Consider the following 115343-nt stretch of genomic DNA (forward strand, 5'->3'; position numbering starts at 1 on the left):
CACCACGGCAAGGGTGCCGCCATTGACCAGGCAAGCGCCCTTGTTCCACCAGTACATGCCCAGCGCGGTGCTGACCAACCCGAGGAACAACAGCACCCCCCACTGCAGCGGCGCTTGCGGCAGGAAGTCGGCCTTGCCGAACAGCAAGAACGCCGGCAACACCACCAGCAACGCGCCCAGGTAGAAATAACCGAAGCGCCGATAATGCGGTTGGTCGCTCGGGTAACGCGCCACCAGATGCTTGTACATCACTTGCCCGGCGGCATAGGTGAAGTTGGCCAACTGGAGCAGCAAAAAGCCCATGAAGAAGTTCGGTGTAATCTGATCGAAACGGATCACCGCTGCGCCGCACACCGCCACCAATGCGGCAATCAGCGCCCAGGGGTTGAAGCGCCGGTTGAGGGCATCTTCGATCAGAGTCACGTGCAACGGCGTGAGAATGGTGAATAGCAACACTTCCGGCACCGTGAGCACACGAAAGCTCAGGTACAGGCACACGTACGTCACGCCGAACTGCAATGCGCCGATCACCAGCATGCGGCGCATGAACGCAGGCTCCACCGAGCGCCAGCGCGTCAGCGGGATGAATACCAGCCCGGCCAACAGCACGCGCACCAGCACGGCGAAGTAGCTGTCGACGTGGCCGGCGAGGTATTCGCCGATCAAGCTGAAGGAAAAAGCCTGAATCAAAGTGACAACCAGTAGATAACCCATGCGCGCCTCGTTTCGAATGGGCGGGACATTAAAGGTTTTCGGCGCTTCATGAAACTCGGGGCAAAAAAAACCCGACCTCGCTATAGCGGCAGTCGGGCAGGAGCACTCAGGAGCACAAGTGCAAAGGGAGGTTCGATACGCGTACTTGAAGGGTTGGCGTGGGGTTATATAAACACCGCGCGATTATCTGACGATTAAAGGATCACGCGACCTGAGCCAGTAACGCCTTGGCGTGGTTGATGCCCTTTTCCTGGAAATCACCGCTCAGGTTCACCCCTTCAGCGTGAATGAACGTCACGTCGTGAATTCCGATGAACGCCATGACCTGGCGCAAATACGGTTCCTGGTGATCAGACGTCGCGCCCGTATGAATGCCGCCCCGCGCCGTGAGCACGATGGCACGCTTGCCGGTCAGCAAGCCCTGGGGCCCGGTGGCGGTGTATTTGAAGGTCACGCCGGCGCGCAACACATGATCCAGCCAGGCTTTGAGGGTGCTGGGGATGGCGAAGTTGTACATCGGCGCAGCCATTACCAGCACGTCGGCGGCGAGCAATTCGTCGGTCAATTCGTTGGAGCGATCCAGGGACGCCTGTTCGATGTCGTTGCGCTGTTCCACCGGTTTCATCCAGCCGCCGAGCAGGTTGGCGTCCAGGTGCGGAACAGGGTTGAGCGCCACGTCTCGCACGGTGATCTGGTCCGCCGGGTGCGCGGCCCGCCATTGGCTGATGAACTGTTGAGTCAGCTGACGGGAAATCGAATCCTGCTGGCGAGCGCTGCTTTCGATGATCAGAACATTGGACATGGCTATGTAGGCTCCATCTGTACTTGCTGTAAGTCGATGGAGAGAAGATTAAACAACGCCTATTCGATAAAAAAGCGCAAAAAACTGCTATAACCCATCTATAAATTTGCTAATAAGCGGAGTATTGCCAAACTCCTGCTCCGCTGCCGGTTCATTTGGGAGCACAGGCCAGGGCAATACGCATTTTGATAATGGCGCGGTTGAACTTGACCGTCGTGTTGGTGCTTTTACCCGCCGGCACCGTAACCGTGCGACGACGCGGGGACTCCGGGCCGTTGGTAAAGGTCACCGAACAGACAGCGTCATTCGTGCCGTAGTTATTCAACTGGATCGAACTGATGTCGCCGTCGACGTCGGATGCGGTGTAATCGACGCTCACGCCGTCAATCTTTTTAGTCACGTCGATCGGGTAGGCAAACGCGCTCATCGGCAGCAGCGCCAGCAACACACAACAGATTTTTTTCATTCGGCAGTCTCCAATCAGGACCGCCAGCTTAGGACAACAGGAGCTCATCTTGAAAGCGCCCCGCGTTACCCTCGATCAATGGCGCACGCTGCAAGCCGTGGTCGACCATGGTGGCTTCGCCCAGGCGGCCGAAGCGCTGCACCGTTCGCAATCCTCGGTGAGCTACACCGTGGCGCGCATGCAAGACCAGCTCGGGGTGCCCTTGTTGCGCATCGACGGACGCAAGGCAGTGCTCACCGATGCCGGTGAAGTGCTGCTGCGCCGCTCCCGGCAACTGGTGAAAAACGCCAGCCAGCTGGAGGACCTCGCCCACCATATGGAACAGGGTTGGGAAGCCGAAGTGCGGCTGGTGGTGGACGCCGCGTACCCCAACGCGCGCCTGGTGCGCGCGCTCACCGCGTTTATGCCGCAAAGCCGGGGCTGCCGCGTACGCCTGCGCGAAGAAGTGTTGTCGGGCGTGGAAGAGTTGTTGATCGATGGCATGGCTGACCTGGCCATCTGCGGGTTCATCATTCCAGGTTACCTGGGCACGGAAATGAGCGACGTGGAGTTCGTCGCCGTGGCCCACCCGGACCACTCGCTGCATCGCTTGAACCGCGAGTTGAGCTTCCACGACCTGGAGAGCCAGATGCAGGTGGTGATTCGCGACTCCGGGCGTCAGCAGCCGCGGGACGTCGGCTGGCTCGGCGCCGAACAGCGCTGGACCGTCGGCAGCTTGTCCACCGCCGCCACGTTCGTCAGCAGCGGCCTGGGCTTCGCGTGGCTGCCCCGGCACCTGATCGAACGCGAACTCAGGGAGGGCCTGCTCAAGCAGCTACCCTTGGAAAAAGGCGGCAGCCGCAACCCGACGTTCTACTTGTATTCAAACAAGGACAAACCCCTGGGGCCAGCCACGCAGATCCTCGTCGAACTGCTGCGCACCTTTGATACAGCCCCACTGGACGCCCCTTTCGCTGCCCCGCGGCAAGCCTGAAACGGAGTTTATGCATGGCCTGGTTCGACCACGAAGGATGCAGCCTGCACTACGAGGAATACGGTCACGGTACCCCCCTGATCCTGATCCACGGCCTGGGCTCCAGCAGCCAGGATTGGGAATTGCAGATTCCGGTGCTGGCCAGGCACTACCGGTTGATCGTGGTGGATGTACGGGGTCATGGGCGCTCGGACAAACCCCGTGAACGCTACAGCATCTCAGGCTTCACCTTCGACCTGATCGCCCTGATCGAACACCTGGACCTGCCGCCCGCCCATGTGGTGGGCTTGTCCATGGGCGGCATGATCGCCTTCCAACTGGCGGTGGACGAACCCGGCCTGGTCAAGAGCCTGTGCATCGTCAACAGCGCGCCCGAGGTCAAGGTGCGCAGTGCCGATGATTATTGGCAGTGGGCCAAGCGCTGGAGCCTGGCGCGCCTGCTCAGCCTCGCGACCATCGGCAAGGCCCTCGGCGACCGGCTGTTCCCCAAACCGCACCAGGCCGACTTGCGCCGCAAGATGGCCGAGCGCTGGGCAAAAAACGACAAACGTGCTTATCTCGCCAGTTTCGACGCGATTGTGGGCTGGGGCGTGCAGGAACAACTTTCCAGGATTACCTGTCCAACCCTGGTCATCAGCGCCGACCACGACTACACCTCCGTGGCGCAAAAAGAAAACTATGTAAAACTGCTGCCCGATGCGCGTCTGGTGGTGATCGAGGATTCCCGCCATGCCACGCCCTTGGATCAACCCGAAGTCTTTAACGCGACCTTGCTCGATTTTCTAAAGACAGTCGAAACCACTACCCAGGATCACTGACCCATGTTGAAAAAAATCGCCTTCTTTACCGGCTCCGTTCTGTTCGCTGCCAACCTGATGGCCGCTGAACCCGCCAAGGCGCCCCACGTGCTGATCGATACCACCAACGGCCAGATCGAGATCGAACTGGACCCGGTCAAGGCGCCGATCAGTACCAAGAACTTCCTGGCCTACGTCGATAAGGGTTTCTACACCAACACGATTTTCCACCGTGTGATCCCGGGCTTCATGGTGCAGGGCGGCGGGTTCACTGCGCAGATGTCGCAGAAGCCTACCGACGCGCCGATCAAGAACGAAGCCAGCAATGGCCTGCATAACGTACGCGGCACCTTGTCCATGGCACGCACAAACGACCCGAACTCGGCCACCAGCCAATTCTTCATCAACGTGGCCGACAATGCCTTCCTCGACCCGGGTCGTGACGCCGGCTACGCCGTGTTCGCCAAAGTCGTCAAAGGCATGGACGTGGTCGACATCATCGTCAACTCCCAGACCACCACCAAGCAAGGCATGCAGAACGTGCCAATCGACCCTGTTGTGATCAAGTCGGCCAAGCGTATCGACTAAGCTCAGCAGGCAGCTTCGCGCGTGGCCCACAAGGCCGCGCGCACATTTGAAAGGAGAGCCCGCACGGCGGGCGTCAAACTCAATGCTCTATCGTCGCTTTGAACAACTGATCGACATCTTCCGCGACGCACCCACCGCGGCCCCTCCCGATAAAGTCCTGCCCTTCTACCTCTACTACCTGCGCCAGGTGTGGCCGCACTTCGCGGCCTTGCTGGTGGTGGGCCTGATCGGTGCGCTGATCGAAGTGGCGCTGTTCAGCTACCTGAGTCGCATCATTGACCTGGCCCAAGGTACACCGCCCGCCGACTTCTTCCAGATTCACAGCACCGAGCTGATCTGGATGGCCGTGGTTGCCCTGCTGCTACGTCCGATCTTCGGCGCCCTGCATGATCTGCTGGTGCACCAGACCATCAGCCCGGGCATGACCAGCCTGATCCGCTGGCAGAACCATAGCTACGTGCTCAAGCAGAGCCTGAACTTCTTCCAGAACGATTTTGCGGGGCGCATCGCCCAGCGCATCATGCAAACCGGCAACTCCCTGCGTGACTCCGCCGTGGCGGCGGTGGATGCGATCTGGCACGTAGCGATCTATGCCATCAGTTCCCTGGTGTTGTTTGCCGAGGCCGACTGGCGCCTGATGATCCCGCTGGTGACCTGGATCGTCTGCTACAGCCTGGCACTGCGCTATTTCGTGCCACGGGTGAAGGAACGCTCGGTGATTTCCTCCGAGGCACGCTCCAAGCTGATGGGCCGTATCGTCGACGGCTACACCAACATCACCACCTTGAAGCTGTTTGCCCACACCCATTTCGAACAGGAATACGCCAAGGAAGCGATCATCGAGCAGACCGAAAAGACCCAGCTGGCCAGCCGCGTGGTGACCAGCATGGACGTGGTGATCACCACCATGAACGGCCTGCTGATCGTCACCACCACCGGCCTGGCCCTGTGGCTGTGGACCCAGTCACTGATTTCCGTGGGCGCAATTGCCTTGGCTACCGGCCTGGTGATTCGCATCGTCAACATGTCCGGCTGGATCATGTGGGTGGTCAATGGCATTTTCGAGAACATCGGCATGGTGCAGGACGGCCTGAAAACCATCGCCCAGCCGCTGGCGGTGACCGACCGCGACAACGCTGCGCGCCTGAACGTGCCCCACGGTGAAGTGCGCTTTGAGCAGGTGGATTTTCACTACGGCAAAAAGAGCGGGATCATTGGCGGCCTGGACCTGAATATCCAGGCCGGGGAAAAGATCGGCCTGATCGGCCCGTCGGGCGCCGGCAAGTCGACCCTGGTCAACTTGCTGCTGCGCCTTTACGACCTGCAAGGCGGGCGGATCCTGATCGACGGCCAGAACATCGCGGACGTGGCCCAGGAAACCCTGCGCGAACAGATCGGCATGATCACCCAGGACACCTCGCTGCTGCATCGCTCAATCCGCGATAACCTGCTATACGGCAAGCCGGACGCCACCGATGAAGAGCTTTGGGCCGCCGTGCACAAAGCGCGCGCCGATGAGTTCATCCCCCTGCTGTCGGATGCCGAAGGCCGTACCGGGCTGGACGCCCATGTGGGTGAACGCGGTGTGAAACTCTCCGGCGGGCAGCGTCAACGCATTGCGATTGCTCGCGTGCTGCTTAAAGACGCGCCGATCCTGATCATGGATGAGGCGACTTCGGCACTCGACTCGGAAGTCGAAGCGGCGATCCAGGAAAGCCTGGAAACCCTGATGCAGGGCAAGACGGTGATTGCGATTGCACACCGACTGTCGACCATTGCTCGAATGGACAGGTTAGTGGTGCTGGAGAAAGGCCGGATTGCCGAAAGTGGCAGCCATGCCCAATTGCTGGCCCATGGTGGCTTGTATGCACGGTTGTGGCAGCACCAGACAGGAGGCTTTGTAGGCATCAACTGAACGCGGCAGGCCATTATTGCGCCGCGCAAATCCGAACAATTCTGACAGTTTTCTCTATCGCGCCGGTGACGGGCCACACTCCTGCTGTACTGCAAGCAGGAACCAGGAAGGCCCTGACGTAAGACTGCAAGGACGCATCACCGACCAGTTGACTAGATAGAGCAATCTACTAAGGAAGTGTTCATGTCTACTTTGTTCAAACGTTCCGTTACGGAAGGATTAGGTACGTTTTGGCTGGTGCTGGGTGGCTGCGGGAGTGCGGTGTTGGCCGCAGCGTTCCCCAACGTCGGGATCGGTCTGCTCGGTGTAGCCCTGGCATTCGGGTTGACCGTGCTGACCATGGCCTTTGCTATCGGTCATATCAGCGGTTGTCACCTCAACCCGGCGGTATCGGTGGGGCTGGTCGTGGGCGGAAGGTTTCCGGCCAAGGAATTACCGGCATACATCGTGGCTCAGGTCATTGGCGGCATTGTCGCCGCGGCACTGTTGTACTTCATTGCCAGCGGCAAACCGGGCTTTGAACTGGCCGGCGGCCTGGCCTCCAATGGCTATGGCGAGCATTCACCGGGTGGTTACTCGATGGCGGCGGGCTTTGTCACCGAACTGGTGATGACGGCGATGTTCGTGCTGATCATCCTCGGCGCCACCGATCGCCGTGCCCCTGCGGGTCTGGCGCCGATTGCCATTGGCCTGGCCTTGACCCTGATCCACCTGATCTCGATTCCCATCACCAACACCTCGGTCAATCCGGCCCGCAGCACCGGCCCGGCATTGATCGTCGGTGGCTGGGCGGTCCAGCAGTTGTGGATGTTCTGGCTGGCGCCGATCCTCGGCGCAATAGTCGGCGGTGTGGTTTATCGCTGGCTGGGTAAAGAAGAGACGGCCTGAAGCAAAGGGGTTCAGCCCTGCCGATAAGGCAGGGCTGCCCTCGCCTCTTCGGCATACGCCAGAATGCCGATGCGCTCACGCGCCAGAAAATCCCCCACGGCGTTCTTCAAACCCGGATGGCGCAGGTAGTGCCACGAATGGGTAATCACCGGCTCGAACCCGCGAATCAACTTGTGCTCGCCCTGGGCACCGGCGTCAAAACGCTGCAAGCCGTGAGCGATGGCGTAGTCCATGCCCTGATAGAAACACGTCTCGAAATGCAGGCGATCGAACTCCGCCAGGCAACCCCAATAGCGACCGTAGAAGCTGTCGCCGCCGACCAGGCTGAAAGCCATGGCCACCGGGCGTGTACCTTGCTTGGCCAGCACCACACGGATCGCCTCGGGCATGCGTTCGGCCAGCAAGCTGAAAAATGCACGGGTCAAATAGGGTGATTGGCGACGTACTGCGTAGGTATTGGCGTAGCAGGCGTAGACAAAATCCCACTGGGCCTCGCTCAGTTCACGGCCTTGCAGCCATTCGAAATCGATACCCTGCCCCGCCACTTGCTCACGCTCTTTGCGCATCTGTTTGCGCTTGCGCGAACTCAGGGCATCGAGGAAGTCCTGAAAGTCGCGATAGCCACGATTCTGCCAATGGAATTGACAGCCCAGGCGCTGCAACCAACCCGCTTGCCGGGCCAATGCGTCGTCAGCCAGTGGGTCGGTGAAGTTGATATGCGCACTGGAAAGCCCCTCAATCTCCAGGTAGCCCGGCAAGCTTTTGAGCAATTCAAAACCGTCCTCGGCATTCGCCGCCAACAACCTTGGCCCGCTCACCGGGCTGAACGGTACCGCCGTCAACAGTTTGGGGTAGTAGTCGATACCGGCGCGCTCACAGGCATCCGCCCAACCATGATCGAACACGTACTCGCCGTAGGAGTGCCACTTGCGGTAACTGGGCAACGCCGCCACCAGGCGATCCCCCTCCCAATGCAGCAAATGCTCAGGCTGCCAGCCCGACCGCGAGCCCAGGCTGGCACTGTCCTCCAAGGCACTCAGGAATGCGTGCCGTACAAAGGGTTGAGCCTGCGGCACCAGGGCATCCCAAGCAGTCGGGGCAATTTCGGACAAAGTCTCCAGGCGTTGCAGCGGCATCGGCGTCCTCACGGGTGCTTGGCATAAAAGCCTGGCGAGTATCGCCTATCACGGCCCAAGGCACACCTCAAAACTGGCCGGACAAAGCTCGAAACAATTAGTTCCATTATTAAATAATTTGTCATTTAGATGAAATCACTTCGCCACTACCCCGTCATAAACGATCGCAATACTGACGCCTGTTTTTAGAGCGCCCGGTTCTATAGGGCGGCTATTTTCCGTCCGTCATCGGTCGGTTGTGTCCTGGATGGTTTGCCATCCCTCCTCACTTTCGGAGATTGATATGCGTCTTGCTTCCACTAAAACTGCGGCGGTCCTGTGCGGCGGCCTGCTGATGGCCCTGAGCATTCCAGCCAGCGCTGCAGTCGACGCTAAATTGCTCGACATGCTCAAGGCCAACGGCCAGATCACTGCTGCGCAGTACACCGAACTGCAAGCGGAATTGGCCAAAGACCAGAAAGAAAAGCAGATCGCACAGCAAGCTCAACAAGAGACCAACGAGCAGATCGCGGCCACCGCGAAAAAAACCAACGACCTGAGCGTCTTCGACCAGAAGCTGGCCTGGGCTGCGCGCACACAACTCAAGGGTGACGTGCGCTTCCGTCAGGAAACCGTGAAGATCCAGGGCGAATCCAACAACGGCGGCCGTGACAAAGACCGCCAGCGCATCCGCGCGCGCCTGGGTGCCTACACCGAAATCAACTCCCAGGTGGACACCGGCATCCGCATCGCCACCGGCAGCAACGACGATGCCCGCTCCACCAACCAGGACCAGGACAACTACTTCGACAAGAAGTCGATCTGGCTGGACCTCGGCTACATCGACTACCACCCGGACCAGATCAAGAACCTGCACGTGATCGGCGGCAAGATGCTCCAGCCATGGGTAAACATGGGCGATGTGATCTGGGATAGCGACATCAACCCGGAAGGTCTGGCACTGACCTACAAATACCCACTGGGTAGCAGCGCCGAACTGTTTGGCAGCATCGGTAACTACAACCTCAAGGACAACGTAGATGGCGACGGCGTGCAGTTCCGCCATGACCTGCGCCTGACGTCAGGTCAGTTGGGTACGCGTTTCTCGGTCACCGACAACCTGAAAATGACCCTGGGCGGCAGCGTCTACGCCTACCAGAACGATAAGGACAGCCGCTGCACCACAACCACCACGCCTTGCGCACTGGCGGTCAACGGTAACTCGGCCGACAACCAATTCCGCCTGTATGAAGGCTTTGCCCAAGCCGATATCGGCGGCCTGGCCGTGCCGCTGGCGTTTTATGGCCAGTATGTGAAAAACAACGATGCCGTGACCGACCAGGACACCGCCTGGTTGCTGGGTGCCAAGTCCAAGGTGTTCGGTTTCAACCTGGACTACAACTACCGCGATACGCAACGTGATGCTGTCGTTGGCGCCTTCACCGACTCGGACTTTGCCAACGGCACCACCGGCTCGCGTGGGCACAAGTTCAAGGTCAGCTACGATATCGACAAGAACTTCGCCCTCGGCGCCACGTACTTCCTGACCAAGGCCGACTACGCCAGCCGCACCCAGCGTGATGCCAACACCAACACCTTGCAGTTGGATGCTGAAGCGAAGTTCTAGGGGGGCAGCGGCAAGCTTCGAGCGGCAAGCTTCAAGGAAAAGCACGTGACTTGCAGCTTCAAGCTTGCCGCTTGAAGCTGCTTCTATCTACCTTTCAGCCGTTCGGCAGCCAGCCGTTCAGCCAACGCATCAGCATCTTTTACCGGTTCTTCCGGCATGATCTTCAACGTTGCCTGCATCAAGCGCATCTGACGGATAAAGCGTCGGCAGTTGGGGCAGAACATCAAGTGATGACGCACCATCAGACGCTCGCGAAAGGTCAGTTGCCCGTCGAGGTAGTCACTGGACCGCGCCACTTGTTCTTTACAGGTCAACATTCGCCGGTTTCCTCAAAATGCTCCACCGTGGCGAAGACTTTAAGCCGTGCCCGATGCAACAGCACACGGACATTGGAGAGCGTGAGGGACAGAAGATTACAAATCTCCTCCAGCTCCAGGCCCTGGCGTTCGCGCAGCATCAGCACGCTGTTTTGCAACTCCGACAAACTCAGAATCGTATGCTCCAGGCATTTGCGCAGTTCATCCTCGGTCAGCAAGGCTTCCGGGGTGTCTTGATGCCAGGCGTAAGGAGCGACGGCCCAATGGCCGTCGTCGGGTACGAAACGATCATCACCGATGGTGCCGTGGGGCGAAGGCAGATCGTCGAGCAAGACTTCACGGCGGTTCTGTTTGTAGCGGCCTTTGGCCGCGTTGGCAGTGATGGTCAGCAGCCAGGTCTTGAGGCTGGAACGCCCTTCGAACTTGACCAGGTTGCGCACCACCGACAACCAGGCGTCCTGTACCACTTCGTCGGCGTGGCGCTGGCCGACGATGGCGTAGGCCACCGCCCGCATTGCGCTCTGGTAGGTGGTGACCAATTCCTTGTAGGCCCGCTGCTCACCCTTGAGCAGTCGTTCAAGCAGGTGCGCGTCGTCCGCTGCGGCCATGCAAAACCTCGATGTTTATCGCTTGCGCAGGATCACGCTGCCGATGGAGTACCCAGCGCCAAACGAGCTGAGCACCGCCACGGAACCCTTGGCCAGGTCGTCCTGGTAAGTATGAAACGCGATCACCGAACCCGCCGAACTGGTGTTGGCGTAGGTGTCGAGAATGACCGGGGCTTCTTCCACCGTGGCCTCGCGACCCAACAGTTTCTTCACGATCAGGTGGTTCATGCTCAGGTTGGCCTGATGCAACCAGAAGCGCTTCACGTCTGTGACGTTCAGCTGGTTTTCCGCCAGGTGTGCACTGATCAATTCGGCAACCATCGGGCAGACATCGCGGAACACCTTGCGACCTTCCTGCACGAACAGCTTGTCGGGCGCGCCGATGCCCTCTTCCGCCGTGCGGTTGAGAAAGCCGAAGTTGTTGCGGATGTTGTTGGAGAATTTGGTCAGCAGCTTGGTGCTCACCACATCGAACTGATGCTTGGAGGTTGCCAGGTCAGCGCGCTCAAGGACCACCGCGGTGGCCGCATCACCAAAAATGAAATGGCTGTCACGGTCGCGGAAGTTCAGGTGGCCGGTGCAGACCTCCGGGTTGACCATCAGGATCGCCCGCGCCTGGCCCAATTGGATGCTGTTGGCGGCGTTCTGGATACCGAAGGTGGCCGAGGAACACGCCACGTTCATGTCGAAACCGAACCCCTCGATGCCCAGTGCGGCCTGGACCTCAATGGCAATGGCGGGGTACGCGCGTTGCAGATTGGAGCAGGCAACGATCACCCCGTCGATGTCCGCGGCAGTCTTGCCTGCACGCTGGAGGGCCTGTTCGGCGGCCCCCACGGCCATCTGACACAGCACGGACCACTCGTCATTGCTGCGCTCAGGCAGGCGTGGGGCCATGCGCCGTGGATCAAGGATACCGTCCTTGTCCATCACGAAGCGGCTCTTGATGCCCGACGCCTTTTCAATGAAAGCCGCGCTCGACTCGGTCAGCGCCTGCACATCACCGCGCTCGATAGCAGCGGCATTGTCGCTGTTGAACTGTTGCACGTAAGCATTGAAAGACTGCACCAGCTCTTCGTTGGAGATGCTGTTGGCCGGGGTGTACAGGCCAGTGCCGCTGATGACGACGTTATGCACGGTCGTTCCTCTAAATCTGTCAGGCAGAAGATATTGGTACCGTCGTACCAAACTATAAGTAGTCCGATTCCGCGCGGCGGACATCAAACTGGCAACGCTTTATTCCATCGTGCCGTGGCTGTACATCAGCTCATCACGACGACTCCGGCATTTATAACGACGAAGTTTGCCACAAACCCCAGGATTTGGCGCCACATCCCGGACCAACACCTTGTTAATGCGGGAGATGGCCTGCTGCCGATAGCGGTATTCCGGGTGCAGATCCAGTGGCCGGCACGTCGCTATCGGGAACCCGCCACCTCCCTTATTTGAACCGGCCCGGTTTTCGAGATCAGGGCTCTACCAGGCTCCACTGTTTGCTCAGGCGCTTGTCGGAAATGGGCACCTTGGTACCCAACTGCTGGGCAAACAACGACACCCTGTATTCCTCCAACCACCAGCGATAGAGCTCCAGCTGCGGGTCGCGCTTACCTTCCTGGGCATGTTTGTTCAGGCGGTTCTGGTACTGCACCCACAGGCCGCTCAGCTCGGCACTCCACACACGGTCTTTTTGCACCTGGCTCGGCAATTTCTCCAGGCGCAGCTCGATGGCCTTGAGAAAACGCGGCAACTCCTTGAACCACTGCGCCGGGGTTTCCCGGACAAAACCGGGATACACCAGATGGCTCAGTTGCTGCTTGATATCGTTCAGGGCCACGGCCTGGGCCAGGTCGATCTTGCCTTTGAAGCGCTTCTGCAACCCATGCCAGAGTTTCAGCACCTCCAGGGTCAGTCGCGCCAGACGCTCGGCATGTTCGGTCCAATGACCACGCTTGCGCTCGGCCAGGGCGGCCAGGCCCGCGCCATCACGGGGCAGGCTGGCTTCGCCTTCCAGCACGCAGGTATCGAGGCTGGCCAGCAGAATGTCTTCCACCAACCCGTCAACGCGCCCCAGCTCGCGGTACATCAAGCCCAGCTCGGTCAACCCGGGCAGCTTACCGCGCAGGAATTTCGCCGGCTCCGCCAATTGCTGCATCAGCAGGCGCTGCAAAGCACGACGGTGCTGGAACTCGGCCTCGGCGACGGTGGAGAAACGCCCTTCCTTGACCGTGCCATTTTCCTCTACCAACGCCGGGTAAACCGTCATCGACAAGCCGGCGATGTTTTGCTGGGTTTTCTCGGCCACCGCCGCAAACGCCTTGGCTTGCACCGGTTGCTGGCTTTTCGCTGTTTGCGGCACCGCCAATGCGGCCTGGCTGGCTTGCGCAAAGCGTGCGGTCAGCTCTGCGAGGTCGCGGCCTTCACCCAGGAACTTGCCCTCGCCATCGACCACTTCGAGGTTCATCTTCAAGTGGTTTTCCACTTGCTGCGCCGCTTCCGCCCAGGCTTCATCGCTGACCCGTGCGCCGGTCATGCGCAGTAATTCGCGCCCCAGCGCCTGGGGCAGCGAACCCTGGCCAAATTCGATGCGCTGCAGCGCGGCCTTGACGAAATCCGGCACCGGCACAAAGTTCTTGCGCAGTGCCTTGGGCAAATTACGCACCAGCGCAATGCTTTTGGCTTCGATCACCCCCGGCACCAGCCACTCCAGGCGCTCCGGGGGTAAGGCCGGCAGCAGCGGTGCCGGCACACGCAGGGTCACGCCGTCACGCGGGTGGTTGGGTTCGAAGTGGTAACTCAGGGTCAGGGCCAGGTCGCCCAGGTGCAGGGTGTCCGGGTAATGCGCGGCGGTGACTTCACTGGCCTCGCGCGCCAGCACGTCTTCTTCGCGCATGATCAGCAGCTGCGGGTTTTTCTGGCTGTTGACCTTGTACCAGCTGTCGAAGGTCGCAGTCTGGTGGATCTCCGCCGGCAGGCGCGCGTCGTAGAAGGCGTAGAGGGTTTCCTCGTCGGCCAGGATGTCGCGACGGCGGGCCTTGGCTTCCAGTTCGTCGAGCTGCTCCAGCAACTGTTGGTTGGCCGTCAGGCACCTGGCGCGCGATTGAATCTCGCCACGCACCAAACCTTCGCGGATAAACAGCTCGCGCGACACTACAGGGTCGATCGGGCCGTAATGCACCGGCCGGCGCCCGACCACAATCAGCCCGAACAGGGTGATCTGCTCAAATGCCACCACCTGGCCACGCTTCTTCTCCCAATGGGGTTCGAAGTGGTTTTTCTTGATCAAATGCCCGGCCAGCGGTTCGATCCAGTCGGCATCGATCTTCGCCACCATGCGCGCATACAACTTGGTGGTTTCCACCAGTTCGGCCGTCATCAGCCATTGCGGGCGCTTTTTGCCGATGCCCGAGGACGGGTGAATCCAGAAACGCCGCTGACGCGCGCCCAGGTAGTCGCCGTCCTCGGTCTTCTGGCCAATCTGGCTGAGCAGGCCGGACAGCACCGCCTTGTGCAGCTTCGGGTAGTCCGCCGGATCCTGGTTGATGGCCAACTGCATGTCGCGGCAGATCAGGCTCAACTGGCGATGGGAGTCACGCCACTCCCGCAAGCGCAGGTAATTAAGGAAGTTCTTGCGACACCAGTTGCGCAACGGGCTGGCGGTCAGCGCCTGGCGTTGCTCTTCAAAGCCGCGCCACAGATTGACCAACCCGGCGAAGTCCGAATCGGCATCTTTCCATTGCGCGTGGGCCTGGTCGGCGGCCTGTTGACGCTCCGGCGGGCGCTCGCGCGGGTCCTGGATCGACATCGCGCTGGCAACGATCAGCACTTCCTGCAAGCTGCCGAGCTTGGCGGCTTCCAGCAACATTCGCCCCATGCGTGGGTCCACCGGCAAGCGCGCCAACTGGCGCCCCAACGGGGTGAGCTGGCTGTTGCGGTCCACCGCCGAAAGCTCTTGCAGCAGATTGAAACCGTCGCTGATGGCCTTGCCATCCGGCGGTTCGATAAACGGAAAGTCGGTGATTTCACCCAGGCGCAGGTGCAGCATCTGCAGGATCACGGCAGCCAGGTTGGTGCGCAGGATTTCCGGGTCGGTAAATTCCGGACGACCGATAAAGTCTTCTTCACTGTACAAGCGTACGCAAATGCCCGGTTCGACACGGCCGCAGCGGCCTTTACGCTGGTTGGCGCTGGCCTGGGAAATCGCCTCGATCGGCAGGCGCTGCACCTTGGCGCGGTAGCTGTAACGGCTGATGCGCGCGGTGCCGCTGTCGATAACGTAACGAATGCCCGGCACCGTCAGCGAGGTTTCCGCGACGTTGGTCGCCAGTACCACACGCCGACCTGGGTGCGACTGGAAAATCCGTTGCTGCTCGGCCGGCGACAGACGCGCATACAACGGCAGTATTTCGGTGTGCTTGAGCTGTGCCTTGCGCAGCATCTCGGCGGCATCGCGAATCTCGCGCTCGCCCGGCAGAAACACCAGTACATCGCCTGGGCTGCGCCGTTCACTGCGTTCATAGGCTGCGATTTCATCGAGGGTGGCGAGGATCGCCTGGTCGACGGTCAAGTCGTCCTCGACGCGATTGCCCTCCTCGTCCTGTTCCAGGGTCAGCGGGCGGTACCAGGTTTCCACCGGGAAAGTGCGACCCGACACCTCGACAATCGGCGCATCGTCGAAGTGCTTGGAAAAGCGCTCCAGGTCGATGGTCGCCGACGTGATGATCACCTTCAGGTCGGGACGACGCGGCAACAGTGTTTTCAAGTAGCCGAGCAGGAAGTCGATGTTCAGGCTGCGCTCGTGGGCTTCGTCGACGATGATCGTGTCGTAGCGTTCGAGGTAGCGGTCGTTCTGGGTTTCCGCCAGCAGGATACCGTCGGTCATCAGCTTGATCAGGGTGTTGGAGTCGCTCTGGTCTTCAAAGCGCACCTGATAGCCCACCAACGCTCCCAACGGCGTGGCCAGCTCCTCGGCGACGCGGGTGGCCACGCTGCGCGCGGCGATCCGGCGCGGCTGGGTATGCCCGATCAGGCCATACTGGCCGCGACCGATTTCCAGGCAGATCTTCGGTAACTGGGTGGTTTTACCCGAACCGGTTTCACCGGCAATGATCAGCACCTGATGCTTGTTCAACGCCGCTTTGATTTCATCGCGCTTGGCCGCAATCGGCAGGCTGTCGTCGTAGCGAATCACCGGCAGGCTGGCCCGCCGCGCCGTGACCTGGGCACAAGACGCCTGCATCCGCGCAACCCACTGCGCCAGCTTTTCCTCGTCGGGCTTTTTGCGCAACTCAAGCAACTGCCGCCGCAAGCGGTGGCGGTCGGCGAGCATGGCGTGGTCGAGGGTCTTGAGCAGTTGATCGATAGTGGGCGCTTGGTCAGTCATCAGGTGCGTTGGGGTCGTCTGTTTATGCGTGGGGGGCGGATTGTGGCAGAAAAGCAGTGGTGAGCGGCAAGCTTCAAGCGGCAAGTAAAAGCGGATCGGCCCTGACTTGCGGCTTGAGGCTCGCCGCTGCTTTCTTGCGACCTGCAGCCATAAGCTTCAAGTAAAAGCAGATCCGCTTTTACTTGCCGCTTGAAGCTTGAAGCTTGAAGCTTAGGGCTGCTCTTTCCTCCTATAAGGAAATACATCGATGACCTTGCCCGCGCGAATGGCCTCCTGCAGGCCCTTCCAGTAATCGGCGTCGTACAACTCGCCGTGCAGCTCATCGAACAGCCTGCGCTGGGCGGCGTCGGCAAAGAGGAACGGCGGAAATTCTTCGGGGAATACATCCAGCGGGCCGATGGAGTACCACGGCTCCGAGGCCATTTCATCCTCGGGGGTGCGCGGCGGCGGGATGTGGCGGAAATTGGCCTCAGTGAGAAAGCAGATTTCGTCATAGTCATAGAACACGACGCGACCGTGGCGGGTGACGCCAAAGTTCTTCAGCAGCATGTCGCCGGGAAAGATATTGGCCGCCGCCAGTTGCTTGATCGCCAGGCCGTAGTCTTCCAGCGCTTCGCGCACCTGCGCAGGGTTGGCGTTGTCGAGGTAGAGGTTGAGCGGGGTCATGCGCCGTTCAGTCCAGCAGTGGCGGATGAGCACGGTGTCGCCTTCCACTTCGACGGTGCCCGCAGCGACTTCCAGCAGCTCGGCCAGGCACGCGGGCTCGAACTTGCTCAGGGGAAAACGGAAGTCGGCAAACTCCTGGGTATCGGCCATGCGCCCTACCCGGTCGACGCTTTTGACCAGGCGGTATTTCTCGATCACCGTGGCGCGGTTGACGTTTTTCGAGGGCGAAAAGCGGTCCTTGATGATCTTGAACACGGTGTTGAAGCCCGGCAGGGTAAACACGCTCATGACCATGCCGCGCACGCCGGGAGCCATGATGAACCGGTCGTCGGTGGTCGCCAGGTGATTGATCAGGGCACGATAGAACTCCGACTTGCCGTGTTTGTAGAAGCCAATGGAGGTGTACAGCTCGGCAATGTGTTTGCCGGGCAGGATGCGCTTGAGAAAGCCGATGAACTCCGCCGGTACCGGCACGTCGACCATAAAGTAGGAACGGGTGAACGAGAAGATGATCGACACCTCGGCTTCGTCGGTGATCAGCGCATCGATCCGGATGCCGCGCCCTTCGCGGTGCAATAACGGAATCACCAACGGCCACTGTTCGTCGCGCGTGTAGAGACGGCCGACCAGATAGGCGCCTTTATTACGGTAGAGCACCGAGGAAAACAACTCGACGCTCAGGTCCGGGTCCTTGCACACCCAGTCCGGCAGATTTTCGCGCAGTTGGGCTTCCAGGCGGCGCAGGTCGGCGGGCAGGTCAGCGTAAGGTTCGCTGAAGCTGTAGTCGGCAAAGATCTGCGCAAGCATCTCGGCGATGTTGCCTGCCGGCGTGTACAACCGCGTTTGCGCCGATCGCGCCCGGCGCAAACTTGGACGCGTGGTGTGGATGAACATGCAGCCGTCGCTGATCAGGTCATGGCTGAACAGGCCGCAGAAGATCGAGTTGTACCAGGTCTCCGACAGTTCATCATCGAAGCGCAGGTCGATCAGGCCGATGTAGGCACTCTTGACCAGGGGCCACAGGTCCACCTCCAGCAGTTGCGCCGCCTCGAAACCGGCCCGCAGGCACGCGGTGACTTCGCCCACTTTTTCCTCATACAGGTTGATACGCGCCGCCGACGCCGCCTGCCCTTGCTGCCACTGAGCCTTTTCGAAACGCTCGCGGGCGCCATCGGTGATACGACGGAAGTGCTCACGGTAATCGTCGAAGCCGTCGAGGATCATCTGGGCGATTGCGAGGGCGTGCTGCGACATGCGGGAAACCTCGAACGGGCGTCTGGGAGCCCTGAGCTTAGCCAGTGAACAGAGGTAGGTGAAGAACGATTTTCCCGCCCAGCCGTGCAGCTTTATTCAATTTGTACATTTGTTTTCAATTTTTATAACTCGACCATGCAGTCAATAAATGCCCCTGGCGCAGTGCGTACTCCGCGCTATAGGCCAGCAACGGCGGCGCTTGGCGTTTATGCGCGGCAAAAACACGCCGCACCGCAAGTGAAAGCCTTTGTACCAAGCGGGTACAACGTAAGGGAAACCCTTATTACGACATTGATGGCACTTTGATATACAGCGCTCCCTTCTCCCACCCTAACAAGGTCAGAAGACCGATCCGGGAACAGGTTCTAATCGCCCAAGGAGCATTAAGATGTCATTGAGGAATATGCGGATCGGTCTACGTGCCAGTCTGAGTTTTGGGGTGTTGGCCGGCTTGCTGGTGATTGTCGGGATGTTCGCACTGGGCCAGATGGCCACATTGCGGCAAAACGCGCAGGTCATCGAAGCGTCGTGGATGCCAAGCATCGAGAACATCCATGACAGCGCGTCTCTAATCGCCAGTATCCGCCTGGAGGCCCTACGCCTGGCGACCACCGACGAATCACGCATCCGTGACAACAGCAAAGCCCTGATCACGCGCCAGCGCAGCGAGCTGCAAACCCTGCTGGACCATCACAAGAGCCTGCTCAGCGGCGATGAAGAGCGCGACATGCTCAAGCGGCTCGAAGATAACGTGAATGCTTATCTGGCCCTGGTCGGCCAGATCGTTGCCCTGGTGGACAAGGATCAGCAACAGGATGCCATCGACCTGCTCAACAGCCGCCTCGCACCGCAAGGTGTGATCCTCAACAAGAGCCTGGAAGACCTGATCACCTTCAACCAAAGCGGCGTGGAAACCGCAGTGGACGTCTCCGCGCAGACCTATTTCACCGCGCGGTGGATTGTCGGCCTGATCATCGTGTCAGCGTTGATCATCACCTTGGTGCTGGCGTGGCTGCTGACCCGCAGCATCACCGCCCCGCTCGACCAGGCGCTGGCCGTGGCGCGCAATATCGCCGGCGGCAACTTGAGTCAACCGATCACCGTCAGCGGCAGGGACGAGCCCGCCCAATTGCTCGAGGCGCTGGCCACCATGCAGGCGCAGTTGCAGGGCACCATCCGTGGCATCAGCGAATCGGCACGACAACTGGCATCGGCCGCCGAAGAGATGAGCTCGGTGATGGAACAAAGCACGCGTGGCCTGCAGGCGCAGAACGACGAGATCGAACAGGCCGCCACCGCGGTCACGCAAATGAGCGCAGCCGTGGACGAGGTGGCGGGCAATGCGGTGTCCAGCGCCGAGGCGTCCAAGGCGTCGGACGAAGACAGCAAGCACGGTCATTACCAGATCAGCGAAACCATCAGCTCGATCCAGAACCTGGTCGACGAAGTGCTCGGTGCCTCGAACAATGCCGAGAGCCTCGCGGTACAGGCTCAAGACATCAGCAAGGTGCTGGAAGTGATCCGTGGCATCGCCGCGCAGACCAACCTGTTGGCACTCAATGCCGCCATTGAAGCGGCACGTGCCGGCGAGGCCGGGCGCGGATTTGCGGTAGTGGCTGATGAAGTCCGCTCCCTGGCGCAGCGCACCCAGGATTCCACCGAAGAAATCGAGCAGATGATCATCGGCATCCAGCAAGGCACCCAGGGTACCGTCGACGCCCTGAACAGCAGCGCCGAACACGCGAGCCAGACCCTGCAACGGGCCAACAGCGCCGGCAGCGCACTGGAGAAAATCACTGCCGCCATCTCACAGATCAGCCAGCGTAACCTGGTGATCGCCAGTGCCGCCGAGCAGCAAGCGCTGGTGGCACGCGATGTGGACCGCAGCCTGGTCAATATCCGCGACCTATCCACCCAAACCGCCGCCGGCGCCACCCAGACCTCGGCGGCCAGCCAGGAGCTGTCACGCCTGGCAGTGGACCTCAACGGTTTGGTCACGCGGTTTGTCGTGTAATTCGCCACGGTCTCATGCAACACTCGCCGCCTTTTGACGTAGGAGTGTTCCGTGAGACCTGTCGACACCCTGTACCTGCTGGGGCTGGCCGCCATCTGGGGGGCCAGCTTCCTGTTCATGCGCATCATCGCGCCGGAGATCGGTACTGTGCCGACCGCGTTCTTTCGCGTGTCGATCGCCGCCGCGGGCTTGCTGGTGATCTTGTCGATGATGCGCGTGAGCTGGGACTTCCAGGGCAAGTTCAAGACCGTCCTGCTGCTGGGTGTGATCAACTCCGGGATACCCGCGACGATGTACTCGGTGGCAGCCCAGGTATTGCCGGCGGGCTATTCGGCGATCTTCAATGCCACCACGCCGCTGATGGGCGTGCTGATCGGCGGGCTGTTCTTCAGCGAACGGCTGACACCGTCAAAAATCGCCGGTGTCAGCCTGGGCCTGCTGGGCGTGGGCGTGCTGACACGCGCCGGGCCGGTAGCGTTTGACCTGGAATTATTGATGGGGGCGTTGGCCTGTCTGCTTGCGACCACCTGCTATGGCTTTGCCGGTTTCCTGGCGCGACGCTGGCTGGATCAGCATGGCGGGCTGGACAGTCGACTCGCAGCATTGGGCAGCATGCTCGGGGCCACGCTGTTTCTGCTGCCGTTGTTCGCCTACAGCGCAATCAGCCATCCACCGGCAAGTTGGGGCGGCTGGCAGGTCTGGTTGTCGTTACTCGGGTTGGGGCTGGTGTGTACGGCATTTGCCTACATCCTGTACTTCCGCCTGCTGTCGTCCATCGGGCCGGTGAAGTCGATGACCGTGACCTTCATGATTCCCCCGTTCGGAGTGTTGTGGGGAGCATTGCTGCTGGATGAGCCGCTGTCGATGGCGCATCTGTATGGCGGGATATTGATCGCCGGGGCGTTGTGGCTGGTACTGCGGCCGAAAAAACCGTGAACGAATCATGCAGTGAGCGGGCTTGCCCGCTCACTGCAGACCCGCATCAGTTCTTGCGGAAGACGAAGACCAGACCGACGATGATCAAGCCCATGCCCACCACGCTCAACAACGCGAGCGTGTTGCCGAAGATCAGGTAGTCCATGACCGCCGTCACCGCCGGCACCAGGTAAAACAGACTGGTGACATTCACCAGGTTGCCCCGGGCGATCAGGCGATACAGCAACAGCGTCGCCAGCAACGACACCACCAACCCCATCCACAGCACCGGCAAGTAAAAGCCGGCCTCGTGCTCATAGTGGAATGGCTGGAACGGTACAAACGCCGCGCACAGCAACAAGCCCGCCAGGTACTGCACCGGCAACGTGCCCAGAGGGTTGTCGGTGATGCGCTTTTGCATGATCGAGCCAAACGTCATGCTCGCCAGCGCCAGCAGCCCGAACAGCATCCCCGCCAGGGACATGCCGGACAAGCCAATACCTTGGTAGACCACCATGATCAGCCCCGCCAACCCCAGACCCAGGCCGAACATCCGGCTGAATGAACGTTGACGTTCTATCAGCACCACGGTGAGGATCGGCTGCACCCCCATGATGGTTGCCATCACGCCCGGGGTGACTTTGAGGTCCAGCGCCAGCAGATAGAAAATCTGGTACGCGCCCAGCAGCACCAGCCCGGTTGCCACCGCGTACCACAGCGGCTTGCCGGGACGCGGCAGTTTCAGTTTGAGGACAGGGATCAGCAGTATCAGCCCCAGCAGGGCAATGGCAAAACGGATCAACAGAAAGGCAAAGGGCGATGAATGGGCCAGGCCCAGCTTGGAGAAAATCGCTCCGCTGCTCCACAGCAGCACAAACAGGCTCGTCGAGGCCGCCGCGGCCACGGATTGTTTCGAAAGAACAGACATGATTACCACCTGTAATCAGGCAAAAAAGCCGACTCAGCAAAGGCTGAAGTTCATTGGTTTTTTTCAGGCGGGCAGAGGGGAACAGCGATCGGCTGATCAGCCCGCGATGCCAACACCCGGCGGTGATACGACTGCGTACACCGGCGTGCTGCTGACAGGTGGAGGGTAATGACTGATCTGCACAGGCTGTTTGTTCCCGCACGGCACGACCACAGCGTTGACCGCCGAATCGACTACCGCTGTGCGTGGGGAAGCTGGCATGTGCTGATCTTTTGAAGGGATAAAGACGCACCGACTATAACCAGCCGCAAACACATTTTGCAATCACCTCGTCGGCGCTTTTGTGTGGAGGAGTTTTCATGCCTGCCAAGACCGGCGACCGTTATAATGCGCCCGGTTTTTTTCAAGGATTTCCCATGATCACTCTGCCCTGGCTGTACCTGGCGCTTCTTTCCATCGGCTACGTACTGGCCCTGGCCTACGGGCAACTGGGCCTGCTGGCGGTCGTCTCGGTCGCCCTGCTACTGATCGCCGGATACGCCGTACGCCAGCAACGCACCCCTTGGGCGCGCTACCTCGGCCACGGTCTGTTCATAGTGCTGGCCTTGGGCCTGGCCATGCATTGGCTGCCGGGTTTCTACAATGGACGCGGCATCGCCCCGCAGCGGTTCACCGCCGATGCAGTCCCCTTCTCGATGTACCTGAACCAGGACAAACCCCTGATCGGCTTCTGGCTATTGCTGGCCTGCCCATGGATCGTGGCGCGGCGTTCGCTGCGCCTGTCGATCTGCGTCACCGCCCTGGCCCTGGTCCTGACCGCGGTCGCCGCGCTGGGTGGAGCCGCGTTGCTGGGGATCATCAGTTGGGCGCCGAAGTGGCCTGAACAGGCGTGGTTGTGGGTACTCAACAACCTGCTGCTGGTGACCCTGGTGGAGGAAGCGCTGTTCCGGGGCTACATCCAGGGTGGCCTGAGCCGACGCTTCAAGCACCTGCCCTACGGCGAAAATCTCGCGCTGTTACTGGCCTCGTTATTGTTCGGCCTGGTGCATCTGGGCGCGGGCTGGCAGTGGGTGCTGTTGGCGACCATCGCCGGCGCCGGTTATGGCCTGGCCTATCGATTTGGTGGCTTGGGCGCCGCAATCGGCACGCATTTTGGCTTGAATCTGCTTCACTTCGGGTTGTTTACCTATCCGATGCTGGCGGGCTGATTGTTGCAAAAATAAGTTAAATAAAAGCCTGCGGCGGTCGATAACCCCTGAAAGCCTTGCGGATTGAACAATCATGCGTAATAACCAACCCGTTACACAGCGCGAACGTACCTTCCCCGCTCAGCAACGGTTGATCTCCACCACAGATGCCAAAGGAGTCATCACCTACTGCAACGACGCTTTCGTCGAAATCAGTGGGTTCTCCCGCGACGAACTGCTCCGCGCTCCGCACAACCTGGTGCGTCACCCGGATGTGCCGGCTGCGGTGTTCGGGCATATGTGGTCAACGCTCAAACAAGGCTTGCCATGGATGGGCATTGTCAAGAACCGCTGCAAGACCGGCGACCATTACTGGGTTAACGCCTATGTAACGCCGATCTTCGATGGCAACCAGGTAATCGGCTACGAATCGGTGCGCGTCAAACCCACCGCCGAGCAGATCCGCCGGGCCGAAGCGCTCTACCAACGTATCAACCAGGGCAAGTCCGCCGTGCCTCAGCGGGACAAATGGCTGCCGGTGCTACAGGACTGGCTGCCATTTATCCTGATCAGCCAGTTGAGCTTCATGATCGGTGCGTCGCTCAACTCCCACTGGGGCTTTGCCCTGGCGGCAGGGCTGTCGGTGCCACTCGGCCTGCTGGGCCTGAGCTGGCAACAGCGCGGCCTCAAGCGCCTGATGCGCCTGGCCGAGCAGACCACGTCCGACCCGTTGATCGCGCAGATGTACACCGATAGCCGCGGCTCACAGGCGCGGTTGGAGATGTCGATCCTCAGCCAGGAAGCACGCCTGAAGACCTGCCTCACACGCCTGCAGGACACCGCCGAACACCTCAACGCCCAGGCCGCCCAGTCCAATACGCTGGCGCATAACAGCTCCAGCGGCCTGGAACGCCAACGCGTGGAAACCGAGCAGGTAGCCACCGCCGTCAACCAGATGGCGGCGACCACCCAGGAAGTGGCCAGCCATGTACAGCGCACTGCCGACGCCACCCAGGAAGCCAATCGCCTGACCGGCCGTGGCCGCGACATCGCCGGGGAAACCCGCGAGGCGATTCAGCGCCTGTCCGTCGCGGTGGGTGAAACCGGCGTGACCGTCACCCAACTGGCCAAGGACAGCGATGAGATCGGCGGCGTGGTCGATGTGATCAAAGGCATCGCCGACCAGACCAACCTGCTGGCACTCAACGCCGCCATCGAAGCGGCCCGTGCCGGCGAGATGGGCCGTGGTTTTGCGGTAGTGGCCGACGAAGTACGCCAGTTGGCCCAACGTACCGCAGAGTCCACCGGGCAGATCCACACCTTGATCGCCAAGTTGCAGCAGACCGCCAGCGCCGCGGTACAAACCATGGACGCCGGGCACCGCCAGGCCGAAGAGGGTGTTGCACGGGTGATGGAGGCGGATCAGGCGCTGGTAGGCATCAGCGAAGCGGTGGCCCATATCACCGACATGACGACCCAGATCGCTGCCGCCACCGAGGAGCAAAGCTCGGTGGCCGAAGAGATCAGCCGCAACATCAGCACCATTGCGCTGTTGGCGGACCAGACCTCGGAGCAGGCGCTGAACTCGGCGCAGTTGAGTGAAGAGCTGACCCATACCGCCAATACCCAGTATTCGCTGGTAGAGCGCTTTAACCGGTAGATCGCTATCACTGTAGGAGCGAGCTTGCTCGCGAAAAACTCAAGATCGCCGCTGAGTATCAGATACCAGCGTTATCGTTGACGACTTTTCGCGAGCAAGCTCGGTCCTACAGGCCGTCGAGAAACCTGGCGACTTGCACCGCCGCAGCCTCCAGATGCTGCGCATGAGTGAACCCGGAAGCCTTCAACGGCTTCAAATCATGATCCCCCGCCACCCGCCACATCACCTCGATGCTCGGCGATAACGCATACCCCTCGACCGCATCCCGATTGCCCAGCGCATCGCGCTCGCCCTGCACAATCAAGGTCGCGGTCTGCAACCCCGCCAGGTGCTCGACCCGTGGTTTTTCCGGCTTGCCCACTGCATAGAACGGATACCCCAGGCACACCAGCCCGTCTGCCTGCAACTCATCGGCCAACAAACTGGCCATGCGTCCGCCCATGGACTTGCCTCCAATCGCCAGTTTCCCAGCGACATGGCGTCGCACCTCGACATACACCTCACGCCACGCCTGCAGCAGTTTTGGTGCCGGGTTCGGTGGGCGCTTGCCGCCGTCCACCCGGCGCTGGGCCATGTAGGGAAACTCAAAGCGCAACACGTTCACGCCATGCCCGGCAAGGCGTGCAGCCATGTCGCTCATGAACGACGAGTCCATCGGTGCACCGGCGCCGTGGGCCAGGATCAGGGTCACAGGCTCACGCGCGGTAGACCCTTTTGCGGCATCCCACAACCAGCCGCGCTCCTGTACGCAGTGCGCCCATTGATCCCCGTCAATACTGGCCTTGTGCTCTTTGCCCATGCTTGCCTCGCTTTTTAGTCTGCCTATAACTCCAGCCCAAGTGCCGCACTGGCTTGGGTTGAACCGTGGATGGGGAACCATGAACACTACTTTAAGTACCGCCTATAACTACAAGGTGGTCCGCCAATTCGCCATTATGACGGTGGTGTGGGGCATCGTCGGCATGGGGCTCGGGGTTTTTCTCGCCGCCCAATTGGTCTGGCCTGCACTCAACTTCGATTTGCCCTGGACCAGCTTCGGTCGCTTGCGCCCACTGCACACCAACGCGGTGATCTTCGCCTTCGGCGGCTGCGCACTGTTCGCCAGCTCCTTTTACTCGGTACAACGCACCTGCCAGACGCAGCTGTTCGCACCGAAAATCGCCGCGTTCTGCTTCTGGGGCTGGCAACTGGTGATTGTGCTGGCAGCCATCAGCCTGCCGCTGGGCTACACCACCTCCAAGGAATACGCCGAACTGGAATGGCCGATCGCCATTTTGATCGCCATCGTCTGGGTCGCCTACGGCGTCGTGTTCTTCGGCACGGTGATGAAGCGCAAGACCAAGCACATCTACGTCGGCAACTGGTTCTTCGGCGCATTCATCATCACCGTGGCCATCCTGCACATCGTCAACCATGCCTCGCTGCCGGTGAGCTGGACCAAGTCCTACTCGGCCTACGGCGGCGCGACAGATGCCATGGTGCAATGGTGGTATGGGCATAACGCGGTGGGCTTTTTCCTGACCGCGGGTTTCCTCGGGATGATGTACTACTTCGTCCCCAAGCAGGCCGAACGCCCGGTGTACTCCTATCGCTTGTCCATCGTGCACTTCTGGGCACTGATCACCCTGTATATCTGGGCCGGCCCTCACCACCTGCACTACACCGCGCTGCCGGACTGGGCGCAGTCCCTGGGCATGGTGATGTCGCTGGTGCTGCTGGCACCGAGCTGGGGCGGCATGATCAACGGCATGATGACCCTCTCGGGTGCCTGGCATAAGTTGCGCAGCGACCCGATTCTGCGCTTCCTGGTGGTCTCCCTGGCGTTCTACGGCATGTCGACCTTCGAAGGTCCGATGATGGCCATCAAGACCGTCAACGCCCTCTCCCACTACACCGACTGGACCATCGGCCACGTACACGCCGGCGCCCTCGGTTGGGTGGCAATGATCTCCATCGGCGCGTTGTACCACATGATCCCGAAAGTCTTCGGCCGCGAGCAGATGTACAGCCTCGGCCTGATCAATGCGCACTTCTGGCTGGCCACCATCGGCACCGTGCTCTACATCGCCTCGATGTGGGTCAACGGCATCGCCCAGGGCCTGATGTGGCGTGCAGTCAACGAAGACGGCACCTTGACCTACTCCTTCGTCGAGACCCTGGTGGCCAGCCACCCTGGCTTCATCGTGCGGCTGGTAGGCGGTGCGGTGTTCCTCAGCGGCATGTTGCTGATGGCTTACAACACATGGCGCACCGTGCGTTCGGCGCCCGCTGTCGAAGCCGCCGAACCTGCCACCGCCGCGCAGATGGCCTGAGGAGTCAGTGATGAAACACGAAACGATTGAAAAGAACGTCGGCCTGCTGATGCTGCTGATGGTGTTCGCCGTGAGCATCGGCGGCCTGACCCAGATCGTCCCGCTGTTCTTCCAGGACGTGACCAACAAGCCGGTCGAAGGCATGAAGCCCTATACCGCGCTGCAACTGGAAGGCCGCGACATCTACATCCGCGAAGGCTGCGTACAGTGCCACTCGCAGATGATCCGCCCGTTCCGCGCCGAGACCGAGCGCTACGGTCACTACTCGGTGGCCGGTGAGAGCGTGTGGGACCATCCGTTCCTGTGGGGCTCCAAACGCACCGGGCCGGACCTGGCCCGCGTCGGTGCGCGCTACTCGGACGACTGGCACCGCGCGCATCTGTACAACCCGCGCAACGTGGTGCCGGAGTCGAAAATGCCGGCCTACCCGTGGCTGGTCACCGCCCCCGTGGACAGCAGCCACACCGAAACCAAGTTGAAAGTGATGCGCACCCTCGGCGTGCCGTACACCGACGACGACATCAGTGGCGCCGTCGCGAGCCTCAAGGGCAAGACCGAGATGGACGCGCTGGTTTCGTACCTGCAGGTGCTCGGCACTGCCATCAAGAGCAAGAGGTGAGCCATGGGATTTGAATTCGATGCGGGCACCATCCGCGGCCTCGGCACACTGGTGGTCGCCATCGCCTTTATCGGCTTGTCGCTGTGGGTGTTCAACAACCGGCGCAATGCGGAATTCGAGCAGGCACGCCTGCTGCCGTTCGCCGATGAACCTTCTCCATCCGACGCTCAAGAAGAGCCTGCAACAAGGAGCACTCGGCCATGACCACCTTTTGGAGTACATGGATCTGCGTACTGACCCTCGGCAGCCTGATCGGCCTGACCTGGCTGTTGATCGGCACCCGCAAGGGCGAGACCAAGGGCAGTGTCGACCAGACGATGGGCCACGCTTTCGATGGCATCGAGGAATACGACAACCCGCTGCCCCAGTGGTGGTTCATGCTGTTCGCCGGCACCCTGGTGTTTGCCGTCGGCTACCTGATCCTCTACCCGGGCCTGGGCAACTGGAAAGGCGTTTTGCCAGGCTATGAAGACGGCTGGACGTCAGCCAAGGAATGGGACAAGGAGATAGCCAAGGCTGACACCAAGTTCGGGCCGATCTTCGCCAAATTCGCGGCGATGCCCGTGGAAGAGGTCGCCAAAGACCCGCAAGCGCTGAAAATGGGCGGCCGCCTGTTCGCATCCAACTGCGCGGTGTGCCACGGCTCGGATGCCAAGGGCGCCTATGGCTTCCCGAACCTGGCGGACAACATCTGGCGCTGGGGCGGTTCAGCCGAGGCGATCAAGACCACGATCCTGAACGGTCGCCACGCGGCGATGCCGGCCTGGGGTGAGATATTGGGCGAAGACGGTGTGAAAAACGTCGCCGCCTATGTGCGTCACGACTTGGCCAAGCTGCCATTGCCGGCCGACAGCACTGCCGACCTGGCCGCCGGCCAAGCGGCATTCAACACCACGTGCGTGGCTTGCCACGGCCCGCAAGGCCACGGCATGGAAGCCATGGGCGCGCCGAACCTGACCGAGCCCGCCGGGTTTATCTACGGCACCAGCCTGGCGCAACTGCAGCAGACCATCCGCCACGGCCGCCAAGGCCAGATGCCGGCACAGGACGTATTGCAAGGTAATGACAAGGTGCATCTGCTGGCAGCCTATGTGTATAGCTTGTCCCACACCGCTGATGGCGCAACGCCAAACGGCCAAACGGAGTAACCCCTGACTGCCGCCTCGGCCTGGGGCGGCAGATTTACCTGTGGCGAGGGAGCTTGCTCCCGTGCGACAGCGAAGCGGGAGCCGGCTTTTTTGGAGCTGCTTCGCAGCCCAGCGGGAGCAAGCTCCCTCGCCACAACAACAACAACAACAACAACAACAACAGCAACTTCCCTCGTCACAGGTTCATCGTCATTCTTGACCAAGCCACGCGACCAAGTGTCACACCCTTCCACACACCAACTTTCCCCTCCTGCCATTCGGGTCTACGCTTGCTTGCACAGCGGACTGATCCTGGCGTACGCAACGGGTACCGTCGCGACCCTGAAATTTTCTTGTCCACTCGATCAGCTTTCCAATTCGGATTTTGTCCTTACGCAAAACATGGAAAGGGCGCAGAATCTGGCGTGGAACGCATTGATACAGGTCAGTCATTGCGTTGCAATGACCCCTCGCTTTCTACATACTTGCGGCCGATTTTACCTATAAAAAAACCTAAACCGTGGAACCTTAGAATGAGCACAGCAATCAGTCCGACTGCTTATAACTATAAGGTAGTCCGCCAGTTCGCCATCATGACGGTGGTCTGGGGGATCCTTGGCATGGGGCTCGGGGTGTTCATCGCCTCGCAACTGGTTTGGCCGCAATTGAATTTCGGCTTGCCATGGACGACCTTCGGCCGTCTGCGCCCGCTGCACACCAATCTGGTGATTTTCGCCTTCGGCGGATGTGCATTGTTTGCCACCTCCTACTATGTCGTGCAGCGAACCTGCCAGACGCGACTGATCTCCGACGGCCTCGCCGCATTCACCTTCTGGGGCTGGCAAGCCGTGATCCTCGGCGCCATCATCACCCTGCCCCTGGGCTACACCACCACCAAGGAATACGCCGAGCTGGAATGGCCGATCGCCATTTTGCTCGCGATTGTGTGGGTGACCTACGCCGTGGTGTTTTTCGGCACCATCGTCAAGCGCAAGACCAAGCACATCTATGTGGGTAACTGGTTCTACGGCGCGTTCATCCTGGTGACGGCGATGCTGCACATCGTCAACCACGCCTCCTTGCCGGTGAGCTGGTTCAAATCCTACTCGGCCTACGCCGGGGCGACGGACGCGATGATCCAGTGGTGGTACGGCCACAATGCCGTGGGCTTCTTCCTCACCACCGGCTTCCTGGGGATGATGTACTACTTCGTGCCCAAGCAGGCCGAACGGCCGATCTACTCCTATCGCCTGTCCATCGTGCACTTCTGGGCACTGATCACCCTGTACATCTGGGCCGGTCCTCACCACCTGCACTACACCGCGCTGCCGGACTGGGCGCAGTCGCTGGGTATGGCGATGTCGATCATCCTGCTGGCCCCCAGCTGGGGCGGTATGATCAACGGCATGATGACCCTGTCGGGCGCCTGGCATAAATTGCGCACCGACCCGATCCTGCGCTTCCTCGTGGTCTCCCTGGCGTTCTACGGCATGTCGACCTTCGAAGGTCCGATGATGGCCATCAAGACCGTCAACTCGCTGTCCCACTACACCGACTGGACTATCGGCCACGTACACGCCGGCGCCCTGGGCTGGGTTGCGATGATCTCCATCGGCGCGCTTTACCACATGATCCCCAAACTGTTCGGCCGTGCGCAGATGCACAGCGTCGGGCTGATCAATGCGCACTTCTGGCTGGCCACCATCGGCACCGTGCTCTACATCGCCTCAATGTGGGTCAACGGTATTACCCAGGGCTTGATGTGGCGTGCGATCAACGATGACGGCACCCTCACCTACTCCTTCGTCGAAGCGTTGCAAGCCAGTCATCCGGGCTACATCGTCCGCGCCCTGGGCGGAGCGTTCTTTGCCAGCGGCATGTTCCTCATGGCCTACAACGTCTGGCGCACCGTGCGTGCCGCCGACCCTGCAGAAGCCGAAGCCGCCGCCAAGATCGCCGTTGTGGGAGCCCACTGATGAAGCACGAAGTAGTCGAGAAGAATATCGGCCTGCTGGCCTTCTTCATGGTCATCGCCGTGAGCATCGGCGGCCTGACCCAGATCGTTCCGCTGTTCTTCCAGGACGTGACCAACAAGCCGGTCGAAGGCATGAAGCCGCGCACCGCCCTTGAACTGGAAGGCCGCGACGTCTACATCGCCAACGGTTGTGTCGGCTGCCACTCGCAGATGATCCGTCCGTTCCGTGCCGAAACCGAACGCTACGGCCATTACTCGGTCGCCGGCGAAAGCGTATGGGACCACCCGTTCCTGTGGGGTTCCAAGCGTACCGGCCCGGACCTGGCCCGTGTCGGCGGTCGTTACTCCGATGACTGGCAGCGCGCGCATTTGTACAACCCGCGCAACGTGGTGCCTGAGTCGAAAATGCCGGCGTATCCGTTCCTCGTGGAAAACAAGCTCGACGGCAAGGACACCGCGAAGAAGATGGAAGTCTTGCGCACCCTGGGCGTGCCCTACACCGATGAAGACATCGCCGGTGCCGCCGCCGCCGTGAAGGGCAAGACCGAAATGGACGCATTGGTGGCCTACCTGCAAGGCCTTGGCACCATCATCAAAAGCAAACGGTGATCTTCATGGATATCGGGATGATTCGTGGCCTGGGCACCGTTGTGGTGATGGTGGCCTTTGTCGGCCTGGCGTTGTGGGTGTTCAGCCCCAAGCGCAAGTCGGAGTTTGAAGACGCGACCTTGCTGCCCTTTGCGGATGATCCCGAAGCCATCAAGCACGTCGAGCAAGCTTCTAGGAGTAACAAAGAATGACTACGTTCTGGAGTCTGTACGTCACAGTCCTCAGTCTGGGTACCATCTTCGCCCTGACCTGGCTGCTGCTGTCCACCCGCCGGGGCCAGCGCGCCGAGCAGACCGACGAGACGGTCGGCCACTCGTTCGACGGCATCGAGGAATATGACAACCCGCTGCCGAAATGGTGGTTCATGTTGTTTGTCGGCACCATCGTCTTCGCCCTCGGCTACCTCGCGCTCTACCCTGGCCTGGGCAATTGGAAGGGCCTGCTGCCGGGCTACAACTACCTCGACACTGACAAGCAAACCCCGTTCGCCAACGGCCAGACCGGCTGGACCGGCGTGCACGAATGGGAAAAGGAAATGGCCAAGTCGGACGCCAAGTTCGGGCCGATCTTCGCCAAGTTCGCCGCGATGCCGATTGAAGAAGTGGCCAAGGATCCGCAGGCCTTGAAGATGGGGGGCCGACTGTTTGCCTCCAACTGCTCGGTGTGCCACGGTTCCGACGCCAAGGGCGCCTACGGCTTTCCCAACCTGACCGACGCCGACTGGCGCTGGGGGGGCGAACCGGCCACCATCAAGGAAACCATCATGAAAGGCCGCCATGCGGTGATGCCGGCCTGGGCCGAAGTCATCGGCGAACAAGGCGTGGCCGACGTGGCAGGCTTTGTGGTGACCAACCTCGACGGCCGCAAGTTGCCCGAAGGTGCCAAGGCCGACGTGGCCAACGGCGCGAAACTTTTCGCTGCCAACTGCGTGGCCTGCCATGGTCCTGCCGGTAAAGGCACCCCAGCGATGGGCGCACCCGACCTGACTCACCCGGGCGCATTCATCTACGGCTCAAGCTTCGCCCAACTGCAGCAGACCATCCGTTATGGCCGCCAGGGCCAGATGCCAGCGCAGGAGTTGCTGCAAGGCAATGACAAGGTGCACTTGTTGGCGGCGTATGTTTACAGCTTGTCCCATGGGGATAAAGAGGCAGGCGCGGAATAAGCCAGCCGTATGAAAAAGCCCCACGCAGTCACGCTGCGCGGGGCTTTTATACGGCACCTTGGTCAAGCAGGCACGATGTAGTTTCCCTGCCCCGGAGTGTTGGGCCCCGGATACGGGCGCGGCAAAGGTACAGTCGGACCGTGTGCTTGCTTAAGCACAATGTTGAGGTTTTCCCGGTCGTACTTATCATCCAACCGCCGATATGGGTCTCGATCAGCCAATACCCTGAGAACGTCGTGGTTCAGGAAGTCTCGGGCGATTTGCTGGAGTGCAGGCGGAACGTCTCGGCGGCCGGCCCGTGGGTAGGCGATGTGCTTCAGCGACTCCAGGGTGATATACCCTTTGTCGCCAGGGTCTTCCAAGGCCGAAAAATGCTTGATCATCGCCTCGATCAGTTTTCTGTCCGCCAGGCTGGGCCGGTAAAACCCAAACCCAGGGCCGACAGGCGCAGGCAGTCGAACACCTACATGTGGATTCAAACCACTGTTTCCAATTTGCATCGCATCTTCTCCTTGATGGAACACCCGTCACTTGGCGGGCTTCCCAATGAGTGCCATGTCACGACACTCAGTTCCTGATAAACAAACAACGAAACATACTTGACCGATTACATTACAAGCACATTCAAATAGATAATTAACGCCTTCCCAACGCAACATTATTTGGGATTCGGCAAACTATAAATCTCCAGCACCGTCAGCAGGTTTTTCACTTCGTACTTATCATTCGGCCCGTCATTCCACCCTTGATCGGCCAGCGCCCTGAGTTCATCACGCTGCAGAAAATCCCGCACTACGTTCCGCAGGGCGAAATCGCGCATACGTCGCCCAGCCGCCGGGTAGGCAAAATCCATCAGGGAGTCGAGCGTGATCAGCCCTCTTTGATTGCGATCCTCCAACGCGCCAAAGTTGAAGAGCATCTCCTGGATCAAATGCACATCGCTGGTGCTCGGACGGTATGGGCGGTTCACCCAATCCGGCATGATGTCCACCGACCGTTGGCCGGGTTGGTTACGCATCGGTGCAGGTACAACAGGTCTTTCAATTCGCATGTCGTCTTCCTTGAGTAATAGCCCCTCCTTGGGGAGGGAACCTCAGTGAGTACCGCACCGTAGCCACCGGTTCCCTCCAGCAAAACAGCGAAACACAATCCAACGCGAGGAGACGAATGACCGCTAAAACGCAAAAACCGTCCATACTTCAAAAGTCAATTGACCCAGGTCACGTACACCATCAATTGATTTCCCCCAACGCGACCAAAGGTCGCACCCTTTGCACAGGGCCACAGGCGTATCATTACGCCACTGCAAAAGCCTATTCTTGACCCCGGTTGGCACGTACTGGCCGAGGCAATCTCTACCGCCGTGGGATGCAATGATGAGCAACCAGATACCGGTACACGACGTTACCCCGCCTGCCAAAAACGCCAGCAGCACTGTCGATCTCTACGCCTCGCGAGAGAAAATCTATACCCGCGCCTTCACAGGGCTGTTTCGCAATTTGCGCATGCTCGGCGGTGCCGGTCTGTTCCTGCTGTATTTCGGCACGGTGTGGTTGAACTGGGGCGGGCATCAGGCGGTGTGGTGGAACTTGCCGGAGCGCAAGTTCTTCATTTTCGGCGCAACGTTCTGGCCCCAGGATTTCATCCTGCTCTCGGGCATCTTGATCGTGGCGGCGTTCGGCCTGTTTTTTATCACGGTGTACGCCGGTCGCGTGTGGTGCGGTTATACCTGCCCGCAAAGTGTGTGGACCTGGATCTTCATGTGGTGCGAAAAGGTCACCGAAGGCGACCGCAACCAACGCATCAAACTCGATAAAGCGCCCATGGGCGCCAACAAATTCCTGCGTAAATTCAGCAAGCACAGCCTGTGGCTGTTGATCGGCTTCGTTACCGGCATGACGTTTGTCGGCTACTTCTCGCCGATACGCGAATTGGTGTTCGACTTCTTCACCGGCCAGGCCGATGGCTGGTCGTATTTCTGGGTGGGTTTCTTCACCCTCGCCACCTATGGCAATGCCGGCTGGCTGCGCGAACAGGTGTGCATCTACATGTGTCCTTACGCTCGCTTCCAGAGCGTGATGTTCGACAAAGACACCCTGATCGTCTCCTACGACCCACGCCGTGGCGAAGTCCGTGGACCGCGTAAAAAAGGCACCGACTACAAGGCTCAGGGCCTGGGCGATTGCATCGACTGCACGATGTGCGTGCAGGTGTGCCCTACCGGGATCGATATCCGCGACGGCCTGCAGATCGAATGCATCGGTTGCGCCGCCTGTATCGACGCCTGCGACAACATCATGGACAAGATGGAATACCCACGTGGCCTGATCAGCTACACCACCGAGCACAACCTGTCCGGGCAGAAGACTCACAAGCTGCGCCCACGGTTGATCGGCTACGCGCTGGTGCTGCTGGCGATGATCAGCCTGCTGGTCACGGCCTTTTTCATGCGTTCGCTGGTGGGCTTTGATGTCAGCAAAGACCGCGTGCTCTATCGCGAAAACGCCGAAGGCCGCATCGAAAACGTCTACAGCCTGAAGATCATGAACAAGGACCAGCGCGACCACACCTATGTGCTCGACACAGCCGGCCTGCCGGACCTCAAGCTGCAGGGCCGCCGCGAGATCAAAGTCGCCGCCGGGGATATCTTCAGCATGCCGGTGGAACTGTCCAGCGCCCCCGAGCAACTGCCCTCGAGCACCAACGAGGTGACATTCATCCTCAAGGATGCCGACGACGACAGCGTTCACGTTGAAGCCAAGAGCCGATTCATTGGCCCCCAGGTCCGATAAACAAAAAAAACCGTTGAAAGAGAGCGCCACAATGCCCGCAGCAACTGCCGCAAGCCCTTGGTACAAGCACCTCTGGCCCTGGATCATCATTGGCATCCTGGCCTGCTCGGTGACCTTGACCCTATCCATGGTGACTATCGCGGTGAACAACCCCGACAACCTGGTCAACGACAACTATTACGAGGCCGGCAAAGGCATCAACCGTTCGCTGGATCGCGAACAGCTGGCCCAAACCCTGCAACTGCGCGCGTCGGTGCACCTGGACGAGTTGACCGGCGAAGTCGACCTGCGCCTGACCGGCAACAGCAACCCGAACACCCTGGAACTGAACCTGATTTCGCCGACCCAGCCTGAGAAGGATCGCAAGATCATCCTGACCCGTAGCGACAGCGAACCCGGCCGCTACATCGGCCAGGTGACGGACAAGGTCGACGGCCGGCGCTTCGTGGAATTGCTCGGCGTAGAAGGCGACAAGACCTGGCGCATGTTCGAAGAAGAGCAGGTCAGACACGACAAGGACTTGCTGCTGGGTGACGAGCCGCTGCAAGGTGCTGAAGACCAGTGACACCTTGATGTCAGCGGAACCCGCCATGACCAGCCCCATCCCCTGTTACCACTGCGCCCTGCCCGTCCCGGCCGGCAGCCGGTTTACCGCCAAAATCCTCGGTGAACGCCGGGAACTGTGCTGCCCGGGCTGCCAGGCGGTGGCCGAAGCCATCGTCGCCGGTGGGCTGGAAAGCTACTACCAACACCGCAGCGAGGCCTCGGCCAACCCCGAGGCGCTGCCGGTGCAATTAGTCGACGAATTGGCGCTGTATGACCGCGCCGACGTGCAAAAACCCTTTGTACGCCACGAGGGCGAACTGGCGGAAGCCACCTTGTTGATGGAAGGCATCAGTTGCGCCGCGTGTGGCTGGCTGATCGAAAAACACCTGCGCAGCCTGCCCGCCGTGGCCGAGGCGCGGCTGAACCTGTCCAACCATCGCTTGCAGGTACGCTGGGCCGATGCGCAGTTGCCGTTGAGTCAGTTGCTCAGTGAGCTGCGCCATATCGGCTATGCCGCCCACCCCTACCAGGCGGACCGCGCGGCCGAACAATTGGCCAGCGAGAACCGCCTGGCCCTGCGCCAGTTGGGCGTAGCAGGCTTGTTATGGTTCCAGTCGATGATGGCAACCATGGCGACCTGGCCGGAATTCAATATCGACTTGAGCCCGGAACTGCATGTGATCCTGCGCTGGGTGGCGATGTTTCTCACAACCCCTATCGTCTTCTACAGCTGCGCGCCGTTTTTCAAGGGCGCCCTGCGCGATTTGCGTACACGTCACCTGACCATGGATGTGTCGGTGTCCCTGGCGATTGGCGGTGCCTACCTGGCGGGCATCTGGACGGCGATTACCGGTACCGGCGAACTGTATTTCGATGCGGTAGGCATGTTCGCGCTGTTCCTGTTGGCCGGTCGCTACCTGGAGCGCCGCGCTCGCGAGCGTACCGCCGCCGCCACCGCGCAGTTGGTCAACCTGTTGCCCGCCTCGTGCCTGCGCTTGAAAAACGACGGTCAGAGCGAGCGTATCCTGCTCAGCGAGTTGGCACTGGGTGACCGGGTGCTTGTGCAGCCAGGCGCCGTACTGCCTGCAGACGGAGTGATTCTCGACGGTCAATCCAGCATCGATGAGTCGCTGCTGACCGGCGAATACCTGCCGCAAACGCGCTTTACCGGCGACACCGTCACCGCCGGCACGCTTAACGTCGAAGGTGCACTGACCGTCGAGGTGCGCGCCTTGGGCCACGAGACCCGTCTGTCCGCCATCGTGCGTCTGCTGGAGCGCGCCCAGGCCGAGAAACCCCGCCTGGCGCAAATCGCCGACCGCGCGGCGCAGTGGTTCCTGTTGTGCTCGCTGATCGCCGCCCTGCTGATCGGCCTGGTCTGGTGGCAACTGGAGCCCTCCCGGGCGTTCTGGATCGTCCTGGCGATGTTGGTGGCGACCTGCCCGTGCGCGCTGTCCCTGGCTACCCCGACCGCCCTCACCGCCGCCACCGGCACCCTGCACAAACTCGGGCTGTTGCTGACCCGCGGCCATGTACTGGAAGGTTTGAACCAGATTGACACGGTGATTTTCGACAAGACCGGCACCCTCACGGAAGGCCGCCTGGCATTACGTGCCATTCGCCCTCTGGGCACGCTGAACAGCGATGACTGCCTGAGCCTCGCCGCCGCCCTGGAAAACCGCTCCGAACACCCCATAGCCCGTGCCTTCGGGCGCGCGCCGCAGGCCGCTGAAGAAGTGCTCAGCGCGCCAGGACTCGGGCTGGAGGGCCGCGTGGGGGAACGCCGGTTGCGCATCGGCCAACCCGCCTTTGTCTGTGAACTGAGTGGCTGCCTGCCGCCCGACTCGCCGGATGAAGCCGGGCAATGGCTGCTGCTGGGCGACAGCCACGGCGCCCTTGCCTGGTTTGTGCTGGATGACCGCTTGCGCAGCGATGCGCCGTCACTGCTGGCTGCGTGCAAGGCCCGTGGCTGGCGCACGCTGTTGCTGTCCGGCGACAGTTCGCCAATGGTCGCCAGCGTCGCCGCTGACCTGGGCATTGACGAAGCCCACGGCGGCCTGCGCCCGGATGACAAGCTGCTGGTGCTGCAACGCTTGCACCAGGAAGGCCGTAAAGTGCTGATGCTGGGCGATGGCGTCAACGATGTGCCGGTGCTTGCCGCCGCCGATATCAGCGTGGCCATGGGTTCGGCCACGGACCTGGCGAAAACCAGCGCCGACGCGGTGCTGCTGTCCAATCGTCTTGACGCTCTGGTGCAAGCCTTTACCCTGGCGCGGCGCACCCGTCGGGTAATCATTGAGAACCTGCTGTGGGCCGGGCTGTACAATGGCCTTATGCTTCCGTTTGCCGCCCTGGGTTGGATCACCCCGATCTGGGCCGCGATCGGCATGTCCCTCAGTTCGTTGACCGTGGTGCTCAATGCTCTGCGCCTGACTCGCCTGCCGAGTGCGCAGTCCGCCGGCGCCCTTTGGTAACCCGCCCGCTGCCGGTTTGAGGCGTGCGGGCATGGAGTGCAGATGCCAGCTCTATACGTGATGATCCCGGCGGCGCTGCTATTAGTGGGCGTAGCCATTTACATCTTCTTCTGGGCCGTGGACAGCGGCCAGTACGAAGACCTCGACGGCCCCGCCCACAGCGTGCTGTTTGACGATCAGGACCCGAATCACCTGGCCGCCGTCGACGAAGCGAACGGCCCGGAGCAACCGCCCAAAGCCCCACCCCATGATGCTTGAACTGGCCCCCCTGGCAGTCTCGGCGCTGATCCTCGGCGTGCTCGGCGGCGGCCATTGCCTGGGCATGTGCGGCGGGCTGATGGGCGCGCTGACCCTGGCGATCCCCAAGGAGCAACGTGGCCGCAGGTTCCGCCTGCTGCTGGCCTACAACCTGGGGCGCATCCTCAGCTACGCAACGGCCGGACTGTTGATCGGCCTCGCCGGCTGGGCGGTGGCCAACAGCCCGGCGGCGATGTTCATGCGCGTTCTCGCCGGGCTGCTGCTGATCAGCATGGGCCTGTACCTGGCCGGCTGGTGGAGCGGCCTGACCCGTATCGAACGCCTCGGTCGCGGCCTGTGGCGCTACATCCAGCCCGTCGCCACCCGTTTGCTGCCGGTCTCCAGCCTGCCCCGCGCGTTACTGCTGGGCGCACTCTGGGGCTGGTTGCCCTGTGGGTTGGTCTACAGCACCCTGCTGTGGGCGGCGAGCCAGGGTAATGCGCTGGACAGTGCGCTGCTGATGCTGGCGTTTGGCCTAGGCACCTGGCCGGTACTGCTGGCGACCGGCCTGGCAGCCGAACGCGTCACCGCCTTGCTGCGCAAACGCAGCGTGCGCGTGGCCGGCGGCGTATGGGTGATGGTGTTTGGCATCTGGACGTTACCCGGCCCGCATCAGCACTGGCTAATGGGTCATTAAAAGGCCATGTGGCATAGCGCCGCTCCCTGTTGATGCAAATCAAGATGCCACCAGCGGCGCACCCCTAGACTCGGCCCACTAGCCTATCCGGGGGACCGCCCGCATGCTCGACGCCATTCGTTGGGACACAGATCTGATTCACCGCTACGACTTGGCGGGGCCACGCTACACGTCCTATCCCACCGCCGTGCAATTCGACAGCCAGGTCGGCACCTTCGACCTGCTGCACGCCCTGCGCGACAGCCGCAAAGCCGTGCGGCCTTTGTCGCTGTATGTGCACGTGCCGTTCTGCGCGAACATTTGTTATTACTGCGCGTGTAACAAGGTGATCACCAAGGACCGCGGCCGCGCCCAAGCCTACCTGCAACGCCTGGAGCAGGAAATCCAACTGGTGGCCTGTCACCTTGATCCGAAGCAACCGGTGGAACAATTGCACCTCGGCGGCGGCACCCCGACCTTTCTCAGCCACGACGAACTGCGCCAGGTGATGACACACCTGCGCCAGCACTTCAATTTGCTCGGTGACGACTCCGGCGACTACGGCATCGAGATCGACCCCCGCGAAGCCGATTGGGCCACCATGGGCCTGTTGCGTGAACTGGGTTTCAACCGCGTGAGCATCGGCCTGCAAGACCTCGACCCCGAGGTGCAACGGGCGGTCAACCGCCTGCAAAGCCTGGAAGAAACCCGCGCGGTGATCGACGCAGCGCGCACCTTGCAGTTTCGCTCGATCAACATCGATTTGATCTACGGCTTGCCCAAGCAAACGCCGTTGAACTTCGCGCGCACAGTGGAAGAAGTGATCAGCCTGCAACCGGATCGCCTGTCGGTATTCAACTATGCGCACCTGCCAGAGCGCTTCATGCCGCAGCGGCGAATCCACACCGAGGATCTGCCGTCCCCGGCGGCAAAACTGCTGATGCTGCAAACCACCATCGAGCAGTTGACCCAAGCCGGCTACCGTTACATCGGCATGGACCACTTCGCCCTGCCGGATGACGAATTGGCTATCGCTCAGGAAGAAGGCACGTTGCAGCGCAATTTCCAGGGCTATACCACCCACGGCCATTGCGACTTGATCGGGCTGGGTGTCTCGGCGATCAGCCAGATCGGCGACCTGTATTGCCAGAACAGCAGCGATCTCAACCAGTACCAGAACGCTCTGGCCGGTGCGCAATTGGCTACCAGCCGTGGCTTGGTGTGCACCACGGACGATCGGTTACGGCGGGAGGTGATTCAGCAGTTGATCTGCAATTTCAGCCTGGGATTCGAGCAGATCGAACAGGCGTTCAACATTGATTTCCGAGGCTATTTCGACGACTTGTGGCCACAGCTGCAGACAATGGCGGCAGACGGTCTGATCGAACTGGACGCACAGGGCATCCGCGTACTACCGGCCGGGCGCTTGCTGGTGCGCTCGGTGTGCATGGTGTTCGATGCCTATCTGGAGCACCAGAACAGGCAACGATTTTCACGGGTGATCTGAGCGCAGTTATCGCGAAGCCAGGCTCATGGCTTCCAATTGAGACGCTGGTGGCGCGTCTTTCAGCGCTTTGGCCAAAGCGTTTTGAGCGGTGGTAAAGCTGGCCTGCAATGCCGACACAGCGCTCTGCAGGTTAGCCAACTTGGCCATGCGTGCCTCGGGCGTCATAGAGGTGTCGGCCATGACCGCTGCCAGTTCGGCCATTTTTTCGGCCAGTTGCTTTTTGAGTTCACGGATCATTTTCAGCAACTGCTTGACGTTATCGCTCAGGTTACTGTTGTCGATATCGCTGTTCTCGCCATCGGCTTTGGAAGCGCCCATGCCTGCACCGGAAATGGTCACTTTGACGCCTTCAGTGGCTTTGGGCGGCACTGACGATGCAGTCTGGGTGGCGTCGTTGTCCTTGTCCTTTTCCTTTACGACATCAGAAGGTTTCAAGATCGCAACAACCGGTACGTTGATCGTCGGGCTCTGGAGGGTGCTGACTGACATGATCTGAGCTCCAGCTCATAGGGAATACATCCATGTATCGGCATCGATACAGAGAGCTTTATATCACTGCTGCTTTTTTGTACATGCTGGCCTGATCTACCCTCGGTGCGTTACCCTTACGTCTTATGTGTGATTTCCCACAAGGATTTAAGAAATGTCCGAGCCAGTTAAACTGCGCGCTCACAGCCAGGCTCATTGCAAGGATTGCAGCCTAGCCCCCCTCTGCCTGCCACTTTCATTGAATCTGGAAGACATGGATGCGCTGGACGACATCGTTAAACGCGGCCGGCCGCTGAAAAAGGGCGAGTTCCTGTTTCGCCAGGGAGACAAGTTTGACTCCGTCTATGCAGTACGTTCGGGCGCCTTGAAAACATTCAGCCTGAGCGACAGCGGCGAAGAACAAATCACCGGTTTCCACCTGCCCAGCGAGTTGGTCGGGTTGTCCGGCATGGACACCGAGATTCACCCGGTGTCGGCCCAGGCTCTTGAGACTACGTCGGTGTGCGAAATCCCCTTCGAGCGCCTGGATGAATTGGCCCTGCAACTGCCGCAGCTGCGCCGCCAATTGATGCGCGTGATGAGCCGCGAGATTCGCGACGATCAACAGATGATGCTGTTGCTGTCGAAAAAAACCGCCGACGAGCGCATCGCTACATTCCTGGTCAACCTGTCGGCACGCTTCCGTGCCCGTGGCTTCTCGGCCAACCAGTTCCGACTGAGCATGTCGCGCAACGAAATCGGCAACTACCTGGGCCTGGCGGTGGAAACCGTTTCCCGGGTGTTTACCCGCTTCCAGCAGAACGAGCTGATCGCCGCCGAAGGCAAGGAAGTGCATATCCTTGACCCGATCCAGCTGTGCTCGCTGGCCGGGGGGTCGCTGGACAGTTGATCCAGCCACCTGCGGCCGCGCCATTCGGCAAGGCCGCAGGTATACTTCGAGTCCGTTTTCCGCTCCCAGGACTCTTCGACGATGACCTTCGATTCGTTCGACATCAAATCCCTGATCCGCCCTGTCATCGATTTCCCCAAGCCTGGGGTGATCTTTCGTGACATCACCCCGCTGTTCCAATCGCCCCGCGCCCTGCGCCTGGTAGCCGACAGCTTTGCCCATCGCTACGTGGAGGCCGACTTCACCCATATCGGCGCGATGGATGCCCGGGGCTTTCTGATCGGCTCGATCATCGCCTACCAGTTGAACAAGCCGCTGATCCTGTTCCGCAAGCAAGGCAAACTGCCTGCCGACGTGCTGGCCGAGGGTTATCAGACCGAGTACGGCGAAGCCTTCCTGGAAGTGCACGCCGACAGTTTGTGCGAAGGCGATTCAGTGCTGATGTTCGATGACCTGATCGCTACCGGTGGCACCCTGATCGCGGCCGCCAACCTGGTGCGTCGAATGGGCGCGAAAATCTTCGAAGCTGCGGCGATCATCGATCTTCCGGAGCTGGGTGGTTCACAGCGTCTGGAAGATATGGGAATTCCAACGTTTTGCCTGACCCAGTTTGCATTGACCGAGCGGTGATCAAAGCCCCATCTGCTTGCTGATGATTTCATTCATCACTTCGCGCGTCCCCCCACCGATGGAAAGGATGCGGTTGTCGCGGTACAGCCGCTCCACCAGGCTGCCACGCATATAGCCCTGGCCACCGAGGATCTGCACGGCGTCATAAGTGACGCGGTCAGCCGTGTCGGTGGCGAGGTTCTTGGCCATGGAAATCTCCTTGATCACGCTCTTGCCGGCGGCCATCTTTGCCGCCTGGCGATAGGTGAACTCCCGGGACACTTCCACTGCAGTGGCCATTTCCGCCAACCGGTGCTTGAGCACCTGAAACTTGCCGATGGGCTTGCCGAATGCTTCGCGCTGGGTGGCCCATTTGAGGCTTTCCTCGAGCGCCAGTTGCGCGGTCATGTTGGCCATCAGCGCCAGGGCCAGGCGCTCGCTCTGGAAGTTGCCCATGATGCAGGCGAACCCCATATTTTCGGCGCCGATCAGGTTGCCCACGGGCACCCGGCAATCGTCGAAGAACAACTCAGCCGTATCCGACGCCCACCAGCCCATTTTCTTCAGGGGCTGACCGACCGTGAAACCCGGGGTGCCTTTTTCGATGAGCAACAGGCTGATGCCGCCAAAGCCCGGCCCGCCGGTGCGTACGGCCACCGTGTAGAAGTCGGCGCAGATGCCACTGGTGATGAAGGTTTTGCTACCACTGACGCGGTAATGTTCGCCCTCACGGACCGCACGGGTTTGCAGATTGGCCACATCAGAGCCGCCGCTCGGCTCGGTCACGGCCAAGGCGATGATCTTTTCACCGGCCAACACCGGCGGTACCACACGGTCGCGCACCTCGGACCTTGCCCATTTGACGACGGGTGGCAAGCCGATATCCAGCGAACCCAAGCCCGCCACCACACCGCCAGACCCGCAGCGCATCAGTTCCTCACTGGCAGCCACCTTGGCGAACAGGTCGCCCTCATGGCTACCACCAAGCGCTTCGGGATAACCGATGCCCAGAATCCCTGCGGCGCCTGCCTTGAGGTACAGCTCACGGGGAAAGCTCTCGGTCTCTTCCCATTGATCGACGCCCGGCAATAGCTCGCGCTCGACAAAACGGCGCACGCTATCGCGGACCAATTGGTGGCTGGGATCGAAGTAGTCCTGATAGGCAGACATCGGCAAACTCCACGGTGAGGTGGAGCGAACTTACCAAGCGCTTGCTTGGTTATCAACCCAAATGCAAACGCTGCCAACCCTACACAACCAAAGCGCTGTGATTTTTAGAGCGCGATCGGCTTACGTCCGGCGAATGAGTGGGCCAGGGTGCCGCCATCCACCAACTCCAACTCGCCCCCCAACGGCACGCCATGGGCAATACGCGAAGTGATCAGGCCTTTATTGGTCAACAGCTGGGCGATGTAGTGCGCCGTGGCTTCACCTTCCACCGTAGGGTTGGTGGCCAGGATCACTTCAGTAAAAGTGCCCTGCTCTTCAATCCGTGCCACCAGTTGCGGAATACCGATGGCTTCCGGCCCCAGGCCGTCCAGCGGCGACAAGTGTCCCTTGAGCACGAAGTAGCGCCCGCGATAACCGGTCTGCTCCACCGCGTACACATCCATCGGCCCTTCCACCACGCACAGCAGTGTGTCGTCACGACGTGGGTCGGCGCATTGCGGGCAGAGTTCTTCCTCGGTGAGGGTGCGGCACTGGCGACAGTGACCCACTCCGGTCATGGCCTGGCTCAGGGCCTGGGCCAACCGGGTGCCGCCGCTGCGATCACGCTCCAGCAATTGCAGCGCCATGCGTTGGGCGGTTTTCTGACCGACGCCCGGCAAAGTACGCAGGGCGTCGATCAGTTGACGAATCAGGGGGCTGAAGCTCATGGGCAATGGGTCCGACAAAACAACGAGACGCGGTTTATACCCGCGCCCCGGATTAGCGTCAAATGGTCAATCCTGCGCGACGCGCACCACCAACTTGCCGAAGTTGCGCCCTTCCAGCAAACCGATAAAGGCTTCGGGTGCTTGCTCCAGGCCGTCAACCACATCCTCACGGAACTTGATCTTGCCGTCGCGCACCCACGGCGCCATTGCACTGAGGAACTCGGGCTGGCGGTCGCCATAGTCGTCGAACACGATAAAGCCCTGGATACGCACGCGCTTGGTGAGCAAAGTGCGTTGCAGTGCCGGCAGACGATCCGGTCCAATCGGCGCTTCATGTGCGTTATAGCCGGCGATCAGGCCGCACAGGGGAATACGTGCCTTTGGGTTGAGCAGCGGCAGCACGGCATCGAAGACTTTGCCCCCGACGTTTTCAAAGTAAATGTCCACGCCCTTGAAGCACGCCTGGGAAAGCTCATCGGCAAAATGCTCGCTCTTGTGGTCGACACAGGCATCAAAGCCCAGTTCGTCCACCACGTAGCGGCACTTGTCGGCGCCCCCTGCAATACCGACCACACGCAAGCCCTTGAGCTTGGCCACCTGTCCCACCACCGAACCTACCGCGCCGGACGCCGCCGCCACAACCAGGGTCTCCCCGGGCTTGGGCTGGCCGATATCCATCAATCCCATGTAGGCGGTCATGCCCGGCATCCCCAGTACGCCCAGCGCCATCGAGGGGCTCGCCAAGCCCTTGGGCACAGGCATCAGGTTGCGACCGTCGGAAATACTGTGGCTCTGCCAGCCGGTTGAGCCGACTACCAGGTCGCCTACTTCGAATTTGGGATTACGGGATTGCTCAATACGGCTGACGGCACCACCGGTCATCACCTCGTCGATTTCCACCGGTGCTGCGTAGGACGGGGCATCGCTCATGCGCCCGCGCATGTAGGGGTCGAGGGACAGGTACAACGTCTTCAGCAATACCTGGCCGTCCGCCAATTCCGGCAGGTTCACGCGTTCCAGGCGGAAGTTTTCCGGGGTCGGCGCGCCCTGGGGGCGCGAGACCAGAACAATGCGCTGGTTCAGGACCGGTTCTTGAGGCATGGGGAGGTCTCCTTTATCGAATATGTCGGTATAGGGTGCAGACCTTGCGCACCCTGCCAGGGTTCGATTGGATCAGCACAAACAAAAATGCCAGGCACGAAGCCTGGCATTGGAGTCCAGCTAAAGCGGCTCGATCAGAACGGCAGCTTCATGCCCGGCGGCAGTTGCATGCCAGCGGTCACGCCGGACATTTTGTCCTGGCTGTTGGCTTCGATCTTGCGCACCGCGTCATTGACGGCGGCGGCGAACAACGCTTCCAGCATTTCCAGATCGTCTTCGCCAACACCTGGCAATACGCTTGGGTCGATGCTCACGCGCTTGATGTCGTGACGACCGGTCATCACCACACTGACCATATCGCCACCGGCTTTACCGGTGACTTCGGCGTTGGCCAGCTCTTCCTGCATCTTGGCCATCTTTTCCTGCATCTGCTGCGCCTGCTTCATCAGGCCGGCCATGCCACCTTTCATCATGGGAATCACCTCAAAGTACGTGGATCAATTTAGTAGCCCGGTATCAGGATGCCTGGGGTACCGGGGCTTCGACAGGTTCAATTGTATCTTGGCGAACGACTGCGCCGAACTGTTGCATCATTTGCTGGATGAGCGGATCACCGTGGATCGAGTCTTCCGCTTCGCGCTGACGGTTGATACGCCGACGCGTGGCGGCCTGCGCCGGGGTTTCCTGCTCAGGCTTGATCAACTCGATGGTGATGGTCAGCGTACGCTCATGGTACTGATTCAGGGCATCGTTGAGACGACGCTGCTGCGTGGCGTTAAACAGCGCGCTGTGGGCCGGGTCCAGGTGCAGCAGCCAGTGATCGCCTTCGATGGAGATCAGCGTGCAGTTGGCGGCGATGCTGCCGGTCATGCCGGAAATCGGCAATTTCGGGAACAACTCCAGCCATTGCAAGGCCAGGCCGGTAGCCGGTGCCGCAGCGGGCTCGGCTTCGGGCTCCGGAGCCGGCTCGGCCGTGTGTTCGCTGGCCAGGTCGTCCAGGTAACTGTAGGCCGAATCCATGTCCGGCTCGATGTAGTCTTCGTCCAGCGGCGGTTCGTCGTCGAGGTCAATGCCTGGGGTGGCGGCATCCACCTGGGCGACGGTCGGTTCGGGAACCGGCGCGCTGACCCACTCAGGGGCATCCGGCACTACGCTGTCCGGGGTCGGCGTTGGCATCGGCGTCAGCTCAGGCTGCTCGCCACTGGTTTCCAGCACGGGCTCCACGGCTGGCTGTAACTCGGCCTCCACCGGGTCGTTCCAAGGCAGGTCGACGACCGGCTCAGGCTCGGCAACCGGCTGCGGCTCGGCCACGGGAGCGGCCACAGGTTCAGGTTCAGGTTCAGGTTCAGGAGCAACCGGCGCTGGCGCTGGCGCAGCAACCACTGGCGCGACAACCGCCGCACCAGCCACTGGTTTGGCGGAATCAACTGTGGCCTGGCTGATCCCCACTGGCTTTAGCGGCTGTCTCGGTGCGTCTGCCGTGTCCGCCGGCCGGAAGGCCAGCATCCGCAGCAGGACCATTTCAAAGCCGCCGCGCGGGTCCGGTGCCAAAGGCAGGTCCCGGCGACCGATCAGGCCCATCTGGTAGTAGAACTGCACGTCTTCAGCCGGCAACGCCTGGGCCAGGGCCAACACGCGGTCGCGATCGCCATGACCGTTGTCGACACCTTCAGGCAGCGCCTGGGCAATGGCGACACGGTGCAGCACATTGAGGATTTCCGAGAGCACGCCGTTCCAGTCCGGGCCTTGCTCCGACAGGTGGCGCACGGCTTCGAGCAACGCCTTGGCGTCGCCTTCGATCAGCGCGTGCAGCACATCGAATACCTGGCCGTGGTCGAGGGTGCCAAGCATGGCGCGCACATCGGCGGCCATGACCTTGCCTTCACCGAAGGCGATGGCCTGGTCGGTGAGACTCATGGCATCGCGCATCGAACCATCGGCAGCGCGACCGAGCAGCCACAACGCGTCGTCTTCGAACGGCACGTTCTCGACGCCCAACACGTGGGTCAAATGCTCGACCACGCGCTCTGGGGTCATGTTTTTCAGGGAGAATTGCAGGCACCGCGACAAAATCGTCGCAGGAAGTTTCTGCGGATCGGTCGTGGCCAGAATGAATTTGACGTAGGGTGGAGGCTCTTCCAGGGTCTTCAGCAAGGCGTTGAAGGAGTGGCTGGAAAGCATGTGCACTTCGTCGATCAGGTAGACCTTGAAGCGACCACGACTGGGTGCGTACTGCACGTTGTCGAGCAGTTCGCGGGTGTCTTCGACCTTGGTGCGGCTCGCGGCGTCGATCTCGATCAGGTCGACGAAACGCCCTTCGTCGATTTCCCGGCACACCGAGCAGGTGCCGCAGGGTGTCGAGGTGATGCCGGTTTCACAGTTCAGGCATTTGGCGATGATGCGCGCAATGGTGGTCTTGCCCACCCCCCGAGTCCCGGTGAACAGGTAGGCGTGGTGCAGCCGCTGGCTGTCCAAGGCATTGATCAGAGCCTTGAGCACATGGGTCTGGCCGACCATTTCGCGGAACGAGCGCGGGCGCCATTTACGTGCAAGAACCTGATAACTCATCGAAAACCGTCGCAACTGGAGAGCAGAGGCCGGTAATGCTAGCGGAGCAAGGGGGAAATTGCATCCGGCACGCTCGTCTAATCTGCTTTCGCGGAACTGGCAGGCTCTGCGCTGCACCCGACACGCTCCTGACAAGAACTGACAGCACGGCCTTATAGACTCGATTTCACTCACCACCTGTGCTCAAGGAGCCTGCATGAATACCGTCGCTCACTACTTCCTGCTGTACGTCGACAGCCCAGCCGCCAGCGCCAGATTTTACAGCCGCCTGCTGGACAAGCCCCCTGTGGAACTGGGCCCCACGTTCGCCCTGTTCATCCTCGACAACGGCGTGAAGCTGGGCCTGTGGTCGCGGCACACCGTAGAGCCGGCGGCCCAGGCCACGGTGGGAGGTGCCGAATTGGGCTTCTCGCTGCCCGACAAAGCGGCTGTCGATGCCCTGCACCAGCATTGGGTGGAACGGGGGGCGATGATCATCCAGTCACCGACCGCCATGGATTTCGGCTACACCTTTGTCGCCCAGGACCTCGACGGCCACCGGCTGCGAGCGCTCTGCCTGAGCGACTGAACGCCGGCGCCCTTCCAGGGCGATGGCAGCCACGCTGGTCAACACGAGCACCCCGCCGAGCATCACCTGCAACGCAATGTGCTCGCCCAGCAGCGTCGCTGCCATCACCATCGCCACTGGTGGGATCAGGTACATCGCCACCGATGCGCGACTGACTTCGACATGCTTCAACACATACCCCCAGGCCAGGTAGGCAAGCGCACTGGGGAAAATGCCCAATACCAACACCGACAAGTTCTCCGGCAACGGCGCCCGCATCACTGCGCCCGGCAGGCCAGGCAGGTTCACGCACAGCATCAATGTGCCGGCCCACACCATGTAGCACGCCATGGTCAGCGGGCTGTAGCGGTGCGCGTAGTGCTTCTGGATGGCGAAATAGATACTCCACGAAACCGCCGCCAGCAGGATCAGCAAGCCCCGCGGGTCGAACTCCCCCCTGCCCGCGTCGCCCCAGACCACGGTCAGCACACCGGCCAACCCCAGCAGCACGCAGCCCCAACGCCAGGCGCTGACACGCTCCTTCAAGCAGAGAGACGCGATCAGCACACTGAACAAGGGCGCCGACTGGGCCAGCACACTGGACGCCGCCGCCGTCACCCACTGCTGCCCATGATTGAGGCTGGTGTGATGCAGAAACACGCCAAAAAAGCCCAGCACCAGCAACCACGGCAGGTCCCGCAGGCGCGGCCGACCGATACCTGCTGCCAGCGCGACACCGGCCATGAATACCGACGCGATCAAGAAGCGCAGCAATGCCAGTTGCCCGGGACTGTAGCTGTGCAACCCCATATGTACACCAATCGGCGAGTAGGCCCAGCAGAGGATGACGCCGGCGATGACTAGCGTAAGCTTCAAGGGTGACGGGGTATTCATTGACGGCATCCGCAAACTGAGTAGGAATGCAGTCAGTCTTGGCTTGCACGGGACGCAGGACAATTAACCGTTTCTGACTTCTGAAATCACTGGAACTGAGCAATGGAACTGGCCCAACTGAAAATGGTGCGAGCCGTGGCGCAAACCGGCAGCGTGGCACAGGCCGCCCTGCAACTGCACTGCGTGCCGTCAAACATCACCACACGCATCAAGCAGTTGGAAAGCGAGTTGGGCACGCCCCTGTTCATCCGGGCCGGGCGTGGGCTGGCGATCAGTGCTGCCGGTGAAATCTTCCTGGAGTACTGCGAGCGCATCCTGGCGTTAGTGGAGGAATCCAAACGCGCAGTGGATGCCAACGCAATTCCCCGGGGCACTTTGCGCATCGGTGCCGTGGAATCCAGCGCCAGCGGACGCCTGCCGCCCTTGCTCGCGGAATACCACCGGCGCTACCCCGATGTCAGCCTGGAACTGGTCACCGGCGCCTGGGCGCAACTGCTCGATGATCTGCAACACCATCGCCTCGATGTGGCCTTGGTGGCCAGCGGCAGCAGGCGCGCCAAGCTCGAACACAGCGTGGTCTACAGCGAACGCCTGGTGTTGATCGCCAGCGCCTCCAGCGCACCGATCAACAGCGCCAAGGACCTGGCCGGGCGCACCTTGCTGGTGTGGCCGCCCGGCTGTCCCTACCGCGCCGCACTGGAAAACTGGGTCAGACCTCACGACTTCAAGCCGAGCATCGCCAGCTATGCAAGCTGGGGCACAATCATCGGTTGCGTCAGTGCGGGAATTGGCGTGGCGTTGGCGCCCGAGGGCATCCTGGCCCGCTATGAGCAGGCCAATCAGCTGGCGTCGTACCGGTTCGAGGAACTGCAGGCGGTGGACAACCTGCTGTTCTGGCACAAGGACACCCAGCGGCATCTGGCGCGGGATGCTTTCGCCGGGTTACTGCGGGAAACCTTTGGCTGACACCGTTCGACCTGTATCGACTCAGCTCTTCGGGGCGGCCAGACGGGCGTACTGGTCCTGGCTGATCCAGCCGGTGAACGAACGATCCTCGGCATTGATGAACTCTACCTGAGCCCAGCCATCCTTGAACGCCAGCACGCCGACCACGTCATTCTTGACGATGTAAGGGCGCTTGGCGGCCTTGGCACTTGGGCTCTTTAGCAGGTAAGCCTTGTCGGCGGACACCTTGACCAGGCCGATCCATTTCGTGTTGGCGGTCTGAGACAGGTCCAGGCCGGTGGCGATTTCCGGCATCAGCACATTGAGGCAACCAGGGTGCTGGCGGCCGTCTACCACGGTCAGGGTCACACCGTCCGACGACGGTGCCACGCTGCCGGGGTAGGCATTGTCGAGCCAGGTGGTCAGCGCAGCGGGCTTGCCTTGCAGGTAGAACGAGCAGCTGCGGGTCACGCCCTCGCCCATTGCCTCGGAGTAGTAGCCTTCAACCTGATGCTCAGGCGTCACTGCCAGCATCAGCCCTTCGTATTTGCCTGAATGCAACGCGGGCGAACCGGCAAAGGCAGGTACTGCGGCGCACAACGACAACACACCCATCGCTAGAAAACGCATCATGTTATTTTTTCCCTTCCAGTTTTTCGTAGGCTTTTTGCATAAGGACGTCATAGTTGCCGTAGTCCTCGCCGTTATAGTTGCGCGCCATGCCAGTGAAATCCTTGGCTTTCATGGCTTTCATCAACGCCGGGCTCTTGCTGCAAAAACCGAGGAAAGCCTTTAGTTGGTTGCCGGCATTCACTTTTAATGCCGCTGCGAATTCAAACACCGTCTTGTAACCGCATGACGCGTAGTTGAATCCCATGATCTGAAACATGCCCCAGGACGCAGACATCAACGCCGCTTCCTGATCCAGGGCAAAGGCGGTGGCCATGGTTTCCCAGGCCTTGGTCTGGTCCTTGTTATTGGTCTGCCACTGCGGACCGGCCTTCTTCTTGTAGGGGTAAGACAGCAGCGGGTGCGCCTGGTCGTAGATGTGCTTGGTGTACTTGCGAAACAGGTGCCCTTCGAAAGCAATCACCGGCAACTTGGCTGGCCCGAACCCCGAACGCCCACCGGATTCCACCGTGGCAAACGCCTTGATGATATTCACCGAAATGCCACCACCCAACTGCGTGGCGGCGTTCTGGAAGTCGGTCTCGCTGAGCGTCATGCCCCCGTCGCACGTGGCCTGGAGCATCAACTGGCGGTTACGCCGCTCGGCCTCGATCATCGCGCGCATGCGGTCCAGGTACACGTTGACCGTGGCCTGCACCGCGTCCCCCTGGTTGTTGCCGAACACATTGAGAAAGCTCGGAATGCGCATGTTCGGGTAAGCCTTCACCGGTACCTTCACCGCTTCTTCGATCAGGCTGTTGAAGGTGCGCCCGGTAGGGTCGATCACGCCATCGGGGTGGGCATACTTGAGGTGACGGAATTGATATTGGCTGATGCATTGCACCAACTGGCCATCGCACTTGCCGTTTTCGGCCAGCGGAAAACCCATTTTCGGAATGATCAGATTGAATAAGTACTGGATGCACTGCACATCGGCGGGCAAGTTGCGGGCTTTACCGGGAGCACCTACCGAAGCACTGATAAGTCGAGGCAACCCTTGCAGGCTTTTCATGACAGACATCCTTGTTAGTTAAAGAAGTGATAGCACTTCAATATCATCCCCATACCCTTGTCATACTCTGAAACAAGCGGCTGGCGAAAACTAACAAGGCGGTTTTGGGTTGTCCAGAGGAGGTTTGGAAAGTTGTGAATCAGCCGCACTTAATCAATCAGCAACCGTGGGACTCACGAAACTTCTGGTCCCTGTGGTAATCGATCCATTCAACCACATCGTAGGGCAGGTACAGCTGCGACGTGGCCCGGGAAATCGCAATATAAACCGCGCACAGTCTCTGGTCGAACGCGTAGGCATCCTTGAACGGAACGTTGGTCAACAGCTCGGGGGTCAGCAGCACCTGCTCAAACTCCATCCCCCCCGCCTCTTGCGCCAGCATCAACAGGCAACGCTTGCCGGGTTCGCCACCCAGGCGGTTCAAGCGCGTGACATCCGCGACATTGAAACCTTTTTCCAGCTCGGCCTCGACCCACAGGAACGACTCATCGAACTGGCTGGCCTCACGCACCTGCCGCCAGTCATCCATGCCACTGAAATAAGCGTGTGCGCCTTTTTCGTTGTGCTCATCGCTGTAGAAGTCCGGCTTGAACAAACCGATGACGCTGATCATGAAGCGCTCCAGGTCCTGCTGCGCCGCGTTGCCCTGCAAACCGAAGGGGCAGTTGGCCTGGTACAGCTGGATCGCCCACTTCATGGTGTCCCAGTGGGACGCGGTCAACACCACGCAGCCTTCCGGCGGCACGAAGCCCTGTGGGTAGTGCTCGATGCCGACGTCGGCATCACGCGCTCCCTCGAAAGGGATCTTGCACTTGTTTGAGTGCACGCTGATCAACGGGTTGACCAGACGCTCGATATTGCGCCCCGAGCGCACGGAGTAGCTGATGTCGCTTTGCCGGACCTCGCGCTTTCTCCGCACCATCACACCACTGGCCGATTGGTATTCGTCGCCGAGGGTGATCAGTACCTGACGACCACGCTCGATAATCTGCAGCAATGGCGCAGGTATGTCCTGGCTTTCATCGATCAATACATGGGTGTAACGCGGCGGCACCACACAACCGGCGAGGCAGGCGCGCTTGATCAGCAACAAAGACGCGAACCCGGTCTGGCCGGCCCATTCAGGATTGCTTTCCAGGTAGGTCCACACACGGCTTGAATACTCCAGCAGCGCCTGGGCATCCACGCTGCCCAAAGGCTGCTTGAAATGCGGAAAGTGCCGGGCCGACAGGCTGTGATGCGCGGAGTGACAATAGTTTTCAAGCACCTTGAGACAGACATCCAGGGTCGCCTGGCCGTCATGCCCACGCCAACCGTAGATATCCAGAACCTGGGCCACCGCCTGCCTGGTGGGTAACCTGCTCGGTGTGTTCACCACGACGGGCCGCGGGCCGTGCAACAGGGCCTTGGCGAAAGCGGCAAAAGTAGAGCCGGCCTTGCTGTCGCGAGGCAGGCCCATGCGCTCGCGCAACGTCGCCAGTTTGGCTCCCGTGCGCGCCAGTACCAACGTCTGTGCAGGGCGCAGGCACTCGATCAAGGCGCCGAGCAGATGGCTCTTGCCGATGCCCGCATAACCCTGCACGTGCAGGTCTTCATTGAGATTGGCGCGGAACGTGCGCACCAGCTTGTCCTGGGCGGGGCTGAGCCAACGTTCACGGTGCCGGGGCGTGATCATCTGCTGGCTGAACGGATCATTGCCGCGCAGGTGGCGGACCTTGTAGTCGACATCCCATTTGCCGGTGGGCAGCAGGTAATCGCGCGCCTGGACTTCTTCAGCCGACAAAAGGCGCAGGTTGATGCTTTTGAGCGCGTTGAAACCGAAATACAAGGTGCGCGGATCGAACAGTCGCTGTGCCTCGGACAGTAATGTTGCCGTGCCCTCTGCCTGCGTATCCACAGCCCAGCCGATCAATTTGGCCAGGATGCGCTCGGCGCCCGTACAGGTCAGGTCTTTTTCCGCGGCCTGGGCCAGGTTCTGGATGACCAGCACCGCCGCCAGTTCCGGGTCCGTCAGGCCGAGCAGGACGTTGGCCCCCTCGGCACCCAGCAAGGCCGTGCAGGTTTGCGCAGTGACCGGCAAGAACACCGGGCTGGATAAATCAAAATGTTCCGGTTGCATACTTCCTCGTCGCGTCGCTGGCGTCAGGCTTCGCCGGGTTCAACCTGAATACCCAGCTCAAAGCGATACTCGCCGAGCGATCCCGACATGCCGCCGGGATGCCGACCCGCTGCACTGGCTGCATTGATCTGCTGCTGCAGTTCGAAGACGGCCATATCGAACAACCGGCGCAAGTCCTCGGCGCTCTGCGCGGCCACATTCAACTGCAGGGTGTACGCGCCGTTCAGCGCGGACGGTGCAGGCTCGGCGGCGGGGGCCACCTCCCCGACCCGGATCATCTCGGCCTGGCTCAGGATTTCAGCGTGCTCGTCATCCATGAGGTCCAGCACCCTCGATAACTCCAGGGTCTGTTCCGGATGCGATTGAATACGGTCCTTGATTTCCAGACGCCGCATCTGCCACTCCCGCAGTTTTTCGCGAGTGAGGTCGTCCACTTTTTCCACGTGTGCTGTCTCCGAATGCCAGGCACTGGAGTATGCCGCCATGGACTGCCCGATGGCAGATGGCGTGAAAGCATTTTTTGAATTGAATTTGAGACGATGCTGCCGGGAAGAGCATAAGGAAGAGCGTTATGGAGGCAACCCCACCAGCCACACCCCGGCACACAATGTTCCCGCTGTGGCTGCTCCCTTCCGGGCCTGACCAGGTTAACGGGTAATCGTTGCGGGGGGACCGATGGGGTCACCATAACGACGCCTGCCTCTCGGCAAGCCGCGCCATTGTACCGATCTCATCGGAAGTTACAACCGTTGGTTCCGGATTAAAAATATGAAGAAGCTCAAGTACTTGTCACAGCCGTAAGCATCGCGCCCGAGTCCTGTGGGAGACGGCTCCTCATTGGGCCAATACAACCTCATCGGCCCGACCACCCTCCTCCTGAATCACCAGGTGAATAAAGTGCAGCTTGGCGATCACCGCCGGCGGCAACACGAAGGGATAGAAATCCGGCTGGCCCATGCTGCGCGACAGCTCGTTGAGCATGCCGGCCAGTTCGATCCAGGCGTTGACGAACGCCAGGAACGCCGGGCCGCCGGGATGCTCGGGGTCATAGAGGGTGGTGAGCGGGAATGGCTGGTAATCCAGGTCCATCTCCCGGGCACTCATGCCGAAGCCGAGGGCGGTATCGACGGCGTCCATCATGTGCAAGTAATGCGCCCAGGTTTCCGCCCAGTCTTCCCAGGGATGCATGGTGGCGTAGGCGCTGACGCAGGTGTGTTGCCAATCCGGGCGCGGCCCGTTCTGGTAGTACTGGCCGAGGGCATCGGCGTAACTGGCGCGTTCGTCGCCAAACAGCTGGCGAAAGGCTTGCAACCAATGGGTGTCGGCAATCAGGCGATCCCAGTAGTAATGGCCGACTTCATGACGGAAATGGCCAAGCAAGGTGCGATAAGGTTCGCGCATCTGGACCCGGACTTTTTCTCGGTGGGCATCGTCGGCCTCCTTGATATCCAGGGTGATCAAGCCGTTGGCGTGGCCTGTCATGGGCGCGTTGCCTTCCAGGTCGATGCCGATGAAATCGAAGGCAAGGCCGGTGTCTTCATCGACGCTTTTGGGCACGACTTGCAGGCCCAGGTTGATCAGTTGCGCCACCAGACGACGCTTGGCGGTTTCCACTTTGCGCCAGCGCTCGTGGTTTTCCGGAACCGAGAGATCGGGAATGGTGCGGTTAAGACTGCAAGCCGTGCACAAGGTCGCCGTACTGTGGGCCGGTATCAACCAGTTGCAGGCCGCGGGGGTATCGAGGTTGGCACAGCGACGGAAGGCACCGGCGTCGAGATTGTCATCCTGAAACCATGTGCCCGCCACAGGGCCGGGCTGCAGCGAGGAAAGGCGAGCTTGCCGGGGGTAGTAACCCAGCAGCGCCTGACAGGCCAGGCATTGGCTGTTGCGAAAGAACAATGACTGGCCGCAACGGCACTGCCACACCTTGCTATCGCGAGACGTGCCGGCCACGAAGGGTGCCGCGATGCGTGAACTGAGTTGCTCGAAGTAGCGGAACATGGCGATCTCTCCCTGGGTGACTGAGACTAGATCATTGGCGGGTCGAGATCGTTCCACTTTCCTGCAGGGGCCGCTTCGCAGCCCAGCGCAGGGCAAACCTGTTCAGCGCAACAAGCCTGCCCTTCACGACACGCGATCAGACCGTGATGTTGTGCCCGGCCAGGAAGGCGACGAACGCCGCTTCATCCAGCACTTTCACGCCCAATTCACTGGCCTTGGCCAACTTCGAACCGGCGCCCGGCCCGGCGACCACGCAGTGGGTCTTCGCCGAAACGGAACCTGCGACCTTGGCGCCAAGACTTTCGAGCTTGTCCTTGGCCACATCGCGGCTCATCAGCTCGAGGGAGCCCGTCAGCACCCAGGTATGGCCGGCTTCCGGCAAGCCCTCAACCACCTTCTTCTCGCTCTGCCAGTGCATGCCGAAGTCCTTGAGCTGTTGCTCGATAGCCAGGGCGCGATTGGCGTTGCCTTCGTCATCGAAAAAGTCGCGCACGGCCTTGGCTTGCTTCTCGGGCAGCGCCTGGCGCATATCCAGCCAGTCGGCCTTGATCACACCTTCCAGGGAGCCGAATTTGTCCGCCAGTTTCTGCGCCGCACCCGGGCCGACGCTCGGCACGTGAAGCTTGTCGAGCAAACCGCCCAAGGTCGTGCTGGCGGCGAATTCAGCGCTGAGTTCGCCCTGATCCTGCAATTGCAGGCCGCATTCCTGCGGTGACAGCAGCGCACCAATCACGTCCTGGTTATGGCTGTCCTCAAAGAAACTGTGGATTTCATGCGCCACCTCCAGACCGACGTCCGGCAGATACGTCAGCACCTCCGGCAGTGCCTTCTGCACCCGCTCCAGGGACGCCAGGGAGCGCGCCAGTACCTTGGCGGTCTCTTCGCCCACGTCGGGAATGCCCAGGGCGTAGATGAAGCGTGCCAGGGTCGGCGTCTTGCTGTTTTCAATGGCCGCGATCAGTTTCTTGCTGGAGATATCGGCAAAGCCTTCCAGGTCGATGATCTGCTCGTACTTGAGTTTGTAGAGGTCGGCGGGCGAGCCGATGAGTTTCTCGTCCACCAGTTGCTCGATGGTCTTGTCGCCCAGGCCATCGATATCCATGGCGCGCCGCGAAACAAAATGAATGATCGCCTGCTTGAGCTGCGCCCCACAGGCCAGGCGGCCGACACAGCGGTACACCGCGCCCTCGCTGACGGTTTCCTTGCCTTTGCTGCGCTTGACCAATTGCGTGCGCTCCACATGGGAGCCACATACCGGGCAGTTCTGCGGAACCTGCACCGCTCGGGCATTTTCCGGGCGACGCTCGACGACCACCGAAACCACCTGCGGGATCACATCCCCGGCGCGGCGGATAATCACGGTATCGCCGATCATCAGGCCCAGCCGTGCCACTTCATCCATGTTGTGCAAAGTGGCGTTGGACACGGTCACACCGGCCACCTTGACCGGCTTGAGGCGCGCCACCGGCGTCACGGCGCCAGTACGGCCGACCTGGAATTCCACGTCGAGCAATTCGGTCAGCTCTTCCATGGCCGGGAATTTATGGGCGATGGCCCAGCGCGGCTCACGGGCGCGGAAGCCCAGTTCACGCTGGGAAGCGATGCTGTTGACCTTGAACACCACGCCGTCGATTTCATAGGGCAAGCTGTTACGCCGCTCGCCGATATCACGGTAGTAATCCAGGCAATCCTGGATGCCCTTGGCCAGTTTCAACTCGCGGCTGATGGGCATGCCCCACTTCTGCAACTGCTGCAGGTTGCCGATATGGGTGTCGCTGATATCGGTCGTCACACCGTAGCAGCAGAACTCCAGCGGGCGGCTGGCGGTGATCTTCGAATCCAGCTGGCGCAGGCTGCCGGCGGCGGCGTTGCGCGGGTTGGCAAAGGTCTTGCCGCCCACTTCCAGTTGCGATGCGTTGAGACGCTCGAAGCCGGCCTTGGACATGAACACTTCGCCGCGCACTTCCAGGGTCGTCGGCCAGCCGCTGCCATGCAGCTTCAGCGGGATATTGCGCACGGTGCGCACATTGACGCTGATATCTTCGCCGGTGGTACCGTCGCCACGGGTGGCGCCGCGTACCAATTCGCCGTCTTGATAAAGCAGGCTGACCGCCAGGCCATCCAGTTTCGGTTCACAGCTGTATTCCACCGCTGCGCCCCCGCCAAACAGATCGCCCACCGGCAGGTCGAGACCTTCCGTGACCCGTCGATCAAACTCGAGCATGGTGGTTTCGTCGAACGCGTTACCCAGGCTGAGCATCGGGATCTCATGCTTGACCTGGGTGAACGCCGACAGCGCCGCACTGCCGACCCGCTGCGTCGGTGAATCGCGCGTCACCAGTTCCGGATGCTCGGCTTCCAGGGCCTTGAGCTCGTGGAACAAGCGGTCGTACTCGGCGTCCGGAATGCTCGGCTCGTCGAGGACGTGGTAGCGGTAGTTGTGCTGATCCAGTTCAGCGCGCAGTTCGAGGATACGGGTATGGGCGGCGGTCATGGGTGTTCTCTCATAAAGCAAAAGAGCAGCCGAAGCTGCTCAATATGTTAGTGCACGGATTCTACAGGCAACGCCTGAGATCGAACCTCAGCGTTTCTGTGTCAGCGCGCGACGCTCGAACTCGACGATGCGCTGACGATAGTGCTCGATGGTTTGGGCAGTCAGGACGCTGCGCTGGTCATCCTTGAGCTCGCCGTTGAGTTCCTGGGACAGCTTGCGCGCTGCAGCCACCATCACGTCGAATGCCTGTTTCGGGTGACGCGGGCCTGGCAGGCCGAGGAAGAAGCTCACCGCCGGGGTGCTGAACAGGTCGATATCGTCCAGATCAAACGTGCCGGGCTTGACCGCATTGGCCATGGAGAACAGCACTTCGCCATTACCGGCCATGCTTTCGTGACGGTGGAAAATATCCATCTCGCCGAAACGCAGGCCGCTTTCCAGGATGTTCTGCAACAGTGCCGGGCCTTTGAAGCCGGCAGCGTCGCGGCAGATCACGCTGATCACCAATACTTCTTCGGCCGCCGGCTGATCGTTCACCGACTGGCGCGGCGCATTGCTTTTGGCCGGAGTCTCATCAGGAAAATCATCGTCGCGGCTGCTGAAGCTCGGGCCTTCATCGACATCGAGGTTCAGGTCGCCCTGATGCGGCTCGGCAACCGTTGCGGTGTTGCGCTTGCCGCGCTTGGAAGACGGTTCGCGGGCTTCACGCAGCGGCGCACTCATGGACGGCAGGTCGTGCTCGTCCAACTGCGGCTCTTTGTGAGTATCCAGTACACGGGGCGGCCCCAACAGCTCGGCGTTGCCGTCGTCGTCGGGCAAGTTGGACAGGTTGCGGTCCAGACGGAACTTGAGCTTGCCCTTGCCACCGCGCATGCGGCGCCAGCCATCAAAAAGAATACCGGCAATGACAATAATGCCGATGACGATCAGCCACTCGCGCAGACCGATTTCCATGTAATCCCGTGCCTCTAATAAAAAATGCTGAAAAATAAGGGGCTTAGCAACGTGCAAACCGCTTTAAAACGTGGCGCCAACTCTATGTTCTGACTGACGTTTTGCCCACGCATACGAAAAATTGACATTAAATTAGCACAGTTGGCAGAAAGTGTGTCGGATTGGTCGCTTTCGATACACAGGACGATCTTTTATCTCAGCGCCAACTGTGAGCTATAAGCTGCAAGCTGCAAGCTCAAGCCAACTCACTTGCAGCTTATAACTTGCAGCTTGCCGCTACGCCGCTAGGCGTCCACCATCTTCATCGCTTCTTCCACATCCACCGCCACCAGGCGAGAACACCCCGGCTCGTGCATCGTCACCCCCATCAATTGATCCGCCATTTCCATGGCGATCTTGTTGTGGGTGATATAGATGAACTGCACAGTCTGGGACATCTCTTTAACCAGCCGAGCGTAGCGTCCAACGTTTGCGTCATCCAGCGGCGCATCCACTTCATCAAGCATGCAGAACGGCGCCGGGTTCAATTTGAAGATGGCAAATACCAGGGCCAATGCCGTCAGTGCCTTCTCGCCACCGGACAACAAATGGATGGTGCTGTTCTTCTTGCCCGGAGGCCGCGCCATGATCGTTACCCCTGTATCGAGTAGATCTTCGCCCGTCAGTTCCAAGTAAGCGCTGCCACCACCGAAAACTTTCGGGAATAAGGCCTGTAAACCGCCATTAATCTGATCAAAGGTATCTTTGAAGCGATTACGGGTTTCCTTGTCGATCTTGCGGATCACGTTTTCCAGCGTGTCCAGGGCCTCTACCAGATCGGCGTCCTGGGCATCCAGGTAACGTTTACGTTCGGACTGCTGCTGATACTCATCGATGGCCGCGAGGTTGATCGCGCCGAGCCTTTGAATACGTGCGGCAATGCGCTCAAGTTCTTCTTCGGCGTCTTTCTCGTTGGCCTGGGCGTCCAAGGTATTGAGCACACCGTGCAGGTCGTAGCCGTCTTCCAGCAGTTGATCCTGCAGGGCCTTGCGGCGCACGGTCAGGGCCTGCCATTCCATGCGCTGCTGTTCGAGCTGGCTGCGGATCAGCTGGGACTGCTGCTCGGCCTGGGTCCGGCGCTTTTCCGCATCGCGCAGTTCGCGGTCGGCGTCTTCCAGGGCGATCTGCGCGGTCTTGAGCTCTTCGTCGACGCTCATGCGCTTGTCGAGCAACTCTTCGAGCTTGAGCCGCAACTCTTCCAGCGGGGCTTCGCCCTCCTCCAGGTTGAGGCTCAGTTGCTCACGCTTTTCGGTGAGGCGTTCGGATTGCATCTCCAGGCGCTCAAGGGCCTGGCGCGTGGCATCGTACTGAGTGCGCAAAGAGCCGAGACGCACCGCCAATTGATGCGCGTGATCCTTGTGCTGACGCGCTTCCTGACGCACGCGGTCGAGACGTTCGCGCAGGCTGTCGCGCTGGGCCAGCAGCAGCTCACGCTGCTCAGTGTCCTGCGCCATGCTGTCGAGCGCCTCCTGCAATTGCAGGCGCGCTTCGCCGATCTGCTCGTGCTCGAGGGCGCGCTGCTCGCCCATCTCGGCCACTTCCTCGTCAAGGCGGGTGCGGCGCAGGGTCAACTGCTCCACCTTGGCCTTGCTCGCCGACAGCTGGGCTTTCAATTCGCCTTGCTGGCGCGCTTCATCCTGCAACAGCCGGCGCAGATGCTCGCGGCCGGTCTCCTGCTGGCGTTGGGTGGCACGCAGGGTTTGCAGTTCGGTTTCCAGGCTTTCCAGAGTGGCTTCGCGCTCTTCACGCTCGGCGATCAGGTTGACGATCTCCTGGCCACGGGCCAGGACGCCACTTTCCGCTTCACTCGCGCGGCGCACCCGCAGGAAGTGGCGACCGACCCAGTAGCCATCGCGGCTGATCAGGCTCTCACTGGCCGCCAATTGACCGCGCAGGGCGAGGGCCTGTTCCAGGGAGTCCACCGGCTTGACCTGACCCAGCCAGGGCGACAGGTCAATCGCCGCCTCGACCTTATCCAGCAAACTGCCCGGTACCCGAGTGCCATCGGTTGCCGGGCTGAGCAAACGTAAATCGCCCTGGGTGAAACCGGCCAGGTCGAACCCGCCAAAATCATCTACCAGCACGGCTTGGAGGTCGGCGCCAAGCACGGTTTCGACCGCCAGCTCCCAACCCGCCTCCACCTTCAAGCCTTCAGCCAGGCGCGGGCGCTCGGCCAAATGCTGGTCGCGCAGCCACTCGGCAGTGCCGGTACCCGGATCCAACGCGGCTTGCTGCAAGGCTTCAAGGGATGCCAGGCGACCGTTGAGCCGCTGCAAATCGCCCTGTGCCTGCTGCTGGGCCTGGGTGGCCTGTTGCAGTTGCTGGCGCAATTGCTCCAGGCGCTCGACCTGCTGTTCTTCGCTGGCCTCCAGCTCCTCCAGAGTCATTTCACTTTCAGCCAACTGCTCGCTGAGCTCCATGATCGCCGCGTCTTCCGGGTCGGCGGCGAGCAACGCGCGCTCTTCCAGCAGCCGGCGCTGGCGCTCGGCCAGGCGTTCCATGCTGGTTTCCAGCTGCTGGATGCGTGACTGCTGCACCTCGGCCTGGCGGCGCGGCTCGGCGGACTTCAGGTTGAACACATCCCACTGTTCCTGCCAGCCGTGCATGGTGGTTTCGGACTCTTCCAGGGCCGCGGCGGCTTCTTCGGCGGCGGCGCTGGTGATTTCCTGCTCGGGGGTGAGCATGTCCAACTCTTCGCCAAGGGTCAGCAGCAAGGTGCGGTCATGGCCCAGGTGCGATTCGGTCTCCAGGCGCGCCCGTTCGGCTTCCTTCAGATCGTCCTGCAATTGCCGCAGACGCTGCTGGCCATGCTGGATGCTCTGCTCCACGCGGGCGATATCACCGCCAACCGAATAAAATCGGCCCTGCACCAGATTGAAGCGTTCGGACAAGTCATGGTGCCCGTCACGCAGGCGTTCGATGCTGGCGTCGGCGTTACGCTGCTCGGCCACCAAGGCTTCGAAGCTGATCTCTTGGGTGCTGATGATTGCTTCGCGCTGGCCGACCTGGTCATTCAACGCCTGCCAGCGCAGGGCAGAGAGTTGCGCCTTGAGCTGGCGCTCCTCGCCCTTGTATTCCTGATACTTCTCGGCGGCCTGGGCCTGGCGGTGCAGGCGCTCCAACTGGCGCTCCAGCTCTTCGCGCAGGTCGGTGAGGCGGGCGAGGTTTTCGTGGGTGCGGCGGATACGGTTTTCGGTCTCGCGGCGGCGCTCCTTGTACTTGGAGATGCCGGCCGCTTCCTCGATAAAGTTGCGCAGGTCTTCAGGCTTGGCTTCGATCAGCTTGGAGATCATGCCCTGCTCGATGATCGAGTAGCTGCGCGGGCCCAGGCCTGTGCCGAGGAAGATATCGGTGATGTCGCGGCGTCGGCATTTGGTGCCGTTGAGGAAGTAGCTGTTCTGGCTGTCGCGGGTCACTTTGCGGCGGATGGAGATTTCCGCGTAGGCCGCGTATTCGCCGACCAGGGTGCCGTCGGAGTTGTCGAACACCAGCTCGATGCTGGCCTGGCTCACCGGCTTGCGGCTGGTGGAGCCGTTGAAGATGACGTCGGTCATCGACTCGCCGCGCAGGTTCTTCGCGGAGCTCTCGCCCATCACCCAGCGTACGGCGTCGATGATGTTCGACTTGCCGCAACCATTGGGCCCGACCACCGCCGCCATATTACTGGGGAAGTTTACCGTGGTCGGGTCGACGAAGGATTTGAACCCCGCCAACTTGATGCACTTGAGCCGCACGCTTAGATGTCCGCCAACGCAGCGATAACCAGCGAGCTGCTGCGCTGGCAGTAGGCCGACAGCACCAGGCGAATCTGCACCAGGTCACGGGCCAGCACGGCGGCGAGCAGTTGTTCGAACAGCTCCAGGTATTCGCTCATGGATGCCTGGCGCTGATCCAGGGCGAGGTAATAGGCACGGTTCATCGCCGGTTGCAGGTTTTCGACGGTTTCCTGCAGGTACGGATTGTTCGCAAAGGGGTATGCCGCGCGCATCACATTGAAGCTTTCTTCGACGAAGGCGCGGATGTCGCCACGCTCATAACTGCCCTTCAAGCGTTGCTGGATCTGCAGGAACGGCGCCATGTCGGCCTGGGTCTGCCAGCCTTCGGCAACCGCATTGCCGAGCAGGATGTACATTTCGCCCATCAACGTGCACAGGCTCTGCACCTTGTGCGCGGTGAGCTCGGTGACGTGTGCGCCACGGCGCGGCAGGATCGCGATGAGATGACGGCGCTCGAGGATCAGCAAGGCTTCGCGCACGGAACCACGGCTGACATTGAGCGCCAGCGTGACCTTCTGCTCCTGGATCCGCTCTCCAGGCTTGAGATCGCCGCGAATGATACGTTCGGCGAGGTGATGAGCAATTTGCTCGGCGAGACTGTCCGGCGCCTTGAACGTCATGTTTTCCCTTCAGAATCTTCTGTCAATACAAGCGCGGCAGTGTAGCGCATTGGCCCGCTGATGGCGCTACGTCAACCGTGGCGAATTGGCATGAAACACGCAAGTCCCAACGCCCAGACGCCCCGAAAAACACTGGCCTCAGGAGACTGGGCCATAATTGAAAGTGTTGTGACCGAAGTTTCTTGACCCTTAGGTCAGAAAACCATTGACCGAAAAGTCAGACATGACTAGATTCGGCGCAAAGCGGTTAACAACAATAATGAGTCTGCGAGGCCTTCCGTGATCCAGTTTTTACTCAACCAGGAACTCCGTAGCGAGCACGCCCTGGACCCCAACCTGACCGTGCTCAACTATTTGCGTGAGCACGTGGGCAAACCCGGAACCAAGGAAGGCTGCGCCAGCGGCGACTGCGGTGCCTGCACCGTGGTGGTCGGCGAGTTGCACAACGATGCGCAAGGCGTGGAGCACATTCGTTATCGCAGCCTCAACGCGTGCCTGACCTTTGTTTCGTCGCTGCACGGCAAGCAACTGATCAGCGTGGAAGACCTCAAGCACCAGGGCCAACTGCACAGCGTGCAACAGGCCATGGTCGAGTGCCACGGTTCGCAATGCGGCTTTTGCACCCCGGGCTTTGTGATGTCGTTGTTTGCGCTGCAAAAAAACAGCGAGGCACCCGACAGCCAGAAAGCCCATGAAGCCCTGGCCGGCAACCTCTGCCGTTGCACCGGCTACCGCCCGATCCTGGCTGCCGCCGAGCAGGCTTGCTGCAACAAACCCCTGGATCAGTTCGACATCCGCCAGGCCGAGACCATCGCCCGCCTCAAAGCCATCGCGCCGACGCAAACCGCTGAACTCAACAGCGGTGACAAACGCTGCCTGGTGCCGCTGACGGTGGCCGACCTGGCCGACCTCTACGACGCTTATCCGCAAGCCCGCCTGCTGGCCGGCGGTACCGACCTGGCACTGGAAGTCACCCAGTTCCACCGCACCCTGCCGGTGATGATCTATGTCGGCAATATTGAAGAAATGAAGCGCATCGAGTCGTTCGACGACCGCCTGGAAATCGGCGCCGCCGCCGCGCTGTCCGATTGCTATACCGCCCTGCACCACGAGTACCCGGACTTCGGCGAGCTGCTGCAGCGCTTCGCCTCGTTGCAGATCCGCAACCAGGGCACCCTGGGCGGCAATATCGGCAATGCCTCGCCGATCGGCGATTCGCCACCGCTGCTGATCGCACTGGGTGCGCAGATCGTGCTGTGCAAGGGTGAGACCCGTCGCACCCTGGCGCTGGAAGATTACTTCATCGATTATCGCGTCACTGCCCGCCAGGACAGCGAATTCATCGAGAAAATCATCGTGCCCAAGGGCCACACGCTGTTCCGCGCCTACAAGGTATCCAAGCGCCTGGACGATGATATTTCCGCCGTGTGCGCCGCCTTCAATCTACAGATCGACAATGGTGTGATCAGCCAGGCCCGCGTGGCATTCGGTGGCATGGCCGCCACGCCCAAGCGTGCGAAACACTGCGAAACCGTATTGGTCGGTGCCACCTGGAATGCCGCCACCGTGGAAAAAGCCTGCGCCGCCCTGGCCGAGGATTTCACCCCGCTGTCGGACTTCCGCGCCAGCAAGGAATACCGCCTGCTCAGCGCGCAGAACCTGCTGCGCAAATACTTCATCGAACTGCAAACGCCGCACATCGAGACTCGGGTGACCGCTTATGTCTAACCATCACGCCGTCGTTAAAACCCAGGCCGAACTCGCCGAGCTGTTTGCCCAGGACCTCACCAGCGGGGTCGGCCGCAGCGTCAAGCATGACAGCGCCGCCAAACACGTCAGCGGCGAAGCGCAGTACATCGATGACCGCCTGGAATTCCCCAACCAGTTGCATCTGTACGCGCGCATGTCCGACCGCGCCCACGCCAGAATCCTCAGCATCGACACCACGCCCTGTTACGCCTTCGACGGTGTGCGCATCGTCATCACTCATGAAGACGTTCCGGGCCTTAAAGACATCGGCCCGTTGATGCCCGGCGACCCGCTGCTGGCTATCGATACGGTGCAGTTCGTGGGCCAGGTCGTCCTGGCCGTCGCCGCTCGCGACCTGGAGACCGCCCGTAAGGCGGCGATGGCGGCGGTGATCGAATACGAAGACCTGGAACCGGTGCTGGATGTGGTCGAGGCATTTCGCAAAAAGCATTTCGTGCTGGACAGCCACACCCATCAACGGGGTGATTCGGCAGGCGCACTGGCCACCGCGAAACACCGTATCCAGGGCACGTTGCATATTGGCGGCCAGGAACACTTCTACCTGGAAACCCAGATCTCGTCGGTCATGCCCACCGAAGATGGCGGCATGATCGTCTACTGCTCCACGCAAAACCCCACCGAAGTGCAAAAGCTGGTGGCTGAAGTGCTGGACGTGTCGATGAACAAAATCGTCGTCGATATGCGCCGCATGGGCGGTGGTTTCGGCGGCAAGGAAACCCAGGCCGCCAGCCCGGCGTGCCTGTGCGCGGTGGTGGCGCGCCTCACCGGCCAGCCGACCAAGATGCGTCTGCCGCGCGTGGAAGACATGCTGATGACCGGCAAGCGCCACCCCTTCTACATCGAATACGACGTGGGCTTCGACGACAGCGGCCGCCTGCACGGGATCAACCTGGAACTGGCAGGAAACTGCGGTTGCTCGCCGGACCTGTCCAATTCGATTGTCGATCGCGCCATGTTCCATGCCGATAACTCGTATTACCTGGGCGACGCTACGGTCAACGGCCACCGCTGCAAGACCAACACCGCCTCGAACACGGCCTATCGCGGCTTCGGCGGCCCCCAAGGCATGGTCGCCATCGAGGAAGTGATGGACGCCATCGCCCGCCACCTGGCGCTGGACCCGCTGGCCGTGCGCAAGGCCAATTACTACGGCAAGACCGAACGCAACGTCACCCACTACTACCAGACCGTCGAGCACAACATGCTCGAAGAAATGACCGCCGAGCTTGAGGCCAGCAGCCAGTATGCCGAACGCCGCGAAGCAATCCGGCTGTACAACGCCCACAGCCCGATCCTGAAAAAAGGCTTGGCGCTGACGCCGGTAAAATTCGGCATTTCATTCACCGCCAGCTTTCTCAACCAGGCCGGTGCGCTGATCCACATCTACACCGACGGCAGTATCCATCTGAACCACGGCGGCACCGAGATGGGCCAGGGCTTGAACACCAAGGTCGCGCAGGTGGTGGCCGAGGTGTTCCAGGTGGAAATCGACCGTGTGCAGATCACCGCCACCAACACCGACAAGGTGCCGAACACCTCGCCGACGGCTGCCTCCAGCGGTGCCGACCTGAACGGTAAGGCCGCGCAGAACGCTGCCGAGACCATCAAGCAGCGCCTGGTGGAATTTGCCGCGCGCAAATACGACGTGAGCGAAGCGGACGTGGCCTTCCACAACGGCCATGTGCGGGTGCGCGATCAGATCCTGACCTTTGAGGCGCTGATCCAGCAGGCTTACTTTGCCCAGGTGTCGCTGTCGAGCACCGGGTTCTACAAGACCCCGAAAATCTTCTACGACCGCAGCCAGGCGCGCGGTCGGCCGTTCTATTACTACGCTTTCGGCGCGGCCTGCTGTGAGGTGATCGTCGACACCCTGACCGGCGAATACAAGATGCTGCGCACCGACATCCTTCACGACGTAGGTGCCTCGCTGAACCCGGCCATCGACATCGGCCAGGTGGAAGGCGGCTTTATCCAGGGCATGGGCTGGCTGACCATGGAAGAGTTGGTATGGAACAACAAGGGCAAGCTGATGACCAACGGCCCGGCGAGCTACAAGATCCCGGCGGTGGCTGACATGCCCCTGGACCTGCGGGTGAAGTTGGTGGAAAACCGCAAGAACCCCGAGGACACGGTGTTCCACTCCAAGGCTGTGGGTGAGCCGCCGTTCATGCTGGGGATTGCCTCATGGTGTGCGATCAAGGATGCGGTGGCGAGCCTGGGCGACTATCGCCATCAACCCAGGATCGACGCACCGGCAACACCGGAGCGGGTGTTGTGGGGGTGTGAGCAGATGCGGCAGTTGCAAACCACCCCACCCCCTGTAGAAGCTGGCTTGCCAGCGCTGACGGCCTGACAGACACCACAAGAGGTGACTATGAACAACTGGATCAGCGCCCTCGCCGACCTGCAGAACCAGGGCGAACCCTGCGTACTGGTGACCATCATCGAAGAGCTCGGCTCCACGCCGCGCAATGCCGGCTCGAAGATGGTGATCAGCGCCACGCAGACGTTCGACACCATCGGCGGCGGGCACCTGGAATACAAAGCGATGCAGATCGCCCGCGACATGCTCGCGCGCGGCCAGCAGAACACCCACCTGGAACGCTTCAGCCTCGGCGCCAGCCTGGGCCAATGCTGCGGTGGCGTGACGGTGCTGCTGTTCGAACCCATGGGCCAGGTGCAGGCGCAGATCGCGGTGTTCGGCGCCGGCCACGTGGGACGCGCGTTGGTGCCGTTGCTGGCGAGCCTCCCGTGCCGGGTGCGTTGGATCGATTCCCGTGACCAGGAGTTTCCGGACCACATCCCCCAAGGCGTGCGTAAAATCGTCAGCGAGGAGCCGGTGGACGAAATTGCCGACCTGCCGGTGGGCAGTTACTGCATCGTCATGACCCATAACCATGCGCTGGACCTGGAGCTGACCGCCGCCCTGCTCAAGCGCAATGACTTCGCCTATTTCGGCCTGATCGGTTCGAAGACCAAACGGGTCAAGTTCGAACACCGCCTGCGTGAACGCGGCTTCGACGCCACGCAACTGCAACGTATGCGCTGCCCCATGGGCCTCACCGAAGTGAAGGGCAAGCTGCCGATGGAGATCGCCATCTCCATCGCCGGCGAAATCATCGCCACCTATAACGCCAATTTCGGCCAGCACAGCGCGAGCGCCGAACCCATTGCCAAGCTGCTGCCGGCGTCACGTCGCAGCCAAGCTTCGACTTCTTTTGCCAAGAATTGAGATGACCATGCCTTTGACCCGCAAAGCCTACCGTGCCGCCCTCCTGCACAGCATCGCCGACCCCGCTGAAGTGGGTATAGAAGCCTCCTATGAGTATTTCGAAGACGGCCTGCTGGTCATCGAAAATGGCAGGATCAGCGCGGTCGGCCATGCCGGCGACCTGCTGCCGACCCTGCCCGCCGATATCGAAGTCACCCATTACCAGGATGCACTGATTACCCCGGGTCTGATCGACACCCATATCCACCTGCCGCAAACCGGCATGGTCGGCGCCTATGGCGAGCAGTTGCTCGACTGGCTCAATACCTACACCTTCCCCTGTGAAAGCCAGTTTGCCGACAAGGCGCACGCCGAGGAGGTCGCCGACATTTTCATCAAGGAACTGCTGCGCAACGGCACCACCACCGCGCTGGTGTTCGGCAGCGTGCACCCACAGTCGGTGAATGCATTCTTTGAAGCGGCCGAGAAACTCGACCTGCGCATGATCGCCGGCAAAGTGATGATGGACCGCAACGCACCGGACTACCTGACCGACACCGCCGAATCCGGCTACCAGGAAAGCAAGGCGTTGATCGAACGCTGGCACGGCAAGGGCCGACTGCACTATGCCGTCACGCCGCGCTTCGCCCCCACCAGCACACCGGAGCAATTGGCGCTGGCCGGTCAACTGTTGGGCGAGTACCCGGACCTGTACATGCAGACTCACATCAGCGAGAACAAGCAGGAAGTCGAGTGGGTGAAAGCGCTGTTCCCGGAGCGCAATGGCTACCTGGACGTGTACGACCACTACAAGCTGCTGGGTGAACGCTCGGTGTTTGCCCATGGCGTGCATCTGTGTGACGAGGAGTGCGCGCGGTTGGCCGAGACCGGTTCGGCGGTAGCGTTCTGCCCGACGTCGAACTTCTTCCTCGGCAGTGGTTTGTTCAACCTGCCGATGGCCGAGAAACACAAGTTGAATGTGGGCCTGGGCACGGATGTGGGCGGCGGCACCAGCTTCTCACTGCTGCAAACGTTGAACGAAGCCTACAAGGTCATGCAGCTCCAGGGCGCGCGGTTGAGCCCGTTCAAATCGCTGTATCTGGCGACCCTGGGTGGCGCGCGGGCGCTGCGCCTGGAAGACAAGATCGGCACCTTGCAGCCGGGCACCGATGCGGACTTCCTGGTATTGGATTACAACGCCACACCACTGTTGAGCTATCGCCTGAAACAGGCGAACAACATTGCCGAGACGTTGTTTGTGCTGATGACGCTCGGGGATGATCGGACGGTGCTGCAGACGTATGCGGCCGGCCAGTTAGTGCATCAGCGCTGATTTCAGCCACAGGCAAAAAGGGGGCGTGCTCCCGATTGCGGTAGATCAGTCAATGGATCCGATGACTGACAGACTGCAATCGGGAGCACGCCCCCTTGCACATTCGATTAGGTTTACAGCTTTATGGAGGAACGCCCCGGCTTCTTGGTCTGCAACAAATGCGAGAACACCGCATGCAGGTCATCCGACGCGCTCTCTTCATCGAGGTTGAGCTTGCTGTCGATATGATCCATGTGGTGCATCATCAAATTCACCGCCAGCGTCGCGTCCCGTGCCTCGATCGCGTCGATCAACTGGGTGTGTTCATCGTAGGAACAGTGCGAACGGTTGCCGCTTTCGTACTGGGCGATGATCAATGAGGTCTGGGACACCAGGCTGCGCTGGAAGCTGATCAGCGGTGCGTTCTTCGCCGCTTCGGCCAGCTTCAAGTGGAATTCACCGGAGAGGCGGATGCCCGCGCCGCGGTCGCCACGGGAGAAACTGTCGCGCTCGTCATTGACCATCTGGCGCAATTCGGCCAACTGTTCGGCAGTGGCATGCTGCACCGCCAATTCGGTGATCGCGCGCTCCACCAGGCGCCGGGCCAGGAACACCTGGCGCGCTTCTTCCACACTCGGGCTGGCCACCACCGCACCGCGATTGGGCCGCAGCAACACCACGCCTTCATGGGCCAGGCGCGAGAGCGCACGGCGAATGATGGTGCGGCTGACGCCGAAGATCTCGCCCAGTGCCTCTTCACTCAATTTGGTTCCGGGCGCCAGGCGTTGTTCGAGGATCGCCTCGAAGATATGCGCGTAGACGATATCGTCCTGGGTTCCGCTGCGACCGGCCTTGCCGGCTCGCGGTTGTTTCTTGAGAGGTTGCAACTGTTCGTTCATGGGCACTCGGGTTTGGAGAACGGCGGCGAATTAACGGGTAATACGGCAACAACGGGTCGCTGGCAAGTATCACCTAAAAACAGCGCACATTGTACACAACCCAATACGCCAACACACTGTACGGCTGTTTGTGGTATCGGCTGTATTGCAATGAATCGCTGCGTTTGAGTTTAGGCTTGAATCAGCAACTTCTCAGGTAAAAGGAACATCTCCCCCATGACCGACGTCACCCACGTGCCCTTGCGCCCGCTGGCCGACACATCCGCATCGGCCGTCGTCGCCGGCTTTATCGCCATGATGACCGGCTATACCAGTTCCCTGGTGCTGATGTTCCAGGCCGGACAAGCCGCCGGTTTGACCAGCGCACAGATTTCTTCGTGGATCTGGGCGATTTCCATCGGCATGGCGGTGTGCAGCATCGGCCTGTCCCTGCGCTATCGCACGCCGATCACTATCGCCTGGTCCACACCCGGCGCGGCGCTGTTGATTACCAGCCTGGGCGGCGTGAGTTACGGCGAGGCCATCGGCGCGTACATCACGTGCGCAGTGCTGGTCACAATCTGCGGGCTGACCGGCAGCTTCGAAAAGCTCGTCAAACGCATCCCGGCATCATTGGCGGCGGCATTGCTGGCGGGGATCCTGTTCAAGATCGGCAGCGAGATCTTCGTCGCCGCACAACATCGCACCGGGCTGGTGCTGGGGATGTTTTTCACCTACCTGATCATCAAGCGCCTGTCGCCGCGCTATGCGGTGCTGGCCGCGTTGATCATCGGCACGTTGCTGTCGGGGTTGATGGGCCTGCTGGACTTCAGCGGCTTTCATCTCGAGGTGGCAACACCGGTGTGGACCACGCCGCACTTTTCGCTGGCGGCAACCATCAGCATCGGCATCCCGCTGTTCGTGGTGGCGATGACCTCGCAAAATATGCCCGGCGTCGCCGTGTTGCGGGCCGACGGGTACAACGTGCCCGCCTCTCCGCTGATCACCACCACCGGCCTGGCCTCGCTGGTGCTGGCTCCTTTCGGTTCCCACGGCATCAACCTGGCGGCGATCAGTGCGGCAATCTGCACCGGCCCCCACGCCCATGAAGACCGCAACAAGCGCTATACCGCAGCGGTCTGGTGCGGAGTGTTCTATGGGATAGCGGGCGTATTCGGTGCCACGTTGGCGGCGTTGTTTGCGGCCTTGCCCAAGGAGCTGGTGCTGTCGATTGCAGCCTTGGCGCTGTTTGGCTCGATTATCAACGGCCTGAGTATCGCCATGAATGAGCCGAAGGAACGGGAAGCGGCGCTGATCACTTTTATGGTCACCGCGTCAGGCCTGACGTTGTTTTCCATCGGTTCGGCGTTCTGGGGGATTGTGGCGGGGATATTGACACTGCTGATTCTGAACGCGCGTACACGCGCTTAAGCGGGCATGGACGGCCTCGAGAACGCCGGCCATGTCTTGAGCAGGACGGTCTCAGTGACGCAAAAGCTTGCGTAACGGCACACCGTCCTTCAACACCGGTGACTTGATCACGATATAGCTGAAGTACTTGGAGATGCCGATGTTTTTGTCCAGCAAGCCTTCCACCACTTCCTGATAGTGCTGGATGCTACGGGTCATGAAGCGCACCAGGTAATCGTAGCCGCCACTGATCAAGTGGCATTCGAGCACCTCATCGACCAGGCGGATGTTGGACTCGAATTTGGCGAAGTCTTCACGCTTGTGGTCGCTGAGGGTGATTTCGGTGAACACCGTGACCGAATCTGTGATCTTGGCCAGGTTCAGATGTGCCTTGTAGCTGGAGATATACCCGGCCGACTCCAGCCGCTTGACCCGTTGCAGGCAAGGGCTTGCAGACAACCCCACGGCGTCGGCCAGGCTGACGTTGGTCATCCGGCCGTCCTTTTGCAATTCAACCAGAATACTGATGTCGATCCGGTCCAGCTTGACGAGCCCTTCCATTGCATACCTCTTGACTGCCGTTTGTAAGACAATCTTCTAGCAAAATCAGCGCCGTAAACACAACTGATGCTGAGCCACCAAGTCAGCCATGCTGTTGATGCAATAGTCGGCCGCGCACGGCACGGGCTGTCGAGCCGGCTGACGGCCGATCAGGCAGCGGTCCAGCGACACGTCGGGGCCGACCGATGGCCGGGTCACATGCAACACAGGCTGGACCTGCGCGCCTTGCCGGTCAAGCCATTGGCGGGCATCGACCAGTGAAATGAAATCGTCCGCTTCTATGCCGAGGCGCTCGCACAACAGACCACGGTCTTCGAAATCGCGGTCGCCACACACCAGCAGGCGATAGAACTTGCGCAAGTACAGCATCGCCCCCGGGGCATCTTCGAACAGCGACCAGTTGCCTGCCGAGCGTGCAAAGCTCATACCCTCCTCCCAACTGGCCGGCAGCCCCCAGCGCTCGGCAAGTTGGCGATGGGCGAAACACAAGATGCCGCTGAAGCCGAGCTCGGCAAAGCGCGGGTACAGGCCCGCGATCACCGCATGGAATTCGGCCAGTACCTGCTCCCGGGGCAGCGACTTCCCGCCTCGACTGTCGAGCAACGGCTGCAATGCCGCCAGCACGCCCGAGTCGCGATCCACCAGTACTCCATCACAATCGATCAGCAACGCTCGGTAATCTGTGAGTCCCATGCGGGTCAAGCCTCTAATGATGCAGTGTGATCGCCCGTGCGCCAAAACGGTTCACGGGCAGTGCCGCCAACAGGTCCCGAGGCGGGCACGGGCTCAGTTCAAGACCCGTGCCAAGGCCGCATCGAGAATCTGCACGGCTTCGTCGACCTGCGCCTCGGTCGCCACCAGCGGTGCCAGGAACCGCAGCACATTGCGGTGCACGCCGCACTTGATCACCAATAAACCACCGGCGCGGGCTTCATCGATCACCCGTTGATTAAGGTCGGCATCCGGGGTGCGCGCCGAATCATCCTTGATCAGCTCGATGGCCAACATAAAGCCGGTTCCCCGAACATCACCGATGCGCGGGTAGCGCGCCTGCAGACCCAGCAGGCCATGGCGCAGGCGTTCGCCGAGCACTTGGCTGCGCGCCAGCAATTGCTCCTGCTCGAAGGCGCTGATCACCGCCAGCGCCGCCGCGCACGCCAGGGCGTTGCCGCCGTAGGTGCCGCCCAGGCCACCGGGCAGCGGCGCATCCATGATGTGCGCCTTGCCCACCACGCCGGACAACGGCAAACCGCCGGCCAGGCTTTTGGCCACGGTCACCAGGTCGGGCTGGATCCCGGCGTGCTGGAAACCAAACCAGGTACCGGTGCGCCCGAAGCCGGTCTGGATCTCATCCAGGATCAGCACAATGCCGTGCTTGTCGGCCAACGCACGCAGTGCCTGGAGAAACTCGGCCGGCGCCGCGAGGAAGCCACCGTCGCCCTGCACCGGCTCGATGATGATCGCCGCCACGCGCTCCGGGGCAACCTGGGTGGCCAGCAATTCATCCAGGGCCTTGAGCGCCAGCTCGCTGGTCACGCCGCGATAAGCGTTTGGATAAGGCGTATGGAAGACCTCCGGCGCAAACGGCCCGAAGTTCTGTTTGTACGGCTGGCTCATGCCGGTCAGCGTGGTCCCCAACAACGTACGTCCATGGAAACCGCCGCGAAAGGCGATGACCGCCGAGCGATTGGTGTGGGAGCGAGCGATCTTCACCGCATTTTCCACCGCCTCGGCGCCCGAGGTGAAGAACGCGGCCTTGTAGGCTTCCTGCCCACCGACCAGTTCGCACAGGCGCTGGGCCAGGTCGAGATAGGGCTGGTACGCCACCACCTGGAAGCAGGCGTGGGAGACTTTCTGCAACTGCGCCTGCACAGCCGCCACCACCTGCGGGTGGTTATGGCCGATGTTCAACACGCCGATACCGCCGACGAAGTCGAGATAGCGCTTGCCATCCACGTCCCACAACTCGGCGCCCTGGGCGCGATCGATCACCAATGGGTGCGCGGTGATCAGGCCACGAGGTACGAATTGATCGCGCTGACGGAGCAAATGTGGGGTTTCGTCGACTCTGCTGTTCATGGCATTTCCCATTGTGAGACTGGCAACCTGAGACAGTTGCGATGCCATTCAGAGTACGACCTGCCGGAAACGAACTGCACCGAAGTTACCCCGTGAGAAATTCGGATCGACTGTTTTTCCCCTGTGTTTCAACAGATCCTGCGCCGCGCTTGGAGGATGATGAGGACTACTTTCAACCCTGCGGAGAGACCCATGGCCCTGCTCTACAAATCCGACCCGGTACGCGGCCAGCGCTGGCAGGCACTGTTCGCCGAGCATGCGCCGGACATCGAATGGCGCGCCTGGCCCGACATCGGCAACCCCGCCGAGATCGAATACCTGGCCGCCTGGCTGGCACCGGACGATCTTGAGCAACTGCTGCCCAATCTGAAAGTGCTGTTTGCCGTGTCGGCCGGGGTCGACCAGCTCGACCTCGCACGTTTGCCCGCGGACGTGCCCGTGGTGCGCCTGCTCGATCCGGGCATCACCCGCGGTATGTGCGAATACGCCAGTTGGGCCGTGCTCAGCCTGCACCGCGATATGCTGCGCTACCGCCAGCAGCAGGTGGCGCGCAACTGGCAGGCGCATCTGTTGCAACCGGCGGCGAACCGCCGTGTCGGCGTGATGGGCCTGGGCGCCCAGGCCCAGCAGATCCTCGCCACGCTGGCGCCGCTGGGGTTTGCCTTGTCGGGTTGGGCGCGCAGCCCTCATCAATTGCCGGGCGTGGACTGCTTTGCGGGCGAGGCGCAACTGCCGGCGTTCCTCAGCCAGTGCGATATCCTGCTGTGCGTGCTGCCGTTGACCGAGCAGACCCAGGGCATTCTCAATCATCGCCTGTTCGCTCAACTGCCAAGGGGAGCGGCGTTGGTCAACATGGGCCGTGGTGGGCACCTAGTGGAAGAGGATTTACTGCAAGCCCTGGCCAGCGGGCAACTCAGCGGCGCCGTGCTGGATGTACTGCAAGAGGAACCGGCGCCGGCGGACCACCCATTCTGGGACCACCCACAGATCCTGCTCACGCCGCATATTGCCGCGATGACCCAACCGGACAGCGCATTTGCGGTGTTGCTGGAGAATATCCGGCGGCATCAGCGTGGCGAGCAGATGGTGGGCGAGGTAGATCGGGACAAGGGTTATTAAGCGGCAGATTCACTGATTGAGCCGCTGTCCGTTACCACGGTAACGGACAGCGGCCCCCGCCTGCATCGGGCGCGTCAGCGCACGAGCCTTTCGGTAATCGCCGCTCCCACTTCCTGCGTCGACGCCTTGCCGCCCAGATCCGGCGTGATCAACCCCTCGGCAATCACCGCTTCGATCGCCTGCAGGATTGCATCATGGGCCGCACGATAGCGTGCATCGCCATTGCCGAGGAAAACCAGCATCAAGGCGCCCGACCAAATCATCGCAATCGGGTTGGCAATGTTCTGCCCATAGATATCCGGCGCCGAGCCATGCACCGGCTCGAATAACGAGGGAAAGCGGCGCTCGGGATCGAGGTTGGCCGACGGGGCAATGCCGATGGTGCCCGCACACGCCGGCCCCAAGTCAGACAAAATGTCGCCGAACAGGTTGGACGCCACGACCACGTCGAAGCGATCCGGCTGCAGCACGAACCGCGCGCACAGGATGTCGATATGCTGCTTGTCCCACGTCACTTCTGGGTAGGCAGCCGCCATCAGCGCAGTGCGTTCATCCCAGTAAGGCATGCTGATGGAAATGCCATTGGACTTGGTCGCCGCCGTGAGTTTTTTACGCGGACGGCTCTGGGCCAGGTCGAAGGCGAACTTGAGGATGCGGTCGACGCCGCGCCGGGTGAATACCGACTCCTGCAACACGAACTCATGTTCGGTGCCTTCGAACATCTTGCCACCCACCGAAGAGTATTCGCCCTCGGTGTTTTCCCGGATGACCACGAAATCGATATCACCCGGCTTGCGCCCGGCCAGTGGGCATGGCACGCCAGGAAACAGCCGCACCGGGCGGATATTCACGTACTGGTCGAAGTCGCGACGGAACTTGAGCAGCGACCCCCACAGCGAAATGTGATCCGCGACCTTGTCCGGCCAGCCCACGGCACCGAAGTAAATGGCGTCGAAGTCCTTGAGCTGCTCGAACCAGTCGTCAGGCATCATCTGCCCGTGTTGCAGGTAGTAATCGCAGTGGGCCCAGTCGAACACTTCGATGCTTAGGTTCAGGTCCCAGACCTTGGCGGCCTGCTCCAATACCCGCAGCCCTTCGGGCAACACTTCCTTGCCAATGCCATCGCCGGCAATGGCGGCGATTCTGAATGCCTTGCTCATTGATCCTGCCTCACTCGTTCAATCCGCCAATGTGGAAAGCCTTGACTTCAAGGTACTCGTCCAGCCCGTACTTGCTGCCCTCGCGCCCCAGTCCCGATTGTTTGATGCCGCCAAACGGCGCGACTTCCATTGAGATAATTCCGGTATTGAGCCCCACCATGCCGAACTCGAGGGCCTCGCCAAAGCGCCACGAGCGCGCCAGGTTCTGGGTGAAATAATAGGCACCCAAACCGTACGGAGTGGCGTTGGCCAGGGCGAGCGCCTCGGCTTCGTCGGTAAAGCGCATCAGCGGTGCCACCGGGCCGAACGTTTCCTCGTTGGCCAGCAACATCCCGGCGTGAGCGTCGCCCAGTACCGTGGGCTGCACGAACGGGCTGTCGTCGGAAGGGATTGCGCCGCATAACAACGTCGCGCCCTGGCTCAAGGCATCCTCGATATGCCGCGTCACCTTGGCGACTGCCGCCGGGTTGATCAACGGGCCGATACTCACGCCCTCATCCAGGCCGTTGCCGACCTTGAGTTTGTTCACCTCTTGCACCAGGCGTGCGGCGAAGCGCGCGTAAATGCCGTCCTGCACCAGGATGCGGTTGGCGCACACACACGTTTGCCCGGCATTACGGAACTTGCTGAGCATGACCCCCGCCACCGCTTGCTCGAGGTCGGCATCGTCAAACACCACAAACGGCGCATTCCCGCCCAGCTCCAGGCTCAAGCGTTTGATGTGTTCGGCACTCTGGCGCATCAGCAGGCGGCCAACAGCCGTGGAACCGGTAAAGGAAATCTTGCGCACCGTCGGGTTGCCGGTCAGCTCAGTGCCGATACCGGCAGGCAGCCCAGTGATGACGTTGAACACGCCGGCCGGAATGCCGACGCGCTCGGCCAGCACCGCCAGGGCCAGGGCCGACAACGGAGTAAGGTCCGATGGCTTGACGATGATCGGGCAGCCGGCAGCCAGCGCCGGCGCGCACTTACGGGTGATCATCGCGTTGGGGAAATTCCACGGGGTGATGGCGGCACACACGCCCACCGGTTGCTTGAGGGTCAGCAAACGCCGGTCGCCGCTGGGTGCCGGCATGGTTTCACCGTAGACCCGGCGGGCCTCTTCGGCGAACCATTTGACGAAACCGGCGCCATAGCGGATCTCGCCCTTGGCTTCGTTGAGCGGCTTGCCCTGCTCAAGGGTCATGATCAGCGCCAGATCGTCGAGGTTATCCAGCATGGCCTGGTACCAGCGCTCCAGCAACGCCGCGCGTTCGGCTGCCGGGCGCGCACGCCAGGCGGGCCAGGCACGTTCGGCGGCTTCGATGGCGCGACGGGTGTCGACCGCATCCATGGCCGGCACCCGGGCGAGCACCTGGCCGCTGGCGGGGTCGAGGATGTCCAGAGTGGCGCCGCTGTCGGCGGCGACCCATTGGCCATCGACATAGGCGAGTTCAGTGAGGAGGCTGGGGTCTTGCAGGCGAGTAGTGAGCATGATCGAGTCCTGATTCGAGACACGCTCCAGTCTAGGGAGGGGCCACGGATAAGGATGCCGAAAGCGTCGCGTGGGCAGCGTGGCCTGCTGAAATTACGCCCAGGACGGCAGGCTCTGCTAGGCCTTCAACGAGTCGAGCAGGCCGTGCAGGAAAACCTCGCCGGCGTCCATCTGGCTGATCTCGATAAACTCATCGGGCTTGTGCGCCTGCTCGATCGAGCCCGGCCCGCACACCACCACCGGTACATCCAGGCGCTGCTTGAACAGCCCGCCTTCAGTGCCGAAAGAAACCTTGGCAGTGCCCGTGCCCGGCGCGGCGAACTGTTTGAGAAAGCGCACCGCTTCAACACTGGGATGGGTATCAAGGCCCGGGTAGACGTTGATGGTTTCGATCTCGATAGCCGCCACGCTCGACAGCTTTTTCGCCTCGTGCACGATCACTTCGGCGCGCTCGCGCAGTTGTCCCAGGAAGTGCTCAAGGTCGTCAGCCGGCAAGTTACGCACCTCGAAATCCAGGGTGCACAGGTTGGGCACGATATTCAGCGCCTTGCCACCGACAATCTGCCCGACATGCACGGTGCTGTAGGGCACGTCGTAATCGCTGTCCTGGGCACCGTGGCGCTGCAACTGCTGCTGGCTCTCACGCAGCGCGGCGATAAAGTCGCAGGCCACGTGAATGGCGTTCACCGAGCGTGGCGCCAGCGACGAATGCGCCTCCAGGCCACGGCAATAGGTACGGTAGGAACCCTTGCCTTTGTGGCCCAACACAAATTGCATGTTGGTGGGCTCGCCGACTACACACAAAAACGGACGCACCGGTGCCAAATGCAGCACATCGAGCAGGCGCCGCACGCCGACACAGCCGATTTCTTCGTCATGGGACAGGGCCAGTTGCAATGGACGGCTCAACGTGTGATCGGCCGCATCGAGCATCGCGTCAATGGCCAGGGCAATAAAGCCCTTCATGTCGCAACTGCCACGCCCATAGATGCGCCCGTCCTGCACGGTGGCGGCGAACGCGGGAAAGGTCCAGGCCTGCCCCGCCGCCGGTACCACGTCGGTGTGCCCGGAGAGCAGCACGCCAGGCTGGCCCTTGGGGCCGGTGCTGGCGAACAGGTTGGCCTTGCGGCCGCTCGGGTCCTTGACGATCAGCGACTCGATGCCTCGGGTCAGCAGCAGGTCGCGCACATAGTCGATCAGGGCCATGTTCGACTCCGATGAAACGGTGTCGAACGCCATCAGTTTTTTCAGGATATCCAGTACGCGAGGTTTCATGAGGCCCGGCTCCGTTGCAAGGCAAAAAAAGCAAGGCGCCGGCTCATGCGCAGGCTCCCGAGGTCTCGGCCACGAGGCCGTGCTGGGTCTTGAGCAGTTGGGCAGCGTCATGGTGGCAGAGAACTTCACTGCCATTATCCAAGACCCGACGAGGGGGCGCGACGCGGTTGCACAGACCGTCGACGCGCACCGGGCAGCGATTGAGGAAGGTGCACAGCCCCGGCACACCGGCCCGTTCGCCCATGGCCGGCAGCGTATCGCAGGCCGTGCCGCAGCTTTCCAGCCAGCCCTGGCGCAGGTCGGGCACCGAGTGGATCAACAGGTCGGTGTACGGATGGAACGGCGGTTCGGCAAACGATTCGCGGCGGCCGGCCTGCACCTTGTAACCGCTGTACATCACCACAATGTCATCGCACAGCGCACGCACGGTGGAAATGTCGTGGCTGATAAACAGATAGGACACGCCCAACTGCTGGCGCAGGTCGCGCAGCAGTTCGAGGATCGCCGCGCCCACCACCGTGTCGAGGGCCGAGGTGACTTCATCGCAAAGGATCAGGTCCGGTTTGGCCGCCAGCGCCCGGGCCAGGTTGACCCGTTGTTTCTGCCCACCGGACAACGCGCCGGGGCGCCGCTCGGCCATGTCCCGCGGCAGGCGCACCAGGTCCAGCAGTTCGCCGATGCGTGCCTGCAAAGCCGCACCTTTAAGGCCGAAATACATCTTCAGCGGGCGGCCGAGGATGGTCGCCACGCTGTGCATGGGGTTGAGCGCGGTGTCGGCATTCTGGAACACCATCTGGATACGCCGAAATTGCTCCGGGGTGCGCTCGGACAGACTGCCACCCAAGGGTTGCCCGTCGAACGTCAGGCCGCCCAGGGCCGGCGGCAGCAAGCCGGCGACCACCCGGGCCAGGGTCGACTTACCCGAGCCGGATTCGCCGATCACGCCGATGGCCTGGCCCCGGCGTACGGTGAGTTCGATGTCTTCCAGCACCCGGATCGACGGCATGCCCTGGGGCGTTTTATTGCCGTAGCCGGCGGTGAGTCCGCTGATGGTGAGCAACGGTACGTCTGCGGCAATGCCGCAAGGCGGCCGGATATTGCTGTCGGGGCGCGCAGCCGCCAACAGGCTGCGGGTGTAAGCGTGGGCCGGGGCCTTGAGCAAGGCGGTGGTCGCGCTCTGTTCGACGATCTGCCCGCCGTTGAGCACCACGATCTGGTCGGCCATCTGCGCCACCACCGCAAGGTCATGAGACACATACACCGCCGTGGCGCCACGCTCGCGCACCACACGTTTGAAGGCACGCAACACGTCGATCTGGGTGGTCACGTCCAACGCGGTGGTCGGCTCGTCCAGCACGACCAGCAAGGGGTCGCTGATCAGCGCCATCGCCGCCATCACCCGCTGCAGTTGCCCGCCGGAGACCTGGTGCGGGTAGCGTTGCCCGATGCGCTCGGGGTTTGGCAGGGCCAGGTCACGGAACAACTCGATGGCCTTGGCTTGGAGACCGGCGCGAGTGCCCAGGCCATGGATCAAGGCGCCCTCGACCACCTGGTCGATGAGCCTTTTCGCCGGGTTGAACGCAGCGGCCGCGCTTTGCGCGATATACGACACACGGTTGCCGCGCAGGCCCTGCAGCTGTTTTTCGCCAAGGGCCAGCATGTCGTGTTCACCCACCTGCACCACGCCACCGGACAGGCGACAGCCGCTGCGGGCATACCCCAGCAACGCCAGGGCGATGGTGGTTTTGCCTGAGCCGGACTCACCTATCAGCGCAAGTACCTCGCCTTTTTCCAGGGCGAAGCTCACGCCCTTGACGATCTCGACCTCGCCGCGCTCGCCGGAGGCAACCACGCGCAAGTCTTCGACGCGAATCAACTCGCTCATGTCAGTGGCCTCCCGTGCGTCGACTGCGTCGCGACGACAAATAGTCGATCAGCAGATTCACGCCGACGGTCAAGGTACCGATGGCCGCCGCCGGGATAATGATGGCCAGCGCCCCCTGGCTGAGGCCACCGATGTTTTCACGCACCAGGGAACCCAGGTCGGCATCGGGGGGCTGTACGCCGAGGCCGAGGAAACTCATGCCGGCAAGCAACAGCACGATGTAGCCGAAACGCAGGCCCAGATCGGTCAGGACCGGGTTGAGCATGTTCGGCAGGATCTCCCTGCACGCCACATACAAGCGGCGCTCACCCCGGGTGCGGGCGACCTGCACGTATTCCAGGGTTTCGATGTTCACCGCCATGCTGCGCGCCACGCGGAACGAGCCGGGGATATAGCTGATCACGGCGGTGCAGATGAGCAGCGTCACGGACGAACCAAAGGCCGAGACCATGATCAACGCGAGCATTTTGCTCGGAATCGAAATGAAGGCATCCATCAGGCGACTGATGATTTCGTCCAGCCATTTGGGCGACACCACCGACAACAGCGCACAGCCGGTGCCCAGGGTGCTGGCCAGGACGGCGGCCACCAGCGCCAGCCCGACGGTGAAGCGCGCGCCCACCAGCACCCGGCTGAGCATGTCACGCCCCAGGTAGTCGGTGCCGAACGGGTACGCGAGGCTGAAACCCTCGAAGACATTATCGGACACCACTTCCCCCACCGGGTGTGGCGCCAGCCATGGGCCGAACAACGCGACCAGCAGCCAGGCCACGCATACAGCTGCACCCACCAACCCCAGCCAGGGCGGCCCGTTGGACGCTTTGGCGAGGGCCAGGGCGGAAGAGGCAGGCTTGGATTTCGCAATGAGCGTATTCATTGGTTTCTCAGCCTCGGATTGGAAAGAATTGCACACAGGTCGGCGAGCAGCACCAGGCCCAGGTAAGCGGCACAGAACAACATGGTGCAGGCCTGCACCAGCGCCATGTCGCGGTTGGTCACGGCATCCACCATCAAGCTGGCAATCCCGGGATAGTTGAAGATGGTTTCGACGATCACCACCCCGCCCAGCAGATAGGACAGGCTCAGGGCGATGGCATTGGCAATCGGCCCAATGGCATTGGGCAAGGCATGGCGCAGCACAATCCGTATCGGGCCAACGCCCTTGAGGCGCGCCATTTCCACGTAGGGGCTGTCCAACTGGTCGATGACCGCGGCGCGGGTCATGCGCGCCATCTGCGCGACGATCACGCAGCACAGGGTCATCACCGGCAACGCGTAGGTGCGCATGAATTGCCACGGCGAGCTGATATCGCTGGCATAGGACAATGACGACAACCAACCCAGGTTGACCGCGAAAATCAGCACCGCCAGGGTGGCCACCAGGAACTCCGGCACCGCGACCATGGCCAGGGTGACGAAGCTCAGGAAACTGTCGATGCGCCCGCCCCGGCCCATCGCCGAACCGATGCCCAGCACCAGCGCCACCGGCACCGAGACCAACGCCGTGGCTCCCGCCAGCATCAGCGTGTTCGGCACCCGCCCCGCCATCAGCTCACTGACCGGCGTGGCGCTGGAAACCGACACGCCCATGTCGCCGGTCAACAGGCTCATCAACCAGTGCAGGTAACGCAATACACCGGGTTGATCGAGCCCCAGCTTCAGGCGCAATGCCGCGACCTGTTCAGGGGTGGCGAACTGGCCAAGGGCTTGTTGCGCCGCATCCCCCGGCAATACCGCCGTGATCGCGAACACGACCATGGACACGATCAACAAGGTCACGACCCCGGCGCCCAGGCGCCGGCCGATCAACCACAGTGTAGTGCTATTCATCGTCCTGCCCTCACGGTGCTCAAGCGTCCAGCCAGACTTGCTCGGAGAACATGTAGCCCATGAAACCACCGAGCGGATTGGCGACGTAGCCCTGCACACGCTTGTCCACGCCATCAATGTTGCTGATGAACACTGGCACGCCGATACCGCAATGGTCATGCACCAGCGCCTGCATGTCGTGGTACATCTGGGTGCGCTTGGCTTCATCGGTTTCCGCGCGGGCCAGCAGCAGCAACTGGTCGAACTGCTCGTTCTGCCAGCCGGACTCGTTCCACGGAGCCTTGGACTGGAAGAACTGCGAGAACATCACGTCGGCGTTCGGCCGTGGGTTGATGTTGCCGAAGCCCAGCGGGTGTTTCATCCAGTGGTTGGACCAATAACCGTCGGTGGGCAAGCGGCTGACGTCCAGCTTGAGCCCCGCCTGTTTGGCCGACTGCTGCAGCAGCACGGCGATGTCCACCGAGCCGGTCGCGGCGGGCGATGCCACCAGCGGCATGGTGATGCTCTCCATGCCGGCTTTCTTAAGCAGGAATTTGGCTTTCTCAGGGTCGTACACGGTTTGCGGCAGGTCGGTATTGTAATAACGCGCACCGGGCGAGATCGGGTGATCGTTACCCACCACCGCATACCCACGGAACACCGCCGATTTGATTTGTTCACGGTCCAGCAGCAGCTTCATGGCCTGGGTGAATTCAGGGCTTTTGCCAGGCATCTGGTCCTGACGAATGATCAAGTCCGTGTAGTTGCCCGACGGCGCATCGACGACCCGATGCTTGGGGCTGGCGCTGATACGCGTGGTGGAGCGCGCATTGACCTCGTTGATCATGTGCACGTCACCGGACAGCAGCGCGTTGATCCGCGATGGTTCGTCGGCGATGGCAATGAACTCGATCTCGTCGAGGTACGGCAAGCCCGGTTTCCAATAGTTCTTGTTGCGCACGGCAATCGAACGCACCCCTGGCTTGAACTCGCCGACGGTGAACGGGCCGGTGCCGATGCCCTTGTTGAAGTCGGTGGTGCCTTCGGGAACGATCAACAGGTGCGACACCGCGAGGATCGAAGGCAGCTCGGCGTTCGGTGAACTGAGGCGGATCTGCACTTCGTTCGGACCGCTTGCCTTGATCTCGGCGAACTGCTCGACCAATGCCATGACCTTCGAGCCGGTGAGCGGGTCCTTGTGCCGGCTCAGGGAAAACACCACGTCGGCGGCGGTAAGCGGCTTGCCGTTGTGAAAGGTCACGCCGTTGCGCAGGGTAATGGTCCAGAGCGTGGCGTCGGTATTATCGATGCGCTCGGCCAGTTCCAGTTGCGGGGTCATATGGCTGTCGAAACGGGTCAAGCCGTTATAGAACATGTAGTGACGCACGTAGTCGGTGGACAGCGCGCCCTTGGCGGGGTCCAGCGTATCGGCGGTGGAGCTGGACACACCGGCCACGCGAATCTTGCCGCCCGGCTTGCCCTTGCCGGCCGCCGGCGCGTCATCGGCCCACAATTTGCCGGCCGCACCGAACAAACTGCCCGCGCCGGCCGCCGCCACACCGGCCACACCGAGCATCTGCAAGGCGTTGCGGCGCGACATGCCGCGATTGAGGCTTTCGAATACCCGCAGGCTCTCTTCACCGGAGATGAGAGGAGGCGTGGTTTTGTTGTCTGTCATGGCAAGGCTACCTGTCGAAAATCGGAAGATTCGAGTGCTCACGGTTATCCGGAGCGTTCTGGAAACACAAACGACGGTGAGGCAACAACGGCAACTCAGTGTAAGTAGTCTTGAAAGCGGTAATAGGCGCCCACGAACGGCAGGAACCAGGGTTTGCCGAAATGCCCGGGGATCGCCGGCCATTCGAGTTCACGCCAAGGGTTGGCCTCGGCATTGCCGGCCATCACCTGAGCCATTACCTGGCCCATATGTACCGACATTTGCACCCCATGGCCGCTGTAGCCCATGGAATGAAATACGCCGCCATGCTGGCCGGCACGTGGCAGGCGGTCGGAGGTCATGTCCACCAGGCCACCCCAGCAATAATCGATCTTCACCTGCGCCAGCTGCGGAAACATGTTCAGCATCGCGGCCTGCAGCACTTTGCCGCTCTTGGCATCGGACACGCTGTTGGACATCGCGAAGCGCGCACGCCCGCCGAACAGCAGTCGGTTATCCGGGGTCAGGCGGAAATAATTGCCGATCATGCGGCTGGTGACGTAGGCACGGTGCTGCGGCAATAGCTGATCGATCAGCGCCTGGGGCAACACTTCGGTGACGATGACAAAACTGCCTACCGGTACGATGCGTCGGCGATACCAGCCAAGCCCACCGTGCTGGCAGGCACCACTGGCGAGCAACACTTGACCGGCGTGCAGCGAGCCCCGGCCGGTGTTGACTTGATAGCCACCGGCCTGCGCCTTCCAGTCATTGACCAGGGTGTGCTCATAAATCATCGCGCCGCGACGCGCCGCCGCCTCGGCCAAGCCCACACCGAAACGGCCGATGTGCATTTGCACGCCGTTACGTTGCAGCAAGCCGCCGTGAAACTGCGCCGAATTCACTTCGGCCCGGGCCTGGCCGGCGTCGAGCAACTCGACATCGGCATCGACTTCGCGGCGAATCAGATCGCAGGTGCGCGCCAGCCCTTCGTAATGCATGGGCTTGGCCGCCAGCTTGAGCTTGCCGTTGCGCACCATGTCGCAGGCGATCTGCTCCTGGTCCACTAATGACACCACGGTCTGCACCGCGCTTTCATAAGCCTGGTAATAATCCCGCGCCTTGGCTGCCCCGAGGCTGGCATGCAGCCCGGCGTAATCCTGGGCCACCCCGGTGTTGCACTGCCCACCGTTGCGCCCCGAGGCTTCACCGACCACCCGCCCGGCATCCAGCACCACCACACTGGCGCCGCGCATGGCCAACGCCCTGGCCGCCGAAAGGCCGGTAAACCCACCACCGACCACCGCCACGTCGACCTGCCTGGGCAGGTCACCCAACTGCGCGCCGGTGAAGGCTGGTGCGGTATCGAGCCAATAGGATTCACTGCCCATGTTTAACCTCGTGCGCCAATGACGTTGGTTTTTACAGACCGACCAGACCCGGCAACCCACCGATATCGGTGATCTGCTGGTAGCCGAAGGCAGCATTACCCGGAACTTCATGCCCGCGGGCAACAAACGCTTTGTGCTTGATCTTCATGTCGTGAGCCGACATCAGGTCGTAACGGAAGCTGGACGATACATGCAAGATGTCTTCCGGCCCGCAGCCGAGGTTGTCGAGCATGTACTCGAACGCTTGCAGGCGTGGTTTGTAGGCTTGGGCCTGCTGAGCGGTGAAGACCTTGTGAAACGGCGCACCGAGCTTTTCGACGTTGGACATGATCTGACTGTCCATGGCGTTGGAGAGAATCACCAGGGGAATCTTGTCGGCGATCTTCGACAGGCCGGCCGGCACATCCGCGTGAGGGCCCCAGGTCGGTACGGCGTCGTAATACAGCTGACCTTCTTCACGGTAGTCGATACCCCAGCGCTTGCAGGTACGCGCCAGGGCGGTCTTGAGAATTTCGTCGTAGGGCCGCCAGTCGCCCATCACCTGATCAAGACGGTAGGCGGTGAAATCCTTGACGAACTGGTCCATCTGCCCAGGCGCGAGGCGATCCGCGAACAGCTCGCGGGTCATGGTGCCCATCTGGAAATTGGTCAGCGTACCGTAGCAGTCGAACGTGATGAATTTGGGACGAAGGAAGCTCATGGGGTGCGGTCCTGGAGTCAGTGGAAAGTGACAAGCATTCGCGGCTCTGACGGCGCGTCGGCCTCGTTGCAGCACAGGTTCATTACACCACTGTGAAATCAGCAGATGGCATCAAAAATGCCCCTGACTCAATACAAAGCACCGTTTTTGCCGTCGGCGCCAGCAGAGTTTGCGGCGCGCTCCAGGCTTGGGCAAAGCCCGTATTCATGCGCTTTTATGGGCCTTTTCAGGTGCAAGGGCTCAAGGCTGGGGGTGACGAGCGGCAGAATGTGTGGCGCACGGCACTCTATAAAGAAGCGTTCTGCGCACAGCGCTGAACAGGCCCATCGGCCGCGAGGCATTTGCTGCTGAGCACCCCCTCCAATTTGGTAGTAACTATGGTGGCGTTACCCTCTTGCACGGCAAATCTACCGAATACCGCGCGCCCTCTTGCCAGCCCTGAAAGCAGGTGGGATACAGGCATTTCAACGACTCTCAACCGGTGCTTAACGGAGACCCGCCATGGCTGCCCTGCCACACCCTGATTACGTTTACCGCTCGATGACGGCAGCCGACCTTCCGGCCGCCCATGAGTTATCGGTGCAACTCAAATGGCCCCACCGCCTGGAAGATTGGGCGATGTTGCAACGGGTCAGCGATGGCTTTGTGGTACTCGACGGCGAGCGCCTGATCGGCACGGCTTTCGCCTGCCCCCAAGGCGATTACACGACGATCGGCCTGGTGATCGTCAGCAACGACTACCAGGGCCAGGGCATCGGCCGCCGCTTGATGGAAATGGCCCTGAAGGCCTGCCGGTCAAGCACGCCACTGCTCAATGCCACCCTGGCTGGTGCGCCGCTCTACGCAAGCCAAGGCTTTGTCGAGTTTGGCCAGGTGCAGCAGCATCAAGGCCAGGCGCAAGTTCCCGCACTGACCGCGCTGGCCGAGGGCGAAACCTGCCGCACGCTGAATGCCGACGATCATGCCGCCTTGATCGCCCTGGCCAATGCCGGCAGCGGCCTGGACCGCCGTGAAATCCTGCGCGACGTGCAAGTGGAACACGCCGTGGGCATCGAACGCGACGGCCAGTTGCGCGCGATTGCGCTGCTGCGCCCCTTCGGTCGTGGGCGTTGCATCGGCCCGGTGGTGGCCGAAACGCTCGACCAGGCCAAGCACTTGATCGGCACGTTGCTGGCCGAGGTGCCGGACGCATTTGTGCGCATCGACATCCCGGCCGAATGCGGCCTCAACGACTGGCTCGAACAGGCCGGTTTGAAGTGCATCGACAGGGTTGCACGCATGGCCATGGGTGAACCGCCCAGAGCCAGCGCCGGCGTGCATGCATTTGCCCTGATCACCCAAGCGATCGGCTGACCCTCCTGGAGTATTGCCCATGTCTTCCCCTCGTATCCTGATGCTCGCTCGCGCTGACGGTAGCCCCGTCGACACGCCCTTTCGCAACGCGGCCTTGAGCGCGCTCGACCCCTTCGGCGACAACCGCCGGCTTGCCTGGCTGAGCGACGACGGCGTGTCTGCCGGCCTGGTCGCGCTGAGCGGCGAAACCGTTATCGAAGACTTCCCCCACAGTGAAACGCTGGTGGTCCAAGCCGGTTCAGTACAGCTGCACAGCGCCGAGCAGACGCTGGAGCTGGGGGTCGGCGACAGCGCGGTGATCGGCCGCGGCACCCGCCTCACCCTGCAGGCCAGCCCCGGCACCTGGTGCGCGTTCTGCGCCGTGAACCTCACCGATGCCCCGCTGCGTCCCGGCCTGACCTGGCTCGATCCGCGCGCCATGCTCAACCCTTCAGCCGCACCCGACGCACACATCCTGATCGGCTCCGCGCCGCAATGCCGCTCCAACAACCTGTTTGACGATGCCAGTACCGAACTGCGCGTCGGCATCTGGGATTCGACACCCTATGCCCGCCACGCTCGCCCGCACAAACTGCACGAATTGATGTACCTGATCGAAGGCAACATGACGCTTCAGGACGCTGAGGGTGTCGATCTGACGGTCAACACCGGCGACACGGTTTTCGTCGCCAAGGGCGCGCCATGTGCCTGGCGCGGCACGGTGTATGTGCGCAAGGTTTACGCGGTGAAATAAGTTCGCAACGCCTGTTATCGCTCCAGGGAGCCCGTTGAAATGACTACACACTCTACGAACCAGCACAGCGTCGATCCCCACGTACTGGACAGGTTCTACATCAATGGCCAGTGGGTTTCGCCGGCAGTTCCGGCCAGCCTCGGGGTGGTCAACCCGGCCACCGAGCAGGTGGTGGCGCAGGTGGCGCGCGGCACTGCCGAAGATGTCGATCGCGCCGTTGCGGCAGCGCGTGCGGCGTTTCCGGGCTGGGCGGCGTGCGCCCCTGCCGAGCGCGCCCGCGTGCTTGGGAAGATCCATGAGCTGATCCTTGAACGCAAGGAGGCGCTTGCCCAGGCGCTGTGCCTGGAGATGGGCGCGGCGATAGGTTTCGCGCGTGCCATGCAGGTGCCACTGGCGGCCGAGCATGTACGGGTCGCACGTGACCTGCTGGCCGACTATCGCTTCCAGACGCTGGAGGGCAGCACCGCGATCGCGCGTGAACCCATCGGCGTATGCGCACTCATCACCCCGTGGAACTGGCCGCTGTATCAGATCACCGCCAAGGTTGCCCCGGCGATTGCCGCCGGCTGCACGGTAGTGCTCAAACCCAGCGAACTGTCGCCGCTGAGCGCGTTGCTGTTCGCCCAGTTAGTGCATGATGCCGGCCTGCCGCCCGGGGTGTTCAACCTGGTCAATGGCAGTGGCCACGAGGTGGGCGCCGCCATGGCCGCGCATGCCGACATCGATATGATCTCCATCACCGGCTCCAACCGCGCCGGGGCCCTGGTTGCGCAGGCGGCCGCGCCGACGGTGAAACGCGTCACCCAGGAGCTGGGCGGCAAATCACCGAATGTGTTGCTGCCCGACGCGGACTTTGCCAAGGCCGTGCCGCTGGGCGTGATGTCGGCATTTCGCAACGTGGGGCAATCCTGCAGCGCGCCAACGCGGATGATCGTGCCCAGGAACAGACTGGCGGAGGTTGAAGCGCTCGCGGCGGCAACCGCCAACGGCATCGTCGTGGGCGACCCGCAATCGGTGGACAGCGTACTCGGGCCGATTGCGAATCAGGCACAGTTCGAGCGTGTGCAGGCCATGATCGAGATCGGCATCGCCGAAGGCGCGAAACGTGTCTGCGGTGGTCCTGGGCGCGTGCCCGGCTTTGACACAGGCTTCTATGCGCGCCCGACCGTGTTTTCCGAAGTCGCGAGCAGCATGCGCATCGCCCAGGAAGAAATTTTCGGCCCGGTCCTTTGCATCATCGCGTATGACAGCCTCGATGAAGCCGTCGCCATCGCCAATGACACGGTGTACGGGCTGGGCGCCCATGTGCAAGGGCAGGACATCCAGCTTGCCCGAGCCGTGGCGTCGCGTATTCGCGCCGGGCAAGTGCACCTGAACCATCCCGCCTGGGACCCGATGGCACCCTTTGGTGGCTACAAGCGTTCGGGGAATGGCCGGGAGTATGGTGTGCAGGGTTTTGAAGAGTATCTGGAGACCAAGGCCATTGTCGGCTTCGGTGCCTAAAGCAACGTCTGCCGGCGCTGCACATCGACTGTGAAAAGGGGGCTTGCTCCCGATAGGGGTGAGTCACCCTATCGGGAGCAAGCCCCCTCTTACATTGCGAACCGAAACCGGCATGCAATGCCGGTCCGGCGCAGAGCCATTCGGCCCCTCAGAAATCCGCGACTTTGCCCCACGCCGATGACTTGAACCGGTCCGGATGATAAGGCGTCGGGTCTACGATAGGTTGCGCACCACTGACAATGTCCGCAATCAGATGCCCCGCCCCCGGCCCGATACCAAACCCATGCCCACTGAACCCCGCCGCCAGTATCAGCCCAGGCAGGTTGGCCATTTCACCGATGCCGGGTACGCCATCGGGCGTGCTGTCTACATACCCCGCCCACGCGGCCGTCACCGATGAGTCCATGAGGGCCGGCATCAATGCCGTCCCGCGCTCGTAGGTCAGCTTGACCGCCGAAGCGTCCGGGGTCGGGTCAAGAATTCGCATTTTCTCCATCGGCGTCGGCTCGTCCAGACGCCAGCGCTTCCAACTTTCGTGGCCTGCCCGCACGCCTTCGAACCCACCCACGGCGAGGTTGCGCCAGCGCCGTTGAAACATCGGCAGGAACTGCGGCGCAAAGCTGAGCAACTGCGGGGTGGGATCGACACGCCCGCGCCCGCTGATCGCCAGGGTGTAGCTGCCATCGAAACGGCGCGTCATCGAGGCATTGGCCGTGTGCAATGCAGTCGGCAGTTCCTGACTTGGGGGCGACACGCGCAGCACGGTTTGGCGAATGGTCGCCTGGGGAAAACGAATGCCGTATTGGCGGCAGAACGAGGAGGCCCAGGCACCTGCGGCAAGCACCGCAAGCCGGGTGCGGATGGTGCCTTTTTCGGTCACCACCGCAGACAGTCGGCCGCCTTCGGTTTCCACGCCCCGCACCGCGCAGTCCTGATGCACCGTGCTGCCAAGCGCCATGATCGCGCGTGCGACCGCCGGGGCTGCACGGGAGGGGTCGGCAATGCCGTCGGTGGGTGCGTAGACCCCGCCCTTCCACGGCTTGCCGGTCGCACTGCCGCGCTCAGCGGCTTGCTGTGCGGTGAGCATATGGGTTTCGACGTTGACCGAGCGGGCGAACTCGCCCCAGCGTGCCCAACCGTCAATTTCCTTTTCGTCGTTGCTCAGGTAAAGCAGGCCGCAGCGAGTGAAACCGGTCTGCTCGCCGGTCTCGGCGGCGAACTGCGCCCACAGTTCCAAGCTCTTGGTGGCCATCGGCAGCTCGCGCGCATCGCGATTCTGCTGACGGCACCAGCCCCAGTTACGGCTCGACTGCTCGGCCCCTATACGGCCCTTTTCGACCAAGGCGACCTTCATGCCGCGCTTGGCCAGGTAGTAAGCGGTAAAGGAACCGATGATGCCACCGCCAATCACCACCACGTCAGCGTCAGTCGGCAAGTCGGGAGAAGTTTCTACAGCAATCAAGGGAGCGGGCATAAGTGGGTATCCGTCAAGGGTCGGTCATGGCATCGCGGCAGCATGGATTCATTACACCACCATGAAGCCATGCATAAACGGTTAAAAACACCGGTCGGGTGGTACAAACCACCGTTTATCAGGCCCGCTCCGGCAGACTTTACCGCCCGGGCACACCACGGTTTTCTGCCAGGCGGCAGACGGTGATAGCACGCAAATGGGGCAGTCACGCCTATTAACTGGTAGAGTGCGCACCGTTATTTATTAAGAGGAATGTTTTCATGGCCACTAACCGCTCCCAGCGTCTGCGCAAAAAACTGTGTGTGGACGAGTTCCAGGAATTGGGTTTCGAGCTGAACCTGGAATTCAAGGAAAATCTGGCTGACGATGCAATCGATGCATTTCTCGACGCATTCCTGAAAGAAGCCATGGAAGCCAACGGCCTGGGCTACGTCGGCGGTGACGACTACGGTCTGGTCTGCCTGCAGAAGCGTGGCTCGGTCAGCGAAGAGCAGCGCGCCAAGGTTGAAGCCTGGCTCAAGTCCCGTGATGAACTGACCAAAGCTGAAGTCAGCCCGTTGCTGGACGTGTGGTACCCGGAAAAGCCGATCAACCCTGTTGCTTGATCGCCATCAGGGCCATCCTTCGTGATGGCCCTGTTTGTTTAAGCGTCACCCCCTCGTTACCTGCAGCAAGCCTCTCCTGGCTCTGCGCGCGCTCGTCATTCAAGCCTTCCAAAGCCTCCAATTCCTGATATCCAACGCACTCACCGCCCGAATCGGCAGGGAGAGCGCCCCTCTGCCTGGAAAAAAACGCCGAATACCCGCTATCGTTCAGCTACAACTGGATGCACCTTGGGGCATAATGCCGACACTTTCAGGACCATTGAGGGATTTTTCTTATTTGCCCCTCACCTTTTCACCCTCCTCAGCAGTAGGGTTTTATTCCTTATGATCAAATCTTTACGTTCAGTGCTCATTGCCGGTTTTTTCCTCCCACTGGCCTTTTCCGCTACCGCTGCCCCCATCAATAACACCCTGCCACCCAATGTTCAGCAGGCCCTCCAGAAAGCCAAAATCCAGAACACCGCGCTGTCCCTGGTGATGCTGCCACTGACCGGCCCTGGTACACCGACCGTATTCAACGCTGACGTCTCGGTTAACCCTGCCTCGACCATGAAGCTGGTCACGACCTACGCCGCGCTGGAAATGCTTGGCCCCAACCATCAGTGGAAGACCGAGTTCTATACCGATGGCACCCTCAGCGGTGGCGTGTTGCGCGGCAACCTGTATCTCAAGGGCGGTGGCGACCCCAAGTTGAACATGGAAAAACTCTGGCTGCTGATGCGCGACCTGCGCGCCAACGGCGTACAGCAAGTGACCGGCGACCTGGTGCTGGACCGCAGTTTCTTCAACCAGCCACAACTGCCGGAATTCAATGACGACGGCAACGACGAAAACAAACCGTTCCTGGTCAAGCCCGACGCCTTGCTGGTCAACCTCAAGGCCCTGCGCTTCGTCACCCGCAATGATGCAGGCCGGGTGATCGTATCGGTCGAGCCGCCGATTGCGAGTATTCGCATCGACAATCAGGTGAAGGCGAACAACGCCAAGCAGTGCACCGGCGACGTGCGCTACAACCCTACGACCGCGGCCGATGGCAGCGTGACCGTTACCGTCAGCGGCCAGTTGGGCGATGGCTGCAGTTCGCAGACTTACCTGTCGCTGTTGGACCATGCCACCTACACCGCCGGCGCCGTACGGGCGATCTGGCAGGAGTTGGGCGGCACTATCCAGGGCCGCGATATCCAGGCACCGGTGCCCAAGGATGCAAAGGTGCTGGCCCGTGCGTTCTCGCCGGACCTGGCGGAAATCATCCGCGACATCAACAAATACAGTAACAACACCATGGCCCAGCAGTTGTTCCTGAGCCTGGGTGCACAATTTCGCAACGATGCCGACGGCGACGATGCCAAGGCTGCGCAACGCGTGGTACGCCAATGGCTGGCGAAGAAGGGCATCACCGCACCGCACCTGGTGATGGAAAACGGCTCCGGCCTGTCCCGCGCCGAACGGGTCAGCGCCCGCGAGATGGCGGCCATGCTGCAAGCCGCCTGGAAAAGCCCTTACTCGGCCGAATACATCAGTTCACTGCCGATTGCCGGCACCGACGGCACCATGCGTAAACGCCTGAAGACCACCGCCCTGCGCGGCGAGGCCCATGTAAAAACCGGCACCTTGAACACCGTGCGCGCTATCGCCGGGTTCAGCCGGGACAACAATGGCAATACCTGGGTCGTGGTGGCGATTCTCAACGACTCGAAACCATGGGGTGCTTCGTCGGTGCTGGATCAGGTGCTGCTGGACCTGTATCGCCAGCCGAAACTGACCGCCGCAGCGCCGGTGCTCTAACCCAACGCAAGCGACGGAGCGACGTGCTCGCGAATACGAAAGATCAGTCACCCCAGGTTTTGACTGACCCATCGTATTCGCGAGCCGGTCGACTTGTCGCAACGCTGCCGCCACACATTTCCACCCGGTCCCTGCCCGCCTGCTTGGCCACATACACCGCCGAGTCCGCGCGCAACAGCAACCCATCGATCCCTTCATCGACCCGCCAGTTGGCCACACCAAAGCTGGCGGTGACGATCCCCACCACCTCCATCGGCGCACAGCGCAACGACTGACACAGCTGCGTCGCCAGGCTGTAGGCCTGCTCGCCGTCGGTGTTGGGACACAACACCACGAACTCTTCGCCACCCAGGCGACAGAACACATCGGTGCGACGCAGGCGTTGGAGAATACGCTTGCACAGCTCCTGCAGGACGCCGTCTCCCACGCCGTGTCCGTACTGATCATTGATCCGCTTGAAATGGTCGATATCGAACATGATCAATGACAACGCCCCGCAGGTACGGTTAAGCCGGATCATCTCGGCCTTGACGCGATCCTGGAAATAACGCCGGTTGTGGATGCCCGTCAGGGCGTCGGTAATCGACAGTGTGCGCAGCTCGTCCTCGACCCGTTTCAGATCGGAAATATCCGACACATAGCCATGCCACAACGTGCCACCTCCCGGTAACTCTTCCGGTGTGGCCTCGCCTCGAATCCAGCGCAGGCCCCGCTGCGGCAATTGCACGCGATACTCTTCGCGCCAATGGCTCAACTGCAGCGCCGACAAACGAATCGAGTTTCGCACGCGCTCCACGTCCAATGGATGGATACGCTCCAGGACGCTGCTCGCATCCTGCTGCAACACGCCGGGCTCGATTTCATAGATATCGCGCATGCCGTCACTGGCGTAGATGAAACGCCAACGGTCCTGAGGCTCCAAGGTGAACTGGAAGATCCCGCCGGGCACGTGGGCGCTGAGTTTTTTCAGCAACCGATCCCGTGCGGCCAGGGCTTCGTAGGCGCGCTTTTGTTCAGTGACGTCCAGGTAAATCGCCAAGTGCCCGATCCACAGACCGTGCTCGTCGAGCAACACGGTTGGTAGCATGTTGACGGTCAGGTGGCTGCCATCCTCGCGCCTCAAGGTCCACTCGCGGGCTTCATGTTGGCTGTCGGGGCTTTCCACCAGCATCGCCTGGCAGGGCGGGATACGTTTGCCCAATACCGTGCTCAAGTACCCGGCCCGGGCTTCGAGTTCCGAAGGCAGGTGCAGGCTTTCCAAGGTCAACTGCCCCAGCGCCTGCTCGGCCTTGAACCCGAGCATTTGCTCCGCACCGGCATTGAAGGTATTGATCACGCCGCGCAGGTCAGTGGCGATGATCGCGACCTGGGTCGCCGCATTCAGCACACTGCGCAATTGACCATGTGCCCCGCGCAATTGCTGCTCACGCAGACGCAGCTGCTCCGTGCGTTGCTCCACCAGCTTCAAGGCGCGCTGGCGTTGGCTGACCAGCACGTAAAGCAGGGCACTGAGCAAGACACTGAGCAACACGCCCATGGTCAGGATCATATTCATCGAAGAATGATTGGCCTGGTCGAATACCTTACTGGCACGCAGGCTCAGGGAGTAGACATGATCTCCGAGGGTGATCCGGCGCGCGGCGACCAGGCCGCTGTCGCCCACCGAATTACTCGAGGCGTACAACACTCGCTGCTGATCATCGGAGGTGTCGACAATCTGCATCACCAGGTTGTCTCGATTCGGCTTGGGCAGACCATCGGCCACCAACTGGCGCATGCTGATCACCGCCATCACGAACCCGTAGGGCTCGGCATCGGGTTGTTTGCTGACCGGCGACACCAACAGTACGCCGGCGGCGTAGGCAGGCTCCACCCCAACCAATTGCATCGGTTGGGACACTGCCAGCTTGCCGCTTTTTTGCGCACGTTCAAGCACCGAGCGCCGCAGGGGCTGGGCCAGCAGGTCGAACCCCAGAGGCGAGCCCAACAGGCTCTGGGTCTGGCTATACAGCACCGGGACGTACTCGTCGCGCTCGGAGGCCGGTGCCAGGTTGCCCGACGAATCGAGTTCACGGATGGCAAAAGGGCTGCCGCGCTGGCGGGAAATGTCCTGTTCAAACTGAACGCGCTGATCGCGAAATACCCGTGGAGCCCAGGCATAGGCGCGAGTGTGCAAGAGCAAGGGCTGGGCGAAGCCATCGAACTCTTGGCGTGACACATCATTGGAGTTGATAAAAAAACGCCGCAGGCTGCCCAGGCGTTGCTCCTGGTCCTCGAAGCGTTCCTGGAGGCGGGCATAGCGCTCGTTGACCAGTAATTGGAAACGCTGGCGTACCTGCTGTTGATAGAGGTCGGCAGCCGCCAACGCGACCACCGCCGTCAGCGCACTGCCTGCCAGCAACACCACCAATGCCACCAGCCAAGCCGACGCCTGTTCACTGATAAAGCCTAGAATTTTCGGGCGGGCACCTTGTAACGGCATAGGCAACACTCACAACGCCAGCGTGCGGGGGTGTCACTTTGGCTAGGCATTTAGTTATAGCCATCGGTCCTGTATTTGACCAGCGCAAAAAAGCCGCAAGCCCGGAATAATCCAGGCTTGCGGCTTTTTGGTAGAACCGAGTGGCGAAATCAGCGCGAAGTGATTTTCCAGGCCCGGTGGATCTTCGCGTTACGCGCGAAATCCGGGTCGATGGTTTTGTCGCTGATTTCCTCGACCGCATAGCGTTCGCTGAGGTTGTCCTCCAACTGGAACTTGCGGAAATTGTTGGAGAAGTACAGCACGCCGCCCGGCGCCAGGCGAGCCATGGCCAGGTCGAGCAACTGCACGTGATCACGTTGCACGTCGAAGATGCCTTCCATGCGCTTGGAGTTGGAAAAGGTCGGCGGGTCGATGAAGATCAGGTCGAACTCATCGCGGCTGGCTTCCAGCCAGGCCATCACATCACCCTGCTCCAGGCGGTTCTTGTCGGAGAAGCCGTTGAGGGAGAAGTTGCGACGCGCCCAGTCCAGGTAGGTCTTGGACAGGTCGACGCTGGTGGTGCTGCGCGCGCCACCCTTGGCTGCATGCACACTGGCGGTGGCGGTGTAGCAATACAGGTTGAGGAAGCGCTTGCCGGCGGCTTCTTTCTGGATACGCAGGCGCATCGGACGGTGGTCGAGGAACAGACCGGTGTCCAGGTAATCGGTGAGGTTGACCAGCAGCTTGACGCCGCCCTCGCTGACCTCCGTGAACTTGCCTTGGGCACTCTGACGCTCGTACTGCTTGGTGCCACTCTGACGCTCGCGGCGCTTGACCACCACGCGGCTTTTGTCGATGTTCAGCGCCTGTGGAATGGCCGCCAGCGCATCGAACATGCGTGCAGAGGCTTTTTCCGGGTCAATGGATTTCGGTGCGGCGTATTCCTGCACGTGCACCCAGTCGTGGTACAGGTCGATGGCCATGGAGTATTCCGGCATATCGGCATCGTACACACGGTAGCAGTCCACACCTTCGCGCTTGGCCCACTTGCCCAGCAGCTTGAGGTTTTTCTGCAGGCGGTTGGCGAACATCTGCCCGCCTTCGCTCAAGCGCGGCTGTTCGACCACAGGGGCCGGGGCCGGCTTGATCGGATTACCATTCTTGTTGTACTGGCGCTCTTGCGGCTCGGCCGGGGCTTGATCGTAAGCGGCTTGCTCACGTTCGGCCTGGCGCTGCTCGGGGGTACGGCGCTCGCCAGTGACGAACTGGTCCGGGTTGACCTTGATCAGCAGCAACTTGCACGGCAAGGCGCCGTTCCAGAACGCATACTGCTTGTGGCTGCGGATCCCCATGCGCTTGCCCAGGTCCGGTGCGCCGGTAAATACCGCCGCCTCCCAGCCCATGCATGCCTGGCGCAGGCGCTCGCCGAGGTTCTGGTAGAGGTACAACAGGCTGGCTTCATCACCCAGACGCTCACCGTAGGGTGGGTTGCAGATCACCAGGCCTTTCTGGTTCTGGTCCGGGCGCGGCTCGAAGGTGCCGACTTCACCCTGGTACACCTTGATCCAATGGCTCAGGCCGGCGCGCTCGATGTTATTGCGCGCGGGTTGGATCAGGCGCGGATCGGCCTCGTAGCCGCGCACCCACAACGGTGGCTTGTTCATACCGATGGCGGCACGCTCGACCGCCTCGGCATGCAGTTTCTTCCACAGCGCCGGAACGTGGCCCAGCCAGGTGGTGAAACCCCACAGTTCGCGATTCAGGTTGGGTGCCATGTCGGCAGCGATCATCGCGCCTTCCACCAGGAACGTGCCCACGCCGCACATCGGGTCCGTCAGCGCGCCGCCTTCGGCAGCAATGCGCGGCCAGCCGGCGCGAATCAGGACCGCAGCCGCCAGGTTTTCCTTCAACGGAGCGGCGCCTTGCTGCAGGCGGTAACCACGCTGGTGCAGGCTGTGGCCGGACAGGTCGAGGGACAGGATCGCCTCGCCACGGTCCAGGCGCAGGTGGATACGCAGATCCGGGTTGATCTTGTCGATGGACGGGCGTTCGCCGGTCGGGGTGCGCAGTTTGTCGACGATCGCATCCTTGACCTTCAGCGCGCCGAAGTGGGTGTTGTCGATACCCGAACCATGACCGCTGAATTCAACCGCCAGGGTTCCATCCGGGACCATGTGGTCAGCCCATTCGATATCCAGTACGCCGTGGTAAAGGTCTTCGGCGTCCTTCATTGGAAAACGTTTGAGTACCAGCAGTACACGGTTGGCCAGGCGCGACCAGAGACACAGGCGGTAAGCGGTTTCCATATCGGCCATGCCGCGTACGGCCGAGGTGTGCTCGCGGGCGTCCTCAAGGCCAAGCCCGACGGCTTCCTCGATCAGCAGGCCTTCGAGGCCCTTGGGGCAGGTGAGGAAGAGTTCAAAACGGTCCGACATGGGCATTCCAGGCTTTTCAGCAATAAATGAACGGGCGACGCATCGCCGGTTCGGTTTTCAATCAAGCACTTTTCTCGAAGAGTGCTCGCGTGGCACGAATGTGCCGTTCCACCCCGGCTGTCGGGCTTTTGAGCCTTGATTCGACGGGGCAGATAAACAATTAGCCGTAACAAAAAGTAATATTCCGACCCTTCGTCGAATAATAACCGACTGCAACGGGCGGACATTCTCACTAAAGGATTAAACCCATCCTCTTTGTAAGGCACATCATAGCTGGCTTTGCCCTTTAAATGGGGCGAAAAGCCATCCCAGCTTATGGCTATAGCATCGTTATCGTTACGTGCTTATGACAAAACGATCATTGAATCCATGTGACCTATTGGTTAGAACTCAACACAGGTCGGCGCCGTAACGACGCCGACACATTGGCTCGCCACGCCGGCAGCGAGCCCACCAACGGCAGAAAAACTCTGCCCGGCCTCGGACGAGGCCGAAGGATATCTAGACAGTCAACAAGTGAGGGAAACACCCTATGAGAAGACTTAAGCGTGATCCGTTGGAAAGAGCATTTTTACGCGGATATCAATATGGCGTTCATGGAAAATCCCGTGAGCTTTGCCCATTTACTCTACCGTCGGTACGCCAAGCCTGGATTAACGGCTGGCGAGAAGGACGCGGCGACAACTGGGACGGTATGACTGGCACTGCGGGCATCCACAGACTCAACGAACTTCACGCCGTCGGCTAAATCAGGGGCACTTAATTCCGACAAGCCACCTTTGAAGATGTAATGACTTAACCACGCACGCCCCATTCGGGCGGCGGGCTTCGGCCCAGGGGCTCCTTATGGAGCCCTTTTTATTGACCGGTATTTAATCGTTCACGCCTTGGGCAACGCTGCAATCGCATCCACCGCCTCGCGGATCAGCGCCGGCCCTTTGTAGATGAAGCCGGAGTACAACTGCACCAGGCTGGCGCCGGCAGCAATCTTCTGGGCCGCGTGCTTGCCTTCGGTGATACCGCCCACGGCGATGATCGGCAAACGACCGGCCAACTCAGCCGCCAGCACCTTGACGATATGCGTGCTCTTGTCCCGTACCGGTGCACCCGACAGGCCACCCGCTTCATCTCCATGGGCCAGACCTTCGACACCGACCCGGCTGAGGGTGGTGTTGGTCGCGATCACTGCGTCCATGCCCGAGTCCATCAGGGCCTGAGCCACCAGCACGGTTTCTTCATCAGTCATGTCCGGGGCAATCTTGATCGCCAACGGCACGCGTTTGCCGTGACGCACCGCCAGGTCTTCCTGGCGCTGGCGCAAGGCTTCGAGCAATTGCTTGAGGGAGTCACCGAACTGCAGGCTGCGCAGGCCCGGCGTATTCGGCGAACTGACGTTGACGGTGACATAGCTGGCATGGGCGTAAACCTTGTCCAGGCAGATCAGGTAATCATCCACCGCCCGCTCCACCGGCGTGTCGAAGTTCTTGCCGATATTGATCCCCAGGATGCCCTTGTATTTCGCCGCCTGCACCCGTGACAGCAGATGATCAACCCCCAGGTTGTTGAAGCCCATGCGGTTGATGATCGCCTCGGCTTCCGGCAGGCGGAAGATACGTGGCTTGGGGTTGCCCGGCTGCGGGCGCGGGGTCACGGTGCCGATTTCGACAAAACCGAAACCCAACTGTGCAAAACCGTCGATGGCCGCGCCATTCTTGTCCAAGCCGGCTGCCAAGCCAACCGGGTTAGGGAAATCGAGCCCCATCACCGACACCGGCATTTTCGCCGGAGCCTTGCATACCAGGCCATTGAGCCCCAGGCGGCCACCGGCACCGATCAAGTCCAGGGACAGATCATGGGAGGTTTCCGGGGAGAGTTTGAACAACAGCTGGCGGGCCAAGGTATACATGGGCGGGCTAGACTCGGATGGCGGCGAAAGGTGGCGGCGATTATAGCCGGGGTCGCAGGCTGCATGCGAGGCGTGATGCCTGATCGTCAGTGGCGATGCGCGACCAGCTCCTCATAGCGCGCCCAGATCTTCTGTGCGTATTGCAGGCGCAATGCATCGCGCCTGGGCCCCGCCCCCACTCCCACGTTGTAGGAGCCGATGGCCGTCCAGTTGTAGCCGAAACGCTGAATAAACTCGGCGAGTATCGAGGCACCCACCTCGACAGACAGGCAAGGCTCATTCAGCAGCCGTTCTTCGGTGATGCCCCGCTTGAGCAAGCGCGGCAAATGAATGCTGTTGATCTGCATCAAGCCGATATCACGCGTGCCATTACGGTTGGCGTAGTTCATCGCTCCCGCACGGTAATTAGACTCGACGGCAGCAATGGCCTGGAGCAACTCCGGTTCGAGGTCATAGCGGCCGGCTACCTCCTCCCAGCAGTAAGCCAACGCCTGATGGCTGCCGATCAACAGGTTCAACAACAGGGCTTTGCCCCACCACCTAAACATGGCTGAGCTGACCACAAGCCGGACACACATGAGTTACCCGCCCACGATCAACCTCTTCAACCTGCACCGGGCAGGTAAAACGATAACCCCGGCCATAGATCGTCTTGATAAACCCCTTGTCGTCCCGCAGATGCTTGCGCAGGGCATAGATGCACCGCGTCAGCGACTCTTCAGCCACCTCTCCCCGAGGCCACACCCGCTCCAGCAAATGGTCCTTGGTGATCAGCGTACCGGCAGAGGCCAGCAGCAATCGCAGCACCTGCCCTTCCTTGGGAGGCAACTGAATGTCCGCCTCCCCTCCCGTCAACCGGCCATCAGCGTGCAAGGTCCAGTGAGCAAAGCAGAGGGACGCCGTCGAGTGCTCAATCACGACGGCCATGCACACCTCCGTATCCGACTACTGACATTCAAATTCTTGTTTCCTGTACCGGCGCGTCGCCTACATCACGACTATAAAAACCTGCCTTACGGCCCGCGTTAGGAATAAACCCATTCAAACAACGCTTTTTGGCCACTACCGGTAAGACAATTCGCTACTGAGTGAATAAACCCGCTTGTTCATGGGGGAAGCTCGCGCCCTGATCGTACAAACGCACGCTGCACGCGCTCATATTGCGCCGTAGTCAGGGGAAGTGGCCCGGTCGCCGGCGTGGGCTCGTCCTGCTCAATGTCCACTCCCCACACCGAAACCTCATCCGGTCGCTTGGGTACATCCAACTCCGCCACCAACTTTTCGATCAGCCTCACTTGTGCAGGCTTGCCCTTGATCAACAGGCTGTTGGTGTCCGGGTAGGCGGCCAGGGTCAGACTCCCTTCAGCCAGCAATCCCTTCTGCTCGCTGGACAGCAGCGCCTGGATCATGGAGGCCATCCCCGGCGAATGAACCCTGTTGGCACCGCTCCCATACTGGCGATCTTCCACATGGGTGTTGAACACCTGCACCACCGCGAATGAGTACGCCCCCAGGCGTACTTCCCGGCGTGGCCGATCCATCAATTGCGCGAGCCGCAACACGTGCTCGACATAGTTCGGTGGCCCCGACACATAAAACGTGCGCGCGCCGCTCTCACGCAGCGGATAGCGCGACTCATCCAGCCCCGTACGACGCATCGCGCCGCGCAGCCTGTCGACAGAAATATGTCGCAGCCCCACCGCCGAGCTTCTTGCCTCTGCGGCACCGTAGACGTACAGCCCTTGCCCGTCGCTGTACCAGATCAAGCCTTCCTGCTCGGCCAACGCCTCCAGGGTCTGTTGCGGCGCCTTAAAGTCGAATGTCCCGCTCACACGCCTGCCGGCCACTTCCCGGCTGATCACGACCGGCAAACCCAATGGCACCGACAGCTCGACCAGCAGGCTATGCAGGCTTTCATCCTTTGCCTGAAAGGCCTCGGCCCAGGCCGCGAAACAGGTCAGCAACAGCACGGCGCACAACAACCAGTTGCGCAGCCAGGGATGGTGCGTCGTTGCAGGGAAATCAGCGTGCACCTTGGGTTTCCTGGGCTGTGCGGCGTGAAGAAGCGGCCATACTGAAAGGCAGGCGTCGCTCAATCTTGATGAAAAGCTGACGGCAGCCCCGTGGCATGTGCCTTGCTATGCACTCTGTATCAGAGCGCGCACCAACGACGGAGCGGGCTTACGGACAAAGGCGTCGTTATCCTGCAATGGCCTGCATCGCCATCTGAAGGAGCGACGCTTTTTTGTGAGAGAAAAGGTAGGTGTTGATGAAGACTTCAGATCCGCTGGCCTGGGTCAACGGCAGCGACGCCCCGGAAAAAAGCAGCCTTGACCTTGGGTTCATGGCCCTGACCGATTGCGCCTCCCTCGTGGTTGCCGCCACTCAGGGGTTTGCCCAACCCTATGGGCTCACGCTCAACCTCAAGCGCCAGGCATCCTGGGCCAACCTGCGCGACAAACTGGTCAGCGGCGAGCTGGACGCCGCCCATAGCCTGTACGGGCTGATCTATGCCGTACACCTGGGCATCGGCGGCGTAGCGCCTACCGATATGGCCGTGCTGATGGGGCTCAATCAGAACGGCCAGAGCATCAACCTGTCTCACGGGCTACAGCAGCAAGGCGTGGTCACTCCTGAAGCATTGGAGCGCCACGTGCACCAAAGCCGAACAAAACTGACCTTCGCCCAGACCTTTCCCACAGGCACCCACGCCATGTGGCTGTATTACTGGCTGGCGAGCCAGGGCATTCATCCCCTTCAAGACGTAGACAGCGTGGTCGTGCCGCCGCCGCAAATGGTCGCGCACCTGCAAGCCGGGCGAATCGACGGTTTCTGTGTCGGCGAACCCTGGTGCGCCAGCGCGGTGCAGCAGCGCCAGGGCTTTACCCTGGCGACCACCCAGGCAATCTGGCCGGACCACCCGGAAAAAGTGCTCGGCTGCACCCAGGCGTTCGTCGAGCAATACCCCAACACGGCGCGCGTACTGGTGATGGCCATCCTGGAAGCCAGCCGTTTCATCGAAGACAGCCAGGAAAACCGGCGCTCCACCGCACAGTTGCTCAGCGCCCGCGACTACCTCGACGCGCCGCTCGATTGTATAGAACCGCGCCTGCTCGGTGTGTATGACGATGGCCTGGGCAACCGTTGGCAAGATCCCCACGGGTTGCGCTTTTTCGCCGAGGGCGAGGTGAACCTGCCCTACCTGTCCGATGGCATGTGGTTCATGACCCAGTTCCGCCGCTGGGGCCTGCTGCGTGAAGACCCCGACTACCTCGCCACTGCACGCCAGGTGCAGCAACTGGACCTGTATCGCCAAGCCGCCAGCGCCGTAGGCGTCAGCGTGAACGCCCAGGACATGCGCAGTAGCCAGTTGATCGACGGCAAGATCTGGGACGGCTCCGACCCCGCCGCCTACGCCCGCAGCTTCCGCCTGCATGCCATGGCCGAGCCTGTGAACCGCCAGGTTCTGCGCTGACAGGAGGTGCCCGATGTTGCGAATCCTGTTGATCAACGACACCCCGGGCAAGGTCGGCCGGCTCAAGGCCGCATTGACCGAGGCCGGTTTCGAAGTCATCGATGAGTCCGGCCTGACCATCGACCTGCCCGCACGCGTCGAAACGGTGCGCCCGGATGTGATCCTGATCGATACCGAGTCGCCCGGCCGCGATGTGATGGAGCAAGTGGTGCTGTTAAGCCGCGACCAGCCGCGACCGATTGTGATGTTCACCGATGAGCATGACCCGAGCGTGATGCGCCAGGCGATCAAGTCCGGCGTCAGCGCCTACATCGTCGAAGGCATCCAGGCTCAGCGCCTGCAACCGATCCTCGATGTGGCGATGGCTCGCTTTGAGAGCGACCAGGCCCTGCGCGCCCAGCTCCAGGCCCGTGACCAGCAGTTGGCCGAGCGCAAGCGCATCGAACTGGCCAAGGGCATGCTGATGAAAATGAAACACTGCAATGAAGAAGAGGCCTACACCCTGATGCGCCGCCAAGCCATGAGCCGCCAGCAAAAACTGATTCAGGTGGCGGAGCAGATCATCGCCATGAGCGAATTGCTGGGCTGAACTGGCTCAGCTCTTGCTAAGCATTCATCACAGGTAACCAACGGCGGTTGCCCCTCCACGACAAAGACGTCGCCCATCCGGTTTGCCCTCGCGAACCCGGTGGCGGCGTTTTTTCGTTTTGGCCCCAGCGCATGGGGCGGGTGGGGCGGCCTCAGTCGGCAGCTCCATCACTCGGCCTTCTTACTGACTCCCAACCGTTGAGGTGCGTGATGAAATCAAGCTTCTGGAAATCCGGGCACACCCCGACTCTGTTTGCCGCGTTCCTGTATTTCGACCTGAGCTTCATGGTGTGGTACCTGCTCGGCCCGTTGGCGGTGCAAATCGCCGCCGACCTGCACCTGACCACCCAACAACGCGGCCTGGTGGTGGCCACGCCGATCCTGGCGGGCGCGCTGTTGCGCTTTGCAATGGGCATGCTGGCCGACAAGCTGTCGCCCAAAACCGCCGGGCTGATTGGCCAGGTGATTGTGATCGGCGCATTGTTCGCGGCCTGGAAACTTGGCATCCACAGCTACGAACAAGCCTTGTTGCTGGGCATGTTCCTTGGCATGGCCGGCGCGTCGTTTGCGGTTGCCCTGCCCCTGGCCTCCCAATGGTACCCAGCGGAACACCAGGGCAAGGCCATGGGCATCGCCGGCGCAGGTAACTCCGGCACGGTGTTCGCCGCCTTGCTGGCACCGGTATTGGCGGCAGCGTTCGGCTGGAGCAACGTGTTCGGCTTTGCGCTGATTCCATTGGTCCTTACCCTGATCGTCTTCGCCTGGCTCGCACGCAATGCCCCGGAACGCCCGAAACCCAAAGCCATGGCCGACTACTTCAAGGCGCTGGGTGATCGCGACAGCTGGTGGTTCATGTTCTTTTACAGCGTGACATTCGGCGGTTTTATCGGCCTGGCCAGCGCCCTCCCCGGCTATTTCAACGACCAGTACGGCCTGAGCCCGGTAACCGCCGGTTACTACACCGCGGCCTGTGTATTCGGCGGCAGCCTGATGCGCCCGCTGGGCGGGGCCTTGGCAGACCGGTTCGGCGGGATTCGCACCCTGCTCGGCATGTACAGCGTGGCCGCGATCTGCATTGCAGCGGTGGGTTTCAACCTGCCCAGTTCCTACGCTGCACTGGCTCTTTTCGTCTGCACCATGCTCGGCCTCGGTGCAGGTAACGGCGCGGTGTTCCAGTTGGTGCCCCAGCGCTTTCGCCGTGAGATCGGCGTGATGACCGGCTTGATCGGCATGGCCGGCGGTATCGGAGGCTTTGCCCTGGCGGCGGGCATGGGCGCGATCAAACAAAGCACCGGCAGTTATCAAATGGCGCTGTGGTTGTTCGCCAGCCTCGGCGTGCTGGCCTGGTTCGGCCTGCACGGCGTCAAACGACGCTGGAGAACCACCTGGGGCTCGGCTGCCGTGACCGCCGCACGCGTCTGATGAGCCTGCAATTAAGCGTCGCCCAGGCCAGCGCTATCGGCCCGCGGGCGGAAAACCAGGACGCGCTGCGAGTGGTCACCCCCCTCGCGGAGCTGGCCGCGAGCAAAGGTTATTTGTGCGCCATGGCCGACGGTGTCAGCCAATGTGCCGACGGTGGCTTGGCCGCACGCTCGACCTTGCAGGCCCTGGCCATGGACTACTACGCCACGCCACAAACCTGGGGCGTGGCCCAGGCGCTCGAACGGTTACTGCTCGCGCAGAATCGCTGGCTGCAAGCCAACGGCGGCGGCCAGCCATTGCTGACTACTCTGAGCGCCCTGGTGTTTCGCGGGCAACGTTTCACCCTGGCGCATGTGGGAGACTGCCGGGTGTATCGCTGGCTCGACGACCAATTGTTACGCATCAGCGAAGATCACGTCTGGGAACAACCGGGCATGCAGCATGTGCTCAAGCGCGCCCTCGGGCTGGACCAACACCTGGTGCTGGACTTTCTCGACGGCGAACTGCGTGAGGGCGAATGCTTTTTGCTGCTCAGCGATGGCGTATGGGCCACCCTGGGCGACCACAGCATCCGTGCAATCCTGCGCGAGCAAAGCAATCTCGATGCGGCGGTCAACACGCTGGTCAACGCCGCGCACCTGGCCGGCAGCCTGGACAACGCCAGCGCCCTGTTGGTGCGTATCGACCAACTCGGTGCCGCCACCCTCGGCGATGCGTTGGTGCAGTTGCAGCAATGGCCGCTGCCGCCGCCGCTGAAAGCCGGGCAACAGTTTGAAGGCTGGCAGGTTGAAGGCGTGTTGGCGCAGAGCCGACAGTCGTTGTTGTACCGGGTGCGCGACGCCCAGCAGCAGCCCTGGTTGCTGAAAACCCTGCCCCTTGACTATGACGATGACAACGAAGCGGGCCAGGCCTTGCTGTCGGAAGAATGGTTTTTGCGCCGAGTGGCGGGGCGTGCCTTTCCTGAAGTTCACACGGCCAGCGGGCGTCAGCATTTGTACTACGTGATGCGCGAATACCCGGGGCAAACCCTGGCTGAATTGTTCCGGCGTCGAGGTCCCCTACCGTTGGCGGAGTGGCAGTTCATTGCCGAGCGCCTGCTGCGCGCGGTGGGCCTATTGCACCGGCGGCAGATCCTGCACCGCGACATCAAACCGGAGAACCTGTTACTGGGCGACGATGGAGAACTGCGCGTGCTGGATTTCGGGCTGGCCTACTGCCCGGGGCTCTCGGAAGACCGCGCGCAGCTGCTGCCCGGCACCCCAAGCTTTATCGCACCCGAAGCGTTTAACGGCGAGCGCCCTACAGTCCAACAGGATTTGTATAGCGTTGGCGTAAGCCTGTATTACCTGCTGACGGGGCATTATCCCTACGGCGAGATCGAGGCCTTCCAACGCCCCCGCTTCACCCAGGCGATCAGCGCCAGTCGCTATCGCCCCGACCTTCCGGATTGGTTGCCGCTCAGCCTGGAACGGGCCGTGACGGCCTCACCCGCACACCGTTATGAAACCGCCGAAGAGTGGTTGCTGGTGCTGGAACAGGCCGAGCGCCGTGAGCTGAGCGTACGGCCACGCCCACTGCTGGAGCGTGAACCGCTGAAAGTCTGGCAAACCCTGGCGGCGGCGTCGCTGCTGATCAATCTGGTGCTGCTGTATTGGTTGTTGCACCACTAGAGGGCGATTTCCCCCGGCATTTCGAAGACAGCCCCAATAAAACCGGGCACAGGCCAACTTGGCACAAGCACTGCATTATCGATCCCAAGCACATACATATAGCCATCCCTTCAACGACGAAGGGACGAGCTTCCCGAGAGAACGGGACCGGACAAAGGCGTCCTCGCTAGATCACTGGCGGGGGCGCTTTTTTTTTGCGCACGATTTGTCGAGCCATTGCGGAGAACGACATGAAAAAACTCAAATTGGTCATGATCGGTAACGGCATGGCCGGGGTTCGTACCCTGGAAGAATTGCTCAAGCTGAGCAGCGAGCTGTACGACATCACCGTGTTCGGCGCCGAGCCGCACCCCAATTACAACCGCATCCTGCTATCGCCGGTGCTGGCCGGTGAACAGACCTTCGAAGAGATCGTACTCAACGACCTGAGCTGGTACCTGGATAATGACATCAAGCTGCTGCTCAACCGAAAAGTGGTGCAGATCGATCGCGTCAAACGCATCGTCATCGCCGAGGACGGCACCGAGGCCGAGTACGATCGCCTGCTGATCGCCACCGGCTCCACGCCGTTTATCCTGCCGATCCCCGGCAACACCTTGCAGGGCGTCATCGGCTATCGCGATATCGCCGACACCCAAGCCATGATCGACGCCGCCAAGACCCACAGGCACGCGGTGGTCATCGGCGGAGGCCTGCTCGGCCTGGAAGCCGCCAACGGCCTGATGCTGCGCGGCATGCACGTGACCGTGGTGCATATCGGCGAATGGCTGCTGGAGCGGCAACTGGACAAGACCAGCGGCCAGTTGCTGCAAACCGAACTTGAGAACCGTGGCCTGGTATTCCGCCTCTGCGAACAGACCCAGGCCCTGCACGACGCCGGCAACGGTCGGGTCGGCTCGGTGCAGTTCAAGAACGGTGACATCATCCCGGCCGACCTGGTGGTGATGGCTGCCGGCATCCGCCCCAACACCGAACTCGCGGAAAAATCCGGCATCCCGTGCAATCGCGGAATACTGGTCAACGACACCCTGCAAACCTATGACCCGCGCGTCTATGCCATCGGCGAATGCGCCAACCATCGTGGCACCGCTTACGGCCTGGTAGCACCGCTGTTCGAACAGGCCAAGGTCTGCGCCAATCACCTGGCCCAACTCGGCTTTGCCACTTACAAAGGCTCGGTCACATCGACCAAGCTGAAAGTCACCGGTATCGACCTGTTCTCAGCCGGCGACTTCATGGGCGGCGAAGGCACCGAGACCATCACCCTCTCCGACCCGATTGGCGGCGTGTACAAGAAGCTGGTGATCAAGGACGACATCCTGGTCGGCGCCTGCCTGTACGGCGACACCGCTGACGGTGGCTGGTATTTCCGGCAGATCCGTGAGAACCACGCCATCGGCGAGATTCGCGATCACCTGATGTTCGGAGAAAATGCTTTAGGTGACGTAGGCCATCAAGGCCAGGACAAAGCCATGAGCATGGCCGACACCGCCGAAGTCTGCGGTTGCAACGGAGTGTGCAAGGGCACCATCGTCAAGGCGATTCAGGAACACGGGCTGTTCAGCGTCGACGAGGTGAAAAAACACACCAAGGCCGCCAGTTCCTGCGGTTCCTGCGCCGGGTTGGTGGAACAGATCCTGATCAACACCGTGGGCGGCGCCGCCGATGTCAAACCCAAAAGTGAAAAAGCCATCTGCGGTTGCAGCGACCTCAACCACGGGCAAATCCGCCAGGCCATCCGCGACCAGCACCTGCTGACCATCGCCGGCACCATGATCTACCTGAACTGGCGCACGCCCAACGGCTGCGCCACCTGCCGCCCGGCGTTGAACTATTACCTGATCTCGACCTGGCCCGGCGAGGCCCGGGACGACCCGCAATCGCGCCTGATCAACGAACGTGCCCACGCCAACATTCAGAAAGACGGCACCTACTCCGTGGTACCGCGGATGTGGGGCGGTGTGACCAATCCGTCGGAGCTGCGCCGTATCGCCGATGTGGCCGACAAGTACAACGTGCCGATGGTCAAGGTCACCGGCGGCCAACGCATCGACTTGCTCGGCATCAAGAAACAGGATTTGCCGGGCGTATGGAAAGACCTCGACATGCCGTCGGGCCACGCCTATGGCAAATCCATCCGCACCGTGAAGACCTGCGTGGGCAGCGAGTTCTGCCGCTTCGGTACGCAGAACTCCACACAGTTGGGCATCGAGTTGGAGCATGACCTGTTCAACATGTGGTCGCCGCACAAGGTCAAACTGGCGGTGTCCGGTTGCCCACGCAATTGCTCGGAAGCGGGCATCAAGGACGTAGGCATCATCGGCGTCGATTCCGGTTGGGAGATGTATATCGGCGGCAACGGCGGGATCAAGACCGAAGTCGCGGAGTTCTTCGTCAAGCTGAAAACCGCCGAAGAAGTCCGCGAGTACAACGGCGCCTTCCTGCAGCTGTATCGCGAAGAAGCCTTCTACCTGGAACGCACAGTGCACTACCTGCAACGGGTAGGCATGGAGCACATCAAGAAAGCCGTATTGGAAGACCCGGCCCGACGCCAAGCGTTGAATGAGCGCCTGCAATTTTCGCTGTCGTTCGAACAGGACCCGTGGAAGGAACGCCTGGAGCAGCCACAGCTGAAAAAGGAATTCGAGATCATCCCCGTCAAACAGCTGGAGGTGCCGGCATGAACTGGCTGGATATCTGTGCCCTCGATGAAATCAACGCACTGGGCTCGCGCATCATCCAAGGGCCGAAAGGCGATATTGCGATTTTTCGTACCAGTGACGATGAAGTGTTCGCCCTCGACGACCGTTGCCCGCATAAAGGCGGGCCACTGTCCCAAGGCTTGATCTACGGCAAACGCGTGGCCTGCCCGTTGCACAACTGGCAGATCGACCTGGCGTCCGGCGAAGCCCAGGCGCCGGATGTCGGCTGCGCTCACCATCACCTCGCCCGCGTGGAAAACGGCCGTGTGATGCTGGCCCTGCGGGACGCAGGTTGATGAACCGCCAGGTCACCGCGTCCACCTGCTGTTATTGCGGGGTGGGTTGCGGCGTGCTGATCGAGCACGATGGCGTACAGATCCTGGGTGTGCAAGGCGATCCGAGCCACCCGGCCAACTCTGGCAAGTTATGCAGCAAAGGCTCCAGCCTGCACCTGACCGGCGACCTGGCCGCCCGCGCCTTGTACCCCGAACTGCGCCTGGGCAAACACCTGGCCCGTGCGCGCACCGATTGGGACACGGCCCTGGAACACGCCGCCAATGTGTTCGCCGACACGATCGTCGAGCACGGGCCGGACAGCGTAGCGTTCTATATCTCCGGACAATTGCTGACCGAGGACTATTACAGCTTCAACAAGCTGGCCCGGGGGTTGGTGGGCACCCATAACATCGATAGCAACTCTCGGTTGTGCATGTCTTCGGCGGTGGTCGGCTACAAACGCAGCCTGGGCGCCGACGCACCGCCGTGCAGCTATGAAGACCTGGAGAGCAGCGACTGCGTCATGATCGTCGGCAGCAATATGGCCTACGCCCATCCGGTGCTGTTCCGACGCCTGGAAGAAGCCAAGGCGCGACGCCCGCAGATGAAAGTGGTGGTGATCGACCCTCGACGCACAGACACCTGCGACCTGGCCGACCTGCACTTGGCGATTTTGCCGGGTACGGATGTGGCGTTATTCCATGGGATTTTGCATCTATTGCTGTGGGAAGACTGGATCGACCGCGACTTTATCCAGGCACATACCGACGGATTGGCGGAGCTGAAGCGGCTGGTGCATGACTACACGCCGCAGATGGTCACGCAGTTGTGCGGGATCAGCGTTGAGCAACTGCACCTGTGTGCGCAATGGGTGGGCACCAGCGGCAGCTTCCTGTCGCTGTGGTGCATGGGGCTGAACCAATCCACCGCCGGCAGCGCGAAAAACAGCGCATTGATCAACCTGCACCTGGCCACCGGGACGATTGGCCGAGCGGGCTGCGGGCCGTTTTCCCTGACCGGCCAACCCAACGCCATGGGCGGGCGCGAAACCGGCAGCTTGTCGAATTTGCTGCCGGGCCATCGTGAGGCGGCCAACCCGGAGCATCGGGCTGAAGTCGCCGCGTATTGGGGGATTGATTCGTTGCCGCAGCCAACCGGGCTGACCGCGATCGAACTGTTTGAGCAAATCCAGACCGGCAAAATCAAGGCACTGTGGGTTGCCTGTACCAACCCTGCGCAATCGCTGCCGGACCAGAACCGCGTACGCGCAGCCTTGGCCGCCTGCCCGTTCGTGGTACTGCAGGAAGCCTTTCGCACCACGGAGACGGCCGCCTATGCCGATTTACTCCTCCCCGCCGCCAGTTGGGGAGAAAAGGAAGGCACCGTGACCAACTCCGAGCGACGTATTTCCCACGTGCGCCAAGCCATCGCCCCACCGGGAGAAGCGCGACCCGATTGGGCAATCACCGTGGATTTCGCGCAGCGTCTGGAGCAGCGATTGCGGCCTGGCTTGAGCAGCCTGTTTGCGTTCGAACAACCGGCACAGATCTTTGACGAATACAAAGGGCTGACGCGCAACCGTGACCTCGACCTGTCGGGTATCAGCCATGCCCTGCTCGACCGGATCGGGCCGCAGCAATGGCCGTTTCCGATGGGCGCGCAATCCGGAACCACGCGTCTGTACAGCAACGGTGTGTTTCCAACCGATAGCGGTCGCGCGCAGTTTGTCGCTGATCCTTATCGCGCGGCCAAGGAGCAACGCGACGCACGCTTCCCTCTGACCCTGATCACCGGCCGCCTGCGGGACCAGTGGCATGGCATGAGCCGCACCGGCACGGCGGCACAGTTGTTTGGACACGTCAGTGAAGCGTTGTTGAGCCTGCACCCGGATGAATTACGCCGCTATCGCCTCAAGGAAGGTGATCTGGTCAGCCTGAAAAGCCGTCGCGGCAGTGTGATCGTCGCTGTCAGCAGCGATGACAGCGTGCGCCCAGGCCAAGCGTTCCTGCCCATGCATTGGGGCGATCGCTTTCTCAAGGGTGGCGTAAACACCCTTACGCAGCCGGCGTTTGATCCTTTATCGAAACAGCCGGAGCTCAAGCACAGTGGCGTGCGTCTGGAGGCCGTACACCTGCCGTGGCAGCTGTTCGCGCTGATCGAAGGAAATGTGCAACAACACTTCGAGGCGCTGCGCCCACTGTGTGAGGACTTTGCCTACGTCAGCTTGAGTTTGGTCGGCCGTGAACGACCGGCGCTGCTGGTGCGTGCGGCACATGGCGAGGCGCCCGGCCTGCCACTGCTGACCCGTATCGACGAACTTCTCGGGCTCAACGACGGCCCCGTCATGGCCTATGACGACCCACGCCGCTCGATCGGCAAACGCGTGAAGATCGAGAAAGGCCGTATTACCGCGCTGCGCCTGGCGGGTGAAACCCTGGCGCGGCACTGGTTGCAAAGCCTGTGGCTGGAAGGCCGCGCAGATGATCAATTACGCCGGTGGCTGCTGGCCCCGTTAAGTGCACCGCCCGGTGGCACGGCGGCCAGCCTCAAGATCCTGTGCAACTGCAAGAACGTCAGCGAAAACGCGGTGTGCGCCGGCATCGCCCGCGGCCTCAGCCTGGAGGCGCTCAAACAAGAACTGGGCTGCGGTACTCAATGCGGCTCTTGCGTGCCCGAAATCAAACGTCTTTTGGCCGGCCACCCGCAGCCATTCGCCATCAATGTGTGAGGAGAAGAACATGAACGCAAAAGTCTGGTTGGTGGGCGCAGGGCCTGGTGATCCGGAACTGTTGACCCTCAAGGCGGTGC

Annotated in this window: 96 protein-coding genes, 1 other RNA gene and 1 pseudogene (2 of these 98 running past the window's edge); 48 read left to right on the forward strand and 50 right to left on the reverse strand. The window is 61.3% G+C overall.

Features of this window, described 5'->3' with window-relative positions; genetic code table 11:
• From EXW71_RS07680 to EXW71_RS07690, 3 genes are all read right to left on the reverse strand, one after another.
• Positions 1 to 714 carry the 5' portion of a carboxylate/amino acid/amine transporter gene (locus EXW71_RS07680; protein WP_134656945.1) on the reverse strand. Its footprint begins 168 nt before the window's first position, so 714 of the gene's 882 nt are visible here — the first part of the coding sequence; the start codon lies at positions 712 to 714; its stop codon lies beyond the left edge, outside the window.
• Between the two features lie 202 nt (positions 715 to 916).
• Positions 917 to 1516, reverse strand: a complete 600-nt coding sequence (locus tag EXW71_RS07685) for an FMN-dependent NADH-azoreductase (protein ID WP_134656946.1) — start codon at positions 1514 to 1516, stop codon at positions 917 to 919.
• A gap of 151 nt (positions 1517 to 1667) precedes the next feature.
• Complete coding sequence (locus EXW71_RS07690; RefSeq protein ID WP_134656947.1) at positions 1668 to 1982, reverse strand: 3-phosphoglycerate kinase; 315 nt, start codon at positions 1980 to 1982, stop codon at positions 1668 to 1670.
• A 49-nt stretch (positions 1983 to 2031) separates the two neighbouring features.
• Between EXW71_RS07690 and EXW71_RS07695 the strand changes: the two genes are divergently transcribed.
• From EXW71_RS07695 to aqpZ, 5 genes are all read left to right on the forward strand, one after another.
• A complete protein-coding gene (locus EXW71_RS07695) occupies positions 2032 to 2955 on the forward strand; it encodes a LysR family transcriptional regulator (protein ID WP_123715483.1) in 924 nt (307 codons plus the stop codon).
• Positions 2956 to 2969: 14 nt separating this feature from the next.
• Entirely contained in the window at positions 2970 to 3773 is an 804-nt protein-coding gene (locus EXW71_RS07700; RefSeq protein WP_134656948.1) for an alpha/beta fold hydrolase, read from the forward strand.
• 3 nt (positions 3774 to 3776) lie between these two features.
• On the forward strand, positions 3777 to 4340 hold the full coding sequence (locus EXW71_RS07705; RefSeq protein ID WP_060756131.1) for a peptidylprolyl isomerase: 564 nt from the start codon (positions 3777 to 3779) through the stop codon (positions 4338 to 4340).
• Between the two features lie 82 nt (positions 4341 to 4422).
• Positions 4423 to 6255, forward strand: a complete 1833-nt coding sequence (locus EXW71_RS07710) for an ABC transporter ATP-binding protein (protein WP_134656949.1) — start codon at positions 4423 to 4425, stop codon at positions 6253 to 6255.
• Between the two features lie 183 nt (positions 6256 to 6438).
• The gene (aqpZ, locus tag EXW71_RS07715) at positions 6439 to 7143 is read left to right on the forward strand and encodes an aquaporin Z (RefSeq protein WP_134656950.1); all 705 of its coding nucleotides are present in this window, start codon (positions 6439 to 6441) and stop codon (positions 7141 to 7143) included.
• Positions 7144 to 7154: 11 nt separating this feature from the next.
• On the opposite strand, the gene EXW71_RS07720 is transcribed toward aqpZ, so the two are convergent.
• On the reverse strand, positions 7155 to 8279 hold the full coding sequence (locus EXW71_RS07720; protein WP_134656951.1) for a GNAT family N-acetyltransferase: 1125 nt from the start codon (positions 8277 to 8279) through the stop codon (positions 7155 to 7157).
• Between the two features lie 283 nt (positions 8280 to 8562).
• On the opposite strand from EXW71_RS07720, the gene EXW71_RS07725 reads away from it, so the two are divergent.
• Positions 8563 to 9885, forward strand: coding sequence for a putative porin (locus EXW71_RS07725; RefSeq protein WP_123715479.1), 1323 nt, complete (start codon positions 8563 to 8565; stop codon positions 9883 to 9885).
• An 83-nt stretch (positions 9886 to 9968) separates the two neighbouring features.
• Here EXW71_RS07725 and EXW71_RS07730 read toward each other — a convergent pair whose 3' ends face one another.
• The 5 genes from EXW71_RS07730 to aceK all read right to left on the reverse strand — a co-directional run bounded on the left by EXW71_RS07730 (position 9969) and on the right by aceK (position 18110).
• A complete protein-coding gene (locus EXW71_RS07730; protein WP_134656952.1) occupies positions 9969 to 10202 on the reverse strand; it encodes an anti-sigma factor in 234 nt (77 codons plus the stop codon).
• Positions 10196 to 10810 (reverse strand): RNA polymerase sigma factor, encoded by a 615-nt coding sequence (locus EXW71_RS07735; protein WP_134656953.1) that lies wholly within the window; start codon positions 10808 to 10810, stop codon positions 10196 to 10198. The genes EXW71_RS07730 and EXW71_RS07735 overlap by 7 nt, the downstream gene beginning before the upstream one ends.
• Before the next feature lie 15 nt (positions 10811 to 10825).
• Positions 10826 to 11947, reverse strand: a complete 1122-nt coding sequence (locus EXW71_RS07740; protein WP_134656954.1) for a beta-ketoacyl-ACP synthase III — start codon at positions 11945 to 11947, stop codon at positions 10826 to 10828.
• A 331-nt stretch (positions 11948 to 12278) separates the two neighbouring features.
• The gene (gene hrpA, locus EXW71_RS07745; RefSeq protein WP_134656955.1) at positions 12279 to 16190 is read right to left on the reverse strand and encodes an ATP-dependent RNA helicase HrpA; all 3912 of its coding nucleotides are present in this window, start codon (positions 16188 to 16190) and stop codon (positions 12279 to 12281) included.
• A gap of 210 nt (positions 16191 to 16400) precedes the next feature.
• Positions 16401 to 18110, reverse strand: a complete 1710-nt coding sequence (aceK, locus tag EXW71_RS07750) for a bifunctional isocitrate dehydrogenase kinase/phosphatase (RefSeq protein WP_134656956.1) — start codon at positions 18108 to 18110, stop codon at positions 16401 to 16403.
• A gap of 403 nt (positions 18111 to 18513) precedes the next feature.
• Here aceK and EXW71_RS07755 point away from each other — a divergent pair, with 403 nt between their 5' ends.
• The gene (locus tag EXW71_RS07755) at positions 18514 to 20124 is read left to right on the forward strand and encodes a methyl-accepting chemotaxis protein (protein ID WP_372241320.1); all 1611 of its coding nucleotides are present in this window, start codon (positions 18514 to 18516) and stop codon (positions 20122 to 20124) included.
• A gap of 51 nt (positions 20125 to 20175) precedes the next feature.
• Entirely contained in the window at positions 20176 to 21060 is an 885-nt protein-coding gene (locus EXW71_RS07760) for a DMT family transporter (RefSeq protein WP_134656958.1), read from the forward strand.
• 46 nt (positions 21061 to 21106) lie between these two features.
• Here EXW71_RS07760 and EXW71_RS07765 read toward each other — a convergent pair whose 3' ends face one another.
• Positions 21107 to 21967, reverse strand: a complete 861-nt coding sequence (locus EXW71_RS07765) for a DMT family transporter (protein ID WP_134656959.1) — start codon at positions 21965 to 21967, stop codon at positions 21107 to 21109.
• Positions 21968 to 22383: 416 nt separating this feature from the next.
• On the opposite strand from EXW71_RS07765, the gene EXW71_RS07770 reads away from it, so the two are divergent.
• Both EXW71_RS07770 and EXW71_RS07775 read left to right on the forward strand, forming a co-directional pair.
• On the forward strand, positions 22384 to 23175 hold the full coding sequence (locus EXW71_RS07770) for a CPBP family intramembrane glutamic endopeptidase (RefSeq protein WP_134656960.1): 792 nt from the start codon (positions 22384 to 22386) through the stop codon (positions 23173 to 23175).
• Between the two features lie 73 nt (positions 23176 to 23248).
• Positions 23249 to 24814, forward strand: a complete 1566-nt coding sequence (locus tag EXW71_RS07775) for a PAS domain-containing methyl-accepting chemotaxis protein (protein ID WP_123715471.1) — start codon at positions 23249 to 23251, stop codon at positions 24812 to 24814.
• Between the two features lie 106 nt (positions 24815 to 24920).
• Here the strand turns inward: EXW71_RS07775 and EXW71_RS07780 are convergent, their stop codons facing one another.
• Entirely contained in the window at positions 24921 to 25613 is a 693-nt protein-coding gene (locus EXW71_RS07780; RefSeq protein ID WP_134656961.1) for an alpha/beta family hydrolase, read from the reverse strand.
• Between the two features lie 79 nt (positions 25614 to 25692).
• Between EXW71_RS07780 and ccoN (EXW71_RS07785) the strand changes: the two genes are divergently transcribed.
• The 8 genes from ccoN (EXW71_RS07785) to ccoP (EXW71_RS07820) all read left to right on the forward strand — a co-directional run bounded on the left by ccoN (EXW71_RS07785) (position 25693) and on the right by ccoP (EXW71_RS07820) (position 32621).
• Positions 25693 to 27126, forward strand: coding sequence for a cytochrome-c oxidase, cbb3-type subunit I (ccoN, locus tag EXW71_RS07785; RefSeq protein WP_123715469.1), 1434 nt, complete (start codon positions 25693 to 25695; stop codon positions 27124 to 27126).
• A gap of 10 nt (positions 27127 to 27136) precedes the next feature.
• Positions 27137 to 27745, forward strand: coding sequence for a cytochrome-c oxidase, cbb3-type subunit II (gene ccoO / locus EXW71_RS07790; RefSeq protein WP_134656962.1), 609 nt, complete (start codon positions 27137 to 27139; stop codon positions 27743 to 27745).
• 3 nt (positions 27746 to 27748) lie between these two features.
• Complete coding sequence (locus EXW71_RS07795) at positions 27749 to 27949, forward strand: cbb3-type cytochrome c oxidase subunit 3 (protein WP_071483007.1); 201 nt, start codon at positions 27749 to 27751, stop codon at positions 27947 to 27949.
• Entirely contained in the window at positions 27946 to 28893 is a 948-nt protein-coding gene (ccoP, locus tag EXW71_RS07800) for a cytochrome-c oxidase, cbb3-type subunit III (RefSeq protein ID WP_134656963.1), read from the forward strand. The genes EXW71_RS07795 and ccoP (EXW71_RS07800) overlap by 4 nt, the downstream gene beginning before the upstream one ends.
• Before the next feature lie 512 nt (positions 28894 to 29405).
• Positions 29406 to 30848, forward strand: coding sequence for a cytochrome-c oxidase, cbb3-type subunit I (gene ccoN / locus EXW71_RS07805; protein WP_134656964.1), 1443 nt, complete (start codon positions 29406 to 29408; stop codon positions 30846 to 30848).
• Positions 30848 to 31456, forward strand: coding sequence for a cytochrome-c oxidase, cbb3-type subunit II (ccoO, locus tag EXW71_RS07810; RefSeq protein WP_003193167.1), 609 nt, complete (start codon positions 30848 to 30850; stop codon positions 31454 to 31456). Before ccoN (EXW71_RS07805) ends, ccoO (EXW71_RS07810) begins: the two co-directional genes overlap by 1 nt.
• A 5-nt stretch (positions 31457 to 31461) precedes the next feature.
• Positions 31462 to 31647: a CcoQ/FixQ family Cbb3-type cytochrome c oxidase assembly chaperone gene (locus EXW71_RS07815; RefSeq protein ID WP_032831505.1), complete on the forward strand. Its 186-nt coding sequence runs from the start codon at positions 31462 to 31464 to the stop codon at positions 31645 to 31647.
• Positions 31644 to 32621 carry a cytochrome-c oxidase, cbb3-type subunit III gene (ccoP, locus tag EXW71_RS07820; RefSeq protein ID WP_134656965.1) on the forward strand — a complete coding sequence of 326 codons (978 nt, stop codon included), beginning with the start codon at positions 31644 to 31646 and terminating at the stop codon, positions 32619 to 32621. The genes EXW71_RS07815 and ccoP (EXW71_RS07820) overlap by 4 nt, the downstream gene beginning before the upstream one ends.
• 62 nt (positions 32622 to 32683) lie before the next feature.
• On the opposite strand, the gene EXW71_RS07825 is transcribed toward ccoP (EXW71_RS07820), so the two are convergent.
• Both EXW71_RS07825 and EXW71_RS07830 read right to left on the reverse strand, forming a co-directional pair.
• The gene (locus EXW71_RS07825) at positions 32684 to 33121 is read right to left on the reverse strand and encodes a hypothetical protein (protein WP_134656966.1); all 438 of its coding nucleotides are present in this window, start codon (positions 33119 to 33121) and stop codon (positions 32684 to 32686) included.
• A 158-nt stretch (positions 33122 to 33279) separates the two neighbouring features.
• Positions 33280 to 33672, reverse strand: coding sequence for a hypothetical protein (locus EXW71_RS07830; protein WP_134656967.1), 393 nt, complete (start codon positions 33670 to 33672; stop codon positions 33280 to 33282).
• A 325-nt stretch (positions 33673 to 33997) separates the two neighbouring features.
• Between EXW71_RS07830 and ccoG the strand changes: the two genes are divergently transcribed.
• From ccoG to hemN, 6 genes are all read left to right on the forward strand, one after another.
• Positions 33998 to 35413, forward strand: a complete 1416-nt coding sequence (gene ccoG, locus EXW71_RS07835) for a cytochrome c oxidase accessory protein CcoG (RefSeq protein ID WP_134656968.1) — start codon at positions 33998 to 34000, stop codon at positions 35411 to 35413.
• A 31-nt stretch (positions 35414 to 35444) separates the two neighbouring features.
• Positions 35445 to 35978 (forward strand): FixH family protein, encoded by a 534-nt coding sequence (locus EXW71_RS07840; RefSeq protein WP_123715462.1) that lies wholly within the window; start codon positions 35445 to 35447, stop codon positions 35976 to 35978.
• A gap of 25 nt (positions 35979 to 36003) precedes the next feature.
• The gene (locus EXW71_RS07845) at positions 36004 to 38433 is read left to right on the forward strand and encodes a heavy metal translocating P-type ATPase (protein ID WP_134656969.1); all 2430 of its coding nucleotides are present in this window, start codon (positions 36004 to 36006) and stop codon (positions 38431 to 38433) included.
• A 42-nt stretch (positions 38434 to 38475) separates the two neighbouring features.
• Positions 38476 to 38691 carry a cbb3-type cytochrome oxidase assembly protein CcoS gene (gene ccoS / locus EXW71_RS07850; RefSeq protein WP_123715461.1) on the forward strand — a complete coding sequence of 72 codons (216 nt, stop codon included), beginning with the start codon at positions 38476 to 38478 and terminating at the stop codon, positions 38689 to 38691.
• A complete protein-coding gene (locus EXW71_RS07855) occupies positions 38684 to 39367 on the forward strand; it encodes a sulfite exporter TauE/SafE family protein (RefSeq protein WP_134657872.1) in 684 nt (227 codons plus the stop codon). Before ccoS ends, EXW71_RS07855 begins: the two co-directional genes overlap by 8 nt.
• 103 nt (positions 39368 to 39470) lie before the next feature.
• A complete protein-coding gene (hemN, locus tag EXW71_RS07860; protein WP_134656970.1) occupies positions 39471 to 40853 on the forward strand; it encodes an oxygen-independent coproporphyrinogen III oxidase in 1383 nt (460 codons plus the stop codon).
• A gap of 6 nt (positions 40854 to 40859) precedes the next feature.
• Here the strand turns inward: hemN and EXW71_RS07865 are convergent, their stop codons facing one another.
• Positions 40860 to 41342, reverse strand: coding sequence for a hypothetical protein (locus EXW71_RS07865; protein ID WP_123715458.1), 483 nt, complete (start codon positions 41340 to 41342; stop codon positions 40860 to 40862).
• A 154-nt stretch (positions 41343 to 41496) separates the two neighbouring features.
• Between EXW71_RS07865 and fnr the strand changes: the two genes are divergently transcribed.
• Positions 41497 to 42231, forward strand: coding sequence for a fumarate/nitrate reduction transcriptional regulator Fnr (fnr, locus tag EXW71_RS07870; RefSeq protein ID WP_123715457.1), 735 nt, complete (start codon positions 41497 to 41499; stop codon positions 42229 to 42231).
• An 81-nt stretch (positions 42232 to 42312) separates the two neighbouring features.
• On the forward strand, positions 42313 to 42861 hold the full coding sequence (locus EXW71_RS07875) for an adenine phosphoribosyltransferase (protein ID WP_090369375.1): 549 nt from the start codon (positions 42313 to 42315) through the stop codon (positions 42859 to 42861).
• Here the strand turns inward: EXW71_RS07875 and EXW71_RS07880 are convergent, their stop codons facing one another.
• From EXW71_RS07880 to dnaX, 5 genes are all read right to left on the reverse strand, one after another.
• Positions 42862 to 44010: an acyl-CoA dehydrogenase family protein gene (locus EXW71_RS07880; RefSeq protein ID WP_134656971.1), complete on the reverse strand. Its 1149-nt coding sequence runs from the start codon at positions 44008 to 44010 to the stop codon at positions 42862 to 42864.
• A 104-nt stretch (positions 44011 to 44114) separates the two neighbouring features.
• On the reverse strand, positions 44115 to 44717 hold the full coding sequence (recR, locus tag EXW71_RS07885; protein ID WP_015885312.1) for a recombination mediator RecR: 603 nt from the start codon (positions 44715 to 44717) through the stop codon (positions 44115 to 44117).
• 66 nt (positions 44718 to 44783) lie between these two features.
• Positions 44784 to 45818 carry an NADP-dependent oxidoreductase gene (locus EXW71_RS07890; RefSeq protein WP_134656972.1) on the reverse strand — a complete coding sequence of 345 codons (1035 nt, stop codon included), beginning with the start codon at positions 45816 to 45818 and terminating at the stop codon, positions 44784 to 44786.
• 134 nt (positions 45819 to 45952) lie between these two features.
• The gene (locus EXW71_RS07895; RefSeq protein ID WP_003193199.1) at positions 45953 to 46291 is read right to left on the reverse strand and encodes a YbaB/EbfC family nucleoid-associated protein; all 339 of its coding nucleotides are present in this window, start codon (positions 46289 to 46291) and stop codon (positions 45953 to 45955) included.
• A gap of 43 nt (positions 46292 to 46334) precedes the next feature.
• The gene (dnaX, locus tag EXW71_RS07900) at positions 46335 to 48386 is read right to left on the reverse strand and encodes a DNA polymerase III subunit gamma/tau (protein WP_134656973.1); all 2052 of its coding nucleotides are present in this window, start codon (positions 48384 to 48386) and stop codon (positions 46335 to 46337) included.
• Positions 48387 to 48582: 196 nt separating this feature from the next.
• Between dnaX and EXW71_RS07905 the strand changes: the two genes are divergently transcribed.
• The gene (locus tag EXW71_RS07905; protein WP_123715452.1) at positions 48583 to 48954 is read left to right on the forward strand and encodes a VOC family protein; all 372 of its coding nucleotides are present in this window, start codon (positions 48583 to 48585) and stop codon (positions 48952 to 48954) included.
• Here EXW71_RS07905 and EXW71_RS07910 read toward each other — a convergent pair.
• On the reverse strand, positions 48868 to 49827 hold the full coding sequence (locus tag EXW71_RS07910; protein WP_134656974.1) for a DMT family transporter: 960 nt from the start codon (positions 49825 to 49827) through the stop codon (positions 48868 to 48870). The two genes, EXW71_RS07905 and EXW71_RS07910, sit on opposite strands and share 87 nt — an antisense overlap.
• 102 nt (positions 49828 to 49929) lie before the next feature.
• On the opposite strand from EXW71_RS07910, the gene EXW71_RS07915 reads away from it, so the two are divergent.
• The gene (locus EXW71_RS07915) at positions 49930 to 50793 is read left to right on the forward strand and encodes a LysR family transcriptional regulator (RefSeq protein WP_134656975.1); all 864 of its coding nucleotides are present in this window, start codon (positions 49930 to 49932) and stop codon (positions 50791 to 50793) included.
• A 21-nt stretch (positions 50794 to 50814) separates the two neighbouring features.
• Here EXW71_RS07915 and EXW71_RS07920 read toward each other — a convergent pair whose 3' ends face one another.
• The 10 genes from EXW71_RS07920 to EXW71_RS07965 form a co-directional block, all read right to left on the reverse strand.
• A complete protein-coding gene (locus EXW71_RS07920) occupies positions 50815 to 51405 on the reverse strand; it encodes a hypothetical protein (protein ID WP_134656976.1) in 591 nt (196 codons plus the stop codon).
• Position 51406: 1 nt separating this feature from the next.
• Positions 51407 to 52453 carry an N-acetylmuramidase family protein gene (locus EXW71_RS07925; RefSeq protein ID WP_123715450.1) on the reverse strand — a complete coding sequence of 349 codons (1047 nt, stop codon included), beginning with the start codon at positions 52451 to 52453 and terminating at the stop codon, positions 51407 to 51409.
• Between the two features lie 157 nt (positions 52454 to 52610).
• A complete protein-coding gene (locus tag EXW71_RS07930) occupies positions 52611 to 54572 on the reverse strand; it encodes a hypothetical protein (protein ID WP_134656977.1) in 1962 nt (653 codons plus the stop codon).
• A 23-nt stretch (positions 54573 to 54595) separates the two neighbouring features.
• Positions 54596 to 55057 carry a hypothetical protein gene (locus EXW71_RS07935; RefSeq protein ID WP_256658198.1) on the reverse strand — a complete coding sequence of 154 codons (462 nt, stop codon included), beginning with the start codon at positions 55055 to 55057 and terminating at the stop codon, positions 54596 to 54598.
• Between the two features lie 96 nt (positions 55058 to 55153).
• An RNA gene (gene ffs, locus EXW71_RS07940) (signal recognition particle sRNA small type) lies at positions 55154 to 55250 on the reverse strand.
• A 156-nt stretch (positions 55251 to 55406) separates the two neighbouring features.
• Positions 55407 to 56573 (reverse strand): putative zinc-binding metallopeptidase, encoded by a 1167-nt coding sequence (locus tag EXW71_RS07945; RefSeq protein ID WP_134656978.1) that lies wholly within the window; start codon positions 56571 to 56573, stop codon positions 55407 to 55409.
• 136 nt (positions 56574 to 56709) lie between these two features.
• Positions 56710 to 59067, reverse strand: coding sequence for an NAD-dependent DNA ligase LigA (gene ligA, locus EXW71_RS07950; protein WP_134656979.1), 2358 nt, complete (start codon positions 59065 to 59067; stop codon positions 56710 to 56712).
• Between the two features lie 87 nt (positions 59068 to 59154).
• Positions 59155 to 60021: a cell division protein ZipA gene (gene zipA, locus EXW71_RS07955; RefSeq protein ID WP_123715446.1), complete on the reverse strand. Its 867-nt coding sequence runs from the start codon at positions 60019 to 60021 to the stop codon at positions 59155 to 59157.
• 284 nt (positions 60022 to 60305) lie between these two features.
• Positions 60306 to 63794: a chromosome segregation protein SMC gene (gene smc / locus EXW71_RS07960; protein ID WP_134656980.1), complete on the reverse strand. Its 3489-nt coding sequence runs from the start codon at positions 63792 to 63794 to the stop codon at positions 60306 to 60308.
• A 2-nt stretch (positions 63795 to 63796) separates the two neighbouring features.
• Positions 63797 to 64456, reverse strand: a complete 660-nt coding sequence (locus tag EXW71_RS07965; RefSeq protein WP_123715444.1) for a GntR family transcriptional regulator — start codon at positions 64454 to 64456, stop codon at positions 63797 to 63799.
• A 279-nt stretch (positions 64457 to 64735) separates the two neighbouring features.
• On the opposite strand from EXW71_RS07965, the gene xdhA reads away from it, so the two are divergent.
• The 4 genes from xdhA to guaD are packed head-to-tail and all read left to right on the forward strand — an operon-like array spanning position 64736 to position 70770.
• Complete coding sequence (gene xdhA, locus EXW71_RS07970; RefSeq protein WP_134656981.1) at positions 64736 to 66184, forward strand: xanthine dehydrogenase small subunit; 1449 nt, start codon at positions 64736 to 64738, stop codon at positions 66182 to 66184.
• Positions 66177 to 68579 carry a xanthine dehydrogenase molybdopterin binding subunit gene (xdhB, locus tag EXW71_RS07975; protein WP_134656982.1) on the forward strand — a complete coding sequence of 801 codons (2403 nt, stop codon included), beginning with the start codon at positions 66177 to 66179 and terminating at the stop codon, positions 68577 to 68579. Before xdhA ends, xdhB begins: the two co-directional genes overlap by 8 nt.
• Before the next feature lie 21 nt (positions 68580 to 68600).
• Positions 68601 to 69458: a xanthine dehydrogenase accessory protein XdhC gene (gene xdhC, locus EXW71_RS07980; RefSeq protein ID WP_134656983.1), complete on the forward strand. Its 858-nt coding sequence runs from the start codon at positions 68601 to 68603 to the stop codon at positions 69456 to 69458.
• 7 nt (positions 69459 to 69465) lie between these two features.
• The gene (gene guaD / locus EXW71_RS07985) at positions 69466 to 70770 is read left to right on the forward strand and encodes a guanine deaminase (RefSeq protein ID WP_134657873.1); all 1305 of its coding nucleotides are present in this window, start codon (positions 69466 to 69468) and stop codon (positions 70768 to 70770) included.
• A gap of 113 nt (positions 70771 to 70883) precedes the next feature.
• Here the strand turns inward: guaD and EXW71_RS07990 are convergent, their stop codons facing one another.
• Positions 70884 to 71648 (reverse strand): GntR family transcriptional regulator, encoded by a 765-nt coding sequence (locus tag EXW71_RS07990; RefSeq protein ID WP_016973197.1) that lies wholly within the window; start codon positions 71646 to 71648, stop codon positions 70884 to 70886.
• A gap of 216 nt (positions 71649 to 71864) precedes the next feature.
• On the opposite strand from EXW71_RS07990, the gene EXW71_RS07995 reads away from it, so the two are divergent.
• On the forward strand, positions 71865 to 73058 hold the full coding sequence (locus tag EXW71_RS07995) for a benzoate/H(+) symporter BenE family transporter (protein ID WP_134656984.1): 1194 nt from the start codon (positions 71865 to 71867) through the stop codon (positions 73056 to 73058).
• A gap of 51 nt (positions 73059 to 73109) precedes the next feature.
• On the opposite strand, the gene EXW71_RS08000 is transcribed toward EXW71_RS07995, so the two are convergent.
• The 3 genes from EXW71_RS08000 to gabT all read right to left on the reverse strand — a co-directional run bounded on the left by EXW71_RS08000 (position 73110) and on the right by gabT (position 75677).
• Complete coding sequence (locus EXW71_RS08000; protein ID WP_003230384.1) at positions 73110 to 73598, reverse strand: Lrp/AsnC family transcriptional regulator; 489 nt, start codon at positions 73596 to 73598, stop codon at positions 73110 to 73112.
• 45 nt (positions 73599 to 73643) lie between these two features.
• Complete coding sequence (locus EXW71_RS08005; RefSeq protein ID WP_134656985.1) at positions 73644 to 74291, reverse strand: HAD family hydrolase; 648 nt, start codon at positions 74289 to 74291, stop codon at positions 73644 to 73646.
• A 93-nt stretch (positions 74292 to 74384) separates the two neighbouring features.
• Complete coding sequence (gabT, locus tag EXW71_RS08010; protein WP_134656986.1) at positions 74385 to 75677, reverse strand: 4-aminobutyrate--2-oxoglutarate transaminase; 1293 nt, start codon at positions 75675 to 75677, stop codon at positions 74385 to 74387.
• Between the two features lie 192 nt (positions 75678 to 75869).
• Between gabT and EXW71_RS08015 the strand changes: the two genes are divergently transcribed.
• Positions 75870 to 76796: a glyoxylate/hydroxypyruvate reductase A gene (locus EXW71_RS08015; protein WP_134656987.1), complete on the forward strand. Its 927-nt coding sequence runs from the start codon at positions 75870 to 75872 to the stop codon at positions 76794 to 76796.
• Positions 76797 to 76870: 74 nt separating this feature from the next.
• On the opposite strand, the gene EXW71_RS08020 is transcribed toward EXW71_RS08015, so the two are convergent.
• The 9 genes from EXW71_RS08020 to EXW71_RS08060 form a co-directional block, all read right to left on the reverse strand.
• A complete protein-coding gene (locus tag EXW71_RS08020) occupies positions 76871 to 77956 on the reverse strand; it encodes a tartrate dehydrogenase (RefSeq protein ID WP_134656988.1) in 1086 nt (361 codons plus the stop codon).
• Between the two features lie 10 nt (positions 77957 to 77966).
• Complete coding sequence (locus tag EXW71_RS08025; RefSeq protein ID WP_134656989.1) at positions 77967 to 79430, reverse strand: NAD-dependent succinate-semialdehyde dehydrogenase; 1464 nt, start codon at positions 79428 to 79430, stop codon at positions 77967 to 77969.
• Positions 79431 to 79547: 117 nt separating this feature from the next.
• The gene (gene argE, locus EXW71_RS08030) at positions 79548 to 80705 is read right to left on the reverse strand and encodes an acetylornithine deacetylase (protein ID WP_134656990.1); all 1158 of its coding nucleotides are present in this window, start codon (positions 80703 to 80705) and stop codon (positions 79548 to 79550) included.
• Positions 80706 to 80748: 43 nt separating this feature from the next.
• A complete protein-coding gene (locus EXW71_RS08035; protein ID WP_134656991.1) occupies positions 80749 to 82590 on the reverse strand; it encodes an ABC transporter ATP-binding protein in 1842 nt (613 codons plus the stop codon).
• A 1-nt stretch (position 82591) separates the two neighbouring features.
• Positions 82592 to 83467, reverse strand: coding sequence for an ABC transporter permease (locus tag EXW71_RS08040; protein ID WP_123715432.1), 876 nt, complete (start codon positions 83465 to 83467; stop codon positions 82592 to 82594).
• Positions 83464 to 84420, reverse strand: coding sequence for an ABC transporter permease (locus EXW71_RS08045; protein WP_123715431.1), 957 nt, complete (start codon positions 84418 to 84420; stop codon positions 83464 to 83466). Before EXW71_RS08045 ends, EXW71_RS08040 begins: the two co-directional genes overlap by 4 nt.
• A 19-nt stretch (positions 84421 to 84439) precedes the next feature.
• Positions 84440 to 86077, reverse strand: coding sequence for an ABC transporter substrate-binding protein (locus EXW71_RS08050; RefSeq protein WP_134656992.1), 1638 nt, complete (start codon positions 86075 to 86077; stop codon positions 84440 to 84442).
• Between the two features lie 95 nt (positions 86078 to 86172).
• Complete coding sequence (locus tag EXW71_RS08055; RefSeq protein ID WP_123715429.1) at positions 86173 to 87447, reverse strand: FAD-binding oxidoreductase; 1275 nt, start codon at positions 87445 to 87447, stop codon at positions 86173 to 86175.
• A 31-nt stretch (positions 87448 to 87478) separates the two neighbouring features.
• Complete coding sequence (locus EXW71_RS08060) at positions 87479 to 88147, reverse strand: haloacid dehalogenase type II (protein WP_123715428.1); 669 nt, start codon at positions 88145 to 88147, stop codon at positions 87479 to 87481.
• Positions 88148 to 88648: 501 nt separating this feature from the next.
• On the opposite strand from EXW71_RS08060, the gene EXW71_RS08065 reads away from it, so the two are divergent.
• The 3 genes from EXW71_RS08065 to EXW71_RS08075 are packed head-to-tail and all read left to right on the forward strand — an operon-like array spanning position 88649 to position 91736.
• Positions 88649 to 89500, forward strand: coding sequence for a GNAT family N-acetyltransferase (locus EXW71_RS08065; RefSeq protein ID WP_134656993.1), 852 nt, complete (start codon positions 88649 to 88651; stop codon positions 89498 to 89500).
• A 19-nt stretch (positions 89501 to 89519) separates the two neighbouring features.
• Entirely contained in the window at positions 89520 to 90233 is a 714-nt protein-coding gene (locus EXW71_RS08070; protein WP_134656994.1) for a cupin domain-containing protein, read from the forward strand.
• A 39-nt stretch (positions 90234 to 90272) separates the two neighbouring features.
• The gene (locus tag EXW71_RS08075) at positions 90273 to 91736 is read left to right on the forward strand and encodes an aldehyde dehydrogenase family protein (protein WP_134656995.1); all 1464 of its coding nucleotides are present in this window, start codon (positions 90273 to 90275) and stop codon (positions 91734 to 91736) included.
• Between the two features lie 148 nt (positions 91737 to 91884).
• Here EXW71_RS08075 and EXW71_RS08080 read toward each other — a convergent pair whose 3' ends face one another.
• Entirely contained in the window at positions 91885 to 93210 is a 1326-nt protein-coding gene (locus EXW71_RS08080; protein ID WP_134656996.1) for an FAD-binding oxidoreductase, read from the reverse strand.
• Positions 93211 to 93470: 260 nt separating this feature from the next.
• Between EXW71_RS08080 and EXW71_RS08085 the strand changes: the two genes are divergently transcribed.
• Positions 93471 to 93815, forward strand: a complete 345-nt coding sequence (locus tag EXW71_RS08085) for a YggL family protein (protein ID WP_123715423.1) — start codon at positions 93471 to 93473, stop codon at positions 93813 to 93815.
• A 324-nt stretch (positions 93816 to 94139) separates the two neighbouring features.
• A complete protein-coding gene (gene dacB, locus EXW71_RS08090) occupies positions 94140 to 95600 on the forward strand; it encodes a D-alanyl-D-alanine carboxypeptidase/D-alanyl-D-alanine-endopeptidase (RefSeq protein WP_123715422.1) in 1461 nt (486 codons plus the stop codon).
• Between the two features lie 43 nt (positions 95601 to 95643).
• Here the strand turns inward: dacB and EXW71_RS08095 are convergent, their stop codons facing one another.
• Positions 95644 to 98082 carry a diguanylate cyclase gene (locus tag EXW71_RS08095; RefSeq protein ID WP_134656997.1) on the reverse strand — a complete coding sequence of 813 codons (2439 nt, stop codon included), beginning with the start codon at positions 98080 to 98082 and terminating at the stop codon, positions 95644 to 95646.
• A gap of 149 nt (positions 98083 to 98231) precedes the next feature.
• Complete coding sequence (gene rlmKL, locus EXW71_RS08100) at positions 98232 to 100496, reverse strand: bifunctional 23S rRNA (guanine(2069)-N(7))-methyltransferase RlmK/23S rRNA (guanine(2445)-N(2))-methyltransferase RlmL (protein WP_134656998.1); 2265 nt, start codon at positions 100494 to 100496, stop codon at positions 98232 to 98234.
• Positions 100497 to 101028: 532 nt separating this feature from the next.
• On the opposite strand from rlmKL, the gene rmf reads away from it, so the two are divergent.
• Positions 101029 to 101244, forward strand: a complete 216-nt coding sequence (rmf, locus tag EXW71_RS08105) for a ribosome modulation factor (RefSeq protein ID WP_002553055.1) — start codon at positions 101029 to 101031, stop codon at positions 101242 to 101244.
• Between the two features lie 132 nt (positions 101245 to 101376).
• Here the strand turns inward: rmf and EXW71_RS08110 are convergent, their stop codons facing one another.
• The 4 genes and pseudogenes from EXW71_RS08110 to EXW71_RS08125 form a co-directional block, all read right to left on the reverse strand.
• A complete protein-coding gene (locus tag EXW71_RS08110) occupies positions 101377 to 102402 on the reverse strand; it encodes a quinone-dependent dihydroorotate dehydrogenase (protein WP_134656999.1) in 1026 nt (341 codons plus the stop codon).
• A gap of 86 nt (positions 102403 to 102488) precedes the next feature.
• The gene (locus tag EXW71_RS08115; protein WP_134657000.1) at positions 102489 to 102950 is read right to left on the reverse strand and encodes a transglycosylase SLT domain-containing protein; all 462 of its coding nucleotides are present in this window, start codon (positions 102948 to 102950) and stop codon (positions 102489 to 102491) included.
• Positions 102943 to 103329: a winged helix-turn-helix domain-containing protein gene (locus EXW71_RS08120; RefSeq protein WP_123715418.1), complete on the reverse strand. Its 387-nt coding sequence runs from the start codon at positions 103327 to 103329 to the stop codon at positions 102943 to 102945. The genes EXW71_RS08115 and EXW71_RS08120 overlap by 8 nt, the downstream gene beginning before the upstream one ends.
• Positions 103330 to 103604: 275 nt before the next feature.
• Positions 103605 to 104435 (reverse strand): annotated as a pseudogene (locus EXW71_RS08125) (secretin N-terminal domain-containing protein); the annotation flags it as partial.
• A gap of 236 nt (positions 104436 to 104671) precedes the next feature.
• On the opposite strand from EXW71_RS08125, the gene EXW71_RS08130 reads away from it, so the two are divergent.
• The 8 genes from EXW71_RS08130 to cobA all read left to right on the forward strand — a co-directional run.
• Entirely contained in the window at positions 104672 to 105877 is a 1206-nt protein-coding gene (locus EXW71_RS08130; RefSeq protein WP_134657002.1) for a CmpA/NrtA family ABC transporter substrate-binding protein, read from the forward strand.
• A 13-nt stretch (positions 105878 to 105890) separates the two neighbouring features.
• Entirely contained in the window at positions 105891 to 106466 is a 576-nt protein-coding gene (locus tag EXW71_RS08135) for an ANTAR domain-containing response regulator (protein WP_123715415.1), read from the forward strand.
• Positions 106467 to 106675: 209 nt separating this feature from the next.
• Positions 106676 to 107887 carry a NarK/NasA family nitrate transporter gene (locus tag EXW71_RS08140; protein WP_123715414.1) on the forward strand — a complete coding sequence of 404 codons (1212 nt, stop codon included), beginning with the start codon at positions 106676 to 106678 and terminating at the stop codon, positions 107885 to 107887.
• A complete protein-coding gene (locus tag EXW71_RS08145; RefSeq protein ID WP_134657003.1) occupies positions 107887 to 109557 on the forward strand; it encodes a bifunctional protein-serine/threonine kinase/phosphatase in 1671 nt (556 codons plus the stop codon). Before EXW71_RS08140 ends, EXW71_RS08145 begins: the two co-directional genes overlap by 1 nt.
• Positions 109558 to 109787: 230 nt before the next feature.
• The gene (gene nirB, locus EXW71_RS08150) at positions 109788 to 112241 is read left to right on the forward strand and encodes a nitrite reductase large subunit NirB (RefSeq protein WP_134657004.1); all 2454 of its coding nucleotides are present in this window, start codon (positions 109788 to 109790) and stop codon (positions 112239 to 112241) included.
• The gene (gene nirD, locus EXW71_RS08155) at positions 112238 to 112555 is read left to right on the forward strand and encodes a nitrite reductase small subunit NirD (RefSeq protein WP_134657005.1); all 318 of its coding nucleotides are present in this window, start codon (positions 112238 to 112240) and stop codon (positions 112553 to 112555) included. The genes nirB and nirD overlap by 4 nt, the downstream gene beginning before the upstream one ends.
• Positions 112555 to 115263: a nitrate reductase gene (locus tag EXW71_RS08160; protein ID WP_134657006.1), complete on the forward strand. Its 2709-nt coding sequence runs from the start codon at positions 112555 to 112557 to the stop codon at positions 115261 to 115263. Before nirD ends, EXW71_RS08160 begins: the two co-directional genes overlap by 1 nt.
• Before the next feature lie 10 nt (positions 115264 to 115273).
• Positions 115274 to 115343 carry the beginning of a uroporphyrinogen-III C-methyltransferase gene (gene cobA, locus EXW71_RS08165; protein ID WP_134657007.1) on the forward strand. Its footprint extends 674 nt past the window's final position, so 70 of the gene's 744 nt are visible here — the first part of the coding sequence; the start codon lies at positions 115274 to 115276; the stop codon falls past the right edge of the window.

This window comes from Pseudomonas sp. BCA17 (assembly GCF_004519405.1).
In the GTDB taxonomy this organism is placed as follows: Bacteria; Pseudomonadota; Gammaproteobacteria; order Pseudomonadales; family Pseudomonadaceae; genus Aquipseudomonas.

Bases quoted from the DNA above. Each gene is read 5' to 3' on its own strand.
- EXW71_RS08020 (WP_134656988.1), bottom strand. From the start codon at position 77,956: ATGAGCAAGGCATTCAGAATCGCCGCCATTGCCGGCGATGGCATTGGC.
- xdhB (WP_134656982.1), top strand. From the start codon at position 66,177: ATGTCTAACCATCACGCCGTCGTTAAAACCCAGGCCGAACTCGCCGAG.
- nirD (WP_134657005.1), top strand. From the start codon at position 112,238: ATGAACTGGCTGGATATCTGTGCCCTCGATGAAATCAACGCACTGGGC.
- EXW71_RS07815 (WP_032831505.1), top strand. From the start codon at position 31,462: ATGGATATCGGGATGATTCGTGGCCTGGGCACCGTTGTGGTGATGGTG.
- fnr (WP_123715457.1), top strand. From the start codon at position 41,497: ATGTCCGAGCCAGTTAAACTGCGCGCTCACAGCCAGGCTCATTGCAAG.
- ccoO (WP_003193167.1), top strand. From the start codon at position 30,848: ATGAAGCACGAAGTAGTCGAGAAGAATATCGGCCTGCTGGCCTTCTTC.
- EXW71_RS07840 (WP_123715462.1), top strand. From the start codon at position 35,445: ATGCCCGCAGCAACTGCCGCAAGCCCTTGGTACAAGCACCTCTGGCCC.
- dnaX (WP_134656973.1), bottom strand. From the start codon at position 48,386: ATGAGTTATCAGGTTCTTGCACGTAAATGGCGCCCGCGCTCGTTCCGC.
- EXW71_RS07895 (WP_003193199.1), bottom strand. From the start codon at position 46,291: ATGATGAAAGGTGGCATGGCCGGCCTGATGAAGCAGGCGCAGCAGATG.
- EXW71_RS08055 (WP_123715429.1), bottom strand. From the start codon at position 87,447: ATGGGCAGTGAATCCTATTGGCTCGATACCGCACCAGCCTTCACCGGC.
- EXW71_RS07915 (WP_134656975.1), top strand. From the start codon at position 49,930: ATGGAACTGGCCCAACTGAAAATGGTGCGAGCCGTGGCGCAAACCGGC.
- EXW71_RS07910 (WP_134656974.1), bottom strand. From the start codon at position 49,827: ATGAATACCCCGTCACCCTTGAAGCTTACGCTAGTCATCGCCGGCGTC.
- EXW71_RS08075 (WP_134656995.1), top strand. From the start codon at position 90,273: ATGACTACACACTCTACGAACCAGCACAGCGTCGATCCCCACGTACTG.
- EXW71_RS07935 (WP_256658198.1), bottom strand. From the start codon at position 55,057: ATGGCGGCATACTCCAGTGCCTGGCATTCGGAGACAGCACACGTGGAA.
- EXW71_RS07825 (WP_134656966.1), bottom strand. From the start codon at position 33,121: ATGCAAATTGGAAACAGTGGTTTGAATCCACATGTAGGTGTTCGACTG.
- EXW71_RS07690 (WP_134656947.1), bottom strand. From the start codon at position 1,982: ATGAAAAAAATCTGTTGTGTGTTGCTGGCGCTGCTGCCGATGAGCGCG.
- ccoP (WP_134656963.1), top strand. From the start codon at position 27,946: ATGACCACCTTTTGGAGTACATGGATCTGCGTACTGACCCTCGGCAGC.
- EXW71_RS07705 (WP_060756131.1), top strand. From the start codon at position 3,777: ATGTTGAAAAAAATCGCCTTCTTTACCGGCTCCGTTCTGTTCGCTGCC.
- EXW71_RS07780 (WP_134656961.1), bottom strand. From the start codon at position 25,613: ATGGGCAAAGAGCACAAGGCCAGTATTGACGGGGATCAATGGGCGCAC.
- hrpA (WP_134656955.1), bottom strand. From the start codon at position 16,190: ATGACTGACCAAGCGCCCACTATCGATCAACTGCTCAAGACCCTCGAC.
- EXW71_RS08060 (WP_123715428.1), bottom strand. From the start codon at position 88,147: ATGAGCTTCCTTCGTCCCAAATTCATCACGTTCGACTGCTACGGTACG.
- EXW71_RS08040 (WP_123715432.1), bottom strand. From the start codon at position 83,467: ATGAATACGCTCATTGCGAAATCCAAGCCTGCCTCTTCCGCCCTGGCC.
- recR (WP_015885312.1), bottom strand. From the start codon at position 44,717: ATGAGCTTCAGCCCCCTGATTCGTCAACTGATCGACGCCCTGCGTACT.
- EXW71_RS07765 (WP_134656959.1), bottom strand. From the start codon at position 21,967: ATGTCTGTTCTTTCGAAACAATCCGTGGCCGCGGCGGCCTCGACGAGC.
- EXW71_RS08085 (WP_123715423.1), top strand. From the start codon at position 93,471: ATGGCCACTAACCGCTCCCAGCGTCTGCGCAAAAAACTGTGTGTGGAC.
- argE (WP_134656990.1), bottom strand. From the start codon at position 80,705: ATGAAACCTCGCGTACTGGATATCCTGAAAAAACTGATGGCGTTCGAC.
- EXW71_RS08045 (WP_123715431.1), bottom strand. From the start codon at position 84,420: ATGAATAGCACTACACTGTGGTTGATCGGCCGGCGCCTGGGCGCCGGG.
- EXW71_RS08145 (WP_134657003.1), top strand. From the start codon at position 107,887: ATGAGCCTGCAATTAAGCGTCGCCCAGGCCAGCGCTATCGGCCCGCGG.
- EXW71_RS07995 (WP_134656984.1), top strand. From the start codon at position 71,865: ATGACCGACGTCACCCACGTGCCCTTGCGCCCGCTGGCCGACACATCC.
- rmf (WP_002553055.1), top strand. From the start codon at position 101,029: ATGAGAAGACTTAAGCGTGATCCGTTGGAAAGAGCATTTTTACGCGGA.
- EXW71_RS07775 (WP_123715471.1), top strand. From the start codon at position 23,249: ATGCGTAATAACCAACCCGTTACACAGCGCGAACGTACCTTCCCCGCT.
- EXW71_RS07865 (WP_123715458.1), bottom strand. From the start codon at position 41,342: ATGTCAGTCAGCACCCTCCAGAGCCCGACGATCAACGTACCGGTTGTT.
- dacB (WP_123715422.1), top strand. From the start codon at position 94,140: ATGATCAAATCTTTACGTTCAGTGCTCATTGCCGGTTTTTTCCTCCCA.
- EXW71_RS08115 (WP_134657000.1), bottom strand. From the start codon at position 102,950: ATGTTTAGGTGGTGGGGCAAAGCCCTGTTGTTGAACCTGTTGATCGGC.
- EXW71_RS08110 (WP_134656999.1), bottom strand. From the start codon at position 102,402: ATGTATACCTTGGCCCGCCAGCTGTTGTTCAAACTCTCCCCGGAAACC.
- EXW71_RS07845 (WP_134656969.1), top strand. From the start codon at position 36,004: ATGACCAGCCCCATCCCCTGTTACCACTGCGCCCTGCCCGTCCCGGCC.
- EXW71_RS07875 (WP_090369375.1), top strand. From the start codon at position 42,313: ATGACCTTCGATTCGTTCGACATCAAATCCCTGATCCGCCCTGTCATC.
- EXW71_RS08130 (WP_134657002.1), top strand. From the start codon at position 104,672: ATGAAGACTTCAGATCCGCTGGCCTGGGTCAACGGCAGCGACGCCCCG.
- aqpZ (WP_134656950.1), top strand. From the start codon at position 6,439: ATGTCTACTTTGTTCAAACGTTCCGTTACGGAAGGATTAGGTACGTTT.
- EXW71_RS08160 (WP_134657006.1), top strand. From the start codon at position 112,555: ATGAACCGCCAGGTCACCGCGTCCACCTGCTGTTATTGCGGGGTGGGT.
- ccoN (WP_134656964.1), top strand. From the start codon at position 29,406: ATGAGCACAGCAATCAGTCCGACTGCTTATAACTATAAGGTAGTCCGC.
- ligA (WP_134656979.1), bottom strand. From the start codon at position 59,067: ATGACCGCCGCCCATACCCGTATCCTCGAACTGCGCGCTGAACTGGAT.
- ccoN (WP_123715469.1), top strand. From the start codon at position 25,693: ATGAACACTACTTTAAGTACCGCCTATAACTACAAGGTGGTCCGCCAA.
- EXW71_RS08135 (WP_123715415.1), top strand. From the start codon at position 105,891: ATGTTGCGAATCCTGTTGATCAACGACACCCCGGGCAAGGTCGGCCGG.
- EXW71_RS08005 (WP_134656985.1), bottom strand. From the start codon at position 74,291: ATGGGACTCACAGATTACCGAGCGTTGCTGATCGATTGTGATGGAGTA.
- EXW71_RS07710 (WP_134656949.1), top strand. From the start codon at position 4,423: ATGCTCTATCGTCGCTTTGAACAACTGATCGACATCTTCCGCGACGCA.
- EXW71_RS07770 (WP_134656960.1), top strand. From the start codon at position 22,384: ATGATCACTCTGCCCTGGCTGTACCTGGCGCTTCTTTCCATCGGCTAC.
- EXW71_RS07905 (WP_123715452.1), top strand. From the start codon at position 48,583: ATGAATACCGTCGCTCACTACTTCCTGCTGTACGTCGACAGCCCAGCC.
- EXW71_RS07890 (WP_134656972.1), bottom strand. From the start codon at position 45,818: ATGCCTCAAGAACCGGTCCTGAACCAGCGCATTGTTCTGGTCTCGCGC.
- EXW71_RS07965 (WP_123715444.1), bottom strand. From the start codon at position 64,456: ATGACGTTCAAGGCGCCGGACAGTCTCGCCGAGCAAATTGCTCATCAC.
- zipA (WP_123715446.1), bottom strand. From the start codon at position 60,021: ATGGAAATCGGTCTGCGCGAGTGGCTGATCGTCATCGGCATTATTGTC.
- EXW71_RS08065 (WP_134656993.1), top strand. From the start codon at position 88,649: ATGGCTGCCCTGCCACACCCTGATTACGTTTACCGCTCGATGACGGCA.
- xdhC (WP_134656983.1), top strand. From the start codon at position 68,601: ATGAACAACTGGATCAGCGCCCTCGCCGACCTGCAGAACCAGGGCGAA.
- ccoP (WP_134656965.1), top strand. From the start codon at position 31,644: ATGACTACGTTCTGGAGTCTGTACGTCACAGTCCTCAGTCTGGGTACC.
- rlmKL (WP_134656998.1), bottom strand. From the start codon at position 100,496: ATGTCGGACCGTTTTGAACTCTTCCTCACCTGCCCCAAGGGCCTCGAA.
- ccoO (WP_134656962.1), top strand. From the start codon at position 27,137: ATGAAACACGAAACGATTGAAAAGAACGTCGGCCTGCTGATGCTGCTG.
- nirB (WP_134657004.1), top strand. From the start codon at position 109,788: ATGAAAAAACTCAAATTGGTCATGATCGGTAACGGCATGGCCGGGGTT.
- EXW71_RS08095 (WP_134656997.1), bottom strand. From the start codon at position 98,082: ATGCCGTTACAAGGTGCCCGCCCGAAAATTCTAGGCTTTATCAGTGAA.
- EXW71_RS07755 (WP_372241320.1), top strand. From the start codon at position 18,514: ATGCGGATCGGTCTACGTGCCAGTCTGAGTTTTGGGGTGTTGGCCGGC.
- EXW71_RS07920 (WP_134656976.1), bottom strand. From the start codon at position 51,405: ATGATGCGTTTTCTAGCGATGGGTGTGTTGTCGTTGTGCGCCGCAGTA.
- EXW71_RS07945 (WP_134656978.1), bottom strand. From the start codon at position 56,573: ATGTTCCGCTACTTCGAGCAACTCAGTTCACGCATCGCGGCACCCTTC.
- EXW71_RS07735 (WP_134656953.1), bottom strand. From the start codon at position 10,810: ATGGCCGCAGCGGACGACGCGCACCTGCTTGAACGACTGCTCAAGGGT.
- EXW71_RS07795 (WP_071483007.1), top strand. From the start codon at position 27,749: ATGGGATTTGAATTCGATGCGGGCACCATCCGCGGCCTCGGCACACTG.
- guaD (WP_134657873.1), top strand. From the start codon at position 69,466: ATGCCTTTGACCCGCAAAGCCTACCGTGCCGCCCTCCTGCACAGCATC.
- EXW71_RS07720 (WP_134656951.1), bottom strand. From the start codon at position 8,279: ATGCCGCTGCAACGCCTGGAGACTTTGTCCGAAATTGCCCCGACTGCT.
- EXW71_RS08140 (WP_123715414.1), top strand. From the start codon at position 106,676: ATGAAATCAAGCTTCTGGAAATCCGGGCACACCCCGACTCTGTTTGCC.
- EXW71_RS08080 (WP_134656996.1), bottom strand. From the start codon at position 93,210: ATGCCCGCTCCCTTGATTGCTGTAGAAACTTCTCCCGACTTGCCGACT.
- EXW71_RS08070 (WP_134656994.1), top strand. From the start codon at position 89,520: ATGTCTTCCCCTCGTATCCTGATGCTCGCTCGCGCTGACGGTAGCCCC.
- EXW71_RS08015 (WP_134656987.1), top strand. From the start codon at position 75,870: ATGGCCCTGCTCTACAAATCCGACCCGGTACGCGGCCAGCGCTGGCAG.
- aceK (WP_134656956.1), bottom strand. From the start codon at position 18,110: ATGTCGCAGCACGCCCTCGCAATCGCCCAGATGATCCTCGACGGCTTC.
- EXW71_RS07685 (WP_134656946.1), bottom strand. From the start codon at position 1,516: ATGTCCAATGTTCTGATCATCGAAAGCAGCGCTCGCCAGCAGGATTCG.
- EXW71_RS08120 (WP_123715418.1), bottom strand. From the start codon at position 103,329: ATGGCCGTCGTGATTGAGCACTCGACGGCGTCCCTCTGCTTTGCTCAC.
- EXW71_RS08050 (WP_134656992.1), bottom strand. From the start codon at position 86,077: ATGACAGACAACAAAACCACGCCTCCTCTCATCTCCGGTGAAGAGAGC.
- EXW71_RS07930 (WP_134656977.1), bottom strand. From the start codon at position 54,572: ATGCAACCGGAACATTTTGATTTATCCAGCCCGGTGTTCTTGCCGGTC.
- EXW71_RS07700 (WP_134656948.1), top strand. From the start codon at position 2,970: ATGGCCTGGTTCGACCACGAAGGATGCAGCCTGCACTACGAGGAATAC.
- EXW71_RS07855 (WP_134657872.1), top strand. From the start codon at position 38,684: ATGCTTGAACTGGCCCCCCTGGCAGTCTCGGCGCTGATCCTCGGCGTG.
- EXW71_RS07925 (WP_123715450.1), bottom strand. From the start codon at position 52,453: ATGAAAAGCCTGCAAGGGTTGCCTCGACTTATCAGTGCTTCGGTAGGT.
- EXW71_RS08035 (WP_134656991.1), bottom strand. From the start codon at position 82,590: ATGAGCGAGTTGATTCGCGTCGAAGACTTGCGCGTGGTTGCCTCCGGC.
- hemN (WP_134656970.1), top strand. From the start codon at position 39,471: ATGCTCGACGCCATTCGTTGGGACACAGATCTGATTCACCGCTACGAC.
- EXW71_RS08025 (WP_134656989.1), bottom strand. From the start codon at position 79,430: ATGCTCACTACTCGCCTGCAAGACCCCAGCCTCCTCACTGAACTCGCC.
- EXW71_RS07830 (WP_134656967.1), bottom strand. From the start codon at position 33,672: ATGCGAATTGAAAGACCTGTTGTACCTGCACCGATGCGTAACCAACCC.
- ccoS (WP_123715461.1), top strand. From the start codon at position 38,476: ATGCCAGCTCTATACGTGATGATCCCGGCGGCGCTGCTATTAGTGGGC.
- EXW71_RS07990 (WP_016973197.1), bottom strand. From the start codon at position 71,648: ATGAACGAACAGTTGCAACCTCTCAAGAAACAACCGCGAGCCGGCAAG.
- ccoG (WP_134656968.1), top strand. From the start codon at position 33,998: ATGAGCAACCAGATACCGGTACACGACGTTACCCCGCCTGCCAAAAAC.
- EXW71_RS08000 (WP_003230384.1), bottom strand. From the start codon at position 73,598: ATGGAAGGGCTCGTCAAGCTGGACCGGATCGACATCAGTATTCTGGTT.
- EXW71_RS07880 (WP_134656971.1), bottom strand. From the start codon at position 44,010: ATGTCTGCCTATCAGGACTACTTCGATCCCAGCCACCAATTGGTCCGC.
- EXW71_RS07730 (WP_134656952.1), bottom strand. From the start codon at position 10,202: ATGTTGACCTGTAAAGAACAAGTGGCGCGGTCCAGTGACTACCTCGAC.
- gabT (WP_134656986.1), bottom strand. From the start codon at position 75,677: ATGAACAGCAGAGTCGACGAAACCCCACATTTGCTCCGTCAGCGCGAT.
- EXW71_RS07725 (WP_123715479.1), top strand. From the start codon at position 8,563: ATGCGTCTTGCTTCCACTAAAACTGCGGCGGTCCTGTGCGGCGGCCTG.